We start from the raw sequence: 114,341 nt of genomic DNA on the forward strand, positions 1-114,341 counted from the left end.
GCCAAGGACCAGTCGTACGTCCTCGGCGTCCTGGACGAGAAGCAGCTCGCCCACGCGCTGTTCCCGCTCGGTGACACGGTCACCACCAAGGAGGAGATCCGCGCGGAGGCCGAGCGCCGGGGCCTGGCGGTCGCCAAGAAGCCCGACTCGCACGACATCTGCTTCATCGCCGACGGCGACACCCAGGGCTTCCTGGCCCGGCGGCTCGGCAAGGCCGAGGGCGACATCGTCGACGAGTCCGGCGCCAAGGTGGGCACGCACGAGGGCGCTTACGGCTTCACGATCGGCCAGCGCAAGGGGCTGCGCATCGGCACCCCGGCCGCCGACGGCAAGCCGCGCTACGTCCTCGACATCTCCCCGGTGGACAACACGGTGACCGTGGGCCCGGCCGCCGCCCTGGACGTCACCGCGCTGACGGCGATCAAGCCGCGCTGGTGCGGCAGCGCCCCGTCCGGCCCCGGCAGCTACACCGCCCAGCTCCGTGCCCACGGCGGCGAGACCGAGGTCACCGCGGAACTGGTCGACGGCGAACTGCGGGTCGGCTTCACCGAGCCGGTCCGGGGTGTCGCCCCCGGCCAGGCGATCGTCCTGTACGACGGCACGCGCGTCGTCGGCTCGGCGACGATCGCGTCGACCACACGCGCGGCGGCTGCGACGCTCTGACCGGCCCGCTCACCGGGTGAAGAACTCGGCCAGCACCGGGCCGAGGACGCCCGGTTCCACCATGTGCGTCTGGCCCTCCAGCACCTGGTACGTGCCCTGGGGCACCGCCTCCGCGAGCGTACGGTTCGCCTCGAGCATCCACGCGGGGCTCGCCCCGCCCGCGGCCACGAGGACGGGCACGGAGATCCCGGCCAGCCGCTCGCGCGGCAGCAGGCCGTCACCCATGACCGCGTCGTCGTGGGCAAGGCTCGGTGCGACGGCCTCCATGCCGGCCCACATGGGTGACTGACGCGCGCCCCGGATCATCTCCTCGCCCAGGCCCGTCAGCCGCAGGAACAGCTCCACCGCGTCCCCGCGCCGGCCCTCGGCGAGCGCCTGGTTCAGGTTCTCCTTGTACGCGGCCTCCCGCTCGGCACCGCCGTCCAGGAAGTCCGCGAACGGCACCTCGTACACGGCGGCCTGACGCACCGGCAGGCCGCTCGCCACTGCCTCCAGCACCAGCGCACCGCCCGAGGAGACCCCGAACAGCGCCTGCGCACCGCCCACCGCCTCGATCAGCGCGGCCAGGTCCTCGACCTCGCGCTGCACCGCGTACGGCGCCGTGTCACCGCTCTCGCCGCGGCCCCTGCGGTCGTAGACGACGGCCGTGCAGCAGTCCGCGAGCCGGTGCGCCAGGGGCGTCACGGTGCCGCCGGTGGACATCGCGCCGCTCACCAGGATCACCGTCGGCCCCTGGCCGATCACTCCGTACGCGAGAGAGGTGCCGTCGTGGGAAGTCGTCATCTTGTCCATGCCGGTGCAGACTGCCGTACGGCACGGAATTCAGCGGTCACGACACGGCGACCTCGTAGAAGCAGTAGTGGTCCCTGATCTCCGCCACGCCCGGCTTCGGGTCCGGGTACGCCCACACCAGGTCGGGCGCGTCCGGCAGCGACCAGTAGGACGCGGTGCCCTTGAAGGGGCAGACGGTGTGGGTGTCGGAGGGCGTGAGCAGGTCGAGGCGGACGTCCTCGGCGGGTATGTAGTAGCGCACCGGCGAGCCGGTCTCGCGCAGTACGAGGGGACGGTCGGTCTCCGCGAGCACCTGGTCGCCGTGCACCACGCGCACGTGCTGCTCGCCCCGTTCGATGGTGATCGTGTGTCCTGTGGCCATGTCCGAACAGCGCGCGCGGGCCCGTACTTCTTCCCACGTACGGTGGGGGACATGAACATCTGCGTCTTCCTCTCCGCCGCCGACCTCGACGAGCGCTACACGCGCCCCGCGCGCGACTTCGCGGAACTGCTCGGCAAGGGCGGGCACACCCTGGTCTGGGGCGGCTCCAACGTCGGTCTGATGAAAGTGGTCGCCGACGGGGTGCACGAGGCGGGTGGCAGGCTGCTGGGCGTCTCCGTGGAGTTCCTCGCGACGAAGGCGCGGCCCGGCGCCGACGAGATGTTCATCGCCGCCGACCTGGCCGAACGCAAGAAGCTGCTCCTGGAGAAGGCGGACGCAGTGGTGATCATGGTGGGCGGCACCGGAACGCTGGACGAGGCCACCGAGATCCTGGAGCTGAAGAAGCACGGCCGCACCGAGAAGCCGGTGGTACTGCTGAACACGGCCGGCTTCTACGACGGCCTCCAGGAGCAGTTCCGCCGCATGGAGGAGGAGGGCTTCCTGCCCCGCCCGCTGTCCGAGCTGGTCTTCTTCGCCGAGGAGCCGGCCGCCGCACTGGCCTACCTGGAGGCTGCGACATCAGCGGCCACCGCTGCGGACCCGCGCGCCCGATGATGCGAGCATGGCGGGCATGGCTACACATGTGATCACCGGGGCCGGTTCCGGCATCGGCGCGGCCGTCGCCCGCCGTCTGCACGCGCGCGGGGACGAAATCGTCCTGCACGCGCGCGACGCCGGCCGCGCGAAGGAGCTGGCCGCCGAGTACCCCGGGGCGCGCACCCTGGTGGGCGACCTGGCCGACCCCGACAAGCTCTCCTGGGCCTTCTCCCACCAGACGCTCCCGGACCGGGTCGACTCGCTGCTGCACATCGCCGGAGTCGTGGACCTCGGCGAGGTCGGCGAGCTGACCCCCAAGTCCTGGCGCCACCAGCTCAACGTCAACCTGGTCGCCCCGGCCGAGCTGACCCGGCACTTCCTGCCCCAGCTCCGCGTCGCCCGCGGCCATGTGATCTTCGTCAACTCCGGTGCCGGCCTGAACGCCCACGCCGGCTGGTCCGCCTACGCCGCCTCCAAGCACGGCCTGAAGGCCCTGGCCGACTCCCTGCGCCACGAGGAGCACGGCAACGGCGTCCGCGTCACCTCCGTCTACCCCGGCCGCACGGCCAGCCCCATGCAGGCCAAGGTGCACCAGCAGGAGGGCAAGGACTACGACCCCGCCCAGTGGATCGCCCCCGAGTCCGTCGCGACGACGATCCTGATGGCCCTGGATCTTCCGAGAGACGCGGAGGTCAACGACCTGACGGTGCGACCGGGGCGGTGAACCTGTTGCCTTCGCCTGTCAGCCGACCGAGTCGGGCGGTGGGTGGGCGAAGGCCGGGGGTTCAGGGGGCGGAGCCCCCTGGTGCTCGGTACGGCATACCCTGCCGAGGTGAGTGAGAGCAGCGAGTTCAGGTTCCCGGGAGCCACCGGCGTCGGGTCCATGCCCGGCGGGGACGCCCGGGAGGCCGCCAAGACCGTCACCGGCAGCTTCGAGGACTTCGCGTTCCTGCCCGAGCTGCCCGCGCGAGGTCCCGGCGCCGACATGATCGGGCGGACCGCGGGCATGCTAGTCGAGCTGTACGCGCGCGTGGAGCCCAGCGGCTGGCGGATCGGCGACCGTCCGGGCCGGGACACCAAGCGGGCCCGGTCCTGGCTGGGGGAGGACCTCGACGCCCTCGAGGAGTTCACCCAGGGATACGAGGGCGACCTCAAGGTGCAGGCGGTCGGGCCGTGGACGCTGGCCGCCGCCCTGGAGCTGAGGAACGGCGAGTCCGCCCTGTCCGACCCCGGCGCCTGCCGCGACCTCGCCGGCTCGCTGGCGGAGGGTCTGCGGCTGCACCTCGCCGAGATGCGGCGCCGTGTCCCGGGTGCCCGGCTCGTCCTCCAGCTCGACGAACCCTCCCTCACCGCCGTACTGCGCGGACAGGTCCGCACCGCCAGCGGCTACCGCACGCACCGGGCCGTGGACCGGCAGGTCGTGGAGGCCACCCTGCGGGACGTCATCGGGGTGCACGGCGGCGGCCCCGTCGTGGTCCACTCCTGTGCGCCCGACGTCCCGTTCGCCCTGCTGCGCCGGGCCGGAGCCGCCGCGCTCTCCTTCGACTTCTCGCTCCTCACCGAACGTGACGACGACGCCATCGGCGAGGCCGTGGAAGGCGGTACGCGGCTGTTCGCCGGTGTCGTCCCGGGCACGGACGGCCCATTGTCAGACCCTGCCGGTAGCGTCATGGGTGTCAGGACGTTGTGGCGCAGGCTGGGGCTGCATCCGGGGTTGCTCGCGGAGGCGGTCACGGTCACCCCGGCGTGCGGTCTCGCGGGCGCTTCCCCCGCCTACGCGCGCCAGGTGCTCGCCCACTGCGTCCGGGCGGCGAGATCACTCGCGGACAACCCAGAGTAACGGGAGGACAACACGGTGGCCGGCGACAAGCAAGCGGAGACGACGGCGGTGCCCGCCGAGGCCCGCGAGAAGCACGCCCTGCTCGCGGAGCAGGTCGAGGAGCACCGCTTCCGGTACTACGTGAAGGACGCTCCCGTCATCAGCGACGCGGAGTTCGACCAGCTCCTCAAGGCGCTCGAGGCGCTGGAGGAGCAGTACCCGGAGCTGCGCACGCCGGACTCGCCGACCCAGAAGGTCGCGGGGTCGTACGAGACGGAGTTCACGGCGGTCGAGCACCGCCAGCGGATGCTCTCCCTGGACAACACCTTCAACGACGAGGAGCTGGCCGCCTGGGCCGACCGCATCGCCAGGGAGCTGGGCGACCAGGAGTACCACTTCCTGTGCGAGCTGAAGGTGGACGGCCTGGCCGTCAACCTCACCTACGAGCGCGGCCGTCTCACGCGCGCGGCCACCCGCGGCGACGGCCGCACCGGCGAGGACATCACCCCGAACGTCCGCACGATCGCGGAGATCCCGGACCGCCTCCACGGCGACGACGTCCCCGACCTCGTGGAGATCCGCGGCGAGGTCTACTTCCCGATGGAGAAGTTCGAGGAGCTGAACGCCCGGCTGGTCGCGGCCGGCGACAAGCCCTTCGCCAACCCCCGCAACGCCGCCGCCGGTTCGCTGCGCCAGAAGGACCCGCGGGTCACCGCCACCCGCCCGCTGCACATGGTCGTCCACGGCATCGGCGCCCTGGAGGGCTTCACGGGCATGACCCGCCTCTCCCAGGCCTACGACCTGCTGAAGACCTGGGGCCTGCCCACCTCCACGCACAACCGGGTGGTCGACGACCTCGACGGCGTACGGGAGTTCATCGCCCACTACGACGGCGAGAACCGCCACTCCGTGGAGCACGAGATCGACGGCGCCGTCGTCAAGCTGGACGAGATCCGGCTCCAGGGCCGCCTCGGCTCCACCGCCCGGGCACCGCGCTGGGCGATCGCCTACAAGTACGCGCCGGAAGAGGTCAATACCAAGCTCATCGACATCAAGGTGGGCGTCGGCCGCACCGGCCGCGTCACGCCGTACGCGCAGGTCGAGCCGGTCACGGTCGCGGGCAGCGAGGTCGAGTTCGCCACCCTGCACAACCAGGAGGTCGTCAAGGCCAAGGGCGTGCTCATCGGCGACACCGTGGTGATCCGCAAGGCCGGTGACGTCATCCCGGAGATCCTCGGCCCGGTGGTCGACCTGCGGGACGGCGCCGAGCGGGAGTTCGTGATGCCGAGCGAGTGCCCCGAGTGCGGGACGCCGCTGCGGCCCATGAAGGAGGGCGACATCGACCTCCGCTGCCCCAACGCGCGTACTTGCCCGGCCCAGTTGCGCGAGCGCGTCTCCTACCTCGCGGGCCGTGAGTGCCTGGACATCGAGAACTTCGGCGCGGTGGCCGCCGCCGCGCTGACCCGCCCGCTGGAGCCGGCCGATCCGCCGCTGGTGGACGAGGGCGATCTGTTCGACCTGACGGTGGAGAAGCTGCTGCCCATCAAGGCCTACGTCCTCGACCCGGACAGCGGCCTGCCCAAGCGGGACCCCAAGACCGGCGAGGAGAAGGTCGTCACGGTCTTCGCCAACCAGAAGGGCGAGCCGAAGAAGAACACCCTCGCGCTGCTGGAGAACATCGAGGCGGCCAAGGCCCGCCCGCTCGCCCGCTTCCTGAACGGCCTGTCCATCCGGCACGTCGGCCCGGTGGCGGCGCAGGCCCTCGCGCGCGAGTTCCGCTCCGTCGACCGCATCGAACAGGCCACCGAGGAGGAGCTGGCCACCACCGACGGCGTCGGCCCCATCATCGCCGCCGCCCTCAAGGAGTGGTTCGCCGAGGACTGGCACCGGGAGATCGTCCGCAAGTGGAAGGCGGCCGGAGTCCCGCTGGAGGACGAGTCGTCCGGCGAGGACGAGGGGCCGCGTCCGCTGGAGGGTCTCACCGTCGTCGTGACCGGCACGCTGGAGAACTTCACCCGGGACGGTGCCAAGGAGGCGCTGCAGAGCCGTGGTGCGAAGGTGACCGGTTCGGTTTCGAAGAAGACCTCGTTCGTCGTGGTGGGTGACAATCCGGGATCGAAGTACGACAAGGCCATGCAGCTGAAGGTTCCGGTTCTGAACGAGGACGGTTTCGGCGTCCTGTTGGAGCAGGGGCCCGAGGCGGCGGCGGAAGTCGCGCTTCCGACCGCGGAGTAGCGGTTGAAGGCCACCCGTTCGGCGCATATCAGTTGCATACGGGTGGCCCGGGCGCATTCGGGCAACCGTCGACGACCGCTGCCCGAGGAAGCCTTCCGCGGCCTACTGTTGAGGTGTGCACCTGCCGTGCCCAGCTGCGGCTGGGGCATCCCCCTGCCCGCGAAGGGCACAGGGAAGGTTTCTTCGACGCGGAGCCGCTGATGGTTGTCGGGCATCGGGCCGCGTGGCGTGGGCACCGCCGGCTGTGAGAGGGACGGGAATGGAACCGACCGAGAGCGCCGCCCCGGACTCACGGCTGCGCCTGCGCCGCCGTGCGGTCGCGTGGCGGGGGATCCGGTGGACCGGGTGGGGCGCCGAGCGCACGGGCCCTCGGGCGCGCCCGGCCGGACCGGGCACCGCGACCGAGGCACACACACCGATCCCGCCGGCCATCGAGGCCGCCCCCGTGCTGCCCGGCACCGACCCCGAACGGCATCTGTCCTGGCCCGCGTTGCCCGCGGGCCTCGTGGCGGCCGCCGGATTCGCCCTCGGCGCGGGCTTCTACCGCGCCTTCAGCGGCAACCACGCCCTCTTCCCGGGCGGCACGCTCGGCTGGTCGCTGGCCGTGCTCACCGGCACCATCGTCGGCCACCTCGTGATGCTCGGCCGCGCCCGCTGGTGGGGCGGCACGGGCTCCGGCGCGGCCCTCACCCTCGCCGTCCTGCTGCTGTACGGCTGGGTGCCCGCCGGGATGGTCAGCCTCACCGTCGTCGTCCTGGTCGGCATAGCCAGGCGGAACCGCTGGCGGCAGGGCGTACTGCACGGCGCGGTGGACATCCTCGGGATCAGCGCGGGCGCCCTGGTGCTCGGCTCCTTCGGGCGCGTACCGACCGTCGAGGATCCCTGGAGCCCCGACAGCTGGAGCATCACCACCGTGCCCGAGGTGGTGCTCGTCGCCGCGGCCTATCTCCTGGTCAGCCGTGGCCTGCTGTGGTACCTGCACGCACCGCGCGGCGGTGGACTGCCCACCGTCGCCCGTACAGCCCTGGTCAGACAGGGTCTGGTCGCCGTCGCGCTGCTCGGCATCGCCCCGCTGGTGTGCGTGGTCGCCGACGCCCAGCCGATCCTGCTCCCGCTGTTCGCCATACCGCTGATCGCCCTCGACTCCACGCTGTGGATGGCCCGGGCCCGCGCCGAGGAGCAGCTCCGCGACCCGCTGACCGGACTGCCCAACCGGCAGTGGCTGCTGGAGCGGATCTGGACCGCCCTCGACGACGCCGAGCGCATCGGCGCCCGCACCGCCCTCATGCTGATCGACCTCGATCGATTCCGGTCGGTGAACGACACCCTCGGCCATCTCGCCGGTGACCGGCTGCTGCTGCAGATAGCCGACCGGCTGCGGATCGCCCTCCCGCGCGGCGCGGAGGCCGCCCGGCTCGGCGGTGACGAGTTCGCCGTCTTACTGCCGGTCGCCGACTCCACCACGTCCGCCACGCGGGTCGCCCGCGGCCTCGTCGCCGCCCTCAGCTCCCCGCTCGACCTCGACGGGCTCACCCTCGTCCTGGAGGCCAGCGCCGGCGTCGCCGTCTTCCCGGACCACGCGCTGGACGCCGAGGGGCTGCTGCGGCGGGCGGACGTGGCGATGTACCAGGCGAAGCGGGACCGCACGGGCGTCGAGGTCTACGAGTCCAAGCGGGACTCCAACACCCCGGACCGGCTGGGCCTGCTGGGCGATCTGCGCCGGGCGCTGGACGCGCACGAGGTGCAGCTGCACTACCAGCCGAAGGTCCGCTTCGACGGACAGGTCGCCGGCCTGGAGGCGCTCGTGCGGTGGGTGCATCCCGAGCGCGGGAAGGTGCCGCCGGACGAGTTCATAGCGATAGCCGAGTCCTCGGGGCTGATGCCCCATCTGACGGAGTACGTGCTGGAGACCGCGCTCGCGCAGGTCGCCCGGTGGCGGGCGCAGGGGCTGCGGGTGCCGGTGGCCGTGAACGTCTCCCCGCGCGACGTCCACACGCCCGGCTTCGCGGGCTCCGTCGCCGCCCGGCTGGCCCGGCACGGAGTCCCCGCGGGAGCGCTCCAGCTGGAGATAACCGAGCACGTGCTGCTGGAGGACCCGCAGCGGGCCGCCGACACCCTCGCCGGGCTCACCGGACACGGCGTGAAGATGTCCCTGGACGACTTCGGCACCGGGTACTCCTCGCTGGTGCATCTGCGGCGGCTGCCGGTGAGCGAGCTGAAGATCGACCGGTCCTTCGTGGCCCGGCTGGCCGTGGACACCGAGGACGCGGAGATCGTGCGCTGCACGGTCGACCTGGCGCACTCGCTGGGGCTGCTGGTCGTCGCCGAGGGGGTGGAGGACGACGAGACCTGGGAGCGGCTGCGGGATCTCGGGTGTGACGCGGTGCAGGGGTGGCTGGTCGCCGCCGCGATGCCTCCGGACGAGACGACGGCCTGGCTGCGGGCGCGTGGGTCTCGCGGGTGGCAGCGGCCGCGCGCCGCTCTTCCGGCCGCCGAGTAGCTTTCCCACCCCGTCCGCTCAACCGGACCGGATGGTTGCCGTCTCCGGTGGGGGCTGATCGCCGTCGGTGGCTGCGGCTGGTCAGCCGGCCGTGAAGTGGCCGATCAGCAGTGCCAGCCGCCTCTCGTGCGCCTCCGCCGGCAGTCGTCCGCTTCTCATCAGCGTCACCAGGCCGTGCAGGCTCGCCCAGAACGTCTCCGTCAGGAGGCCGGGGTCGTCGCCCTCGGCTGCGATCGGCTCGACCGCGTGGAGCAGCTCACCGAAGGCCGCGCGCAGGGGGGCCGGGGCCTCCTCCGTGGCGAACGGCAGGTCCACCAGGTGGGTGAACATCGCGTCGTAGAGGGCGGGTCGGCGCCGCGCGAAGGACGTGTACGTGTCCGCGACCGCCGCCAGTGACTCCCGCACGCCCCGCGCCTTCGCGCGCGCGACCCCCAGCTCCGCCGCCAGGTCCGCGCAGCCCTGCACCGCCACCGCCGCCATGATCGCGTCCTTGCCCTTGAAGTGGCTGTAGAGGACCGGCTGGCTGTACTCGATCTCGGCGGCCAGCCGGCGCGTGGTCACCGCGTCCCAGCCCTCCGCCTCCGCCAGTTCCCGTGCGGCCGTCACGATCAGCCGCTCGCGTTCCGCTCGTTCGCGCTCCCGGCGCGTCTGGATCGTCATGACCGTGATTCTAGCACCGCTAGCATTTCTGTCGACGCTCTGCTAGCTTCGCTCTCGTACCTAGCGCTGCTAGCGAGGAGAAGAGACGTGACCGTCACCGCGTACACCCTGGCCGTCGTACTCGACCTGTTCTGCGTGTTCCTCGGGTACCGGTTCCTGTTCCAGCCCGCCTCCGCCGCGGCCGGCTACGGCGTCCCCGCCCGGCCGGACAGCGACGCCGGCGCCTACCTCTCGATCAAGGGCTTCCGGGACGGCACCTTCGGCGTCGTGGGTCTGGCCCTGCTGGCCTTCGTCGGCGCGCAGGCCGAGGCCTGGTTCATGGTCTGCGTGGCCCTTGTCCCGTTCAGTGACACGCTGATAGTCCTGCGCAATGGCGGTACGAAGGCCGTCGCCTTCGGGATCCACTTCGCCACCGCGGTCGTTGTACTGATCAGTGCCGGACTGCTCTTCGCGGTCTGAGGGCGTACGTCCACGTCATCAACAGGGGGTTCGGAAATGTCGTTGTTCGTACCGAAGTTCGATGAGTCCGTGATCGTGCGGGACGCCGAGGCCGAGGTGGTCGGCGGCGCCCCGGTCGGGGTCAAGCTGCTGGCCGACAGCAGCGCCAGCGGCGGCGCGCTGTCCACCGTGCGCGTCACCCTCGGGGAGGGTGCCGACGGCGCCAGGCCGCACCTGCACAACAACTCCGCCGAGATGTTCTACCTGCTCGACGGTGCCGCCGAGCTGCTCTCCGGCGACGACATCGTCACCGCCGAGCGCGGCGACCTGGTCATCGTCCCGCCCGGCAAGCCGCACGCCTTCGCCGCCGTGCCCGGAAGCACCGCGGACATCCTGATCGTGATCACCCCGGGCGTGGAGCGCTTCGAGTACTTCCGCCACCTCCAGCGCCTGCGCCTCGGCGAGGCGACCCTGGAGAGCCTCCTCGAGGCGCAGGAGCTGTACGACAACCACTACCTCCAGAGCGTGGCCTGGGAGGGGCGCCGCTGACCTCATGGGACGAGGGCCCGGCAAACCGTTTCACGGGCACCGGGCCACGCCCCATAGGATTGGCCCCAAACCACACACACTCACCCCAGAGGATCGCTGCATGCCTGGCATTACGCGCGAGGAGGTCGCCCACCTCGCCCGGCTGGCGCGTCTGGAGCTGAAGCCCGAAGAACTCGATCACTTCGCAGGCCAGCTGGACGACATCATCGGCGCGGTCGCCCGCGTCAGCGAGGTCGCCGACCAAGACGTACCGCCGACCTCGCACCCGCTTCCGCTGACGAACGTCATGCGGCCGGACGAGGTCCGTCCCTCGCTCACCCCCGAGCAGGCGCTCTCCGGCGCCCCGGCCCAGGAGCAGCAGCGTTTCAAGGTGCCGCAGATCCTGGGGGAGGACTGACCATGACGGACAGCATCATCAAGCTCACTGCGGCCCGGACCGCCGAGAAGATCGCCTCCGGCGAGCTGACGGCGGTCGAGGTCACCGAGGCCCACCTGGCCCGCATCGAGGCCGTGGACGAGAAGGTCCACGCCTTCCTGCACGTCGACCGCGAGGGCGCGCTCGCGCAGGCCCGCGCCGTCGACGAGAAGCGGGCCCGCGGCGAGAAGCTCGGCCCGCTGGCCGGCGTCCCGCTCGCGCTCAAGGACATCTTCACCACCGAGGGCGTGCCGACGACCGTCGGCTCGAAGATCCTCGAGGGCTGGATCCCGCCGTACGACGCGACGCTCACCAAGCGGCTGAAGGCCGCCGACGTCGTCATCCTCGGCAAGACCAACATGGACGAGTTCGCCATGGGGTCCTCCACCGAGAACAGCGCCTACGGCCCGACCGGCAACCCCTGGGACCTCACCAAGATCCCCGGCGGCTCCGGCGGCGGTTCCAGCGCCGCTCTCGCCTCCTTCCAGGCCCCGCTGGCCATCGGCACCGACACCGGCGGCTCCATCCGCCAGCCGGCCGCCGTCACCGGCACGGTCGGCGTGAAGCCGACGTACGGCGCGGTCTCCCGCTTCGGCATGGTGGCCTTCTCGTCCTCCCTCGACCAGGGCGGGCCCTGCGCCCGTACGGTCCTGGACGCGGCCCTCCTGCACGAGGTGATCGCCGGGCACGACCCGCTCGACTCCACCTCCATCGACGCCCCCGTCCCGCCGGTGGTCGAGGCCGCCCGCAACGGCAGCGTCGAGGGCATGCGCGTCGGCGTGGTCAAGCAGTTCCGCGGCGAGGGCTACCAGGCAGGCGTCATCCAGCGCTTCGACGAGTCGGTCGCGCTGCTCAAGGAACTGGGCGCCGAGATCGTCGAGCTGGACTGCCCGTCCTTCGACCTCGCGCTGTCGGCGTACTACCTGATCGCCCCGTCCGAGTGCTCGTCCAACCTCGCCCGCTTCGACGGCCTGCGCTACGGCCTGCGGACCGGCGACGACGGCAGCCACTCGGCCGAGGAGGTCACCTCCCTCACCCGTGAGGCGGGCTTCGGCCCCGAGGTCAAGCGTCGCATCATGCTCGGCACGTACGCCCTGTCGAGCGGCTACTACGACGCCTACTACGGCTCCGCGCAGAAGGTCCGCACGCTCATCACGCGCGACTTCGAGAAGGCCTTCGAGCAGGTCGACGTGATCGTCTCCCCGACGACGCCGACCACCGCCTTCGCGATCGGCGAGCGCGCCGACGACCCGATGGCGATGTACCTGGCCGACCTGTGCACCATCCCGACCAACCTGGCGGGCAACGCGGCCATGTCGCTGCCCTGCGGCCTCGCCCCGGAGGACAACCTCCCGGTGGGCCTGCAGATCATCGCCCCGGCGCTGAAGGACGACCGCCTTTACAAGGTCGGCGCTGCCGTCGAGGCCGCCTTCGTGGAAAAGTGGGGGCACCCGCTGCTCGAGGAGGCTCCGTCGCTGTGAGTGCACTGAACAAGGCCAAGGGCTTCAAGAAGTCGAAGTCCGGCACGTACCTGTCGATGGCCGGGACCGCGTTCGGCGCGTTCGGTGTGGCCAAGCAGATCAAGAAGGCGCGCGCCGAGCACGACACGCTGCGGCTGATCGACGCCACCGTGTCCGCCGTCGCGATCGTCACCGGCCTCGCCATCCTCTACCGCGAGCTGAAGCGGCTGGGCGACGACGACGTCCTGCTGGGCTGAGAGGGAAGTTTTCACCGTGACCACCACGACCGACCTGGTGTCGTACGAGGACGCGCTGGCGTCGTACGACCCCGTCATGGGCCTCGAGGTCCATGTCGAACTCGGCACCAAGACCAAGATGTTCTGCGGGTGTTCGACCGAGCTGGGCGCCGAGCCCAACTCGCAGACCTGCCCGACCTGCCTCGGCCTGCCCGGCTCGCTCCCGGTCGTCAACGCGACCGGTGTCGAGTCCGCGATCAAGATCGGTCTCGCGCTGAACTGCGAGATCGCCGAGTGGTGCCGCTTCGCCCGGAAGAACTACTTCTATCCGGACATGCCGAAGAACTTCCAGACCTCCCAGTACGACGAGCCCATCGCCTTCAACGGCTACCTCGACGTGCAGCTGGAGGACGGCGAGTCCTTCCGTGTGGAGATCGAGCGCGCCCACATGGAGGAGGACACCGGCAAGTCGACGCACGTCGGCGGTGCCACGGGCCGTATCCACGGCGCGCAGCACTCCCTCCTCGACTACAACCGCGCGGGCATCCCGCTCATCGAGATCGTCACCAAGCCGATCGTCGGCGCCGGCGACCGTGCCCCCGAGGTGGCGAAGGCGTACGTCCGTGAGCTGCGCGAGGTCATCCGTGCCCTCGGCGTCTCCGAGGCCCGCATGGAGATGGGCCAGATGCGCTGCGACGTCAACCTGTCGCTGATGCCCAAGGGCAGCGAGAAGTTCGGCACGCGCTCCGAGACGAAGAACGTGAACTCGCTGCGCTCCGTCGAGCGTGCGGCCCGGTTCGAGATCATGCGCCACGCGGCCGTGCTCTCCTCCGGCGGCACGATCGTCCAGGAGACCCGTCACTTCCACGAGGACACCGGGTCGACGACCTCGGGCCGCGTGAAGGAGGAGGCCGAGGACTACCGGTACTTCCCGGAGCCCGACCTCGTCCCGGTGGCGCCCTCGCGCGAGTGGGTCGAGGAGATCCGCGCCGCGCTGCCGGAGATGCCGCTGGCCCGCCGCACCCGCCTGCTCGCGGAGTGGGGCGTCTCGGCCACCGACATGCAGGCGATCCTGAACGCCGGCGCGCTGGACCCGATCGTCGCCACGATCGACGCCGGTGCCGACGCGGCCTCCGCCCGCAAGTGGTGGATGGGCGAACTGGCGCGCAGCGCCAATGAGTCGGGCAAGTCGCTGGACGAACTGTCGATCACGCCGGCACAGGTCGCCCGGGTCACCGAGCTGGTCAGCTCCGGCGACCTGAACGACAAGCTGGCCCGCCAGGTCATCGAGGGCGTCCTCGCGGGCGAGGGCACTCCGGACGAGGTCGTCGAGAAGCGCGGCCTCAAGGTGGTTTCCGACGACTCGGCCCTTGGCACGGCCGTCGACGAGGCCATCGCCGGCAACCCGGGCGTCGCGGACAAGATCCGCGGTGGCAAGGTGGCCGCGGCCGGTGCCCTGGTCGGCGCGGTCATGAAGGCGACCCGGGGGCAGGCGGACGCGGCCCGCGTCAAGGAACTGATCCTGGAGAAGCTGGGCGTCAGCGAGGGCTGACGTTCGTGAACTCCCTGGGGGGACACACCGGAACCGGTGTGTCCCCCCAGGCATGTGCCTACGGGCGGCGCCCGACGACCCGTACGAATCCGAGGGTGCGCCCCCGGTCCACGCGGAGCATCTCCGCGCACCGGCCGGCCATCCGGACGTGGAAGTCGTCCGTGCTCTCCTCGGCGACCACCTCGCACCACAGCAGCCAGTCCCGCCAGCCGTCCGGCTGCCAGTCGGCCGCCTCGACCTCGACGGCCCCGCTGCGGGTCCAGTGACGGCGCCACCAGCCGGCGGAGTGGAAGCACCAGAAGTCGGGCTCCCACCAGGGCTTCAGGTGCTCCGGCGGCTCGGTGCCCGTCGGCTCCTCCCGCAGCGCCGGCACGACGACCCCGATCCGCCCGCCCGGCTTCAGCAGCCGGGTCAGCGTGGGCAGGTACAGATCGTCGGTGCCGAAGTACTGGTAGGCGTCGATGGACACGATCGCGTCGAAGCCGCCTTCCCCGAACGGCAGGTCGTGCGCCTCGGCGTGCACGGGCAGCACGCGGTCGGCCACGCCCGCCTCGGCGATGCGTACGGCGTTCTCGTCGGGCTTCACCCACAGGTCGGCGGCGGTGACCTGGACGCCGTACTCCCTGGCCAGGAAGACGGAGGTCATCGCTCGGCCGCAGCCGAGGTCGAGCACCCGGGCGCTGGGCTGCAGTTGGTCCGGCCCGAGCGCGGGTGCCAGCCACTCCAGCAGCCACAGCGCGTGCGGACCCATCTGGTTCTCGACGGCCCAGCGGGCGTCGTAACGGCTGCTGCGGGGGTAGCGGGGATGGGTGAGGCGGCTGGTGAGTTCGTCAGGTGCCTTCGCTGTCTCGGTCACGAGAGACCATGGGTAGCAGCCGAGGGCACCGCCCCGCATCAGATTTCCCAGCCCGGACGCGCTACGCTCGCCCGCCATGAGTGGACGCACCGATTCCGACACCGCTACCGACACCGAACCCGTCATATCCGACGTGGAGGAGCCGGCGGACGACGTCTCGGACGCCCGCCGGGCCCGCTGGATCGCCTTCGGCACCGGGGTGTTGCTGTGTCTGGCCGGACTGGCCGCCGCGGTGTTGCGGCTCACCGGCTCCGCCCCGGCCCTCGTGCCCGCCGCGTACGCCCTCGGCGCCGCCGTCTGCGCCCTCGCCGCGGTCCTCGGCTCCCGGGGCCGTACCCGCCGTGCGCTGTGGCTGCTGATCCTGGGGACGATGGTCATGGCGCTCGGCGACCAGTTCGACTGAGGCGTCGCGAAGCGCACCGGCGTCGCGAAGCGCACCAAAGTACCCGCAGGGACGACAGAGTTCACCTGATTGTCCTGTGACTTCCCTCCCACTCCTGTGAATAAGCCCATGAACGCGGCAAACGATCACTTTCGCCTGCAAGAGTGTCTCGCGTTGCTGATTCGTTCTTTGCGGGCTGTTCAGTTTATGGACGATGGTTCCCGGCCAAAGATCCACAAATCGTCCCCGGGAGCACGTCCGTGGCAGCCCTCGCACGTTGGTGTGTCCGCCACCGCCTGATCACCGTCCTGCTGTGGCTGCTCGCCTTCGGCGGGGTCAGTGCGGCCGCCGCCGCGGCCGGTTCGGCGTACTCGAACGACTACGAGGTCCCCGGCACCGAGTCGGGACGCGCGACGCAGCTGCTGGAAGAGGGCTTCCCGGGCCTGGGCGGCGACAGCGACACCGTCGTCTGGCACACCACCGACGGCACCGTCCGCGGGCACGGAGTGCGGCGGACCATGACCCGCACCCTGGACCGGATCGCCGACCTGCCGGGAGTGGCCTCCGTGTCCGGCCCGTACGGCCGTCACGGCGCCCACCGGATCAGCGCCGACGGGCATACGGCCTACGCCACGGTCACCTTCGCCCAGCAGGCCGAGAGCATCGACAAGTCCGAGGCAGAGGCGGTCGTGCGCACGGCCAGGGCCGCCGAACGGGACGGGCTGCGGGTGGAGCTGGGCGGCAGCGCCATCGGGCTCACCGAGTCCGCGCACGGGCACACGGCCGAGGTGGTCGGCGTGGCGGTCGCGGCCGTGGTGCTGTTCCTCGCCTTCGGTTCGCTCGCCGCCTCGATGCTGCCGATCGCCACCGCGCTGATCGGCGTCGGCACGGCGTACGCCGGCATCGGGCTGCTCGGACACGCCATGACCGTCGCCGACTTCGCGCCCATGCTCGGCCTGCTGATCGGGCTCGGCGTCGGCATCGACTACGCGCTCTTCATAGTGACCCGGCACCGGCGCGGTCTGAAACGCGGCCTGAGCGTCACCGAGGCCGCCACGAACGCCGTGGCCACCACCGGACGCGCGGTCGTGTTCGCGGGTGCGACCGTGTGCATCGCCCTGCTGGGCATGCTGATACTGCGCCTTGGCTTCCTCAACGGGGTGGCCGTCGCCGCGTCGTTGACGGTCGTCCTCACCGTCGCGGCCTCCGTCACCCTGCTGCCCGCCCTGCTGGCCTGCATCGGACCGCGCGCGCTCAGCCGCCGCGAGCGGCGGCGGCTCGTCGAGCACGGGCCGCAGCCCGAACTGCCCACCGGTCTCGCCGCCCGCTGGTCCGCGTTCGTGGAGCGCCGGCCCAAGCTGCTCGGCTCCCTCGCCGTCGCCGTCGTCGCCCTGCTCGCGCTGCCCACGCTCTCCCTCCGCCTCGGCACCTCCGACCAGGGCAACGACCCCCGCTCGTCCACCACACGGCAGGCCTACGACCTGCTCGCGCAGGGCTTCGGCCCCGGCGTGAACGGTCCGTTGACCCTGGTGACCCGCGTGGACGGCGGCGACGACAAGCTCGTCCTGGACGGCCTCGACACGACCCTGCGCTCCACCCGGGGCGTCGCCTCGGTCACCCCGGTGACCTACGACTCCGGCGGCGACACCGCCTACCTCACCGTCGTCCCCGACTCCGCGCCCCAGTCGCAGCGCACCAGCGACCTCGTCGACCGGCTGCGCACCCAGGTGCTGCCGCGCGCGGAGACGGGAACCTCCCTCGACGTGCACGTCGGCGGAGTGACGGCGAGCTACGACGACTTCGCGGATGTGATCGTAGGCAAACTGCCGCTGTTCGTCGGCGTGGTGATCGGGCTCGGCTGTCTGCTGCTGCTCGTCGCCTTCCGCTCGCTCGGCATCCCGCTGAAGGCCGCCGCGATGAACATCGCCGCCGTGGCCGCCGCCTTCGGCATCGTCGTCGCCGTCTTCCAGTGGGGCTGGGGCAGCGAACTGCTCGGCCTCGGCCGGGAGGGCCCCATCGAGCCGTTCCTGCCCGTGATCATGGTCTCGGTGCTGTTCGGGCTCTCCATGGACTACCAGGTCTTCCTGGTCAGCCGGATGTACGAGGAGTGGCTGGAGACCGGCGACAACCGGCGGGCCGTGCGCGTCGGCCTCGCCGAGACCAGCAGGGTGATCAATTCCGCCGCGGTGATCATGATCTCGGTCTTCCTCGCCTTCGTGCTCAGCGGCGACCGCGTGATCGCCATGTTCGGCATCGCGCTCGCCGCCGCGGTGGCCCTCGACGCCTTCGTCCTGCGCACCCTGCTCGTGCCCGCCCTGATGCACCTGCTCGGCGCCGCCAACTGGTGGCTGCCCGCCTGGCTCGAGCGCAGGCTGCCGCGCATCAGCATCGAGCCGCCCGAGTGCCGCGCCGCGCATGAGAGGCTCAGCAGGGTGTCGATGGAGGAACTGCGGGAGGAGCAGCAGCGCGATGTACGCGATATCCCTGGGTGAGGACGGCGCCGAACTGCGCCCCCTGGAGGTCTGGCACGCCGAGGAGGTCCTGGCCAACATCGACCGGGGGCGGGAGTACATCGGCCGGCACATCGGTCTGGCGGACGCGGTGTCCGACCTGGCGGGTGCCAGGTCCTGGGTGAAGTCGTACGCCGACAAGCGTGCCGCCGACGCCGGCGGCCTGCACGGGATCTGGCTGGACGGAAAGCTCGTCGGCGGCCTGCTGTTCCGCGTCTGGGACACCCCGAGCGGGGTCTGCGAGGCCGGCTGCTGGCTGGAACCGGCGGCGGCCGGACGCGGCCTGGTCACGCGCGGCATGCGGGTGCTGCTGGACTGGGCGTTCGACGAGCGCGGCATGCACCGCGTGGAGTGGTACGCCTCCTGCGCCAACGAGGGCAGCCTCAACGTGGCCAGGCGCCTCGGCATGAGCCGCGAGGGCGTCCTGCGGGAGAACTACCCGCACCGGGGCGTGCGTGCGGACACCGAGATCTGGGCGGTGCTGGCCCCCGAGTGGCGTGCCGCACGCGCGCGTGGCGCGCACAACGATCATTAAGAGACCTCTCAGACTGCGTCCGTACGGTGCCGGGCATGGCAACGAAGACTGAGGACCTCACCAAGACCGACGACGAGCAGGCACCGCAGGAGGCGGCCGCGGCTGCCGAGACGGAGGCCGGGACGGATGCTGCGGAACCGGACGAGCAGCTGACCGACGAGAGCCCCGAGGAAGACAGCGGGGAGAGCGGGGAGCCCGAGGCGGCGCCTCAGGAGAAGACTCCTTCCGGGGTCGGCCTGGGCGCCGGTGCCGTCGTCTCCGCCGCGCTGGGCCTGGTCTCGCTCAGCGGGGGCTGGATCGGCACGGTCGCGGCCGCCCGCGAGACCCTCGTCGGCCAGCTCCAGACCTCGTCCACGGCGAGCGTCGCCAAGCAGGTCAAGGAGGTCTACGGCGACGCCTGGCACACCACCGCCCTGTGGGCCGGCCTGTTCGCGCTGGCCGCCCTGATCACCGGTGTGGTCGTGCTCGCCCGGCCCGCGTTCGGCGTCCCCGGCCGCCCGCAGGCCGCCTGGATCAAGTCGGTCGCCTGGGCGGGCGTCTCGCTCGGCGCCATCGGCCTGCTCCTGGCCGTCCTCAAGTACTCCGACGCGCTGCTCGCCCTGCCCTCGACGGGCTGAGAAACCGCAGGTCCAAGGGGGGCCTTAGGGAATCCGTAGGTACCTTACGGAGTCTCTGAGGCCCCTTACGCGCGTCAACGGGCGCCCACGCGGGCGAAGATGCGGAACTCTCCCGATGTGGCGCACCCCCCTGGGAGACGAAGGTGGAGGCATCGCAGAAAGCGAAGCACGAAACCACCTCTCCCGAAGGACAGGCCATGTACGAGTACGAACTCCACCGGGTGCGTTCCGCCGAGCTGCTCCAGGAGGCCGCGCAGGAGCGCCTCGCCCGCGAGGTCCGGCGCTCCCGTCGCACCGCCCGCCGCGAGGCGGCCGCACTGCACAGCGCCGCCGGTGCCGAGACCCATACCGACCGCCCCCGCAGGCACCGGCTCCCGCGCACCGCGTGAGCCCGGGCAGGGCAGAGGGCGGCCGTACGGGGGTCGGCCGTCCCCTGCCCCAGATTCGTACGACCATCGCACCGGAACTGTGGAAAACGGGTGCACCTCCGTCCGGACCTCGTGCGATGCTCGGGCCCGTGGAGACCAGGTCCGTGAGTCCCGTGTTCGTCGGCCGCACCGACGAGTTGGACACCTTGAACGACGCGCTCGCCCGTGCCGCCGCGGGCGAGCCGCAGGCGCTGCTGCTCGGCGGAGAGGCGGGGGTCGGCAAGACCCGCCTCGTCGAGGAGTTCGCCGCGGCCGCCTGCCGCCGTGCCGCCGCCGTCGCCGTGGGCGGCTGTGTGGAGATCGGCGCCGACGGGCTGCCCTTCGCCCCGTTCTCCACCGCGCTGCGCGCCCTGCGCGAGGCCCTGCCCGAGGAGTTCGCCTCCGCCGGCGCCGGACAGGAGGAGGAACTGGCCCGGCTGTTGCCCGAGCTGGGGGAGGCCACCTCCAGCCGCCACGACGAGCAGGGTATGGCCCGCCTGTTCGAACTCACCGCCCGGCTGCTGGAGCGGGTCGCCGCCGCGCACACCGTCGTGCTCGTCCTGGAGGACCTGCACTGGGCCGACGCCTCCACCCGCCACCTGCTCGCCTATCTCTTCCGCACCCTGCGCACCGGCCGCCTCCTCGTCCTCGCCACCTACCGCGCCGACGACATCCACCGCCGCCACCCGCTGCGCCCCCTGCTCGCCGAACTCGACCGGCTGCGCACCGTCCGCCGCCTCGAACTCGCCCGTTTCACCCGCGAGGAGGTCGGCCGCCAGATCGCCGGAATCCGCGCCGCCGAACCCGATCCCGCTCAGGTCGACGAGATCTTCGAGCGGTCCGACGGCAACGCCTTCTTCGTCGAGGAACTCGCCGTCGCCGCCACCGAGGGCTGCTGCACCGGGCTGACGGACTCACTGCGCGACCTGCTCCTGGTCCGGGTCGAGGCGCTGCCCGAGAGCGCCCAGGGCGTCGCCCGGATCGTCGCCGAGGGCGGTTCCACCGTCGAGTACCGACTGCTCGCCGCCGTGTCCCAGCTCGTCGAGGACGACCTCATCGAGGCGCTGCGGGCCGCCGTCGGCGCCAACATCCTCACCGCCACCTCCGGCGGCGACGGCTACCGCTTCCGGCACTCCCTGGTCCGCGAGGCCGTCGCCGACGACCTGCTCCCCGGGGAACGCTCCCGGCTCAACCGGCGCTACGCCGAGGCCGTCGAGACCGACCCCACGCTCGTCCCCGCCGACGCCCGCGTGATGCGCCTGGCCAGCTACTGGTACCACGCCCACGACGCCGCCCGGGCCCTGCCCGCCGTCCTGGACGCCTCCGTGGTGGCCCGCCGCCGGCACGCCTACACCGAGCAACTGCGGCTCCTGGAGCGGGCGATGGAGCTGTGGGACTCCGCCCCGGAAGAGGTCCGCGCCGCCCTGCGCCCGGTCGACTACACCGATGTCTACCCTCCGTGCGGCTGCGATCCGGCCACCACCCCACTCCGCTACCTCGACCTGATGGCGGAGGCGGCGGTCGCGGGCCGTTTCTGCGGGGAGCGCGAACGCGCCCTGAAGATCGCCAAGAAGGCGCTGCGGCTCCTCCAGGACGAGCACGACCCACTGCGCGCCGCCTGGTTCTGGGTGCAGCGCTCCCGGCTGGTCCAGGCCCTGGCCCGGGGCGACGGCTGGCAGGAACTCGCCAACGCCCAGGACCTGGTGCGCGGCCTGCCGCCCTCGGAGGTGCACGCCGACGTGCTGGCCAACGTGGCCGGCTGGTCCATGCTCCACCAGCCCGGCTCCGAAGCCTTCGCCGCCGCCGAACGGGCCGTGGAGTACGCGCGGATGGTGGACGCCCGTGATATCGAGCTCAACGCGCAGCTGACCCTCGGCGCCCTCATGGTCGACTCGGGTGACGTCGAGACCGGGCTGGCGGAGATGGCCCGGGTCAAGCAGGCGGCGCTCCAGGAGGGCGTGGCTCATGTCGTGGGCCGGGCGTATGTGAACCTGCCTTCCGAGCTGGATTCGGTCGGCCGCTCCCGGGAAGCCGTGCCGATCCTGCGCGAGGGTCTCGTCTTCGCCCGCAGGTTCGGCCTGCTGGACTCCGAGGCCTGGATCTGGGGCAACCTTTCCGACTCGCTGTACGCGCTGGGCAAGTGGGACGAGGCCGCCGAAGCCGCCGCGGGCGCCCTCGGTTCCGCAGCCAGCGCCAAACCTCGGGGAGCCGGCGCCCTGCGCCTCGCCCACATCGCCCTTGCCCGGGGCGACGCCGCCGAGGCCGGCCGCCAACTGTCCATCGCGCTCACCCACTACGGTTCCCACGATCCGATGCCCCAGGTGCTGCTGCCCGTGGGCCGCATCACCGTCGGCGTTGCCGCCGAGGAGGGCCGACTCCTCGACGCCCGCGTCGAGCTGAACCGCGCCCTGGCGGCGGGCTTCCCGCCGGGCACCCAGCGCTACGGCTGGCCCCTGCTGCTGGCCGCCGCCACCGCCGAGGCCGACGCCCGCGCCCTGCCCGCGGCGGCCGACGGCCGCGCCGACGTCCTCGACAAGCTCGCCGAAGCCGCACGGAAGCTCGCCACCGGAGCACCCGTCTGGGACGCCTACGAGCGCTGGACCCGCGCCGAACTGCACCGCGCCCGTGGCACCGACACCGCGGCGGTCTGGTCGGACGTGGTCACCGACTTCGAGTGCCTGGACCGCCCCTACGACCTGGCCCGCGTCCGCCGCCGACTCGCCCAGGCCCTGCTCGAAGAGGCCGCCGGGGACGACGAACGCGACCGCGCCACGGAACTGCTCCGTCTGGCCGGGGCCGTGGCCGACCACCTCGGCGCCCGCCCGCTCGCCGACGCCGTCGGCCGCCTCGCCCAGCGCGCCCGCCTCACCCTCACCCACACGCCCCGCAAGGCCCTCGACCCCGCCGAGAACCTCGGCCTCACCAGCCGCGAGCGGGACGTCCTCCGCCTGGTCTCGGCCGGCCGCACCAACCGCCAGATAGCCGAGGAACTCTTCATCTCCCCGAAGACCGCGAGCGTCCACGTCTCCAACATCCTGTCCAAGCTCGGCGTCGCGGGCCGGGGCGAGGCGGCGGCCGTGGCGCACCGGCTGGGGCTGTTCCCGGCCGAACCGCTCACCGCCGAAGCGCCGGGCTGACCCGTACGCTGGAGGAAACCGGCAAGGGGGAGAGGCCGTGTTCAACGCTTTCGAGGAATTGTTCGCACCCGGTCGCAAGCACACCCATGACGAAGAGAAGCGCCTGGAGCTGACCCGGGAGGACGTCGGGGACAACGACCCGAGCCGGGGACCCATAGACCTCGCCTCGGGAAAGGTCGTCGTCCGCCGGCCCGAGCCGCCCTCCACAGAAGCGGAGTCGGAGGGCGACGAGTGAGCCACGGATGAGCCGGGAGGCTACTTCACCTGCACCTCGAGCACCCGGTCGTCGCTCTTCTTCGGCGTCCCCCGGCCGTCCGTGTTGCTGGTGACCAGCCACACCTTGTCGCCACCCGCCGCGACCACCGTGCGCAGACGGCCGTACTCGCCGGTGAGGAAGGCCTGGGGAGCCGCCGCGGCCTCGGTGCCCCGCAGGGGGATGCGCCACAGGCGCTGACCCTTGAGGCCGGCCATCCAGATGACGCCGTTCACGTAGGCGATCCCGCTGGGGGAGGCGTCGTCGGTGTGCCACTGGGCGATCGGGTTGTGGAAGCCGGCCTGCGAGGACCTGCCCTCCGCCTCCGGCCAGCCGTAGTTGTCGCCCGGCTTGATCGCGTTCAGCTCGTCCCAGGTGTCCTGACCGAACTCCGAGGCGAACAGGCGCTGCCTGGAGTCCCAGGCCAGGCCCTGGACGTTCCGGTGGCCGTACGAGTACACGGGGGAGCCGGGGAACGGGTTGCCCGGGGCAGGCTCGCCCTCGGGGGTCAGCCGCAGGATCTTGCCACCCAGGGACTTCTTGTCCTGCGCCAGGCCCCGGTTGCCGCTCTCGCCGGTGCCCGCGTAGAGCATCCCGTCGGGGCCGAAGGCGATCCTGCCGCCGTTGTGGATGACTCCCTTGGGGATGCCCTTGAAGACCGTGTCGGGGGCGCCCAGTTGCTCGCCGGCCGGCTTCTGCTCGTCGTACAGCATCCGGACGATGCGGTTGTCCGAGGCCGAGGTGAAGTAGGCGTAGATCATGTGGTCCGAGGCGTAGTCGGGCGACAGGGCGATGCCCAGCAGACCGCCCTCGCCGGCCGGGGAGACCCCGGAGACCTTGCCCAGCTCGGTCTTCCGGCCCGTCTTCTCGTCGATCCGGGTGATCGTGCCCTCGTCACGGGAGGAGACCAGCAGCCCTCCGTCGGGCAGCGGGGCCAGGCCCCACGGCGTCTTCAGGCCCTCGGCCACCGTGCGCAGCACCCTCACCGAGCCCTTGGCCGCAGCGGCCGGCTCCGTGGCCCGGGCGGAGGACGCGGCGGCGCCCGGTGACGTCGCGCTCCCGCTGCCGTTCGGCGAGCCACCGCCGTCGGAGGAGCAGCCCGCCGTGAGCAGGAGCGCGGTCGCGGCCAACACGGCCGTCACAACTCGACGTTGCACGATCATGGTCCCTTCGGGGCGGTGATCCAGCGGCAGCTTCTCCCATCTCACCACTGCTCGCCCCGCCCGGGCCCTCAGTCCCAGGATCCCTGTGCGGCCGGCAGCCGGGACACCTCCGCCAGGTCCTCCGCGCTCAGCCGCAGCGCGGCCGCCGCCGCGTTCTCCTCGGCCCAGCGCTCCTGCTTGGTGCCGGGCAGCGCGATCACCTGGTGCCCCTGGGCGAGTACCCAGGCCAGCGCCACCTGGGCCGCGGTGACGCCCTCGCCGTGCCGACGGGCGACACGGCGCAGTCCGGCGACGATCGGCTGGTTGGCCGCCATCATCTCGGCCGTGAAGCGGGGGTGGCGGGCGCGGAGGTCGTCCGGCTCGAAGCCCTCGCCCGGGGTGAGCGTGCCGGTCAGGAAGCCGTTGCCCAGGGGCATCGCCGCCAGGAAGCCCACGCCCCGCGCCGCGCACCACGGCAGCAGCCCGTCCAGCGCCTCCGGCGACCACACCGACAGCTCCGCCTGCACCGCGCTCACCGGGAAGACCTGCTGCATCCGCTGGAGCTGGCGCAGGGTCGCGTCGTGCAGCCGGGACCCGGAGCGGCGCCCGCCGCGCGCACCCACCGCGCACACACCCAGCGCCCGTACCTTCCCCGCCTGCACCAGTTCGGCCATCGCGCCCCACGTCTCCTCGACCGGGATCTCGGGATCCGCGCGGTGCAGCTGGTAGAGGTCGATCACGTCCGTCTGCAGGCGCCGCAGCGAGGCGTCGCAGGCCCGCCGCACATACCCCGGGCGGCCGTTGGCCACGATGTGCTGCTCGCCCACGAGCAGCCCCACCTTCGTCGACACGAAGGCGTCCTGGCGCCGCTCCTTCAGCACCCGCCCCAGCAGCAGCTCATTGGTGAACGGGCCGTACATGTCCGCCGTGTCCAGGAGGGTCGAGCCCAGATCCAGAGCCCGATGCACGGTTCTGAGCGATGCGTCGCCCCGCTGCCGGGATCCGCTGTACGCCCAGCTCATCGGCATGCACCCGAGTCCGACGGCCCCCACCGCGAGCGCCCCCGCGCCGATCGTCCTGCGCTCCACCTGCCCGTGAACCTCCCTCTGCCGGCCCCCAACCTAACCTCTGCACACCTGTACGACTGACATAGCCTCCTGGCATGAGTGCAGACGTGTGGCTTCCCATCCCGCCGGACGAGATCGAGGGGCTTCCCGAGGGGCTCCGGTACCTGTTCTGGGACGGGGGCGAGAACGGCGACCAGGCGTTTCCGGGCGACCCGGCGGACTGTGTCGTGTACGTGGTGCCGTACATGAAGCGGTGGCCGGTCAAGGTGCGCCCCCTGGAGCATCTGACCAACGTTCAGGTCATCCAGACGCTCACCGCGGGCGTGGACGACGTCACCGCCAGGCTGTCGGCGATCGTGCCCGGGGTGCAGCTGTGCAACGCGCGCGGTGTGCACGAGGCGAGCACGGCCGAACTCGCGCTGACCCTGACCCTGGCCTCCCTGCGCGGCATCCCCCAGTTCGTCCGGGCGCAGCAGGAGGAGCGCTGGCAGAGCGCGTTCCACCCCGCCCTCGCCGACAAGAGCGTCCTCATCGTCGGTTACGGCGCCATCGGCTCGGCCGTCGAAGACCGGCTCGTGCCTTTTGAAGTAGCGCGGGTGGCGCGCGTCGCGCGCTCCAGGCGCACCACGGCGCGCGGTCTGGTGCACCCGCTCACCGAATTGCCCTCACTGCTTCCGGAAGCCGATGTCGTGATCCTCTGCACGCCCTTGACGGAGGAAACCCAGGGGTTGGTGGACGCGGAATTCCTGGGCCGGATGAAGGACGGGGCGCTGCTCGTCAACGTCGCCCGGGGAGCCGTCGTCGACACCAAGGCGCTGCTCGCGGAGCTGGAGAACGGGCGCATCACGGCGGCCCTCGACGTGACCGATCCCGAGCCGCTGCCGCCCGGACACCCCTTGTGGCAGGCGCCCGGCGTGCTCATCAGCCCGCATGTGGGCGGGCCCACGTCGGCCTTCCTGCCGCGCGCCAAGCGGCTGCTCGTGGACCAGTTGAACCGCTTCGTGAACCAGGAGCCCCTGCGGAACGTGATCCTCACAACAAGGGCGTAATCCGCTTCCGGTACCCTCCGCAATCCTCCGAATGCGGGCGGTGCCCACATGTCCGTTGATCGTCACGGAGCGTAGAGAAGCTATGTCCCTGAGTGACGATACTGGTGTATCGTCCCGACAGGGGCTGCGCCGGTGACGTTCGGCGCCGGGGATGGACATTTCAGATTTGTGAGGGGGGCGACGGGCGATGCACGGCCTATGGACGAACGATCCGACGCGGCGGAGCCGCCGACGGCGACCCTGGCGCACGGCGGCGGGCAGACGCGGCCACCACACGAGCCATCCCAGCCACCACCGCAGGCCGGGCGGCCGCAGGAGGAATGCGCACCGGGACCCACGGGACCCGGGAGCGGCGCGGAGCGGGAGGCCCCGGTGAATGCGCCGCCTTCCGTGCCGACCACCCTCGACGGCGTGCTGCGCACACCGCACCCGCCGGGGGCCCCGCTGCCGCCTCGTCCGCCGGCCGCCGGCGACGGGAGGCGGCTGGCCCATCAGCTCGTCCTCGCCCTGGTCTGCGGCGCCTATGTCATCGGCTCCCTGTTCGACTGGGGTTCGGGCCGGCTCGCGCTGATCATGGGCGACTTCGGGCTGACCGCAGCGGCGGGCACCGCCGCAGTTTCCTGTTTCTTCTACGCACGCAGCCCGCGGGTCCGCTTCCGTTCGGCCTGGCTGCTGTTCGCGCTCTCCTCGGCGATGGCGGCCCTGGGCAACGCGGTCTGGGGGTGGTACGAGGTGGTCCTCGGACGACCCGTGCCCAGCCCCAGCTACGCCGACCTGTTCTTCCTGTGCTTCGCGCCGCCCGCCATCGTGGGCCTGCTGGTCCTCGCCAAACGGCCGGTGACGCGGGCGGGCTGGATCTGTCTGGCGCTGGACGCCTGGCTGATCGGCGGCTCCCTGCTCACTCTGTCGTGGAGCCTCGCGCTCGCCCAGGCGGCCCGGTTCGACGGGCCCAGCGTCGCGCACACCGCGCTGTCCCTGGCGTACCCGCTGCTCGACATCGCGCTCGTCAGCATGGTGCTCGCGCTCCACTTCCGCCGCACCCCCGGCAATCGCACGGCGGTGAACACGGCGATCGGCGCGCTCGCCCTGACCGTGATGTGCGACGCGCTGTTCACCTCGCCGCTGCTGCACAGCAGCTACCACTCCGGACAGCTGCTGGACGCGGGCTGGTTCGCCGGTTCCCTGCTGCTCGCCTACGCCCCCTGGGCCGCCCCCCGGCGCCCCGGAGCGCGGGACGGCGAACGGCACGTACCGGACGGGCACACGCGCGTGGTCCACGAGCACGTGCCCGGCCAGCGCAGCACCGGCCACCCCCACGTGCCCGCGCCGGGCGGCGACCACACCCGGTACCCGGCCGGCCGTCCGCTCACCGGCTCCCTCGCCGCGCTCACCCCGTACCTGGCCGCCGCCGTGTGCACCCTGGGCATCCTGTACAACGTGCTCAACGGCCGTCGGCCCGACCACGTCGTGCTGATCACCGCGGGCGGCGTCGTACTGGCGCTCGTCATGCGCCAGGGCATCATGCTGCTGGACAACATCACCCTCACCCAGGAACTGGCGCAGAAGGAGAACCACTTCCGCTCCCTGGTGCAGGGCTCAAGCGACGTCATCATGATCGCCGCGCCCAACGGCATCCTCCGGTACGTCTCCCCGGCCGCCGCCGGGGTCTACGGACGGCCCGCCGAGGATCTGGTGGGCACCGAACTGGCGGCCCTGATCCACCCGGAGGACCTGGGCTGCGTGGTGCACGAGGTGCGCCGCTTCCTCGCCGCCAGCCCGCCGGAGGAACCCACCACGCGCATCGAGTGCCGCTTCCGCTCGGGCGAGGGCGGCTGGCTCAACGTCGAGTCGACCGTCAACCGGCATCACGGCGGCCTGATCTTCAACAGCCGGGACGTGACCGAACGCGTACGGCTGCAGGCGCAGTTGCAGCACAACGCCGAGCACGACCCGCTCACCGACCTGCCCAACCGCGCGCTGTTCACCCAGCGTGTCCAGCAGGCCCTGTCCGGCCGCCGGGCCACCGACCGGGGTGCCGCCCTGCGCGGCACGGCCGTGCTCTTCATCGACCTGGACGGCTTCAAGGCCGTCAACGACACGATCGGGCACCAGGCGGGGGACGAGCTGCTCGTCCAGGCCGCCCGCAGACTCCAGGACGCGGTCCGGCACGGGGACACCGCGTCCCGGTTGGGCGGCGACGAGTTCGCGGCCCTGATCGTCGGGGACGGCACGCGTGACCGTGCCGCCCGGGAGCGGAACATCCTGGAGCTCGCCGACCGCCTCAGGGTGACCCTCTCCCAGCCGTACGCGATCGACGGCAACGATGTCCGTGTCAACGCCTCCATCGGGGTCGCCTTCGCCGAACCCGGCCTCGGCGCGGGCGAGCTGCTGCGCAACGCCGACCTCGCGATGTACCGCGCGAAGTCGGCCGGAAAGGGCCGCGTCGAGCTGTACAAACCGCAGATGCAGCAGGACGTCGTACGCAAGGCGGAGCTGGCCACCCGGCTGCGCGCCGCGCTGCACGACGGCGAGTTCGCACTGCTGCACCAGCCGGTGGTCTGTCTGGAGAACGGCCGGATCACATCGGTCTCCGCGCAGGCGCGCTGGCGCTCCTCCCAAGGGGTGCTGTTCACCCCTGCCGAGTTCCTGCGGGTGGCCGAGGACGGCGACAAGACCGCCGAGCTGGACCGCTGGATCCTCGAGGAGGCCGTGGAGCAGGCGGCCGAACGGGCCGCCACCGGGAGCGTGGTGCCGGTGGCCGTCCGCACGAGCGCCCGGCGGCTGCTGGACCGCTCGACGCCGCTCGGCTCGCTGGAGGCGCTGCTGACCCGGCACGGGCTGCCGCCCGGCGCGCTGGTCGTCGAGCTGTCCGACACCGACCCCAGAACCTCGCTGGACGAGCTGGAGCGGCGCCTGGCCGCGCTCAGCCGGCTCGGGGTACGGATCGCGCTCGACGGCTTCGGCAGCGGTTACGCGGCGATCACGGCCCTCAGGAGGCTCCCCGTCGACATCCTCAAGCTCGACCGCAGCCTGGTCGACGGAGTCGTGGAGTCCGCACGGCTGCACAAGATCACCAGCGGGCTGCTGCGCATCGCCGGCGATCTCGGACTGCAGTCCGTCGCCGAAGGCGTCGACCTGCCGGAACAGGTGGTCGCGCTGCGCGCGATGGGCTGCACCCACGGACAGGGCATGGCCTTCGCGGGGCCGCTGGACGAGTACCGGCTGCGCCGGGCGCTCGGATCAGGTCATTATCCCGTGCCGCACGCCCCGGCCGAGCCGGCGTTCGCGGGCGGCGCGAGAGAGCCGCAGGGGCGCGTCGGTGTCGAGGGCGCATGGGGGTCCCCCCGCTCATGGGGGTCCCCCCGCTCGAGCGAAGCCGAGAGTGGGGGAGAAGCCGAGAGTGGGGGAGCGCGGAGGCCCGAAGGGCTGAGCACGGTCGTGGCCTCGACACCGACTGTGGCGCCCCGGAGGTGAAGAGCTGTGGAAAGGGCCGCGGGGGTGTACACCGGAGGTGTGTCCGCCGTCTTCGGAGGTGGCAGTGCCCTTCGCTCACATAATGAGACTCCCGTCCCACCAACTTGACACGTGGTGCGCGTCGGGGGGAGGGTCAGTGCCATGCGCACCCGAATTCTCGTACTTGGACAGCGCGTCGGCTGAGCTGGGAACGACCGGAGGACGATCCGGAATCCCCAGCGACCACACCGGCGCGCTCCCCTCGCTTGCCCTACGGCACGAGGGGTTTTTTGTTGCACAGGCACCTGTCGTACCGCAGTCGTACACCGTACAAACCTCGCAAAAACCCTCAGCATCGAGAAGAGAATGCCGATGACCGAGCAGGCCACCGGGGCCCATCCGCAGCCGCGGCCCCGATCCGGAGGACAGCAGTCCGCCCCCGAGCACGTCACGGGCGCGCAGTCCCTCATCCGCTCCCTCGAGGAGGTCGGCGCTGAGACGGTATTCGGCATTCCCGGCGGTGCGATCCTGCCGGCGTACGACCCGCTGATGGACTCCACCCGGGTGCGCCACGTCCTGGTCCGTCACGAGCAGGGCGCCGGCCACGCGGCCACCGGCTACGCGCAGGCCACCGGCAAGGTCGGCGTCTGCATGGCGACGAGCGGCCCCGGCGCCACCAACCTGGTCACGCCGATCGCCGACGCGCACATGGACTCGGTGCCGCTGGTCGCGATCACCGGCCAGGTCGCCTCGAAGTCGATCGGCACGGACGCCTTCCAGGAGGCGGACATCGTCGGCATCACCATGCCGATCACCAAGCACAACTTCCTCGTCACCAAGGCCGAGGACATCCCGCGGGTCATCGCGCAGGCGTTCCACATCGCCTCCACCGGCCGCCCGGGCCCGGTCCTGGTCGACATCGCCAAGGACGCCCTCCAGGCGAAGACCATCTTCTCCTGGCCGCCCACCATGGACCTGCCCGGCTACCGTCCGGTGACCAAGCCGCACGCCAAGCAGATCCGCGAGGCGGCCAAGCTGATCACCTCCGCCAAGCGGCCCGTCCTCTATGTCGGCGGCGGCGTCATCAAGGCGCAGGCCACCGCCGAGCTGAAGGTCCTCGCCGAACTCACCGGAGCGCCCGTCACCACCACCCTGATGGCGCTCGGCGCGTTCCCCGACAGCCACCCGCTGCACGTGGGAATGCCGGGCATGCACGGTGCGGTCACCGCCGTCACCGCGCTGCAGAAGGCCGACCTGATCGTCGCCCTCGGAGCCCGTTTCGACGACCGCGTCACCGGCAAGCTGGACAGCTTCGCCCCCTACGCCAAGATCGTCCACGCCGACATCGACCCGGCCGAGATCGGCAAGAACCGCGCCGCCGACGTGCCGATCGTCGGTGACGCCCGCGAGGTCATCGCCGACCTGGTCCAGGCCGTGCAGAAGGAGCACAGCGAGGGCCACAAGGGCGACTACACCGCCTGGTGGAGCGACCTCAACCGCTGGCGCGAGACCTACCCGCTCGGCTACGACCAGCCCGAGGACGGCTCCCTGGCCCCGCAGCAGGTCATCGAGCGCATCGGGCAGCTCGCCCCGGAGGGCACGATCTTCGCCGCGGGCGTCGGTCAGCACCAGATGTGGTCCGCGCACTTCATCCAGTACGAGAAGCCCGCCACCTGGCTGAACTCCGGTGGCGCGGGCACGATGGGCTACGCGGTCCCGGCCGCCATGGGCGCCAAGGCCGGCCGGCCGGACCGTGCGGTCTGGGCGATCGACGGCGACGGCTGCTTCCAGATGACCAATCAGGAGCTGACCACCTGCGCCCTGAACAACATCCCGATCAAGGTCGCCATCATCAACAACGGCGCCCTCGGGATGGTCCGCCAGTGGCAGACCCTCTTCTACAACCAGCGCTACTCCAACACCGTGCTGCACTCCGGCCCGGAGGCGACCGGCAAGGAGCCCAGCGCCGGCACCCGCGTCCCCGACTTCGTGAAGCTGTCGGAGGCCATGGGGTGTTACGCGATCCGCTGCGAGCGCCCCGAGGACCTGGACAAGGTCATCGAAGAGGCGAACTCCATCAACGACCGTCCGGTCGTCGTCGACTTCATCGTCCACGAGGACGCGATGGTGTGGCCGATGGTCGCCGCCGGCACCTCCAACGACGAGATCATGGCCGCCCGGGACGTCCGCCCCGACTTCGGCGACAACGAAGACGACTGAGCGAGAGAGACGTAAAAAGACCATGTCCAAGCACACGCTCTCCGTCCTGGTGGAGAACACGCCGGGCATCCTCGCCCGGATCGCCGCCCTGTTCTCCCGCCGCGGCTTCAACATCGACTCGCTCGCGGTCGGCGTCACCGAGCACCCCGACATCTCCCGCATCACCATCGTGGTGAACGTCGAGGACCTGCCGCTGGAGCAGGTCACCAAGCAGCTCAACAAGCTCGTCAACGTGCTGAAGATCGTCGAGCTGGAGCCCGGTCAGGCCGTTCAGCGCGAACTCGTTCTGGTGAAGGTGCGCGCCGACAACGAGACCCGCTCCCAGATCGTGGAGATCGTCCAGCTGTTCCGCGCCAAGACCGTCGACGTCTCCCCGGAGGCCGTCACCATCGAGGCCACCGGATCCAGCGACAAGCTGTCCGCCATGCTCAAGATGCTCGAGCCCTTCGGCATCAAGGAGCTGGTGCAGTCCGGCACGATCGCGATCGGCCGCGGAGCCCGTTCGATCACGGACCGCTCGCTGCGCGCCCTCGACCGATCCGCGTAAGGCTGAATACGGGCGGTCGGTACATCGCCGGTCGCCCGTATGCCGAGACCCTGAGACTTTCCGTCCGCTCACCGGCATACGGTGGGACGCACAACCTGCACACCAAGGAGAGAACCCAAAGTGGCCGAGCTGTTCTACGACGCTGACGCCGACCTGTCCATCATCCAGGGCCGCAAGGTCGCGGTCATCGGCTACGGCAGCCAGGGCCACGCGCACGCCCTGTCGCTGCGTGACTCCGGTGTCGACGTCCGTGTCGGTCTGCACGAGGGCTCCAAGTCCAAGGCCAAGGCCGAGGAGCAGGGCCTGCGCGTGGTGAGCCCGGCCGAGGCCGCCGCCGAGGCCGACGTCATCATGATCCTCATCCCGGACCCGATCCAGGCCCAGGTCTACGAGGAGTCCATCGCCCCGAACCTGAAGGACGGCGACGCGCTGTTCTTCGCCCACGGCTTCAACATCCGCTTCGGCTTCATCAAGCCCCCGGCCGGCGTCGACGTCGCCCTGGTCGCCCCGAAGGGCCCGGGCCACCTGGTCCGCCGCCAGTACGAGGAGGGCCGCGGCGTTCCGGCGATCGCCGCCGTCGAGCAGGACGCCACGGGCAACGCCTTCCCGCTGGCCCTGTCGTACGCCAAGGCCATCGGCGGCACCCGTGCCGGTGTCATCAAGACGACCTTCACCGAGGAGACCGAGACCGACCTGTTCGGCGAGCAGGCCGTGCTGTGCGGCGGCACCTCCGCCCTGGTCAAGGCCGGCTTCGAGACCCTGGTCGAGGCGGGCTACCAGCCGGAGATCGCCTACTTCGAGTGCCTCCACGAGCTGAAGCTGATCGTCGACCTCATGTACGAGGGCGGCCTGGAGAAGATGCGCTGGTCCGTCTCCGAGACCGCCGAGTGGGGCGACTACGTCACCGGCCCGCGCATCATCACCGACGCCACCAAGGCCGAGATGAAGCAGGTTCTCGCGGAGATCCAGGACGGCACCTTCGCCCAGACCTGGATGGACGAGTACCACGGCGGTCTGAAGAAGTACAACGAGTACAAGCAGCAGGACTCCGAGCACCTGCTGGAGACCACCGGCAAGCAGCTGCGCAAGCTGATGAGCTGGGTGAACGAGGAGGCGTAAGCCCCACGTCAGGGGGTCGGGGCAGACTGCTCCGGCCCCCTTTGTCCATCCCGTCCAGCCACGGACGGGTGATCCTTCCGCAGAGGCGCAAGACGCCCTCCGACACGCCACTACACTGCTGCACAACATACGCGTCAGGCCCACAGCGTCGTGCGTCTTCCGCGGCTAGCCCCCCTCCACCGCCAGCGGCCGTCGGGACGGCCGTCCGCATTGGACTTGTGAGGACTCACGTGAGCTCGAAACCCGTCGTACTCATCGCTGAAGAGCTGTCGCCCGCGACCGTCGACGCGCTCGGCCCCGACTTCGAGATCCGGCACTGCAACGGCGCCGACCGAGCCGAGCTGCTCCCCGCCATCGCCGACGTCGACGCGATCCTGGTCCGTTCCGCCACCAAGGTCGACGCGGAGGCCATCGCCGCCGCGAAGAAGCTCAAGGTCGTCGCGCGAGCCGGCGTCGGCCTGGACAACGTCGACGTCTCCGCCGCCACCAAGGCCGGCGTGATGGTCGTCAACGCCCCGACCTCCAACATCGTCACGGCCGCCGAGCTGGCCTGCGGTCTGCTCGTCGCCACCGCGCGCAACATCCCGCAGGCGAACGCCGCGCTGAAGAACGGCGAGTGGAAGCGCAGCAAGTACACGGGTGTCGAGCTGGCCGAGAAGACGCTGGGTGTCGTGGGCCTGGGCCGCATCGGTGCCCTCGTCGCGCAGCGCATGTCCGCCTTCGGCATGAAGGTCGTCGCCTACGACCCCTACGTGCAGCCCGCGCGGGCCGCGCAGATGGGCGTCAAGGTGCTGTCCCTGGACGAGCTGCTCGAGGTCTCCGACTTCATCACCGTCCACCTGCCCAAGACCCCCGAGACCCTCGGCCTGATCGGCGACGAGGCGCTGCGCAAGGTCAAGCCGAGCGTGCGCATCGTCAACGCGGCCCGCGGCGGCATCGTCGACGAGGAGGCGCTGTACTCGGCGCTCAAGGAGGGCCGCGTCGCGGGCGCGGGTCTGGACGTGTACGCCAAGGAGCCGTGCACGGACTCCCCGCTGTTCGAGTTCGACCAGGTCGTGGCGACCCCGCACCTCGGCGCCTCGACCGACGAGGCCCAGGAGAAGGCCGGTATCGCCGTCGCCAAGTCGGTGCGCCTCGCGCTCGCCGGTGAGCTGGTGCCGGACGCGGTGAACGTCCAGGGCGGTGTCATCGCCGAGGACGTCAAGCCGGGTCTGCCGCTCGCCGAGCGCCTCGGCCGCATCTTCACCGCGCTCGCGGGGGAGGTCGCGGTCCGGCTGGACGTCGAGGTCTACGGCGAGATCACCCAGCACGACGTGAAGGTGCTGGAGCTGTCCGCGCTCAAGGGTGTCTTCGAGGACGTCGTCGACGAGACGGTGTCGTACGTCAACGCGCCGCTGTTCGCGCAGGAGCGTGGCGTCGAGGTGCGGCTGACCACCAGCTCCGAGTCCGCCGACCACCGCAACGTGGTGACCGTGCGCGGCACGCTCGGCAGCGGCGAGGAGGTGTCGGTCTCCGGCACGCTGGCCGGCCCGAAGCACCTGCAGAAGATCGTCGCGGTCGGCGACTTCGACGTCGACCTCGCCCTCGCCGACCACATGGTCGTCCTGCGCTACGAGGACCGCCCGGGTGTCGTCGGCACCGTCGGCCGCATCCTCGGCGAGGCGGGCATCAACATCGCCGGCATGCAGGTCGCCCGCGCGGCGGTCGGCGGAGAGGCGCTGGCCGTCCTGACCGTGGACGACACGGTGGGCTCCGCGGTTCTGGCCGAGGTCGCGTCGGAGATCGGGGCGACGTCGGCCCGCTCGGTGAACCTGGTCTGAGTCGCCGTTGAGCAAAGCGCCGGGCGGGCTGAGGAGTTCTCAGCCCGCCCGGCGCCTTTGTCCGGAGGTGTGAGGCTCAGGCCGCGGCCTCCTCTGCTGCGCCGGCCTCCGGTGCCGGAGTCTCCCGGACGTGGATCCGGCGCAGGGTGGCAGCCGCCCCGACGGCCGCGAGAGCCAGCAGCACCGCCCCCGCGATCGCCGCGCCGTGCATGCCGGTCGTGAACGCCTCCCGGGCCGCCGTCGCCAGGGCGTCACCCGTGCGCCCCGGCAGCCGGCCGGCGACCGCGAGCGCGCCGCCCAGGGTCTCGTGGGCCTCGGCCGGGGCCGAGGACGGCATCTCGTGGCGGTAGACCGCCGTACCGATGGAGCCGAGGACCGCCATGCCCAGCGCGCCGCCGAACTCCTGGCCGGTCTCCAGCAGGGAGGAGGCGGCGCCCGCCCTCTCCACCGGGGCCGCGCCCATGGCCAGGTCGGTCATCTGCGACATCACCATGACGATGCCGGAGGCCAGGACGCCGCAGGCGGCGAGGACGAGCCAGAGGGAGTCCGTGCCGGCCAGGGCCAGCAGGCCGTAGCCCGTCGCGGCGATCGCGAAGCCCGCGGTGACCACGTAGGCGCGGTTGACGCCCTTCTGGACCAGGGCGGTCGCGATCGGGGCCGCCATGCCGATCGGCACCGAGGGCAGCAGCGCCCACAGGGCCGCCTCCATCGCGCTCTTGTCGAGCACCGACTGCAGGTACTGCGTGGTGAAGAACGCCGAACCCATCATCGCGAACGCGGAGACGAGGTTCAGGACCACCGCGGGGGCGAAGCCCCGGCCACGGAACAGGGCCGGCAAGATCATCGGCGAGGCGGCCGTGCGCTGGCGGTGGACGAAGAGGGCCGCGAAGACCAGGCCGACGGTGACCGAGACGACGTACTGCGGGTGCCAGCCCTCGGACGGGATCTCCTTGAGGCCGTAGATCACGGGCAGCACCGCCGCCATCGACAGCGGCACGCTCACGAAGTCGAAGCGGCCGGGCTCCGGGTTCTTCGACTCGGGGAGCAGGACCGGGCCGAGGACCAGCAGCAGGGCCATCGCGGGCAGGTTGACGAGGAAGACCGAGCCCCACCAGAAGTACTGGACCAGCACACCGCTCAGCACGGAGCCCAGTGCGATGCCGCCGGTCATCACGCCGGACCAGATGCCGATCGCCTTCGCCCGCTGCCCGGGGTCCGTGAACATCGTGCGGACCAGCGCCATCGTCGACGGCATCAGGGTCGCCCCGCCGATACCGAGGACCGCGCGGGCGGCGATCAGGGTCTCGGCGCTGTTCGCGTAGGCCGCCACCAGGGAGGCGGCCCCGAAGGCGGCGGCGCCGATCAGGAGCAGCTTGCGGCGTCCTATGCGGTCGCCCAGCGAGCCCATCGTCATCAGCAGGCCGGCCAGGACGAAGGCGTAGATGTCGAAGATCCACAGCTGCTGGGTGCCGCTCGGCTCCAGGTCCGCGCTGATCGCCGGGATGGCGAAGTAGAGGACCGAGACGTCCATGGAGACCAGCAGCAGCGGAAGCATCAGTACGCAGAGCGCGGTCCATTCGCGCCGACCGGCGCGTCCGGCGGGGGAGTCGGTGCTCGTCGAGTTCGTCATGCCGATGACTGTACGAGCGTCTTAAACGCTTGTCTAGAACGCTTGTATAAGTCATGCGTCTAGGACAGGTGTATGAATCGGCGGTAGGGTGGTCCGCATGGGACATCGTGAGGATCTGCTGGAAGGCGCCAAGCGCTGCCTGCTGGAGAAGGGCTTCCTGCGCACGACCGCGCGGGACATCGTCAAGGAGTCGGGCACCAACCTGGCGTCGATCGGCTACCACTACGGGTCGAAGGACGCGCTGCTGGTGCAGGCGTACGTCTCGCTGATCGAGGGCGTGGGGGAGAGCTTCGATCCCGGCCTGGGCGGGGAGGTGACGCAGCCCCCGGGATCGCTGGAGCGGTTCCACGAGATGTGGGCGAGCATCATCCGAGCCGTCCCCGAATCGCGGGCGATCTGGCTGCTGAGCTTCGAGCTCATCCTCCAGGGCGACCGGATCCCGCAGGTGCGCAAGCTGCTGGCCGAGGCGCAGGAGGAGGGTCGATCGGGCCTCGTGTCCATGTTCAGCGGCGTTCCGGAGCCCGACCTCGACAAGGAGGCCGTCGAGACCGAGGGCCGCTTCTACCAGACCCTCCTCAACGGCCTCATGGTCCAGTGGCTCTTCGACCCGGACTCGGCGACCACCGCGGAGCAGCTCACCGAGGGGCTGCGGCGGACGATCGCAGGAGCCGCGAAGAGCTGACCCTGGCGTCCCGCGGCTCCGGCGTCCGGTCCGCGAAGTGCCGTACGACGGCCGGGTCGTGGCAGCTGGACAGACGGCCGAGGTCCAGCTCGTCCCGGAGGCCGGTGAGCGGGTTCGGGTCCACGGACCTCACGGTGGGCTTCAGCCGGCCCTGCATCACCACGGCCCACCACGGTGTCCTGACCGTCCCGGCCGACCAGGCGATCTGTATCGGCTCCGGCGGCAGCCAGGAGGGCAAGGCCACGGTGCAGGACGGCGGAGCGCTCGCCGTCTCGGACGCCCGGATCACCGGAGCCGTCACCGCCGACGGAGCCTCGCTGTCACCGTCTGCCGGTCGAAGCTCACCGGGCCCCTCACCGTCGAACACAGCACCGGCTACGTACGGATCGGCGAGGACACGACGGCCTGCGCGGGCAACGTCATCCGGGGTCCGCTGACCCTGGACGCCGACACCGGCGGCGTCGGGGCCGCCGGCAACTCGGTGACCGGGGCCGTGAACATCACCGGCAACAGCGGCAGCGGCCTGCTGCCCGAGGAGGCCACACCCGCGTTCGAGGGCAACCGGGTCAACGGCCCGCTCTCCTGCGACGGCAACGAACCCGCCCTGAACCAGAGCGACAACACGGTGAGCGGGCCGCGGTCCGGGCAGTGCAGCTGACTGGGCCGGCTGCCTGATGCCGGCGCCGGCGGCTACAGCCGGGACCCCTTCAGCGCCATGTGCAGCAGCAGCCGGTCCTCGCCGTCGTCCAGGTCCAGGCCCGTCAGCTGTTCCACGCGGGAGAGGCGGTAGTAGAGGGTCTGGCGGTGGATGCCCAGCTCCGCCGCGGCGCGGCCGGCCTGGCCCGCGCGGTCCAGATAGACCTCGGCCGTGCGGGCCAGTTCCTGGTGGGCGGAGGAGAGGAGGGGCGCGACGGCCGGGTCGTGGGGGGCCTCCGCGGGCAGCGCGGTCAGCAGGCGGTACGGGCCGATGCGCCGCCACTCGGCCACGGGCCCGAGCCGCGGCTCGGCCAGGGCGGCGCGCGCGGCGGCGGAGGCCTCCTGCCAGACCGTGCCCAGTTCGGCGAGTCCGGTGCGGGGTTCGCCGACACCGGCGGCCGCCCTGGCCGCACCCGACCGTGTCCCCTCCGCCTCCTTGAGCAGCCGTGAGGCCGCCGTCAGCGCGGGTACCGCGACATCCGTCGAGCGCAGCCGCACCAGGATCGCGAGGCTCTGACCGGCCGTTCCCCACGGCACCGTACAGAGGGCCGTGGCGTGCGGCACCGTACGCGGCGACGGGGCCTGCTCCGGGTCGGCCGAGGGCCACGGGGCGATGCAGACCACCGTGTGGGGGGCGTCCGCGCGAGTCCCGAGGGCGGTGCGGAGCTCCCTCACCGCCGAGTCCCGCTGCCACCCGCTCTCCGCGGTCAGCACGGCCCGCAGCTCCCGGCTCAGACCCGCCCCCGCCTGTGCCTCGTCGGCGAGCAGGGCGCCGATCCGCCCCGTCACCTGCATGGCGGCGGCCAGCTGCGCGTCCGTCGGACCCGGGTCGTAGTCCAGCAGCCAGACGTAGCCGAGGACGACACCCCGATGGCGTACCGGCAGACAGATGCGGCCGCGGTAGACGCCTGCCTCCGGGGTCGGCGGGATCCGTACCGGTCCCGTCGCGCGCGTGATGCCGAAGCCCTCGAACCACGCCCGCACCGTCGCCGTGGAGCGCCGGGTCAGGATCGAGCGGGTGCGCACCGGGTCCAGCGCCGAGGGATCCAGGTCGCCCTCACTGTCGTACGCACCGAAGGCGATCAGCTCGAAGTCCCGGTTCTCCAGGGTCGCGGGCGCCCCCAGCAGCTCCGAGATCTCGTCCACCAGCTCCTGGTAGTCGCCCACGCTCTTGAAGGATGGAGTATCCGCCGCCACTCGGGCATTCTCGCGCATTTCCGCGCCGCTTCATACATCTGTCTGAGATCCAGTGCACGGATGCGTGACAGCTGTCGATGGCCGACGATCGGAGAGATCCTTAGGTTTCACGGTGGTTCTCCGTGCCGTACCCGAATCGTCGGGGGGCGGCCGTTTTGGTGCTTGTCTGTGGAGGTGCCCCGTGCTGGGTCCCGTGATTCTCGCCGCGTCGCGCAGCGACCGGATGCGACGCCTGATCTCGGCGGCCCCGGTGACCAAGCAGGTCGTCGACCGCTTCATCCCGGGTGAGACCGTCGACGACATCGTCCCGATCATCAGGGACCTGACGGCCAAGGGCCTGGAGCTGACGATGGACGTCGTCGGCGAGGACATCACCACCCCCGAGCAGGCCACCGCCGCCCGGGACGCCTACCTGCTGCTGATCGACCGGCTGCGCGAGCTGGAGCTCGGCGAGAAGGTCGAGATGTCCGTCAAGCTGTCGATGTTCGGCCAGGCCCTGGAGGGCGGCCACGAGCTGGCGCTCGCCAACGTCCGCCCCGTCGTCGTGGCCGCCGCCGCCATCGGTACGACCGTCACGCTGGACGCCGAGGACCACACCACCCTGGACTCGATGTTCGCCATCCACGAGGAGCTGCGGAAGGACTTCCCGCAGACCGGCTGCGTCATCCAGGCCTACCTCTTCCGCACCGAGGCCGACGCCCGCCGCCTCGCCGAGGCCGGCAGCCGCGTCCGCCTCGTGAAGGGCGCCTACAAGGAGCCCGCCGAGGTCGCCTACCAGCAGAAGCACGAGATCGACAAGGCCTACGTGCGCATCCTGAAGACGCTGATGGAGGGCGAGGGCTACCCGATGATCGGGTCCCACGACCCGCGCCTCATCGCCATCGCCCAGGAGCTGGCCCACCAGGCCGGGCGCAAACTGGACGAGTACGAGTTCCAGATGCTCTACGGCATCCGCGGCGAGGAGCACCTGCGCCTGGCCGCCGAGGGCCACCGCATGCGCGTCTACACCGCTTACGGCACCGACTGGTACGGCTACTTCATGCGCCGTCTCGCGGAGAAGCCGGCCAACCTGCGCTTCTTCCTCCGGTCGATGGTCAGCAAGGGCTGAGCCCGAACACCCGCTCACGTACAAGGAGTTACGGATCTCATGGACGCTGTGACCCAGGTCCCCACCCCCGTCAACGAGCCGGTGCACGGCTACGCCCCCGGCTCGCCCGAGCGCGCCCGCCTGGAGGTCAAGCTCAAGGAGCTGGCCGAGAACCCGATCGACCTGCCGATGACCATCGGCGGCGAGCGGCGGATGGGTGGCGGCGAGACCATCCAGGTGGTCCAGCCGCACAACCACAAGGCCGTCATCGGCACCCTGCGCAACGCCACCCAGCAGGACGCGCAGGACGCCGTCGACGCGGCTCTGGCCGCCGCGCCGGCCTGGCGTGCGATGTCCTTCGACGACCGCGCGGCGATCATCCTGCGCGCCGCCGAGCTGCTGTCCGGCCCCTGGCGCGAGACCATCGCCGCCTCCACCATGCTGGGCCAGTCCAAGACCGCCCAGCAGGCCGAGATCGACACGCCCTGCGAGCTGGTCGACTTCTGGCGCTTCAACGTCCACTACGCCCGCCAGATCCTCGCCGAGCAGCCCCCGGCGAACTCCCCGGGTGTGTGGAACCGCATGGACCACCGCCCGCTGGAGGGCTTCGTCTACGCGATCACGCCGTTCAACTTCAGCGCCATCGCGGGCAACCTGCCCACCGCGCCCGCGCTGATGGGCAACGTGGTCGTGTGGAAGCCGTCGCCCACCCAGACCCACGCCGCCGTCCTCCTCATGCAGCTGCTGGAGGAGGCCGGTCTGCCCAAAGGCGTCATCAACCTCGTCACCGGTGACGGAATCGAGGTCTCCAAGGTGGCCCTGGTCCACCGCGACCTCGCCGGCATCCACTTCACCGGCTCGACCAAGACCTTCCAGTACCTGTGGAAGACGGTCGGCAACAACATCGAGAAGTACCGCTCCTACCCCCGTCTGGTCGGCGAGACCGGCGGCAAGGACTTCCTCGTCGCCCACCCGAGCGCGGACCGCGCCGTCCTGAAGACCGCCCTCACCCGCGGTGCCTTCGAGTACCAGGGCCAGAAGTGCAGCGCGACCTCCCGCGCCTACATCCCGGCCTCCATCTGGAACTCGGGCTTCAAGGAGGAGTTCGCGGCCGAGGTCGACTACCTGACCATGGGTGACGTCACCGACCTGTCGAACTTCATCGGCGCCGTGATCGACGACCGTGCCTTCGCCAAGAACAAGGCCGCGATCGACCGCGCCAAGGAGGACCCGACCTGCACGATCGTCGCGGGCGGCACCTACGACGACTCGGTCGGCTACTTCGTCCGCCCGACCGTCATCGAGTCCACCGACCCGGAGAACGAGATCTTCCGCACCGAGTACTTCGGTCCGGTCCTCGGCATCCACGTCTACGAGGACGACAAGTACGACGAGATGCTGGAGCAGATGGAGTCGGTCTCCGACTACGCCCTGACCGGCGCCGTCATCTCCAACGACCGCGCGGCCGCCGCGTACACGATGGAGAAGCTGCGCTACGCGGCCGGCAACTTCTACATCAACGACAAGTCGACCGGCGCCGTCGTCGGCCAGCAGCCCTTCGGCGGCGGCCGCGCCTCCGGCACCAACGACAAGGCCGGCGCCCCGCAGAACCTGATGCGCTGGACCCTGACCCGGGCCATCAAGGAGACGCTGGTCCCGCCGACCGACTACACGTACCCGCACATGGGCTGACCCCCAGCCCCCCCCGAACGACGGGCCGGGAAGCCTGACATCCGAGCAGGCTTCCCGGCCCGTTTCCAATGCTCCGGTCCCGTCCTCCCGCCCCACACTGGACCCATGACGGTGACGACGGACGACGGAGTACGGCTGTGGGCGGAGCGGTCGGGCGGTGCGGGTGATCCGCTGGTGCTGTGCCACGGCGGGCCGGGCCTGTGGGACATGTTCGGTGACGTGGCCGGGCTGCTCGCGGACATGACCCCGGTGATCCGCTGGGACCAGCGCGGCTGCGGGCGGTCGGAGCGGTGCGACGGGCCGTGGACGAGCGAGCGGTTCGTCGCGGACCTGGACGCCGTACGACGGCACTTCGGGCTGGAGCGGATGGCGCTGCTCGGCCACTCCTGGGGTGCGCAACTGGCGCTGAGCTACGCCCTGGCGCATCCGGACCGGGTCGGCTCGCTGGTGTACGTCGCGGGCACGGGCATCGGCCCGGACTCCGACTGGTACGGCGCCTACCACCACAACTTCCTCGCCCGCCTCGCCGACCACCCCGAACGCCTGTCCCGCTGGCGCGAGTTGACCGCCCGCACCGAGCGCACGCAGGAAGAGGAGCGGGAGCGGGCGGTCCTGCAGTGGTCCGTGGAGTTCGAGGACCGGGACGGAGCCCTGGAGCCCGCCGGGCGCATGGCCGACCCGTGGTTCGGGATCAACTCCGAGTCCAACACGGTGCTCAACGAGGAACGCAAGCGCATCTGGGGCACCCCGGAGCTGTACACCGCCTGCCAGACGCTCGACGTGCCGGTGCTGATCATCGACGGTGCCCGGGACATCCGGCCGCGCACGGCCGTCGACTCCCTCGCCGTGGCCCTGCCCCACGCCCGCCGGGTGATCCTCCCGGACGCCGGGCACCTGCCGTGGGCGGAGGACCCGCAGGGCTTCCGGGAGGTGCTCAGGCGGCCGGCAGATTTCGGCCGAGAAAGTCGCGCATGAGCGCGGCGATCTGGTCCGCGTGCGTCTCCAGGGCGAAGTGCCCGGCCGGGAGGAGGTGCACCTCGGCCCTCGGCAGGTCCCGCTGGAAGGCGAGCGCGCCGGCGGGCACGAAGATCGCGTCGTGCGCGCCCCAGACCGCGAGCAGCGGTACCTGGCTGGTGCGGAAGTACTCGTGGAAGGCCGGGTACAGGGCGATGTTGGAGCCGTAGTCGGAGATCAGGTCGAGCTGGATCTCCGTCTGGCCGGGCCGGGCCATCCGTGCCGTGTCGTGCTCGTACGCGTCCGGGCTGACCAGTGACGGGTCCGGCACCCCGTGCACGTACTGCCACTTGATCCCGTCCGGGCTGATCAGCTCCCTGACCTGCTCCTCGGTCTGCGGCGTCCGCTCCGCGACCAGTGCGAGCACCGGCGCCCAGGCCTGCTCGCCGAGCCCCTCCTCGTACGCGTTGCCGTTCTGCGTGACGATCGCCGTCACCCGGTCGGGGTGGGCGAGGGCCAGGCGCAGGCCGATCGGGGCGCCGTAGTCCTGGACGTAGAGGGCGAACTCCTTCAGCCCCAGCTGCTCGGTGAACTCGCCGGTGATCGCGGCCAGCTCGTCGAAGCGGTAGGCGAACTCCGCGGCCGCCGGGGTCGCGGACCGGCCGAAGCCGATGTGGTCGGGGGCGATCACCCGGTAGCGGTCGGCGAGCAGCGGGATCAGCTCACGGAACATGTGCGAGCTGCTCGGGAAGCCGTGCAGAAGCAGCAGGACCGGGGCGTCCTCCGGGCCCGCCTCGCGGTAGTACACGTCGAGGCCGCGGACGGTGACGGTGCGGTGGTGAACCTGGTGAATCGACATGGCAGCAGTCCACCACGGCCACCTCTAACCAGTCAAGAGACTTTTAATGGTTAGGTGCGATGCTTGCTCCATGACGCTTCGCCTGCGCACCGCCCACACGGCCGACCTCGACCCCGCCGACCTCCGCGCCGCCCGCGCCCTCCTGGGCGAGGCCTTCGACGGGGACTTCACCGACCAGGACTGGGACCACGGCCTCGGCGGCATGCACGCCCTCGTCCACGACGGCGCCGGTCTCGCCGCGCACGGCTCGGTCGTGATGCGGCGGATACGGCACCAGGGGCGCTGGCTGCGGACCGGATACGTGGAGGCCGTCGCCGTACGGGCCGACGTGCGCCGCACCGGGCTCGGCGGGCGGGTGATGGCCGAGCTGGAGCGGATCGTCGACCGGGCCTACGACCTCGGCGCGCTCTCCGCGAGCGAGGACGGCGCCCCGCTCTACACGGTCCGCGGCTGGCAGCAGTGGAGCGGGCACGTGTGTGCCCTCTCGCCGGACGGCATCGTCCGTCTGCCGGAGGAGGAAGGGGGCGTCTACGTCAGGCCCGCCCTCGCCGGCCCCCTGGACCCGGCCCACCCGCTCGTCCTCGACTGGCGCGACGGGGACCTCGCCTGACGGCACCTCAGGCCGACGAGCGTCCGCTGTACAGGTTCGGTATGGCGAAGTCGTACAACTCCCCAGGGCGAATGAAGGTTTGCCTGCCGAACGTGTGACCATTCAGGGTGAGGTTCGTTGGGTGTGGTGACGAGTTCTTCGATGTCGATGGGGGTGTGGGGTGGGCGGGCTGCGGAAGTTGGCGGATCCGTTCGTGGTTCCCGCCCCCGCCGGAGTGGCGATCCGGGCCCGGCTGCGGGTGTCGGAGTCGGACGCGGCGGTGCTGCGCGAGGTCGGGGCGTTCCTCGGTTCGCTGGCCGCTGGTGACCTCGCGGCGCGCTCCAGGCAGGGACTGTCTCACGATGCCTCCGCGTGGGCGGTGCGGAAGCGGAATCTGTCCGGGGTCTCGTCGGCACGGTGGGCGGGCAGTATCACCAAGGCCACGCATGACCAGTGGGCGCTCGCGCGGCGTGGCCAGCTGGCCGAGATGGGATGGCTGCGCGGGCAGATCAGGCAGATCGAGGCCCGCCTCGCCCGGCCTCTGGGCGCCAAGGCGGACAAGCGGGCCGACCTGCCGCGCGGATACGGCTCCCGGACGGAGTGGCATGCCAAGTCCCGCCGTCTGAACGCCTTGCGGGACCGGCTGGCGAGGCTGGAGGCGGACTGGGCGGCGGGCCGGGTGCACGTGGTGCGCGGCGGCAAACAACTCGCCCGATTGCGTCACCACTTGGGCGAGGCCGGGCTCACCGAGCAGGCGTGGCAGGAGCGGTGGCGGGCGGCGCGGATGTTCCTGGCCGCCGACGGGGAGTCCGGCAAGCGTTTGGGTAACGAGACCATCCGCATCACCGACACCGGACAGGTTGCGATCAAGCTCCCGGCCGCGCTGGCTCACCTGGCCAATGCGCCGCACGGCCGGTACGTGCTGGAAGCGACCGCTACGTTCAGGCACCGGGGTGAGGAGTGGGCGGATCGGATCACCACCAACCGGGCGGTGGCCTATCGCCTCCACCACGACGTCCTGCGGGGTCGCTGGTATGTGACCGCGTCCTGGCAGCGCCCCCCGCCCCCGGTGCTGCCGCTGGAGGCGGCCCTGGCTCGGGGCGTGGTGGCGGTCGACATGAACGACGACCACCTTGCCGCCTGGCAGTTGGACGTGCACGGCAACCCCGTCGGCGAGCCCCGGCGCTTCTTCTACGACCTGTCCGGCAGCACCCAGCACCGCGACGCCCAGATCCGCCACGCCCTGACCCGGCTGCTGCACCACACCCGCCAGTGCGGTGCCGTGGCGATCGCCATCGAGGACCTCGACTTCGCCGACGGCAAGTGCCGGGAGAAGTACGGCCGTAACAAGCGGTTCCGCCACCTGATCTCCCGCTTCCCCACCGCCAGGCTGAAGGCCCGGCTGGTGGCGATGGCCGCCGAACAGAGGGTTGCGGTCGTCGCGGTGGATCCGGCCTACACCTCCCGATGGGGCGCCCAGCACTGGCAGCAGCCCCTCACTAGCAACAACCGCCACGTTTCCCGCCACGACGCGGCAGCCGTGGCGATCGGACGACGCGCCCTCGGGTATCCGATCCGGCGACGGACGGCACCGCCCCTTGCCCACCAGAGCGATGGGTACGGGCATCGGACCGCCCAGGCCAGACCGGACACTCGGCGGTGTGAGGAAGCCCGCCCCCGCATTCCCGGACCACGCACGAGATGCGTGCCGCCCGGTAGCGGCGCGGAAGCGGGTGACCAGCGTGCCCAACACCGTTCGGAGCACGCGGCTGAGCATGCGTCCTGGCACCAGGACCCGACTCCCGCTCGGCCTCCAGGAACGGTTGCCTGCACGGGTCCCAGCCCAGTAGACGTCCGGACTGGCCGCGACGACGGCGATACAGGCGCTCATCCACGAGTGGCGATCACTCCGCCTCCGTACGGCGAAGTCGCAGGTCACGGCGGTGTGACCTGATCTGCCGTCTCAGATAGTAGGAAGTCCGAGTAATTGTGCAGACAGGTGCGAGCAGCTCCCGTACTTTTGTAGGAGCCGAACGTCTCGCTCGATCCAGCGAATGGCGGTCGTGAGCGGGCCATAGCAGGTAACCCCTGCGGCCAGAGCTCCCCGCCCCTTCCGGCGTCTCGTCGTAACCCTTCCCTCTGCGCTCCAGGCTTGCCGAAGGAGTCGATTTCCCATGGCCGAGACGACCGTCCGCCGCCGAGTCCGCCACGTGTCCCGCACGAGCGAGTCCGAGCGCCAGAACGCCGCCGCCGCCCTCCAGCGCGCCCTCGACCGCCGCGACAACGGCGGCGAGACCGGCCACTGAGCGGCCGAAGCCGCCACTGATCCGGGAGCCGCACCCCCATGGTGCGGCGCGGCCTCACCGCCGCGTCGCACCTCGGATCTCATCCGCCGCGCCGCACCTCGAAGTGGTCGATCCGCCGTCCGTCCTCGGCCAGCGCCGACACCGTGAGCCGTGGTGACGGGCCCGGCCGCGCCTCCACCGAGAGCAGCGAGAAGCCGGTGTAGCGCACCCGCGACCAGTGGGCCGTCTCCGTCGCGTGCTCCTTGTCCTTGGTCCAGTGGAAGGTCTCCACGGCGTCGTGCCGGGTGACGTGACCCTCGTAGCTGTCCTTGACGCCCGAGGGGAAGGAGTACAGGTCCCGGCCGCCGCCGCCCGCGGTGACGTACACGATCCCGTCCCGCGTCGGATCGGTCGACGCGCCTACCGGGACGGACCTGCCGACCTCGCCCCCCTTGATCGCGTCCGTCCGCTCGTACACGTGGTTGTGCCCGTTGATCACCAGGTCCACCCGGTGCCTCTCGAACAGCGGCAGCCACTCCTTGCGGACACCGCCGTCGGAGGCGTGCTGGGAGGTCGAGTACGCGCAGTGGTGGAAGAAGACGACCAGGAAGTCCACGCCCTTCGTCGCGCGCAGCTCGCCCAGCGTCGCGTCCAGCCACTTGGTCTGCCGGCCGCCGCTGTGCCCGAAGTTGGCCGGGATCTCGTACGACACGTCGTTGGCGTCCAGCGCGACGAAGCCGGCGTTGCCGTAGGTGAACGCGTAGGCCCCGGGTGTCCCGTGCGGGTCGAAGCCGCTGTCCGGCAGGGAGAACCGGGCCAGTTGGCCGCCGTAGCCGTCCGGGGAGTACCAGGCCTCCATGTCGTGGTTGCCGGTGGTCACCATCCACGGCACCGACTTGGCGACCGGGTCGTTCTGCTGCAGGAACCGGTCCCAGAACGTGGGGTCGTAGCCGTCCGAGGTCTGTCCGGCGCCGTTGACGTCCGCGTAGCAGATGTCGCCCGCGTGCAGGTGGAAGGCGGGGTTCTGGCGCTGCACGAGGTGGTCGTTGGCGTTCGCGGCCTGCCCCACGCCCTGGTCGCCGAAGGCCGTGAAGACGAAGCGCTCCGGGGTCGTGGGCGCCGTGCGGAAGGTGGCGAGGCCGGTGCGGTGGGCGGGAGCGGCCGGATCCCAGCCGTCGTGGCCGACGCCGTAGTAGTACGTCGTGCCGGGCCGCAGGCCGTCCAGGGCCGCGTGCAGGTAGTACTGCTCGACCGCGGGCCGCACCCCCTGCACCCCGGGCGTGTGCAGGTTGCGCACCTCGGCCTCGATCCGGCGGCCGAGGTCGTCGGGCCGCAGCCCGACGCGCACGTAGGGCCGCTTCACCGCGAGCGGCACCTGCCAGGAGACGCGCATCTGTGTCTTCGGGTCGACGCCGAAGGCGAGACGGCGGCCGAAGGGGCGGACCACCGAGCCGGACACCCGCGAGGCGGCCGGGGCCGGGTGGGCCGCGGCGCCGGAGCCGGAGGAGCAGGCGGTCAGCAGGCCGCCCGCGACCGCGCCCGCCGTCACCAGGGTGCGGCGGCGGACCATCCGGGTGCGCAGGTACTCGTACTGTTCGGCCATGCTCAGCCGCTCCGCGAGCGGGCGCGGAATGCCGAAGTCGGGGGTCTCCATGCTGGGGAAGATGCCACCGGGGTCCAACGCCCGTGCCACATACGGGTGAACGGCAGCCGACAGGAGGACACCCGCAACCCGTACGGGTGTCCGTATGACGGACAGGGCATGTCATCACCTGGGACGAGGAGTAGGGTGCCGACATGTCTCGCAGCATCAATCTCGCAGTGATCCCCGGTGACGGCATCGGCCAGGAGGTCGTGGCCGAGGGTCTCAAGGTCCTCTCCGCCGTCCTGCCGCAGGATGTGAAGCTGGAGACCAAGGAGTACGACTTCGGCGCCAAGCGCTACCACGCCACCGGTGAGACCCTCACCGACGCCGACCTCGCCGCTCTCAAGCAGCACGACGCCATCCTGCTCGGCGCGATCGGCGACCCGAGCGTCCCGTCCGGCGTCCTGGAGCGCGGCTTCCTGCTCAAGCTCCGCTTCGCCTTCGACCACCACGTCAACCTGCGGCCCTCGAAGCTGCTCCCCGGTGTCGCGACCCCGCTGGCCGGCCAGCCGGAGATCGACTTCGTCGTCGTCCGCGAGGGCACCGAGGGCCCCTACACGGGCAACGGCGGCACCATCCGCAAGGGCACCGAGCACGAGGTGGCCACCGAGGTCTCCGTCAACACGGCCTTCGGTGTCGAGCGTGTGGTCCGCGACGCCTTCGCCCGCGCCCAGGCCCGCCCGCGCAAGAAGCTCACGCTGGTCCACAAGAACAACGTGCTGACCTTCGCCGGGCACCTGTGGACGAACATCTTCAACAAGGTCGCCGCGGAGTTCCCCGAGGTCGAGACCGACTACATCCACGTCGACGCGGCGACCATCTACCTGGTCACCCAGCCCGAGCGGTTCGACGTGATCGTCACCGACAACCTGTTCGGGGACATCATCACCGACCTCGCCGCGGCCGTCTCCGGCGGCATCGGTGTGGCCGCCTCCGGCAACATCAACCCGAGCCGCGAGTTCCCGTCCATGTTCGAGCCGGTCCACGGCTCGGCCCCGGACATCGCAGGCCAGGGCAAGGCCGACCCCACCGCCACGGTCCTGTCCGTCGCCCTGCTGCTGCGCCACCTCGGCTACGACGCCGAGGCCGACCGCATCGACACCGCGGTCGCCGCCGACCTCACCGAACGCGTCGGCAAGCCCGCCCGCAGTACGTCGGAGATCGGCGACGCGCTCGCCGTACGAGTAGCCGGCTGACCCTCCCCCAGAGCCTTGAGGGCCTGGGGGGACCCCCAGGCCACTCGACATCGTTTCGAAGCCGCCGGGTCGCATCCGCACCAGGCGGCTTTTCCTATGCGGTCGCCGGGTGCCACCATCAACCCTGGGCCGCATTCACCCCGATTCCTTCCGTCCGCAGCCCCGCGCGATAATCGAACGCGGAGCCGCGGAATGAGGGAAAGCTCGGACGTCCTAGCACCGGCTGGAGAGCCGATGCGGGAGTGAGCGCGGCCCGACACTACAACCGGTGAAGGACACCCACTCATGACGACGCCCACGATCGAGCTCAAGCCCTCCGCCCATCCGCTCGCCGCTGCGGAGCGCGAGGCGATCCTGGCCAGCCCCGGATTCGGCCGCCACTTCACCGACCACATGGTGACGATCAAGTGGACCGAGGGTCGCGGCTGGCACGACGGCCAGCTCGTTCCGTACGCGCCGATCCCCCTCGACCCGGCCACCAACGTCCTGCACTACGCCCAGGAGATCTTCGAGGGGCTGAAGGCCTACCGCCAGCCCGACGGCTCGGTCGCCACCTTCCGCCCCGACCAGAACGCCAAGCGCTTCCAGCGCTCCGCCAAGCGCCTCGCCATGCCCGAGCTGCCGGTCGAGACGTTCGTCGAGGCCTGTGACGCCCTGGTCCAGCAGGACAAGGACTGGGTGCCTGCGCACGGCGGCGAGGAGTCCCTCTACCTGCGTCCGTTCATGATCGCCACCGAGGTCGGTCTCGGCGTCAAGCCCGCCAACGAGTACCTGTTCATCGTCATCGCCTCCCCGGCCGGTGCGTACTTCCCGGGCGGCGTGAAGCCGGTCTCCATCTGGGCGTCCGAGGACCGCGTCCGCGCCGTCCCCGGCGGCATGGGCGACGCGAAGACCGGCGGCAACTACGCGGCCTCCCTGCTCGCCCAGGCCGAGGCCGCCGCCCAGGGCTGCGACCAGGTCTGCTACCTCGACGCGGTCGAGCACAAGTGGGTCGAGGAGCTCGGCGGCATGAACCTGTACTTCGTGTACGGCGACAAGATCATCACGCCCACCCTGACCGGCTCCATCCTGGAGGGCGTCACCCGTGACTCCCTGCTGGCCGTCGCCCGCGACCTCGGCTACGAGTCCGAGGAGGGCCGCGTCTCCATCGAGCAGTGGCAGGCCGACTCCGAGAACGGCACCCTCACCGAGGTCTTCGCCTGCGGCACCGCGGCCGTCATCACGCCGGTCGGCACGGTGAAGCGCGCGAACGCCGAGTGGAAGCAGTCGGGGGGAGAGCCCGGCGAGGTCACCCTGCGCCTGCGCCAGGCCCTGCTGGACATCCAGCGCGGCAAGACCGAGGACAAGCACGGCTGGATGCACCGTATCGGCTGATGGCTCGGCGGGAACCGGCGCGATCGGCCGTCGTTCGTCTGCTGCGCCGTTGTGGCTGGTCGCGCAGTTCCCCGCGCCCCTTTGGGGCGCTACCGCTCAGCTCTTTCCGGACGTGCTCAGGGCTGCCGTGGACTCTACGATGTCCGCGGCGGCCCCCTTGTGTTCCGGGCCGGACGTCAGCAGCAGGTACACCAGTCCGCCGACCGCGCCCGACAGCAGGAAGCTGCAGTCCACCCCGCCGGTGAGCCGCAGCAGCGGGCCCTCGTACGACGGCAGGGACACCGCGAGCAGGCCGACCGCCGCGCCGGCGGCCCAGGACACGGTGGCCCGGATGTTCCAGCCGGCCCGGTACCAGTAGATCCCGCCCCGGGAGCGGCGGTTGAAGACCTGCAGGGCGTCGGCGTCGTACACGCCACGGCAGCGGGCGAAGCCGATCAGGGTGATGACCGCCCACGGCGTGCCGATGGCGGTGAGCAGCAGGACGAAGGACGTCATCGCCGACTGCGCGTTCCAGGCGTAGTGGCCGACGAAGACGCAGGCCGTGGCCACGACGGCGACCGTGTAGGTGGCGCGGGCGCGGGAGGCCCGGGGCAGGATCGCGTCCAGGTCGAGGCCCATCGAGTACAGCATCAGGCCCGCGTTGCCGACCGAGCCCGCGGAGGCGGACAGCAGCAGCGGGACCAGGTACCAGGTGGGGGAGGCGGACACCAGGGGCCCGGCGTAGTCGGTGGCCGCGCGGGCCGCGTACGCCGTGAAGGTGCCGAACAGCTGGGGCACCAGCAGACCCAGGATCAGGCCGAGCCAGGTGGCGTGCAGGACGCGGCGGCGGGAGTGGCGGGCGGGGGAGATGTAGCGGGTGTAGTCGCCGAGCAGGGTGATGAAGGCGATCGGGCCGGACAGGCCCGCCGCCACGGCCGCCAGGAACCAGGTCGGCCAGAAGGAGCCCAGCAGATAGCCGCCCGCCCCGGGCAGGGCCGAGGTCGTGAAGTGCGGGGCGTAGGCGAAGATCCCGAGGGCCAGCAGGGCGGTCATGCCGACGGCCAGCACCCGGGACATGGCGAGCAGCACCCGGTAGCCGTAGACCGCGCCCGCGACCGTGGCCGCGGCGAGCACCGCGTAGACGACGGCGTACGACACCCCGTCCGCGGGCAGCCCGAACAGCCGGCCGAGCACGCTCAGCATCACGTCGCCGCCGATCCACACGGTCAGGGCGGTGTAGCCGAGGGCCAGCAGCAGACCGACGACCGAGCCGACCAGCCGGCCCCGCACGCCGAACTGGGCGCCGGAGGAGGTGGAGAGGTTGGTCGCGGTGCGCAGGGAGACCAGCGCCAGCGGGGCCGTGAACACCGTGCCGATCACCGTGCCCGCCACCACCGAGCTCACCGACGCCCACCAGCCGAGCCCGAAGGACGGCGGCAGCCACCCGAAAATGATCACTCCGAGGCAGAGGTTGGACCCGAGCAGGATCGAGACCAGGTCCCGTGGACCGCTGGTCCGTTCCTCGTCCGGGATGGTGTCGACACCGCGCTGTTCGATCGGCATGGCTGGGTCTCCTTCGACGGCCGCCTCTGTGAGTTTGAGCGACGTTCAATGTGACGTGTACTGAGGCCGTCGGTCAATGCTTCAGTTTGCTGAATAGTGCGTTTAGAGTGATGCTCAAACATGTGGAAGGCAAGGAGGTGCCGCGTCGTGAGACTGACCCCCACGGAACGTGACCGGCTGCTGCTCTTCGGGGCCGCGGAGCTGGCCCGGGCCCGCCGGGCACGCGGTCTCAGGCTCAACGTGCCGGAGGCCACCGCGCTGATCGCGGACACCGTCTGCGAGGCCGCGCGGGACGGCAAGCGGCTCGCGGAGGCCGTCGAGGCCGCCCGGTCGATCCTCGGCCCCGAGGACGTGCTGCCGGGCGTCGCCGACGTCGTCACCGAGGTGATGGTCGAGGCCGTCTTCGACGACGGCTCCCGGCTCGCCGTGGTCTCCGACCCGATCGGCGGCGGCGCCGGCGCCGAGGGTCCGGGCGCGCTGCTGCCGGGTCCCCAGCACGCGGAGCCCGAGCCCGCCGTCCGGCTCGCGGTCACCAACACCGCGACCGTGCCGGTCTCCGTCACCTCCCACTTCCACTTCTTCGAGGCCAACCCGCGGCTCGACTTCGTGCGCGAGCGGGCCTACGGCATGCGGCTCGCCGTACCGGCCGGGTCCTCCGTGCGGTTCGGGCCGGGGGAGAGCGCCGAGGTCGGGCTGGTCCCGATCGGCGGCGAGCGGATCGCGATCGGCTTCGCCGGTCTGGTCGACGGGCCGCTGGACGCGCCCGGAGCCAAGGAAGAAGCACTGCGCAGGGCCGCTGCCTGCGGTTATCTGGGAGTCACGCCGGAAGGAGGCGAGCGATGAGCCGCTCGAAGGGACGCGAGATCGACGAGTCGATCCACGTCGACCCCCATGCCTACGCGGCCACCCACGGCCCCCGCGCCGGTGACCGTGTCCGGCTCGGCGACTCGGGCCTGGTGATCCGGGTCGAGTCCGACTCGCAGAAGTACGGCGACGAGTTCCTCGCCGGGTTCGGCAAGACCGCCCGCGACGGGCTGCACCTGAAGGCCGCCGCCGTCCGCGAGACCTGCGACGTCGTGATCAGCAACGTCGTCGTGATCGACGCGGTGCAGGGCATCCGCAAGGTGTCCGTCGGCATCCGCGAGGGCCGCATCTGCGCGATCGGGCGGGCCGGCAACCCGGACACCCTCGACGGGGTCGACGTCGTCGTCGGCACGGGTACGTCCATCGTGTCCGGCGAGGGGCTCATCGCCACCGCCGGTGCCGTCGACACCCACGTCCACCTGCTGTCGCCGCGGATCATGGAGGCCTCCCTCGCCTCCGGAGTGACCACGATCATCGGCCAGGAGTTCGGCCCGGTGTGGGGCGTAGGAGTCAACTCGCCCTGGGCGCTCAAGCACGCCTTCAACGCCTTCGACGCCTGGCCGGTCAACATCGGCTTCCTGGGCCGGGGTTCGTCCTCGCACGGCGCCCCGCTCGTCGAGGCCCTCGTCGAGGGCGGTGCCTGCGGTTTCAAGGTGCACGAGGACATGGGCGCCCACACCCGCGCGCTCGACACGGCCCTGCGGGTCGCCGAGGAGCACGACGTCCAGGTCGCCCTGCACAGCGACGGGCTGAACGAGTGCCTGTCGGTGGAGGACACCCTGAAGGTGCTGGAGGGCCGGACCATCCACGCCTTCCACATCGAGGGCTGCGGTGGCGGACATGTGCCCAACGTGCTCAAGATGGCCGGTGTCCCGAACGTCATCGGCTCCTCCACCAACCCCACCCTGCCCTTCGGCCGGGATGCGGTCGCCGAGCACTACGGCATGATCGTCTCCGTCCACGACCTGAAGACCGACCTGCCCGGCGACGCCGCCATGGCCCGCGACCGCATCCGGGCCGGCACGATGGGCGCCGAGGACGTGCTGCACGACCTGGGCGCGATCGGCATCACCTCGTCCGACGCGCAGGGCATGGGCCGCGCGGGTGAGACGGTCCGCCGTACCTTCGCCATGGCCGGGAAGATGAAGGCCGAGCTGGGCCCGATGGCGGGCGACGGCGAGGGCGACGACAACGCCCGCGTCCTGCGCTACATGGCCAAGCTGACCATCAACCCCGCCATCGCGCACGGCCTCTCGCACGAGGTCGGCTCGATCGAGGTCGGCAAGCTCGCCGACATCGTGCTGTGGCGCCCGGAGTACTTCGGCGCCAAGCCGCAGCTGGTCCTCAAGTCCGGCTTCCCGGCGTACGGCGTGGTCGGCGACCCCAACGCGGCCACCGACACCTGCGAACCCCTCGTCCTGGGCCCGCAGTTCGGTGCGCACGGCGCCACCCCCGCGGACATCTCGGTCGCGTTCGTCGCCCAGTCCGCCCTCGACCAGGGCAACGACCGGATGCCCACCCGGCGCCGCAGGGTCGCCGTACGGGGCACCCGGGGCATCGGCCCCGCCGACCTGCGCCTGAACGCCCGCATCGGAGCGGTCGACGTCGACCGGCGCACCGGCCTGGTCACCCTCGACGGCGACCCGCTGCGCTCCGAGCCCGCCGACTCCGTCTCCCTCAACCGCCTCTACTTCCTGTAAGGACCCGCGACATGACCACCCCCGCAGCCGACGGCTTCCGCATGCCCGCCGAGTGGACCCCGCACGAGCGCACCTGGATGGCGTGGCCGGGCCCCAACCCCACCTTCGACGACCCGGGCGACCTCCGTCTCTCCCGCATGGCCTGGGCCTCGGTGGCCCGCGCCGTCCTCCGCTTCGAGCCGGTGACGGTCGTGTGCGGCCCCGGCGAGTCGGCGGAGGCACAGGTGCTGCTCGGCCCCGGCGTCGACACGGTCGAGCGCGATCTGGACGACGCCTGGATGCGGGACATCGGCCCCACCTTCCTCACCAACGGCCAGGGCGAACTGGCCGCCGTGGACTGGACGTTCAACGGCTGGGGCGCCCAGGACTGGGCCCGCTGGGAGCACGACTCGAAGATCGCCGGTTACGTCTCGGACCTCGCGGGCGCGAAGACGTACGCCTCGAAGCTGGTCAACGAGGGCGGCGCGATCCACGTGGACGGCGAGGGCACGGTGCTGCTCACCGAGACCGTGCAGCTCGGCCCCGAGCGCAACCCGGGCTGGACGAAGGAGCAGGTCGAGGCGGAGGTCCACGCCCACCTCGGCACCCGCAAGGCGATCTGGCTGCCGCGCGGCCTGACCGGCGACTACCCTCCCTACGGTTTCGGCACCCTCGGCCACGTCGACATCGTCGCGGCCTTCGCCCGCCCCGGTGTGGTCGTCGCCCACCACCAGCCGGACCCGGCGCACCCCGACCACGAGGTCACCAAGGAGGTCATCGGCATTCTGAAGTCGGCGACCGACGCGCGCGGCCGCAGGCTGGAGGTGGTCGAGGTGCCCGCCCCGACCGTCCTGGAGGCCGACGGCCACTGGGCCGACTACTCCTACATCAACCACTACCTCTGCAACGGCGGGGTCGTGCTGTGCGGCTTCGACGACCCGCGCGACGAGATCGCCGCCGGGATCTTCCGCCGTCTCTTCCCCGAGCGGACGGTCACCCTGGTGGACGCCCGTACGATCTTCTCCGGTGGTGGTGGCATCCACTGCATCACCCAGCAGCAGCCGAAGGTCTGACACACACAGGAGCAGCAGATGGCCGGTGCGGCCCGTGCGCGCAGGAACGCGCCGCCGCGCGAGGAGGTTCTCGTCGCCGCCATGGACATGATCGCCGAGCGCGGTCTGGAGAAGCTCACCATGGCGGGGCTCGGCCGTGAGGTCGGGATGAGCAGCGGCCATCTGCTGTACTACTTCCACTCCAAGGACGAGCTGCTGCTGCAGACCCTGGAGTGGAGCGAGGGCAGGCTCGGCGCCGAGCGCAGCCGCCTGCTCACCCGCCCCGGTACCGCCCGGGAGCGCCTGGAGGCGTACGTCGAGCTGTACGTCCCCGACGGCCACCGCGACCCGCACTGGACGCTCTGGCTGGAGGTCTGGAACCGCTCGCAGAACGCCGACGACGACGCCCGCCAGCGGCAGGCCGCCATCGAGGGCGCCTGGCACCGCGACCTGGTCGCACTGCTCGCCGAGGGCATCTCGCGCGGCGAGTTCCGCCCGGTCGACGCCGACCGCTTCGCCGCCCGGCTGCGCGCCCTGCTGGACGGCTTCTCCATCCATGTCGCCATCGGTCTGCGCGGCACCGGACGGGAGCAAGTGATCACCCATGTGCGGGAGTTCCTCGCGGAGACACTCCTCGCGCCGGACGCCTGACGACCGCATCCTGAGACGGTCGGTGAGTCGGGGACGGGGCTGTGCCAGACTGCCTCCGTGCTCTCGTTCGCCATGATTATTGGCAGCAGGCGCGCCGGTCCGCAGTGACCACCACGTACGACCAGGTACGGGTGGCCACCGTCGTCCTCGACCCGCGCGCAGACCTCTCGCACCCGCGAGGGGTTTTTTGGTTTTCCGGCCCACCTACAGCCGGGAACGGAGCGCGAGGGAGTATTGGGGGGACGGTGGAGCCGGTCATTCCGGTAAGACCGAAGATCCACAATCAGGAGCCTTGAGACCATGACCGAGACGGCAACCAGCGAGCTCGACGACTCGTTCCACGTCTTCGACACCACGCTGCGCGACGGCGCGCAGCGCGAGGGCATCAACCTCACCGTCGCGGACAAGCTCGCCATCGCACGGCACCTGGACGACTTCGGCGTGGGCTTCATCGAGGGCGGCTGGCCCGGCGCGAACCCGCGGGACACCGAGTTCTTCGCCCGCGCCCGACAGGAGATCGACTTCCGGCACGCCCAGCTGGTCGCCTTCGGCGCCACCCGCCGCCCCGGTGCCAAGGCCGCCGACGACCCGCAGGTCAACGCGCTCCTCGACTCGGGTGCCCCGGTGATCACGCTGGTCGCCAAGTCGCACGACCGGCACGTGGAGCTGGCGCTGCGCACCACGCTGGACGAGAACCTGGAGATGGTCCGGGACACCGTGTCCTACCTGCGCGAGCAGGGCCGCCGGGTGTTCGTCGACTGCGAGCACTTCTTCGACGGCTACCGCGCGAACCCGGAGTACGCGAAGGCGGTCGTACGCACCGCCTCGGAGGCCGGCGCCGACGTGGTCATCCTCTGTGACACCAACGGCGGCATGCTCCCCGCCCAGGTCCAGGCGGTCGTCTCCACGGTCCTCGCCGACACCGGCGCCCGGCTCGGCATCCACGCCCAGGACGACACCGGCTGCGCCGTCGCCAACACCCTGGCCGCGGTGGACGCCGGCGCGACCCACGTCCAGTGCACGGCCAACGGCTACGGCGAGCGCGTCGGCAACGCCAACCTCTTCCCGGTGGTCGCGGCCCTGGAGCTGAAGTACGGCAAGAAGGTGCTGCCCGACGGCCACCTGCGTGAGATGACCCGTATCTCGCACGCCATCGCCGAGGTCGTGAACCTCACCCCGTCGACCCACCAGCCCTACGTCGGCGTCTCCGCCTTCGCGCACAAGGCGGGCCTGCACGCCTCCGCGATCAAGGTCGACCCGGACCTGTACCAGCACATCGACCCCGAGCAGGTCGGCAACACGATGCGCATGCTGGTCTCCGACATGGCGGGCCGCGCCTCGGTCGAGCTGAAGGGCAAGGAGCTCGGCATCGACCTGGGCGGCGACCGCGAACTGGTCGGCCGGGTGGTCGAGCGGGTGAAGGAGCGCGAGCTCAAGGGCTACACGTACGAGGCCGCGGACGCCTCCTTCGAGCTGCTGCTGCGCGCCGAGGTCGAGGGCAGGCCCCTGAAGTACTTCGACGTCGAGTCCTGGCGGGCCATCGTCGAGGACCGCCCCGACGGCACCCACGCCAACGAGGCCACGGTGAAGCTGTGGGCCAAGAGCGAGCGGATCGTCGCCACCGCGGAGGGCAACGGCCCGGTCAACGCCCTGGACCGGGCGCTGCGCGTCGCCCTGGAGAAGATCTACCCGCAGCTCGCCAAGCTGGACCTGGTGGACTACAAGGTCCGCATCCTGGAGGGCAAGCACGGCACGTCCTCCACCACCCGCGTCCTGATCTCCACCTCCGACGGCACGGGCGAGTGGTCCACGGTCGGCGTGGCGGAAAACGTCATCGCCGCCTCCTGGCAGGCCCTGGAGGACGCCTACACCTACGGTCTGCTGCGCGCCGGGGTCCAGCCGGCCCAGTGAGCGGGGTCAGGGAGCACGCCACACGTTGTCGAAGGCGTCCTCCTCGATGCGCCGCCGCTGCCGCACGGCCTCCAGCTCCGTCAGCGCGTCGTTGACGGCCGCCAGGACGGTCACCACCGCGTCGCCGGGCAGATCCTCAGGAGCCTGTTCCGGTGCACCCTCGGGGATCCCCAGAGCGGCCGCGAGACCGACGAGGACGGGCTCGCGGGAGGTCCAGCGGTCGGTGGCGTGCCGTCGCTCCGGCGAGTCGGCGGGGGCGTCGGCCGGGGTGTCGTCCCCGCTGCGCCACGGCAGCCAGTGGTGCCGGGCTCCGGTGGCCGGCCGTCCCCGCTCCTGCAGATCGTCCGCGTAGGCGGAGGCCAGACCGCGCCCGCGGCGCCACAGCCAGTCCTCGACGGACTCGTACGGCGCCTGCCGGGTGAGCGCCGCCTCCGCCGCGTCCAGCAGCCGGTCACCGGTGGCCGGCTGCAGGCCGGGCACGATGCGCACATCGTCCAGGGTGACGGCCTCGGCGTCGATCAGGTCGACCAGTTCGGCTCCCGCCAGGGCGAGCGAGAGGTCCCCCTGTTCGACGGGCCGGCCGGACGGGACGTCCAGAGCGACGATCAACAGGTCCCGCGCTGTGCTCATGCCGTCCTCCAGGTCGGAAACGTCAGGCGTGGCCCTGGGGCGATCGGGTCCGGCTCCTCGGGCACCTTCATCGTCCCCCACCCACTGAGCGCCCGCTCCTCAGCACGCGTCCCGGGCGAGCTTCTCGAACGCCCCCGGGCTCATCGCCCGGCCGTCGGCCCAGACCTGCCCGGGACCGAGCTGCTCGATGCGCTCTCCGGTGAAGGTCACGATCGCGTTGTACGAATCGCCGGTCACGTAGTGCCCGAAGCCGAGTACGTACCGGTGGCCGGGCAGGAGCCGCCGTGCGCCGCGGTGCCGGGCCTTCCAGCGCTCGGGCGGAGCGAACAGGGGGAACTCGGCATCCCCGTGCAGCCCCTCCTTCCGCACGTCCCAGCCGGTGGTGACGGGCCCCTCGCCGCCACCCCGTGCCCGCCCGTCGAGGTACGGCCCCTGGTAGCCGTCGTCACCACACGGCCGGAACAGCGCGTACGGCACCCCGTCCGCCCCGACCCGCACCCCGGCGAGCGGCAGATCGACCGCCGTGCAGCCGCTGAGCAGAAGCATCCCGCCCACGACACCGCACACGCCGGCCGCCCGTCGCCTCAGCACGTCCCTGCGTTTCACGTCCCGCCCCCTCCAGGGGCGGGACGCGACCCGCCCTACTGCAAGTGCCACTTCTGGTTGGCGGCCCCGGTGCACGACCAGATCTGTGCCCTCGCCCCGCTCGCCGACGAGTTGTCCGTCACGTCCAGGCACTTGTTCGCCGCCGTGTTCACCACATCACCGGTGGAGGCGTTGTACGACCACTGCTGGGCACCGGTTCCGTTGCAGTCGTACAACTGCACCTTGGCCCCGTCCGCGGTCGAACCCGAGGTCACGTCCAGGCACTTGCCGAGCGCCCGGACCGAACCGTCGGTCTGTACGGTCCACTGCTGGGCGCCGCTGCCGTTGCAGTCGTAGAGCTGGACGGCCGTGCCGTTGGCGCTCGCACCGCCCGCCACGTCCAGGCACTTGCCGGCCAGTCCCACGAAGGCCCCCGACCGGTCGCCGCCGCCCGACGGGGTGCCGGACCAGGTGAAGGTCGCCGAGGTGTTGCCAGGGAGTGAGTAAGTGGCGTGCTGGGAGCCCCAGTCGATCGTCACGGTCCTGGCGGAGGAGGAGTCGTTGTAGGCGATCAGCGCCTTGCTGCCGTCCGGGTTGCGCCACGCCACGTTCGGCACCGCGGTGGACGCCGTGGAGGCGATCCGCTGGGCGCCCGGGCGGACGAACTTCGTCAGGTGGCCCATGTCGTAGTACTCGACCGTGTAGTCGACGGTTCCGCTCGCGCCGTCCCCGTTGTGCACGGTGATCAGACCGGTGCAGGTGCCACAACCCCCGTTGTGCGGGCCCATGTTCTGGTCCACCGCCAGCGACCACTTGGTCACCGACTTCGCCCAGTTGCGCGTGTAGTCGATGATGTTGGACATGTCCTCGCGCTGCTGGTCGGCGATCCAGGTGCCACCGGAGTGCTCGGTGCCGAAGGCGTCCAGCGTCGGGTACTGGTTGTGCACGGAGGTCTGCTTGGCGATGTCGCCGCCGTAGCCGTGCCAGGCGATCCCGCCGAAGTTGGGGTGGTTGCGGACCGCCGCGTCGTCCACGGTCTGGGCCGCGTAGGAGTCGTAGACGTCCCAGTTCCAGTCGTGCGCCAGCACCTTCGTCGACAGGCCCGCCGCCTGCAGCTTCGGCAGCAGCTCGCTCTTGGTGAAGTAGGCGAGACCGCTCGCGTTCCAGCTCATCGACGGGTAGCCGGAACAGCACGTCGGCTCGTTCTGCGCGGTGACGTACGAGACGTCGACTCCCTGGTCCTTGTACGCCTGGAGGTACTTCACGAAGTAGGAGGCGTACGCCCCGTAGTCCTCTGCCTTCAGCCAGCCCCCGTTGAGCGAGCCGCTGTCCTTCATCCAGGCCGGTGCCGTCCACGGCGAGGCCATCACCGTCAGGGAGGGGTTGAGCTGGAGCGCCTGCTTCGTCAGCGGCACGACGTCCGCGAGGTCGTGCGCGATCGAGAACTTCGACAGGGACGGGTCCGTCTGGCCGGCCGGGACGTCGTCGTACGTGTAGCCGTACCGCGCCAGGTCCGAGGCACCCATCGGATTGCGCAGGAACGACAGCCCGATCCCGTCCGTCGGCGAGAACAGCTTGCGCATGGTCGCGTCCCGCGTGCTCTGCGACAGCGCCCCGCTGCTGTTCATCAGCCAGGCCGCGGTGTCCGTGAAGGACGCACCGCCGCCGGTGAAGGTCTGGTAGCGGGTGTTCTCGTCGACGGTGATGTTCTCACCGCTGCCACCGGTCCCGGACTGGAAGGCGAACGGCGTCTGTGCCTGGAGCCCGCGCACGACGTGCCGTCCGGCGGAGTCGTCCGTGGTGGTGAGCCAGGCCGTGACCTGCTCACCGGCCGCGTGCGCGGAGGTGGTGGCCGCGGTGAGGCCGGCCGTGGAGAGCAGTCCGGCCAGCAGCAGCCGGACCGCGCGGGGGGATCTCCTCATGGGGCGTCGCCCTTCCCGAATGTCTGACGTGACGTCTTGACGGGCCTGTGGACCGTTAGTTAACTCACGGCATGATCTAAGTCATGAGTGAACCACGAGAGTCGAGGATGGTCTATGCCAAGAACCGCCCTGCTCGTGTCCGCCGCCCTGCTCACCGCTCTGCTCTCGCCGACCGCGTCCCACGCGGCCGACGACCCCGCCCCCGTCCCCGTCGACCGCTTCGAGGGCGAGGTCCCCTTCGCCTCCCAGCCCGCCGAGGGAATCTTCACCTGGGGGAGTGGCACCGACGACCCGCCGGCCCTGCAACTGACCGCCCGCTCCGACGCCCCCGAGGGCGCCGAGGTCCTCACCGGCAGCTACGACATCAGCGGCTACGGCGGCTTCACCCACGACTACGCCTCGACCGAACCCGCCCACGACTGGTCCGCTCGCAAGGGCATCCGCTTCTGGTGGGACGGCCAGGACAACGGGAAGAAGGTTGCCTTCGAGATCAAGGACGGCGGCGCGAACGGCGAGGCCTCCGAGCTGTGGACGACCTCCTTCACCGACGACTGGACCGGCTGGAGACAGGTCGAGATCCCCTTCACCGACTTCGTCTACCGCACGGACTATCAGCCCGTCGGCGGCATCGACCACGTCCTCGGGCTCACCGGGATGTGGGGCTACGCCGTCACGCTCCCGGTCGGCGTCAAGGGCCGGTTCGCCATGGACGACGTCGAGTTGTACGGCAGGGCCGACCAGTCCTTGCGGGCGAACGTCACCACCGACGCCGCCGTGTACCCCGTCAAGGAGGGCGGTACGGCGGCCGTCAAGGTCACCGTCGCCACCACCGGCTCCGCGCCGATCGACGACCCGGTGACCGTCGCCTACGAGACCGCGGGCGGCACCGCCGACCCCGGCAAGGACTACACCCCGGTCTCCGGCACCCTCACCTTCCCGGCCGGCACGGCCTCCGGCACTTCGAAGACCATCGAGGTGCCCACCCTCCGGGACAAGGCCGCCGAGTCCGCCGAGACCGTCCCGCTCAAGCTCACGGTGACCGGCGCCAAGGCACCCGCCGAGACCCCGCAGGTCGTCGTCGACGCCCACGGACTGCCGTACCTGGATGCGAAGTTGCCGGTCAGGAAGCGCGTCGCCGACCTCGTGTCCCGCATGTCCCTGGCGGAGAAGGCCGGCCAGATGACCCAGGCCGAGCGCGGAGCCGTCGGGGACGGCGGCGACATCGCGACGTACGCCCTCGGGTCACTCCTCTCCGGCGGCGGCTCGACGCCCACGCCCAACACCCCCGAGGCGTGGGCGAAGATGATCGACGCCTTCCAGTTGCGCGCCCGGGCGACCCGCTTCCAGATCCCGCTGATCTACGGCGTCGACGCGGTCCACGGCCACAACAACCTGTCCGGCGCCACGGTCATGCCGCACAACATCGGCATCGGCGCCACCCGCGACCCCCGGCTCGCCGAGCAGGCGGGTGCGGTGACCGCCGCCGAGGTGCGGGCCACCGGCATCCCCTGGGACTTCGCACCCTGCCTGTGCGTGAGCCGCGACGAACGCTGGGGCCGCTCCTACGAGTCCTTCGGCGAGGACCCGGCGCTGGTCCAGTCCATGGAGACCGTCATCCAGGGCCTCCAGGGCCGCGCGAACGGCAGGGACCTGAGCCGGAACGACAAGGTCCTCGCCACCGCCAAGCACTTCGTCGGCGACGGCGGAACCGAGTACGGCTCCTCCACCACCGGGACGTACAAGATCGACCAGGGCGTCACCAAGGTCACCCGGCAGCAGTTGGAGGCCGTCCACCTCGCGCCGTTCGAGACCGCCGTCGACCGCGGCATCGGCACGGTCATGCCGTCGTACTCCTCCCTGGACGTGCTCGGCGACGGGCAGGGCCCGGTGAAGATGCACGCCCGGGCCGACATGATCAACGGCGTCCTCAAGGACCGCATGGGCTTCGACGGCTTCGTCATCAGCGACTGGAACGCCATCGACCAGCTCCCCGGCGACTACGCGTCCCACGTCCGCACCTCGGTAGACGCGGGCCTGGACATGATGATGGTGCCGTACACGTACAAGGACTTCACCGGCACCCTCGTCGACGAGGTGAAGGCCGGCCGGATCAGCGAGCGGCGGATCGACGACGCCGTCTCCCGCATCCTGACCCAGAAGTTCAGGCTCGGCCTCTTCGAACACCCCTACGCCGACACGACCGGCGCTGCCGCGATCGGCTCCCCGGAACATCGGGCCGTGGCCCGCCGGGCCGCCGCCGAGTCCCAGGTGCTGCTGAAGAACAGCGGCGGGCTGCTGCCCCTGAAGAAGAGCGAGAAGGTGTACGTCGCCGGGTCCGACGCCGATGACATCGGCAACCAGTCCGGCGGCTGGACCCTCACCTGGCAGGGCTCCTCCGGGAACATCACCCCGGGCACGACCATCCTCCAGGGCATGCGCGAGGCCGGCGGGAACCTCACCTACTCCAAGGACGCCTCCGCACCGACCGACGGCTACGACGTCGGCGTGGTCGTCGTCGGCGAGACCCCGTACGCCGAGGGCGTCGGCGACGTCGGCAACGGCCACTCCCTGCAGCTGTCCGCCGCCGACCGGGCCACCGTGGACAAGGTGTGCGCGGCCATGAAGTGCGCGGTGCTGATCGTCTCCGGGCGCCCGCAGCTGATCGGCGACCGGCTCGACGGGATCGACGCGCTCGTGGCCTCCTGGCTGCCCGGCACCGAGGGTGAGGGTGTCGCCGACGTCCTCTACGGCAAGCTCCCCTTCACCGGGCAGCTCCCGGTCACCTGGCCCAGGTCCGAGTCCCAGCTGCCGATCAACGTCGGCGACGCGTCGTACGACCCGCAGTTCCCCTACGGCTGGGGCCTGACCACGCTCACCCGGGTCCCGCAGGGCGGCGCCACCACCCTGCGCGCGCTCGCCCTGGCGGCGACGGCGGCCGAGCGGGCGGGCGCCGACCGGACCGGACGCGAGCTGGTCGCCGAGGCGCGGCTGCTCGTCCAGCAGAAGGTGGGGCAGCGGATCACGGAGCCCGTGGCGAAGCCCTTCGCCGACGCGGACCATCTGCTGCTGACCGGCAGGTACGGAGAGGCGGTGCAGAAGCTGACGGAGGCGTACCGGGCCGCGTAGGCACATCCGTCCGATCCGGAGGGATGCCCAATTTTGGGAGGCTTCGGGTAGCTTCGAAGGATGAAGGCCGTCCTGCGGACCCGAAGCCTCCCAGCGCTGCTGCTGGCCGTCCTCACCCTGGTGATCGTGACCGTGCTGACCCCCGGCGCGATGGCGGCCACCAGCATCTCCACCGTCGCCGAGGCTCTCCGCAAGAGCCCGGTCTACGTAGACCCGGCGGCCTCCGCCCAGCTGTCCGCCACCGACGCCGACACACTCGCCCAACAGATCAAGGGTGCGAACAAACCCCTGTTCATCGCGGTCCTGCCCGCCGACTACCCCACCCAGAACCTCTTCTCCGAGCTGCGCACGGCCACCGGCGTCACCGGCCTGTACGCCATCCGCCTCGGCGACCGCTTCGACGCCCGCGCCGACTCCTCGGTGCTCCCGCGCAGCGCCGTGCAGAACCTGGTCACCAGCGTCCAGGGGGAGGACGCCAAGACCCAGCTCACCGACTTCACCGACCGCGCCCTGGCCAACATGGGCGGCCGTGCCCCCGCGTCCTGGGGCTCCTCCGGCAAGGGCGGCGGAGTGTCCACCACGGCACTGGTCACCACGGTCGCGGTCCTCGTGGCCGGCGGCGCGGGCGCCTACGCCCTGGTCCGCCGCAACCGCCGCCGCCACGCCGAGGAGCAGCGGGCCGCCCTGGACCGCCTGCGGGTCGTCGTCGACGAGGACATCACCGCTTTCGGCGAGGAACTCGACCGGCTGGACTTCCACCCGGCCGAGGCGGGCGCCGACGACGCCATGCGCGGGGACTACGAACGGGCCCTGGACGCCTATGACAAGGCCAAGCAGTACATGGCCGACGCCCGGAGACCCGAGGACGTCCGCGCGGTCACCGAGGCCCTCGAGGACGGTCGCTTCTCCCTGGCCCAACTGGCCGCCCGCCGCGAGGGACGCCCCCTCCCGGAGCGCCGCCCGCCCTGCTTCTTCGACCCCCGTCACGGCCCCTCGGTCACCGACGCCGCCTGGACCCCGCCCGGCGGCGCACCCCGCGAGGTCCCGGTCTGCGCGGCCGACGCCACCCGTCTGGCCGACGGCCGCGACCCCGTGATCCGCGAGGTGGACACCGACTACGGCCGCCGCCCCTACTGGGACGCGGGCCCGGCCTACGGCCCCTGGGCGGGCGGCTACTTCGGCGGCGGCATCCTCCCCGGCCTGCTCGTCGGCACCCTGCTCGGCAGCGTGATGGCGACACCGTCGTACGCGGCCGACTACGGCACCGGGTACGGCGACTTCGGCGGCGCGGACTTCGGCAGCGGCGGCTACGAGGGCGGCGACGTGTCCGGCGCGGACTTCGACCCCGGCGACTTCGGCGGCGGCTTCGGCGACGGAGGGGGCTTCGACGGCGGCGGGGGCGGCGGAGGGGACTTCGGCGGGGGCTTCTGAGCGCGTCAGTCGTGCCGCGCGGGCACGTCCATCGTGCCCAGCCGCTCCATCACCGCAGCGGCCAGCGCCAGCACCCCGCGCTCCGTCTCGCCCAGCGCCCCGAGCGCCTCGGCCAGCCATGCGTCCCGCTCGGCCATGTCCCGCTCCAGCGCCCGCCGCCCCGGCTCGGTAAGTGTGAGCACGGCCTGACGCCGGTCCACCGTGCCCGTCTCCCGCACGATCAGCCCATCGGCCTCCAGCTCGGCGAAGACCCGGGTGAGCGACTGCGGCCGCTGCCGCTCCTCCGCCGCGACCTCACCGGGCGTGGCCGACCCGTGCCGGTGCAGATGGCCGAGCACCGCGAGCTGATTGGGGCTGAGACTCCCGTCCCCGCGCTCCTGCCTGAGCCGCCGGTTCAGCCGGACGACGGCACGCCGGAGGAGGGCGGCCTCGGAAAGGTGATCCATGACGAAGAATGATACGCAGATACGTACTGTCTCTGCTTGAGTCGCCCCCATAATCTGGGCTGGTGGCTGACAAACTGATACGCAATGCGTATGAAGCTGCCGTGACGATGACGGCTGTCCTGCTCTCCTGGTCGATCGCCCTGTGGCTGGAGGGTGCGGCCGGACTGCACACCGACTCGGTCGTCCTCGCGGTGGTCCTGACCGTCACGCTCGCCCGGACCCAGCGGACGGCGGACACCCGGAGCCGCCTCAGGGCGCTGGCCCTGCTGCCGGCGGTGTCGGCGGTCTGCGCCCTGGTCGGCCGACTGATCGCCACCCACTACTGTCTGGGCGCGGCCGTCTTCACCGCGGGCATCTCCCTGGCGATCTGGATCCGCCGCTACGGCCCGGTGGCGACCGGGGCAGGCACCCTGATCACCCTTCCGCTGGTGGCGCTCCTGGTGGTCCCCGGCCCTGCCCTCCCGCCCAAGGCGCAAGGGGAGCTGGTGAGCTGGGCATGGTCGGCGCTCATCGGCGCACTGGCGTGGGCGAGCGTGTGGCTGGTGCAGACTGCGGCCGACCGGTACGGCCCCTGGCCGGCCGTAGCCGACCCGGGCACCCCGCGCAGGCCCTCCCGGCTGCGCCCCCGCCCCAGCACACGGATGGCCGTACAGATGGCGGTGGGGGTGGCCGCGTCCTTCGCACTCGGCCGACTGCTCTACGGCGACCACTGGCCGTGGCTGGTCCTGACGGCGTACGTCGTGGCAAGCGGCAACCGGGGCCGAACCGACGTACTGCGCAAGGGAGTCGAGCGATTCGTGGGCGCCTGCGCCGGCACCCTGCTCGCCACGGGCGTGGCGGCGGCCGGCATCACAGGTCACACGGCGATGGTCGTGCTGTTCGCCGTGCTGCCCGTGGCGCTGTGGCTGCGCCCGCTCACCTACGCCTCCTGGGCGGCCGGCATGACCACGGCCCTGTCCCTGCTCCTCGGCTACTTCGGCCAGGACGCGCAGAGCCTGCTGTCCACGCGCCTGGCCGCGATCGCCTTCGGCGCGGTGCTGTCCGTGGGGGTGTCCTGGTTCCTGCTGCCGGTTCAGCGGAAGTCGTGGCGTCGGCGTACGGCACGACGGCCTGCGTAACGCTCACCGGCGGCGTGCCACCAGGCGGGCGGGGAAGGTCCGTCGACGACGGAGGTCGGCTGAGCGGGATGCAACCCGAGCCGCCACAGCGCCCGGGCGTCCACGTTCAGGGCGAGCGTGCCGTGCCAGTGCCCGTCCTCGTCCATGCGGCACATGAGGTCGACCCGCACCTCTTCCCACCCGAACGGCATCCAGTCGATACCGCGCTCGCGCAGTCAACCGAGCAGGAACCGGCCCGGGTTGGGACGTCCCGGCAGGTTCGGGAACGAGGCGAGGAGGACCCAGTCGGTCTGTCCGTGCGCGGAGAGTGCTGCCATCGGACCACTCTGACACGAACAGGCGAACGCCCGCCCTCTCTTTTCGGGGGAGTGGAGGGCGGGCGCGCTCAGGGTGCGGAGGTCTCGGGGGCGGCTGAAGCGCCGGAGGCTCACGCGTTCTTGATCGCCGAGATGTCGAAGTTCAGCTTGATCTTGTCGGAGACCAGAAAGCCGCCGGTCTCCAGCGCCGCGTTCCAGGTCAGGCCCCACTCGGAGCGCAGGATCTCGGTCTTGCCCTCGAAACCGACGCGCTCGTTGCCGAACGGGTCCTTCGCGGCACCGTTGAACTCCAGGTCGATGGTGATCGGCTTGGTCACGCCGAGGATGGAGAGGTCGCCGGTGATGCGGTAGTCGTCGCCGCCCAGGGCCTCGGCCTTGGTGGAGCGGAAGGTCATCGTCGGGAACTCGTCGGTCTTGAAGAAGTCCGAGGACTTCAGGTGGCCGTCACGGTCGGCGTTGCCGGTCTCGACGCTCTCCATCCGGACGTCGATCGTGGCGGTGGACTTGGTGGGGTCGGCGCCGTCCAGGTGCAGCGTGCCCGTGAAGTCCAGGAAGCTGCCCTTGACGTTGGTGACCATCGCGTGGCGCGCCACGAAGCCGATCGTGGTGTGTGCGGGGTCGAGCGTGTAGTCACCGGTCAGCGCGGCCAGGTCGGGGCTGACGGTGGCGGGCGCAGAGGCGGGGGCGGGGGTGCTTTCCTTGCGGCCGAAAATGCCCATGACGTGCTCCTTGGGGACGGGCGCGGTCGGCAGGGCCGAAGCCGCGGCTTTCTGTTTAACGTTCAACGAAGCTAACGACTCCGAAGGTAGACCTATTCCGTTCAGTTTTCAACTTCATCCGCACCGTGTCTCTACGGTAACCGGGAGTCACCGTGTGTGCCCTCTGGTGGGCCCGTGCAGGGCTCGGGCACCATCGGCATGCACCACCTGCACAGCCGCCCCACAGGAAGCACGGCCATCCGCAGGAAGGGTCCCCATGAAGGCCACGAAGGTCCGCTCCGTCCTGACCGCGCTCGCCCTCGTCGTCGCCCCCGGCGTCGCCGTCGTCGGCACCGCCACCGACGCCTTCGCCGTCACCAAGATCAGCCATGCGACCGCCACCCAGATGTTCCGCGACGTCGGCATCACCTGGTCCTCCTCGGGCAACTGCTCCGACCGGAACAACGCCACCTGTACGTCCTTCGAGCAGCTCAACCTCGCCACCGCGCAGGGCGCCCAGACCCTCAAGCGGGCCAGCGGCTGCGCTCTCAACATCACCGGCGGCACCGAGACCGGGCACGCCTCCGGCACCTACTCCCACTGGAACGGCTACAAGCTCGACTACGGCAAGAACACCTGCGTCACGTCGTACATCAAGGGCAAGTTCACCTATATCGGTCTGCGCGGGGACGGCGCCCCGCAGTACCAGTCCGGCTCCGGAAACATCTATGCCGACGAGGGCAGCCACTGGGACGTCCTCTACTACAACTGCGGCGGCTGCTGAGCAGGGGCGGTGACCACCGGCATGGGTACGACCGGACCGACGCGGCGCGCCCTGCTGCTGGCCGCCGCCCTCACCGCCGCCCTGGCGCCCCGGGCCCGGGCGGCACCCGCTGCCGACCCCTACGACACCCTCCGCCACCGCTGGCTCGACATCGCCCTCGGCACCGGATACGACCCGGCCGCCGAGCCGTACGCCTCCCGGCTCGCCCAACTCGGTTCGCTGGCCAGGGAATTCCGGGGCAGCATGGCCCCTGCCCCGGTCTCCCTCTGGCCCGGCCACCCCTTCGACCCGCCCGCCGGCATCACCTTCAGCTACGGCCGCCTGTGGACCATGGCCCAGGCCTACGTCCAGCCCGGCACCGGCTCCACCGGCGACGACACCCTCCTCGCCGACGTGCTGCGCGGACTCGACCACCTCTCCGCCACCGTCTACAACCCGGCCACCACCCGCTACGGCAACTGGTGGGAATGGCAGATCGGCAGCCCCCGGCTCCTCATGGACCTCACGGCCTCCCTGTACGACCACCTCGGCGAGACCCGGGTCGCGGCCGCCTGCGCCGCCGTCGACCACTTCATCCCCGACACGCTGCTCACCGACTACTCCGGCACCTCCACCGGCGCCAACCGCGTCGACCTGTGCCGCTCCGTCGCCCTGCGCGGCATCCTCGGCCGGGCGGGCGACCGCGTCGCGCTCGCCCGGGACGCCCTCTCACCGGTCTTCCCGTACGTCACCCGGGGCGACGGCCTCTACCCCGACGGCTCCTTCGTCCAGCACACCTGGGTCGCCTACTCCGGCACGTACGGCCAGGTGCTGCTCGACGGCCTCGGGCGGCTGTTCGCCCTGCTCGCCGGGTCGCCGTGGGAGGTCACCGACCCGGCCCGGCAGAACGTCCTGGACAGCGTCGAGCACGCCTACGCCCCCCTGATCCACGACGGGTTGGTGATGGACTGCGTCAACGGCCGTGCCATAAGCCGGGGTTACCTGCTCAGCGACGACCTGCACATCATGCGCAGCGACCATTTCCACGGCCAGGCCCTGATCGCGGCCATCACCCTGCTCGCGGGCGGCGCGAGCGAGGCGGAGCGGGAGCGGTGGCACGGCCGGATCAAGGGCTGGATCCAACGAGACACCGTGACACCCGTCCTGACGGCAGGTCAGTTCGAGGTGGCCGACCTCGCCCGGCTGCACGCCGTCGCCGAAGCGACCGTACCCGCGAGCCCGGAACCCGTCGGACACCGCCTCTTTCCGGCCATGGACCGGGCCGTCCACCGCCGCCCCCGTTTCACCGCCGCGCTCTCCATGGCCTCCGACCGCATCGCCCACTACGAGTGCGGCAACGGCGAGAACCCGCGCGGCTGGCACACCGGCGCCGGGATGCTCTCCTGGTGGCCTGCCGGGCGCGGCGACCGGTCCGATCAGTACACAGACTGGTTCTGGCCGACCGTGGACTGGTACCGCCTCCCCGGCACGACCGTGTCGACCAGGCGCCTCGCCGACCGGGCCGGCGGCGAGTGGGGTGCCCCCAAACCGGACGTCCGCTGGGTCGGCGGCGCGACCGACGGCGAGTACGCGGCCGTCGGCCAGCACCTCAAGGGGCTCGGGTCGACGCTGGAGGCCCGCAAGTCCTGGTTCTTCCTCGACGACGCCGTCGTCTGCCTGGGCGCCGGGATCACCTGCGCCGACGGCGCCCCCGTCCAGACGGTCGTGGACAACCGCAACCTCGGCGAGAACGGCGCCCAGACCCTCGTGCGCGGCCTTGGCTGGGCCCATCTGGAGGGCCACGGCGGCTGGATCCTGCCCTGCGGCGGCGAGCTGCGCACCCTGCGCGAGGACCGCACCGGCGCCTGGTCCGACATCAACACCACCAGTACGGCCGAGCGCCGCACCCGCCGCTGGCAGACCCTGTGGCTCGACCACGGCACCGACCCGGCCGCCGCCGCGTACGCCTATGTCCTGCTGCCGGGCGCCTCTCGCGGCGAGGTCGCCGCCCGGGCCGCCGACCGTCACTGGCTGTGCGTCCTCGCCAACGACGCCCGCCGCCAGGCCGTCGCCGTGCCCACGCTCGGCCTGACCGCGGCGAACCTGTGGGAAGCCGGTACTGTGGGTGGCCTGAGCGCCTCCGCAGGCGCGAGCGTGCTCGTCCGGCGCCGGGGCGCGACCGTTACCCTCTGTGTCAGCGAGCCGCCCCGAACGGGCACCCCTCTGGAGATCGTCTGGGACCACCCCGTGCGCTCGGTCGTCCGCGCCGACGACACCGTGGAAGTCCTCTCGGCGGGGCGCCGTCTGAGGGTCCGTGTCACTCCAGGGATGGCATGTTCCACACACGAATGTGAGCTGGCTCTCAGGTGACCCCTTTGTGGCTTCCCTACAACGCCGACGCCCCCTGAGCAGTCGGAACGGCTGCATGCCGCTGTGGTTCTGTTCGGTGGCACCAGGAAAACGGGCTGGAGACTGTACGGAGTCGACGGCTCGCTTTCCTTGGTCTCCTTCGTAAGGTCGCTACATGACCGTTTTGGAAGAGACGACGGGTGAGCCGACCGGCGAGCCGACGGACGCGCGCGGACGGGTCGCCGAGCTGCACGAGATCCGTGCGCAGGCCGTGGCAGGCCCCAGCGAGAAGGCGACCGAGGCGCAGCACGCCAAGGGCAAGCTGACGGCGCGGGAGCGCATCGAGCTGCTCCTGGACCCGGGGTCCTTCCAGGAGGTCGAGCAGCTGCGCCGGCACCGGGCGACCGGGTTCGGCCTGGAGGCGAAGAAGCCGTACACCGACGGTGTCATCACCGGCTGGGGCACGGTGGAGGGCCGCACGGTCTTCGTGTACGCCCATGACTTCCGGATCTTCGGCGGTGCGCTGGGCGAGGCCCACGCCACCAAGATCCACAAGATCATGGACATGGCCATCGCGGCCGGTGCGCCGCTGGTCTCCCTGAACGACGGCGCGGGTGCCCGTATCCAGGAGGGCGTCTCGGCCCTCGCCGGCTACGGCGGCATCTTCCAGCGCAACACGAAGGCCTCGGGTGTCATCCCGCAGATCTCCGTGATGCTGGGCCCGTGCGCGGGCGGCGCGGCGTACTCCCCGGCGCTGACGGACTTCGTGTTCATGGTCCGCGAGACCTCCCAGATGTTCATCACCGGACCGGACGTGGTCAAGGCGGTGACGGGCGAGGAGATCACCCAGAACGGCCTCGGCGGCGCGGACGTGCACGCCGAGACGAGCGGTGTCTGCCACTTCGCGTACGACGACGAGGAGACCTGCATCGCCGAGGTGCGCTACCTCCTCTCGCTGCTGCCGCAGAACAACCGCGAGAACCCGCCCCGGGTGGAGTCCAGCGACCCGGTGGACCGCCGCAGCGACGTCCTGCTCGACCTGGTCCCGGCGGACGGCAACCGGCCGTACGACATGGCCAAGGTCATCGAGGAGATCGTCGACGACGGCGAGTACCTGGAGGTCCACGAGCGCTGGGCGCGGAACATCATCTGCGCGCTGGCCCGCCTGGACGGCCAGGTGGTCGGCATCATCGCCAACCAGCCCCAGGTCCTGGCCGGCGTCCTGGACATCGAGGCCAGTGAAAAAGCTGCGCGCTTTGTCCAGATGTGTGACGCTTTCAATGTCCCGATCGTGACCTTCCTGGACGTACCGGGGTTCCTGCCCGGTGTCGACCAGGAGCACGGCGGAATCATCCGCCACGGCGCGAAGCTGCTGTACGCCTACTGCAACGCGACCGTGCCGAGGATTTCGCTCATCCTGCGCAAGGCGTACGGAGGTGCCTACATCGTCATGGACTCCCAGTCGATCGGCGCCGACCTCACCTACGCCTGGCCCACCAACGAGATCGCCGTGATGGGCGCGGAGGGCGCGGCCAACGTCATCTTCCGCCGTCAGATCGCCGACGCCGAGGACCCCGAGGCCATGCGCCAGAAGATGGTCAAGGAGTACAAGGCCGAGCTGATGCACCCGTACTACGCGGCGGAGCGCGGCCTGGTGGACGACGTCATCGACCCCGCCGAGACCCGCGAGGTCCTGGTCAAGTCCCTGGCGATGCTGCAGTCCAAGCACGCCGACCTGCCCTCCCGCAAGCACGGCAACCCCCCGCAGTAACCGAGCGGACCCGTCGCGGCAACCCCGCGGACCTCTCTCTCACGGAGACTGACATCCATGAACACGCCTGACATCCGCGTCGAGAAGGGCCACGCCGAGCCCGAGGAAGTCGCCGCCATCACGGCCGTCCTCCTGGCCCGTGCGGCCGCCCAGCCGGCGGCTTCGTCCCAGACCCACCGAGGCCGTGCCAAGGCCGGCTGGCGCCGCCTCGAGCGCGAGCCCGGCTTCCGGGCGCCGCACAGCTGGCACTGAGTTTCTGCGCGTGACCTGGGCCCCGCCTCTCCTCCGGGAGGGCGGGGCCCAGGTGTGTGTTCCGACGCCACGGGTGCGCCCACACAGGGAAGTACGCGCACGACAAAGGCCCCTGTCCCTCACGAGGAGGGACAGGGGCCGAAGTCTGTTGTGCCGAGCGGCAGTCCTAGCGCAGGCGCGCCATCAGCGCGTGCTCCACCAGGGTGATCAGAGCCGACTTGGCGTCCGCGCGGTGGCGGGCGTCCGTCGTGATGATCGGGGTGTCGGGACCGATCTGCAGGGCCTCGCGCACCTCGTCCGGATTGTACGGCTGGTTGCCGTCGAAGCCGTTGAGGGCGATGACGAAGGGCAGGCCCGAGTTCTCGAAGTAGTCGACCGCGGGGAAGCAGTCGGCGAGGCGGCGGGTGTCGACCAGGACGATCGCGCCGATGGCGCCGCGCACCAGGTCGTCCCACATGAACCAGAAGCGGTCCTGACCGGGCGTACCGAAGAGGTACAGGATCAGGTCCTGGTCCAGGGTGATACGGCCGAAGTCCATGGCCACCGTGGTGGTGGTCTTGTCTCCGGTGTGGGTGAGGTCGTCGATGCCTGCCGAAGCGGACGTCATGACGGCCTCTGTGCGCAGCGGGTTGATCTCCGAGACGGCGCCGACGAACGTGGTCTTGCCCACGCCGAAGCCGCCCGCCACCACGATCTTCGCGGAGGTGGTGGAGCGGGAAGGACCGCCGCTAGAGCTTGCGAAGTCCACTGAGCACCCTTTCGAGCAGTGTCACGTCTGGCTGGCCACCGGCGTTCTCGTCGCCGCCGGGCTGATGGATGGCGACCAGGCCCGCCTCCGCCAAGTCGGCGACGAGGATCCTGGCCACGCCGAGGGGGATCGTGAGCAGGGCCGAGACCTCGGCCACCGACTTGATCTCCCGGCACAGGTTGCAGATCCGCTGATGCTCGGGCAGCTGGCCCTGCATCTGGTGCGGCTGCGCGGTGGTGTGCACCAGTGCCTCGATGGCGAGCTGGTAGCGCGGGCGGGTCCGGCCGCCGGTCATGGCGTACGGACGCACCAGGGGGTTGTTGGACGCCGTGGCCGGCGCCGGCTCGGGGCGGCGCTGGGGCTGCACCGGCTGGATACGCGGGGCCGACGGCTGGTCGTACGGCGACGGACCGGGGCCCTGCGGCGCGTACGGCTGCCGGTGGCTCGGGGCGGAGGGGAAGTTGTACCGGTTCGCGGAACCGTCGCCCTGGCCCTGGGCAGGGCCGTACGACCAGTTGCCGTTATTCGAACCGCCTGGGGGTGTTGCCACTTTCTCTCCTCCTCCGACTGCGCCGGGCACCCATCCCTGTGGAGCCGCGTCCCGAAACCTTACGGCCCCGGGACGCGTATACGCACCGTTCGTCTGTTAGTTGAGAAGGCTTCCCTGGAGTTCTGCACGCAGATCCGGGGTGAGGACCGTGCCGGCGCGGTCCACCAGAAGGGCCATCTCGTACCCGATGAGGCCGATGTCCGCCTCCGGGTGGGCCAGAACGGCGAGTGACGAACCATCAGAGATGGACATGATGAACAGGAATCCCCGCTCCATCTCCACAACCGTCTGGTTCACGCTGCCCCCCTCGAAGATCCGGGAGGCGCCTGCCGTCAGAGACGTCAGACCGGAGGCGACGGCCGCGAGCTGGTCGGCGCGGTCGCGGGGGAAGCCTTCGGACATCGCCAGAAGGAGTCCGTCGGCGGAGACCACCACCGTGTGGGACACCCCCGGGGTGTTGTCCACGAAGTTGGTGATCAACCAGTTCAGGTTCTGTGCCGCCTGGCTCATCGGGCTCACACTAACGCTCCTGGTTGTAGGTGCTGTCAGGACCGAAGCCCTGGCCGTTCGTTTCACTGCCTGCGCTGCGTCCGCGCTGGACGCCCCGACGCAGGTTGCTCAGCCTGCCCCGGACATCCTCCGGGGCGCGGGAGACCTGTGGGCCTCCCTGAGGGGTGCTCTCGGCGGTGCCCTCGACCAGGTTGGCCTTGGGTACCCGCCGCGGCAGGCCGGAGGAGGTGACCCCGCCCGCCTTGGGCTTCCGGAGCTGCGAGGCCTGCTGCCAGCGCTCGTCGTTCGCCGAACGCCAGCCGCTGTCACCGTTCTGCCCCGGGGCGTTGCCCGGTGCGGGAGCCGGCGCTTCCTGCTGCACGCGTGCCGTGCCGTTGGTGGCGCTCGAGCCGTTGGAGCCGCTCGGGACGGATCCACGGCGGGGGAGCCCGGCGTCGGTCAGCTGGTGGGAGGCGGGAGTGGCCGGTCCCGGACGGTCGAAGCCTACGTGGTTCCGCTCATCTGCGTCACCGGCCTGCGCGGATTCCGTTTCCGGAGCGTACTGGGCCGGATAGCCGTTCTGGTAACCGTGCTGCTGCGGCTGCTGCGGCTGCTGCGGCTGCTGCGGCCAGTCGTCCTGGTAGGACTGGCTCTCGTAGGAGCCGAATCCGTCGGACGCGGAGGCGTGCGCGGGCGCGTGCTCGTCCTGAGCGGGCTCCGAATACGCGGGCTCGGGGTAGCCGCTGCCGTTCTGGGAGAAGTCGTCGCGCTGCGGCAGACCGTCGTTCGGCGAGTAGTACTGGTCGTCGTACGCCTTCTCGTACGAGGTGTGCTGCTGCTCCTCGTACGTCTGCTCCTGGTACGCCTGCTGCGGCTGCTCCTGGTACGACGGCTGCTCGGTGTAACCCGTGCTGCTGCCGTCGTAGCCCTGCTGCGTGTCGAAGTCGTCCCGGAACGCGGGCTGCTCGGCGGCCTCCTGCGGCTGGCCGTGGTTCTGGGCCTCCAGGGCCGCCCGGCGCCCCTCGCGCATCAGGGAGCGGCCGACGGGGTCCAGTCCGCGGATGTCGTCGGGGACCTCGGAGTACCGGCTGTCGTCGAAGCCCAGCTCGGCGGCGGTGCGCATGGGCGCCACCTGGCCGAAGCTCTCACCCTGGAACTGCTGGTCCGGGATGATCTGGGAGACCGTGAACTCCTCGTGGTCCAGCGGCGCCTCGGCGCCACCGCCGTGCGTGATGGCGTCCGGCAGCATGACCAGGGAGGTCGTGCCCGCCTGCTCGCCCGAGGGACGCAGCTGGACGCGGATGCCGTGCCGGTCGGACAGCCGGCCGACCACGAAGAGGCCCATGCGCTGCGAGATCGCGGCGTCCACGGTCGGCGGGTTGGCCAGCTTGTGGTTGATGTCCGCGAAGTCCTCGGCGGTGAGGCCGATGCCCTTGTCGTGGATCTCGATCATCACGCGGCCGTCGGGGAGACGGGTCGCGGTGACGCGGACCTTGGTCTGCGGGGAGGAGAACGTCGTGGCGTTCTCCAGCAGCTCGGCGAGCAGGTGCACGAGGTCGGTCACGGCACGGCCGTGGATCTCGGCCTCCGGGACACCGGACAGCTCGATGCGCTCGTACTGCTCCACCTCGGAGGAGGCGGCGCGCAGGACGTCGACCAGCGGGACCGGCTGGTCCCAGCGGCGGCCCGGCTCCTCGCCGGCGAGGACCAGGAGGTTCTCGCCGTTGCGGCGCATACGGGTCGCGAGGTGGTCCAGGCGGAAGAGGTTCTCCAGCTGGTCCGGGTCGGCCTCGTTGTTCTCCAGGTCGGTGATCAGGGTCAGCTGGCCCTCGATCAGCGACTGGTTGCGGCGCGACAGGTTGGTGAAGATCGCGTTGATGTTGCCCCGCAGCAGGGCCTGCTCGGCGGCGAGCCGGACGGCCTCGCGGTGGACCTGGTCGAAGGCGCGGGCGACCTCACCGATCTCGTCGGTCGAGTTGATCGGGATCGGTGCGACGCGGGTGTCGACGCGGCCGGGGTCGGTGCGCGAGAGCTGGTCGACCAGCATCGGCAGGCGCTGCTCGGCGATGCCGAAGGCGGCGTTGCGCAGCTGGCGCATCGACCGGCTCATCTGGCGGGCGACCGTACCGGCCAGGATGAACGCGAGGAGCAGGGCGACGACGACCACGGCGCCGGTGATGATCGCGGAGGTCTTGGCGTCGTCAGCGATGCTCGACGCCTCGCTCACGGCCTTGTCGGCCATGTCCGACTCGATCGTGCGGTATGCGTTGAACTTGAGGGTGTTGACCGCCCACCAGTTCTCCGCGCTGATGCCGCCCAGAGCGAGCTGCTGGCGCGCGGCGGGAGCCGTGGAGTCCAGCTGGGCGAGCGCTCCGATCATCTTCGTCGGGGCCGGCGGGGGCACGTAGTTCGGGTTCTTGGCCTTGGCCTGCTGGGCCATGGCCGCGGCCTTGGTCTGGATGTCCTTCTTCAGCTGGTCGAGCTTGTCCGCGTCGGCCTGGGTGCCACCGCCCTCGTACTCCTCGACGGCGATGCCCTCGAGATAGGCGTACGAGGACAGGGCAACACGCTGGCTCGCCAGGTTCGGGGCGTCCGGACCCGGCTTCTCCAGGATGTGCATGCCGATGGAGCGCTCCAGCGACAGTGCCGCCTTGGTGAGCGAGATGGCGTAGACGGTACGGCCGTAGGAGGTGATGTTTCCGGTGCCGAGGCCCAGCTCGTTGGCGAACTCCATGAGCGGGTGGGCGACCTTGACGTAGCCCTCCTCGGTCTGCACACCGGTGAACTTGGAGGTGTACGCGCCGGCGCGCAGCGTCTGCAGGAAGGGCTCGGCCTTGCGGAACAGCGTCAGCCGGCGATTGAGTCCGGACTTGTCCGGCATGCTCTGCGCCGCGTCGTCGAAGGCCTGGGCGGCGCGGTCGGTGGCGGCGCGGGCCTGCTTGACGGTGAGCTTGTCCTCGGGGGACTGGCTCTTGCCCTTCAGCAGGGGCGTGGCCGTGATGTCCCGCTCGTTGTAGAGGGCATCGGCGTAGGACAGCGAGGCCCGGACCAGGCGGGCGGTGTTCTCCGCGTCCTGAGCGTCCTGCCAGGTGTCGATCGAGTTCTTCACCTGGAAGCCGCCCATGACGAGACCCACCGCCACGGGTATGAGCAGAATCGCGTTCAGCCTGGTCGGCACGCGCCAGTTGCGCGGGGAGAAACGGCCGCCGCTCTTCGCGGGAGTGGCCGCCGGCTCCGAGCCGGGCACAGGGGTGGGCGCCGCAGCGCGCGGCGGCGGGGTGAAGTTGCCCCGCGCCGACGGCTCGGGACCGTTCTTGCTTCGCCTCACTCGACCAACAACCTCTCGGCGGTCGGCACCTTCGTCGTGCCGCAGTCTCTCAGAGCCCCGTTCGTCATCGACCACTAGGTACGTCTTTGACTATTGGGCAGTTCAGGCATTCCAGCACGTGGACCAGCGCACTTCCAAACAGTGGAAACCCCCGGACGGTGCACATGTAAGCCCTAGATAAAACGGTCATAAAGAGCGAGCCCCGCCAAAAGGCGGGGCGTTTGTGAGCACAGCGGCACCGCTCGACCGCGTCGCGTGGTGATGCCGGGGGATTCCTCTGCCGAACTGTTATGAACAGCGGAGCCGACCGTGTCAAAGGCCACAGTCGGCTCCGATGGCTTTACGGCAACTGCCGTACGGCACGTTGTACTTGGGTGCTACCGCAGGCGGGCCATCAAGGCGTGCTCCACGAGCGTGATCAGCGCACTCTTGGCGTCCGCGCGGTGGCGGGCGTCCGTCGTGATGATCGGCGAGTCCGGCCCGATCTGCAGGGCCTCGCGCACCTCGTCGGGGGTGTACGGCTGATGGCCGTCGAAGCCGTTGAGGGCGATGACGAACGGCAGACCGCTGTTCTCGAAGTAGTCCACGGCCGGGAAGCAGTCGGCGAGGCGCCGGGTGTCCACGAGCACCACCGCGCCGATGGCGCCGCGCACCAGGTCGTCCCACATGAACCAGAAGCGGTCCTGACCGGGCGTACCGAAGAGGTACAGGATCAGGTCCTGGTCCAGGGTGATACGGCCGAAGTCCATGGCCACCGTGGTGGTGGTCTTGTCCCCGGTGTGGGTGAGGTCGTCGATGCCTGCCGAAGCGGACGTCATGACGGCCTCTGTGCGCAGCGGGTTGATCTCCGAGACGGCGCCGACGAACGTGGTCTTGCCCACGCCGAAGCCGCCCGCCACCACGATCTTCGCCGAGGTGGTGGCCCGGCCCGCGTCAGAGCTTGCGAAGTCCACTGAGCACCCTTTCGAGCAGCGTCACGTCCGGAGCGCCGCCGTTGTTCTCGTCGCCACCCGGCTGGTGAATGGCGACCAGGCCGGCCTCGGCGAGGTCGGCCACCAGGATCCGGGCCACGCCGAGCGGCATGGCCAGCAGCGCCGACACCTCCGCGACCGACTTGACCTCACGGCACAGGTGGCAGATGCGCTGGTGCTCCGGGAGCAGCCCCATGAGCGCTGCCGGGTCGGCCGTGGTGCTGATCAGCGCCTCGATGGCGAGCTGATAGCGCGGCCGGGTCCGGCCACCGGTCATCGCGTACGGACGTACCAGCGGCTGGTCGCCCTCATCCCCGTACGGCTCCGCGTACGGATCATGAGAGGCGGTGGGCGGGGTCATGAATCCTCCGGGCGGGACAGCAAGTCGGTCAGTCAAGCCGTCTGACGGGGCCGGTGGGGGGATTGTGGCGGCCGGACGGTGTTTTCGTGAGGTGGGTGGTGCCGGGGCGGGTCAGTGGAGCAGACTGCCCTGGAGTTCGGCGCGCAGGTCCGGGGTGAGTACCGCACCCGCGCGGTCGACGAGCAGTGCCATCTCGTAGCCGACGAGACCGATGTCGCACTCCGGGTGGGCCAGGACCGCGAGGGACGACCCGTCCGAGACGGACATCAGGAAGAGGAAACCGCGCTCCATCTCGACGACCGTCTGCGCCACGTTGCCGCCCTCGAAGATCCGGGACGCCCCGGCCGTGAGGGAGGTCAACCCGGAGGCGACGGCGGCGAGCTGGTCGGCGCGGTCCCGCGGGAAGCCTTCGGACATCGCCAGCAGAAGGCCGTCGGCGGAGACCACCACCGTGTGCGACACCCCGGGGGTGTTGTCCACGAAGTTGGTGATCAACCAGTTCAGGTTCTGTGCCGCCTGGCTCATCGGACTCAACTAACGCTCCTGCTGGTGAGTGGGGTTCGGGTAGCTGCCGGTCTGGCCGTTGCCGACCTGACGACCCTGTGCGATACCCCGACGGAGATTGGTCAGCCGGCCGCGTACGTCGTCAGGCGCACGCGAGACCTGCGGACCGGCTTGGTGCTGTTGCTGCTGAGCCGTACCCGGGACGAGGTTCGCCCGGGGCACCCGGCGCGGCAGGCCGGAGGTGGTGATGCCACCCGCCGCGGGCTGCCGGACACGCTCCGCCTGACGGACGAGTTCGTCGTTGGGCGAGGTGCGCCAGGAGCCGGTGGCGGGAGAGCGCTGCGGAGCAGGCGCGGGCGCCTGCTGCTGCGGTGCCGGGGACGGAGCCGGGGGGTTGTCCGGCTGCCGCTCCGGCTGGTTGCCGTGGAACCAGTTGGTTTCCAACGTGTCGTACAGCGGGGTACGACCGTCGACCGGGCCGGTGGCCGGCGGCAGTGCCTCCGGCTCCCGGCGGGCCGGACGCTGCTGCGGGGCCGGCGGGCGCGAGGCGCCGAAGTCGCCGCGGTTGCCCTGCTGGGGCCGCTCGAACTGGCCGGTGTTCGCCGGGCTCTGGCCCGGGCGGCCGGGCAGCGCGTGCCGGCCGGTGGAGCTGCCGTCGAAGCCGGCGTCGTAGGCCTGCGGGGCCGCGAACTGGCCGGTGCTCTGCGGGTTCTGCTGCCCGGGCGCCGACGTGCCGTACACGTCGGGGCGGACGAACCCGTTGGCGTCCTGCTGGCCGTACTGGCCGTTGCCCTGCTGGGTGCCGGGACGCTGGAACTGGCCCGTCGAGCTGCTCGTGCCGTTCAGGTCCGGGCGCGGGAACTGGCCCGTGGAACCGTTGGCGCCGAAGTCCGGGCGGGGGAACTCGCCCGTGGCGGCCGGGCCCTGCGCGTCGATGCGGGGCATCTCGGCGGTCGCGCCCGGGCCCTGCCGGTCGTCGACACGCGGCATGCGCGAGGTCTGCGCCGGGTCCTGCTCGTCATGGCCGCGCGGGGTGTCCAGCGAGGCGCGTGACAGCGAGGCCTGGGAGCTGTCGCTCCAGTCCTGGGTGCGCGGCGGGTTGCTGCCGGGCAGCTCGGCCCGCGGACCGCCGCGCGGCGGCAGCTGCGGCTGACGGCCCTGGTCGGCAGCGCCCGCGCCGGCGCGCGGCTGCGCCGGACCACGACCACCGAAGGCGTCCTGCTGCGATCCGCCGAGGCCCGCGGACTGCAGGCCCTGCGTGGCACCGGGACCGCCGAAGCCGCCCGCACCCGCCCCGGCCGGCGCCTGCCGGCCCTGCTGCGAGGCACCCGGACCCTGCTGCGGACCACGCGCACCACCCGGCGCACCGGGACGGCCGCCCTGGCCGGCGCCGGGCAGCGCGGCCCGGGGACCCTGGGCGGAGCCGACCTGGCCACGCGGGGACGGACCGGCGCCGAGGAGGCCGCCGCCGGACGGGGCGCCGCCGAGGGCACCGCCCGAGCCGTTGCCGCCGTTGTTGCGGCGGGCGGCGGCAGCACCGGCCGCGGCCTGCGCGGCGGCCGGACCACCGGTCGGCGCGGGGGCGCCGGGCTTGCCCGCGGGCTTCTTGCCGCCCTGGGCGACGTCGACGGGGAGCATGACCAGCGCGGTCGTACCACCGGAGTCGGAGGGGCGCAGCTGGATGCGGATGCCGTGGCGCTGGGACAGACGACCGACCACGAACAGACCCATGCGGCGGGACACCGAGACGTCCACGGTGGGCGGCGAAGCGAGCCGCTCGTTGATCGCCGCGAGGTCCTCGGGGGAGAGGCCGATACCGGTGTCGTGGATCTCGATCAGCACACGGCCGTCGGGCAGCGCGTGACCGGTGACCTTGACCTTGGTCTGCGGCGAGGAGAAGGAGGTGGCGTTCTCGAGCAGCTCGGCGAGGAGGTGCACGAGGTCGTTGACGACGCGGCCGGCAACCTCGGTGGTCGGGACCGCGGCCAGCTCGATGCGCTCGTACTGCTCCACCTCGGACGCTGCGGCGCGGAGCACGTCGACCAGCGGGACCGGGCGGGTCCAGCGGCGGCCGGGCTCTTCACCGGCGAGAACGAGGAGGTTCTCACCGTTACGGCGCATACGCGTCGCGAGGTGGTCGAGCTTGAAGAGGGAGGACAGCTGGTCCGGGTCGGCCTCGCGGGACTCCAGTTCGGAGATGAGCGAGAGCTGACGCTGGATGAGGCCCTGGGAGCGGCGCGAGAGGTTGGTGAACATCGCGTTGACGTTGCCCCGCAGAAGGGCCTGCTCGGCGGCGAGGCGGACCGCCTCGCGGTGCACGTCGTCGAAGGCCGCGGCCACCTGGCCGATCTCGTCCCGGGAGTGCACACCGACCGACTCCACGGACGTGTCGACGTCCTGCGGGTCGGACTCGGACAGCTGCTTGACCAGCTCGGGCAGGCGGTCCTGGGCGACCTTGGTGGCGGTCTCCTGCAGACGGCGCAGCGAGCGGATCATGGAGCGGGCCACGACGAACGCGCCGACGAGCGAGATGCCGAGGACGATCAGGATCAGCGCACCGGAGATGATCGCGTCGCGCTCGGAGGCGCTGCGCAGCTCGCGGGCCTTCTGCTCCATGTCCTCGAGCAGCGTGTGCTCGATCTTCTTCATCTGGTCGATCTTGGTGGTGCTGTCGTCCACCCAGTCGCGGTACGAGCGGGGCGGCAGTCCGTCCAGGCCGGTGGGGGACTCGAAGGTCCGCTTGGCGTAGAGGTCGGCGCCCTGGATCGTCGGGTTGTTCTCCTCGATCGGCTTGAGCAGCTCGTCCGGGTTCTGGCTGCTGTAGATCTTCCGGAAGATCGCGATCTCGGAGTTCTCGCTCTCGTACGCCGACTGGCCGTAGAGGCGGTCGTTCGAGGAGAGCGTGCCCTTGGTGTTGCCACTGGTGGTCAGCGCCGCGGCGATGACGGCACGCTGCACGGAGGCGTACTCCTTGGCGCTGGAGAAGGCCGCCAGGGCGCGGGTGCGCGTGATCATCTCGGGGTTGCTGGACGCCTCGGCCATGGCCTGGGAGAGGTCAACCAGCTGGGTGATCAGCCGGTGGTACGACTCGACGGTCTGCGTCGAGTTGCCCTTCGCCTGGTAGGCGGACCGGCGGATCTTGGCCAGGTCGTCCAGCTGGTTGGCGAGGCTCACCAGGGTGTCGCGGACGCCCTGGAGGTTGCCGTTCTTGCTCGCCTCGTCGATCTCCTCGGAGGCGTTGAGGAAGTTCTCGCGGGCCCGGTCGGTCTTGTCCTGGAAGCCCTTGATCTGGTAGTCGGTCGACTTCAGGCCGTGCGACAGGGGACCGGCCGACTGGTCGCGCTCGTCCTGGAGCGCCTGGGCCAGTTCGGTGGCCTGCTTGGTCATCTCCGTCAGCAGCTTCATGTTGTCGAGCTGCTGGATGTCGGTGATGTTCTGGTCGATGCGCAGTGCGCCCAGCGAGGTGGCTGCCACCACGGGGAGCGCGAGCAGCGAGACCAGACGCGTGGAGATGCGCCAGTTGCGCAGGGCCACACGCGAACCGGGGCCGGTCGGGCCCTGGGTGGGCTTCACGGTCGGGGTGGGGTTCCCGGTCTTCGTGGGGCCCGCCGAGGAGGACGCGCCGGGGCGCCCGGGGCGCTCACCGCTGTCTCCGGACGGGGCCGGGCCCGGGATCTGGGCGTGCTGGGGCGTGGAGCCGCGGTCGGTCCCGCCGTGCGCATCCGGCTCCGCCGAAGCGCTGCCATCCCTCTTGAAACGTCCCTGCACTAGCGTCGCAACCTCTGGACCAGGCACCCCTCCGCGTGAACGGAGGGACACGGTGTCGGCGTATTGGAGAACGCCCTGAATGCGCTCTCCGATTGGTCTGGAGTGACCGGCGCAGGTTCCCCCCTATCTCGCCGCCACTTGGCGCTGCGTTGCGCCCCCTGCGCGCCGGCTCGATCCCGCGGCGGTCCGTGGAATTCCAGCACAGTGCCGGATCTCCAACAAGGGCCGTGTCCCGAGCTGTGACCTACGTGACGGGCTGTGAGGCATGGGTTACCAACTGTGGTGTGTAATCCAGGTCAAAGTGGACTTATGCCTGCGAGTCGCCCCCTGGTGTCACGTGTCCCAGTCGCCATGATCAGGAGCGGAATGACAGCTTCAGGGGGTCAATGTCCGTTTCGGCGGGAAGAGTTGTCGGCCGGAATTGACCGGTTTGCCCGTGGATCCGTGAGCAAACTCACATGCAGATCACGGGGAGTTCAGGTCTGAGGCGGGGAATCGCATGTTTAGCCTGGCGCTTTACAAGATGGGCGACTCTGCCAACTCCGACACGAGGCCACAGGACGTACAACGGTGAAGACGACGATGATGTTCCGCAACATAGCCAACCCGCGGCGCACGACTCTGGCGCACCTCGAGGACGCCGACGAGCTGCAGACGCCCGAGCTGCCGGAGCACGCCGTCGACCTCCCCGCCCAGACGGCGAACCCGAGGCGCACCGTTCTCATGGAGATCCCGGTGGCCGCGGCGGTCGCGGCCGGCGAGTAGCCGAGCGGGCACCGCACACGCACGGCGAGCGCGGCCCGGAAGATCGTCGCAGGCACGACGATCTTCCGGGCCGCGCTCGTCCCCGGCGCCCGTCGCCTTCCCGAACGCGGGAGGCCCGACCGGTTAACCTGGGGCGTCAGTACGCCGGTACTCAGTGAGGGGCGCAGGATCCCGTGCGCATCGCCAGGTTCTCCATCGACGGGAACGTAGCCTTCGGCGCGGTCGAGGGCGAGAAGCAGGACGAACTCGTCCTCGACATCATCAAGGGCATCCCGTTCGCGGACTACGAGCTGTCCGGGACGAAGGTGCCGCTGAGCAAGGTCAGACTGCTCCCGCCGGTCCTCCCCAACAAGGTCGTGGCGTTCGGCCGCAACTACGCCGACCACGCCAAGGAGCTGGGCAACGAGGTGCCCGAGGCCCCGTTCGCCTTCTTCAAGCCGTCCACCTCGGTGATCGGCCCCGGGGACGAGATCCAGTACCCGTCCTTCTCGCAGGAGCTGCACCACGAGGCCGAGCTGGCCGTCGTCATCGGCCGCATGTGCCGCGAGGTGCCGCGCGAGCGCGTCAAGGACGTGATCCTCGGCTACACCTGCGCCAACGACGTCACCGCCCGCGACGTGCAGAAGCGTGAGAAGCAGTGGGCTCGGGCCAAGGGCTTCGACACCTCCTGCCCGCTCGGCCCCTGGGTGGAGACGGGCCTGGACCTCGACCGCGCGAACGACCTGACCATCCAGCTCACGGTCAACGGCGAACAGCGCCAGCTGGGCCGCACGAGCGAGATGATCCACTCCATCGAGGACCTGATCGTCAACATCAGCGAGGCCATGACCCTGCTGCCCGGCGACGTCATCCTCACCGGCACCCCCGCAGGGGTCGGCCCCCTGAACGTCGGCGACGAGGTCGCCGTCACCATCGAAGGCATCGGCACTCTCACCAACAAGGTTGTCAAGCGTGGCTAGCGCATCCGGCTCCCCCGTACGCGTACGTTTCTGCCCCTCGCCCACCGGTAACCCCCACGTGGGCCTGGTCCGCACCGCCCTGTTCAACTGGGCGTTCGCCCGGCACCACCAGGGCGCCCTGGTCTTCCGCATCGAGGACACCGACGCGGCCCGCGACTCCGAGGAGTCGTACAACCAGCTGCTGGACGCGATGCGCTGGCTGGGCTTCGACTGGGACGAGGGCCCCGAGATCGGCGGCCCGCACGCGCCGTACCGCCAGTCGCAGCGCATGGACCTCTACAAGGACGTCGCCCAGAAGCTCCTGGACGCCGGCCACGCCTACCACTGCTACTGCTCCCAGGAGGAGCTGGACACCCGCCGCGAGGCCGCCCGCGCCGCCGGCAAGCCGTCCGGCTACGACGGCCACTGCCGCGACCTGAGCGCCGAGCAGGTCGAGCAGTACAAGGCCCAGGGCCGCACCCCGATCGTCCGCTTCCGGATGCCCGACGAGACGATCACCTTCACGGACCTGGTCCGCGGCGAGCTGACCTTCACCCCGGAGAACGTCCCGGACTACGGCATCGTCCGCGCCAACGGCGCCCCGCTGTACACGCTGGTCAACCCGGTCGACGACGCCCTGATGGAGATCACCCACGTCCTGCGCGGCGAGGACCTGCTCTCCTCCACCCCGCGCCAGATCGCCCTGTACAAGGCCCTGACCGAGCTGGGCATCGCCAAGCAGACCCCGGCCTTCGGTCATCTGCCGTACGTCATGGGCGAGGGCAACAAGAAGCTCTCCAAGCGTGACCCGCAGTCGTCCCTCAACCTCTACCGCGAGCGGGGCTTCCTGCCCGAGGGCCTGCTCAACTACCTGTCGCTGCTCGGCTGGTCGCTCTCGGCCGACAAGGACATCTTCACCATCGACGAGATGGTCGCCGCCTTCGACATCGCCGACGTGAACCCCAACCCGGCGCGCTTCGACCTCAAGAAGTGCGAGGCGATCAACGCCGACCACATCCGCATGCTGGATGCGAAGGAGTTCACGGAGCGCTGCCGCACCTGGCTGAAGGCGCCGTTCGCCCCCTGGGCGCCGGAGGACTTCGACGAGGCCAAGTGGCAGGCGATCGCCCCGCACGCCCAGACCCGGCTGAAGGTGCTCTCCGAGATCACCGACAACGTCGACTTCCTCTTCCTCGCCGAGCCGGTCTTCGACGAGGCGAGCTGGACGAAGGCGATGAAGGAGGGCTCGGACGCCCTGCTGCGCACGGCCCGCGAGAAGCTGGACTCGGCGGACTGGACGTCGGCCGAGGCCCTCAAGGAGGCCGTCCTGGCCGCCGGCGAGGCCCACGGCCTCAAGCTCGGCAAGGCCCAGGCCCCGGTCCGCGTGGCCGTCACCGGCCGCACGGTCGGTCTGCCCCTGTTCGAGTCCCTCGAGGTCCTCGGCAAGGAGAAGACGCTGGACCGCATCGACGCGGCGCTGGCCAAGCTCTCCGCGTAGCGACTCCTCGTACAGCGTCTCTTCGCAGAACACGGCGGAGACAGGGCGGCGTCCGGTTCGGGCGCCGCCCTGCGTACGTCCACCGAGCCGTCCTCCGGCGTTCACCCCTGCGGCCGAGCTCCGCTTCCCGGACGGACGCCGCATCGCCGGTGGCACCGGCCGCTACGTGCTCCTCGACGGCGGCACGCCCGGCGTGCAGATCGTCGGCTTCCCGCGCGGCGCCGCCTCCGGCGCGGTCGTGCTCAGCCGCGGCCGCACCACCGCGGCCGTCCGGGGCCAGGTCCTGTGGACACCCGGCAGCGCCAGGGGGTCGATCACCGGCCGCGATCCGAAGACCGGCCGGACCACGACCACCGGGGCCACCGGCGCCCCGTGCGTGCCCACCGACATCCAGGCCGTCGACACCTGGCTCCACCGGAGCCGCGGCTTCGACCGGTACCGCGCACACCCGCACCGTGGCCGTCCTGCCCAGGACGGACCGGAACACCGGCGGCAGCAGCGGACGGTGGGCCGTGGACCGCTTCGGCGGCCGGATCGCCCACCTCACCGCGACCTACGGCCAGGTGGTGACCGTCCCCAGCGGCGTCCCCACCTCGCCGTTCACACAGACGGAGGCACAGGTCTCCTCGCCCTCCGTCGTCGCCCTGACGCTCCCAGGTGCACCTGGAAGCTCACCGCCGCCCGGCCCCGCGACGGTCCGGGCAGGAACCCGGCCCTGACCGGCACGACGACCCTCGGCTGACGGCGCGCGGAAGGTACGGTCGCTCTCATGACGATCAGAGCTGTGGTCTGGGACGTGGACGACACCCTTTTCGACTACACGAGTGCGGACCGCGAGGGCATGCGGGCCCATCTGGCGGCGGAGGGCCTGCTCTCCGGGTACGACAGCCCGGAGCAGGCGCTCGTGCGGTGGCGGGAGGTCACCGATCAGCAGTGGGCGCGCTTCTCGGCGGGGGAGGTGTCCTTCGAGGGGCAGCGGCGCGACCGCGTACGGGTCTTCCTGGGGCAGGAGCTGTCCGACGCCGAGGCCGACGTCTGGTTCCGGCGTTACATCGCTCACTACGAGGCCGCCTGGAGCCTGTTCCCGGACGTGCTGCCCGCCCTGGACGCCCTCGCCGCCAGCCACCGGCACGGGGTGCTGTCCAACTCCAGCCTCACGGTCCAGGAGCACAAGCTGCGCACCCTCGGCGTGCGCGACCGCTTCGAGAGCCTGCTGTGCGCCGCCGAGCTGGGCGTCTCCAAGCCGGAGGCCGGCGCGTTCCTCGCGGCCTGCGAGGCACTCGACCTGTCCCCGCACGAGGTGGCGTACGTCGGTGATCACCCGGAGATCGACGGGCGGGGCGCGGCCGAGGCCGGGCTGTTGTCCGTCTGGATCGACCGCGGCGGGGTGTACGCGCAGGGCCCGGACGCGGTGGCCGCACACCGGATCTCGACCCTCGCCGAACTCCCAGCGCTCGTCCATGCGGATACCCGTTTTGGAGCCCCGTCCACCTTCGGGTAATGTTCTTCCTGCGCCGCCGGAGAGCGGGCCGAAAGGCCAGGAACCGGAGGCGCGAACTAGAACGAGATCCCCGCAGGGGCTTGAGTTCCAGTGGCCTATGGTGTAATTGGCAGCACGACTGATTCTGGTTCAGTTAGTCTTGGTTCGAGTCCAGGTAGGCCAGCTCGCAGAGCTCATCTGCAAAGCCCCCGTTGTGTAGCGGCCTAGCACGCTGCCCTCTCAAGGCAGTAGCGCCGGTTCGAATCCGGTCGGGGGTACTGATCTCGATCATCTCGGGATCGCTAGGGCCCCCGTTGTGTAGCGGCCTAGCACGCCGCCCTCTCAAGGCGGTAGCGCCGGTTCGAATCCGGTCGGGGGTACGACTGGTCTAAACCATCATTGGTCTATGGTGTAATTGGCAGCACGACTGATTCTGGTTCAGTTAGTCTTGGTTCGAGTCCAGGTAGACCAGCTCGGACCTGCGGAAACGCAGTGTCCAGGCCCCCGTTGTGTAGCGGCCTAGCACGCCGCCCTCTCAAGGCGGTAGCGCCGGTTCGAATCCGGTCGGGGGTACAAGAGGAAGGCCCTCCGCTTCTGCGGAGGGCCTTCGTCGTGTCCCGCGCCGGCTACTCGAACCCGTACCGCCGTGTCGTCTCCTCCTCCTGGGCCAGCCGGTGCAGCGCCTGCAGCACCGGCTCGTTGAGGATCGCCCCCAGGACCGCGAACTCGATCCGCTCCGCCTGCGACGTGTACGTCTCCATGTTGTCCAGGTCGAGGACGGCTGTCCGATACATCAACTCGGCGTACGGAGCGAGCAGTTCGGCCCCGAAGGTGTAGCCGATCCGGCGGAACGCGGCCACCGCCACCACCAGCGAGCGGTACGCGGGGGAGATGGTCGTGAGCCGCTTGGCGTTCTCCCAGCCGAGCTCGTCCAGGAGCTTGTCGACCTCCTGGTGTGCGGCCTGGACGTACTCGTCCTCCTCGTCCGGCTCCGGCACCTGCGGCAGCGCCCACAGCGCCGCGCCCAGGCGAATCGAGCGGCCCAGGGAGTCGTCGTCCACGTGCCCGAGCACCTCGCGCACCTTCGCCACCGGCACCCGGCCCACCTGGATCATCGCCCGCACCAGCCGCAGCCGGCGCAGATGCTCCTCGTCGTACTCGGCCGTCGTGGCGTTGACCTGGCGGCCCGGCGGCAACAGCCCTTCGCGCAGGTAGTACTTGATCGTCGCGGTGGACACACCGCTGTGTCTGCTCAGTTCGGCGAGCCGCATGTCTTGCGCTCCTTCTCGGATAACGGCACTATCCAAGCATTGCTACTTGGATAGCTTCGCTCACCAACGAGGGGACGTCGTCATGGTGACCCGTACGACTGCCGATGCGAAGGGCGAGGTCGTCGTCCTGCTGATCGGCATGCGCATCAACCGATTCTGGGCGGTGCACCTGTGGCTGCCGGTGATGCTCGCGATGCTCCGCATGCTGAGGGACCTGCGGAAGGAACCCGAGCGGGGTCTGCTCAGCCACGTCCTGCTGACGGCCTCGCCGCGGACGTACTACGTCGTGCAGTACTGGGAGTCCAAGGACAAGCTGTACGGCTACGCGACGGCACCGGACGCTTTCCATCACAAGGCCTGGGCGCGCCTCAACCGCAAGGAGCGGGCCGGGAAGCTGCGCGGGCAGGTCGGCATCTGGCACGAGTCGTACGTCGTGCCCGAGGGGTCGTACGAGACGATCTACGGCGATATGCCCGCGTTCGGGCTGGCCGCAGCGCATGGGCAGATACCGCTGGAGAGGCGGGGTCGGTACGCGAAGGACCGGTTCGCCTACCGGTCGCAGCGGGCATCGGCGGCCGAGAAGGCCGGCTGACCGGGGGGATCGGGGGACCGGGGAGGGCCTGCCGCGGCGTTGAGGCGGGCCCTCTCCGGGTGCGTCCGAGGCGCTCGGGCGTTCCTGCCGTCAGCCCGAGCGGCGCAGGGCCTCCGACAGGCGGGCCGCCGCGTCGATGACCGCCTGGGCGTGCATGCGGCCCGGGTGGCGCGTCAGGCGCTCGATGGGGCCGGAGACGGACACCGCGGCCACCACGCGGTTGGAGGGGCCGCGTACGGGCGCCGAGACGGACGCCACGCCCGGCTCGCGCTCGCCGATGGACTGGGCCCAGCCGCGGCGTCGTACGCCCGACAGTGCCGTCGCCGTGAAGCGGGCGCCCTGGAGGCCGCGGTGCAGGCGCTCGGGCTCCTCCCAGGCCATCAGGATCTGCGCCGAGGAGCCCGCCTTCATGGTCAGCGTGGATCCGACCGGGACCGTGTCCCGCAGGCCGGACAGGCGTTCCGCCGCGGCCACACAGATCCGCATGTCACCCTGGCGTCGGTAGAGCTGTGCGCTCTCGCCGGTGACATCGCGGAGGTGGGTGAGCACGGGGCCCGCCGTCGCGAGCAGGCGGTCCTCGCCGGCCGCCGCCGCCAGTTCCGCGAGGCGCGGGCCGAGGATGAACCGGCCCTGCATGTCGCGTGCCACCATGCGGTGGTGTTCCAGGGCCACGGCCAGGCGGTGGGCCGTGGGTCTTGCCAGTCCGGTGGCTCCGACCAGACCCGCGAGGGTGGCCGGACCGGACTCCAGAGCGCTCAGGACGAGGGCCGCCTTGTCCAGAACGCCGACGCCGCTACTGTTGTCCATGCAACGATACTCACGTCTCACTCTGTGAAACGCAAGTTCAATTTTCCGTGGAACGCGCCACCCTGGAATCACACAGCGGCCCGCAGACCAACGGGCCTGGCGGTGGACGCCCGGAATCACGACTTCAGGGGCCCCTAAAAAGGCAGTCGCCGCTTCCTCAAGATCTCTAGTTGGGCCGGTGGACGTTTGCCGGTCGGAGGGAAAGCGATGGGTAGGACACTCGCGGAGAAGGTCTGGGACGACCACGTCGTCCGGCGCGCCGAGGGCGAGCCCGACCTCCTCTACATCGATCTGCACCTGCTGCACGAGGTGACCAGCCCGCAGGCCTTCGACGGTCTGCGTCAGAACGGTCGCAAGGTGCGCCGTCTCGACCTCACCATCGCGACCGAGGACCACAACACCCCGACCCTCGACATCGACAAGCCCATCGCCGACCCGGTCTCCCGCGCCCAGCTGGAGACGCTGCGCAAGAACTGCGCCGAGTTCGGGGTGCGCCTGCACCCGCTGGGCGACGTCGAGCAGGGCGTCGTGCACGTCGTGGGTCCGCAGCTGGGTCTGACCCAGCCGGGCACCACCGTCGTCTGCGGTGACTCGCACACCTCCACGCACGGTGCCTTCGGTGCGCTGGCGTTCGGCATCGGCACCTCCCAGGTGGAGCACGTGCTGGCCACCCAGACGCTGCCGCTGGCCCGCCCCAAGACCATGGCCATCACCGTCGAGGGCGAGCTGCCCGAGGGCGTCACCGCCAAGGACCTGATCCTGGCGATCATCGCCAGGATCGGTACGGGCGGCGGCCAGGGCTACATCCTGGAGTACCGCGGCTCCGCCATCGAGAAGCTCTCGATGGAAGCCCGGATGACCATCTGCAACATGTCGATCGAGGCCGGTGCCCGCGCGGGCATGATCGCCCCCGACGAGACCACCTTCGCGTACCTCAAGGGCCGTCCGCACGCCCCCGAGGGCGCCGACTGGGACGCCGCGGTCGAGTACTGGAAGACCCTGAAGACGGACGAGGACGCCGTCTTCGACGCCGAGGTCGTCATCAACGCCGACGAGCTGTCGCCGTTCGTCACCTGGGGTACCAACCCCGGCCAGGGCGCGCCGCTTTCGGCGTCCGTCCCCGACCCGGCTTCGTACGAAGACGCTTCGGAGCGCCTGGCCGCCGAAAAGGCTCTGGAGTACATGGGGTTGGAGGCCGGTCAGCCGCTGCGCTCCATCAACGTGGACACCGTCTTCGTAGGCTCCTGCACCAACGGCCGTATCGAGGACCTGCGCGCCGCCGCGGACCTGCTGCGCGGCCGTAAAGTCGCCGACGGCGTACGGATGCTGGTCGTCCCGGGCTCCGCGCGGGTCGGTCTGCAGGCCGTCTCCGAAGGCCTGGACGTGGTCTTCAAGGAGGCCGGCGCCGAATGGCGGCACGCGGGCTGCTCGATGTGCCTCGGCATGAACCCCGACCAGCTGGCCCCGGGTGAGCGCTCCGCGTCCACCTCCAACCGCAACTTCGAGGGCCGGCAGGGCAAGGGCGGCCGTACCCACCTGGTGTCGCCGCAGGTCGCGGCCGCGACCGCCGTCCTGGGCCACCTGGCCTCGCCCGCCGACCTGTCCGACGCCCCTGCGCCCGCTGGAGTCTGAGAATCATGGAAGCCTTCACCACCCACACCGGCCGGGCCGTCCCGCTGCGCCGCAGCAACGTCGACACCGACCAGATCATCCCTGCTCACTGGCTCAAGAAGGTGACCCGGGACGGCTTCGAGGACGGGCTGTTCGAGGCCTGGCGCAAGGACGAGTCCTTCATCCTCAACCGGCCCGAGCGGCAGGGCGCCACCGTCCTGGTCGCCGGCCCCGACTTCGGCACCGGCTCCTCCCGTGAGCACGCCGTCTGGGCGCTGCAGAACTACGGCTTCAAGACCGTGATCTCCTCCCGCTTCGCGGACATCTTCCGGGGCAACTCGCTGAAGAACGGCCTGCTCACCGTGGTTCTCGACCAGAAGGTCGTGGACGCGCTGTGGGAGCTGACCGAGCGGGACCCGCAGGCCGAGATCACCGTCGACCTGGAGGCCCGCGAGGTGCGCGCCGAGGGGGTCACCGCCTCCTTCGAGCTGGACGAGAACTCCCGCTGGCGGCTGCTGAACGGCCTGGACGACATCTCCATCACCCTCCAGAACGAGGGCGACATCGCCGATTACGAGACCAAGCGGCCGGGCTACAAGCCGCGCACGCTCCAGATCTGATCCAGGTCCCCCGACCGGGTCGAGATCCGGCCACCTCAACACCCTCTCCGTACCCCCGATCGCCACGATCGGGGGTACGGCCGTTTCTGCACCCGAACGGCTCCGCGCGTTCTCGCAGGTCCGCTCAACTCCCCACGTTACGAAGGCCGTTGCCGGGGTACGCGAGTGTTGTGAACGCGGCTTTGGCAAGTGCCCGGAAGGCCGTTTGAGGCGGCAGTTGCACCCTGGGCAGGCGACAACTCGCCCCAGATGGCACAATCTGTGCATGGAACACGACGGCCAACTCGAGCTCTATGCGGCGGTCGCGGACCAACTGAAGGAAGCGCACACAAGAGTGCGCGCACTGCAAGTCCCGGAGGGCGTACGGATGGCGCTGAACCGGAAGCTGCTGGTCATTACGGCCGCGGCCAAGCACGACATCGCCGATGCGGCAAGGCGGCTCGAGCGGTTCACCAAGGACCTCGACGAGGGTCGGATCCCCGACGAGGACCGCTGAACAGCCCGGGCAACCGAGTCCGTTGCGGCACAAGGGTGATAAGCCCGTTTCGTGTTTGATTTGCGGTATATATCTGCCTAACGTGCGAAAAAGCTTGAACACTTTCGTTCTGGCGATGTCTCCGAAGGGGAAGACGTGAACAAGGCGCAGCTCGTAGAAGCGATTGCCGACAAGATGGGCGGCCGCCAGCAGGCCGCCGATGCTGTCGATCATGTCCTGGACGCCATCGTCCGCGCGGTCGTCGCGGGTGAGCGGGTCTCGGTCACCGGCTTCGGGTCCTTCGAGAAGGTGGACCGCCCCGCCCGCTACGCCCGTAACCCCCAGACGGGCGAGCGGGTTCGGGTCAAGAAGACGTCCGTGCCGCGCTTCCGCGCGGGCCAGGGCTTCAAGGACCTGGTCAGCGGCTCGAAGAAGCTCCCGCGCGGCGGCGAGGTCGCCGTCAAGAAGGCGCCCAAGGGCAGCCTGACCGGCGGGGCTGCCGCGACGGTCAAGAAGGCCGCGGCCAAGAAGACCACCAAGGCGGCCGCGAAGAAGGTCACCGCCAAGAAGGCGGCGCCCGCGAAGAAGGTCACGGCGAAGAAGGTCACGGCGAAGAAGACCACCGCCAAGAAGACGACGGCCGCCGCGAAGAAGACCACGGCGAAGGCCGCCGCGAAGAAGACGACGGCCAAGAAGGCCCCGGCGAAGAAGGTCACCGCCAAGAAGGCCCCGGCCAAGAAGTCGACGGCCCGCAAGACCACCGCGAAGAAGGCCACTGCCCGCAAGGCGTCGTAAGTCGCCAGGGCATTCACGCGCCGGGCCGGACTCCTCTGGGGAGCCCGGCCCGCGGCGTTTTTCGGAAGCCTCAGAGCGTCTGCAGGGTCACCAGCGTGATCCGCAGGCCGTCTCCGGCACCTTCCGTCTCGATGCGCACCCGCTGCCCGGGGCGCAGCAGCCGCAGCCCGCCCGCGTCGAACGCAGCCGCGTCGAAGGGGACCGGGGTGCCGTCGTCGAGGAGCACCTGCCCGGCGCGGGTTTCGGGGTCGTACGTGTATGCGGTCGCCTGCATGGCAGCCAGCCTAATGCCCGCCGTGGTTCGGGGCGCGCCGTTGGTCTGCGGGCCGTCGCCCGAGTGCGGGGGCGTGGGGGCCGGTCTCGCCCACGCGGCGGAGCCGCATATCGATACGGCCCCGCGCCCCTGGGGAGTTGCGGCGCCGTCGGCCGCAAAGGTGCCGTCCGTAGCTGCGGGTAGTCGTGCACCTGGGGCGATGGGGCCCTGCATGAGCGAAGTCGAGAGCTTGGGGGAGGGCGGGTGCAGCGGCACCCCGCCGGCGCGGGCGAGCGGAATCCACCCCCGCCCAGACCCCGCCCCGGGCACCTCAGGTCCCCGGAATCAGTAACCCCGCCGATACCGCCGCCGTGTACCGGCCCACGCCCAGTGCCAGCGCCGCGCGCAGGTCCTCGCCGGTGTCCACGTCCTGGCGTACCGAATCGACCTCGGTGAGGGCGAGTTCCGTCGCGCCCGAGGTGCGGTGGCGAGCCCGGGAATCCGTGCCGAAAGCGGGCCGCAATTCCTGGTCGGGGGCCGCGGCCAGCAGAGTGGTGCCGAGGGCGGCCGCGTCCGCGAGAAAGGCGCGCGGGAATTCGGCCGCGGCATCCAGCACCCGGGACAATTCCAGCGGGCGCAGGGCCGGGAGATCGGCGTTCAGGGCCGCCAACGCGGCGCGGTGGCGCATTCCCCGTACAGCGGCCGCCCCGTGCGCCAGAGCGGCGTTCAGGCCGCTTGCCGGTGCGTCCGGGACGATTCGGGCGCCCAGCGCCGCCAGTTCCCGGCCGGCCAGCACGTCGTCCGTGACTACCGCCACATCCGTGACCGCCGGACACGCCAGCGCCGCGGACACCGTGTCCTGCGCGAACGCGAGGGCCAGCCCGGGGCGCACCCCGTCGCCGGCGGTGTCGGAGAGCCTGCTCTTGGCCCGCGCCAGAGGCTTCAGGGGGATGACCAAGGTCCACTGCACCGGCGTACCGCCCCTCTCTTGTCGCGCTCATTGTCCCCCGTGGCATCCGGCGCGCCGGGGGGTGGGGCGTACGGTGTTCTCGACAGACCGGCGGCCTGGGGCGACACTTGTGCGGCCCCCGGGCCCGGAGCAAGTCCTAGAGGAAGGTGTCCGCGTGTCCCGCCGCAGAATCGGGTTCTGGTACCGCTTCGCAGCGGTCCTCTGCAAACCGCCGCTGGTGGTTCTGATCAAGCGGGACTGGCGTGGAATGGAGCACATTCCGGCCGACGGCGGATTTATCACCGCGGTCAACCACAATTCCCACGTGGACCCCTTCGCGTACGCGCACTATCAGTACAACACCGGACGGGTCCCGCGATTCCTGGCGAAGAGCGGACTTTTCAAGAAGGGATTCGTCGGTGCCGCGATGCGCGGCACCGGACAGATCCCGGTCTATCGCGAGAGCACGGACGCGCTCAGCGCCTTCCGTGCCGCCATCGAGGCCGTGGAACGCGGCGAGTGCGTCGCGTTCTACCCCGAGGGCACCCTCACCCGCGACCCGGACGGCTGGCCGATGACCGCCAAGACCGGTGCCGCCCGGGTGGCCCTGCAGACCAAGTGCCCGGTGATCCCGGTCGCCCAGTGGGGCTGCAACGAACTGCTGCCGCCCTACGCCAAGAAGCCCCACCTCTTCCCGCGCAAGACCCACCGGGTCCTCGCGGGCCCGCCGGTGGACCTCTCGCGCTTCTACGACCAGGAGATGACCCCGGAACTCCTCAAGGAGGCCACCGAGGTCATCATGGCCGCCATCACCCGCCAGCTGGAGGAGATCCGCGGCGAGAAGGCCCCTGCGACCCCGTACGACCCGCGCCAGGAGCGGCTGGAGCAGCGGCGCCGCACCCAGGCGCAGGCGAAGCCGCTGGTGCAGGAGAACACGCAGGACAAGCAGACAGAAGGGCACGGTAAGTGAGCAAGCCTGTCCGGGCTGCCGTCATGGGCACCGGCTCGTGGGGCACCGCTTTCGGCATGGTCCTCGCCGACGCGGGCTGCGAGGTCACCCTGTGGGCCCGCCGCCCCGAACTGGCCGAGGCGGTCAACTCGACGCGGACCAACCCCGACTACCTGCCCGGTGTCGAACTCCCGGAGAACCTGCGCGCCACCGCGGACGCCGCCGAGGCCCTGCGGGACGCGGACTTCACCGTCCTCGCCGTCCCCTCCCAGACCCTGCGCGCCAACCTCGCCGAGTGGACCCCGCTGCTCGCGCCGGGCACCGTGCTCGTCTCCCTGATGAAGGGCGTCGAACTCGGCTCCACCATGCGCATGAGCGAGGTGATCGACGACGTCGCCAAGGTCGGCGCCGACCGCATCGCCGTGGTCACCGGCCCCAACCTGGCCCGGGAGATCGCCGCCCGCATGCCGGCCGCCGCCGTGGTCGCCTGCACCGACGAGACGGTCGCCCAGCGGCTCCAGGCCGCCTGCCACACGCCGTACTTCCGGCCGTACACCAACACCGACGTGGTCGGCTGCGAACTCGGCGGCGCGGTCAAGAACGTCATCGGCCTCGCGGTCGGCATCGCCGACGGCATGGGCCTGGGCGACAACGCCAAGGGCTCGCTCATCACCCGCGGCCTCGCCGAGACCACCCGGCTCGGCATGGCGCTCGGCGCCGACCCGCTGACCTTCTCCGGCCTCGCGGGCCTCGGCGACCTGGTGGCCACCTGCTCCTCGCCGCTGTCCCGCAACCACACCTTCGGCACCAACCTCGGCAAGGGCATGACCCTCGAGGAGACCATCGCGGTCACCAAGCAGACCGCCGAGGGCGTCAAGTCCTGTGAGTCCGTGGCCGATCTGGCCCGCAGGCACGGTGTGGAGATGCCCATCGCCGAGACGGTCGTGGACATCGTGCACGAGGGCAAGCCGCCGGTGGTCGCCCTGAAGGAGCTGATGTCGCGCAGCGCGAAGCCCGAGCGACGCTGAGCGAACCCCCTGAGTCGACGCTGTATCCGGGCTCTACCAACGGGTACTCTCAACGCGATATGAGCAGCGAGAACCTCCCCCAGAGCCCTGAGCAGCCGTCCCGCAAGCCGCGCGTGGCCGTCGTGTTCGGCGGGCGCAGCTCCGAACACGGGATCTCCGTGGTCACCGCCGGCGCCGTCCTCAAGGCCATCGACCGGACGAAGTACGACGTCCTGCCGATCGGTATCACCGCGGACGGCCGCTGGGCCCTGACGGCGGACGAGCCGGAGCGGATGGCCATCACCGACCGCCGTACCCCCAACGTGGCGGAACTGGCGGAGTCGAGCGAGGGCGGCGTGGTGCTCCCCGTCGACCCCGCCAGCCGCGAGGTCGTCTACAGCGAGCCCGGTTCCGTGCCCAAGGCCCTCGGCGAGGTCGACGTGGTCTTCCCGGTGCTGCACGGCCCGTACGGCGAGGACGGCACCCTCCAGGGCCTCCTGGAGCTCTCCGGCATCCCGTACGTGGGCGCGGGTGTGCTCGCCTCGGCCGTCGGCCAGGACAAGGAGTACATGAAGCGGGTGTTCACCTCCTTCGGGCTCAAGGTCGGCCCGTACGTGGTGATCCGGCCCCGTGAGTGGGCGCAGGACGAGTCCGCGGCCCGCAAGAAGATCATCGACTTCGCCGGCGAGCACGGCTGGCCGCTGTTCGTGAAGCCCGCGCGCGCGGGTTCGTCGATCGGCATCACCAAGGTCGAGGACCTCTCCGGCCTGGACGAGGCGATCGCCGAGGCACAGCGGCACGACCCGAAGATCCTGGTGGAGGCCGCGGTGCGCGGCCGCGAGATCGAGTGCGGCGTCCTGGAGTTCGAGGACGGGCCGCGCGCCTCCGTCCCGGCCGAGATCCCGCCGCCGGACGCGCACGCGTACTACGACTTCGAGGCCAAGTACATCGACTCCACGCCCGGCATCGTCCCGGCGCCGCTCACCGACGAGGAGACCGCCGAGGTGCGGCGTCTCGCGGTCGAGGCGTTCGACGCGGCCTCCTGCGAGGGCCTGGTCCGCGCGGACTTCTTCCTCACCGAGGACGGCGAGTTCGTCATCAACGAGATCAACACCATGCCCGGCTTCACGCCCATCTCGATGTACCCGCAGATGTGGCAGGCCACCGGCATCAGCTACCCGGAGCTGGTGGACCGCCTGGTGCAGGCCGCGCTGCGCCGCTCGACCGGGCTTCGCTGACCCGTACCACCGCTGTCACCGCTGTCACCGCTGTCACCGCATGGAGGCGATCCCCTCGGGGATCGCCTTCTTCACGGCCGACGCGAGTCCGGTGAGCACCGGAGTGCCGTCCGGCCCGGACATCCCCTCGGGCAGGCTCACCTGCACATAGGCCACTCGGTTGGCGGTGGTGAACCGCCAGGTGCCGTCGCCCTGCTTCTCCATCAGCCAGTCGACGCCGTCGACCCCGCCGGCCACGGCGTCCCGGTCCCCGCCCTCGGCCACCTTCGGATCGACCATCTTCGGCGGCCGTGCGACACCGCAGCGCAGTATGATCGCCGGGCTTCCCCAGCCTGCCGTGTAGGCGGACCGGGGCTCGGGGTCGTGACGTCCCCGTCCGTCCAGCTTCTCGGGCAGCACCCGGTGCAGATCCCGGCACGCCTTCGCCGTCTTCGCGTCGGGGCTGGGAACCGCCACCGTGGCGCTGTCGTCTGCGCTTGAGCAGCCCGCGACCGCGATCAGCAGCACGGGCGCGAGCAGGCCGAGAGGCCGGTGACGGAAGATGTTCACCGGCCAAGCGTAGACGGGGGCTACAGATGCACGACCGGGCAGGTCAGGGTGCGGGTGATGCCGTCCACTTGCTGGACCTTCGCGACCACCATGCGACCGAGGTCGTCGACGGTGTCGGCCTGAGCGCGCACGATGACGTCGTACGGACCCGTCACGTCCTCGGCCTGGATCACTCCAGGGATCTTGTTGATCGTCTCGGCGACGGTCGACGCCTTGCCGACCTCCGTCTGGATCAGGATGTACGCCTGTACCACGGAACCTCCAGGGCGGCCACGAGGATCATGTGGGGAAAAGGAACGCCACGGTATCGCGTCGCCGCTCCCCGGGGGGAGACCTGCGGGAACCGGGCTTGCGCGCCAGGGTGCAGGCACGACAGAAGTTGACGGTCACCTTGACCGTATCGGGGACACTGATGACGCGCGAGCGGGCACAGGGCAAGGGACAGAAGGGGAGCAAGGGTCATGAAGGGCACTGTCGGTGAGCTAGGGGAGTTCGGGCTCATCAGGGAGCTCACCTCCCGTCTCACCACCACCCCGGCGGTCCGGATCGGCCCCGGCGACGACGCCGCGGTGGTCGCCGCGCCCGACCGCCGGGTGGTGGCGAGCACCGACATCCTGCTGGAGGGGCGGCACTTCCGCCGCGACTGGTCCACGGCCTACGACGTCGGCCGCAAGGCGGCGGCGCAGAACCTCGCGGACATCGCCGCGATGGGCGCCGTACCGACCGCGCTGCTGCTCGGCCTGGTCGTCCCGGCCGAACTCCCGGTCACCTGGCCCAGCGAGCTGATGGACGGCCTGCGCGACGAGTGCCAGGTCGCGGGCGCCTCCGTGGTCGGCGGGGACGTCGTACGCGGCGACACGATCATGGTGTCGATCACCGCGCTCGGTGATCTGCGCAACCAGGAGCCGGTGACCCGCGCCGGAGCCCAGCCCGGCGACCTCGTGGCCGTCACGGGCTGGCTGGGCTGGTCCGCGGCCGGCTACGCGGTGCTCTCCCGCGGCTTCCGCTCCCCGCGCGCCTTCGTCGAGGCCCACCGGCGCCCCGAGCCGCCGTACCACGCGGGCCCGGCGGCCGCCGCGCTCGGCGCGACCGCGATGTGCGACGTGAGCGACGGACTGATCGCCGATCTCGGGCACATCGCCGAGGCCAGCAAGGTCCGCATCGACATCCGCTCCGGCGCGATCGACATCCCCACGCAGATGAACGACATCGGGCAGGCCGTCGGCGTGGACCCGCTGCAGTGGGTGCTGACCGGGGGAGAGGACCACGCGATCGTGGCGACCTTCCCGCCGGACGCCAAGCTGCCGGCCCGCTGGAAGGTCATCGGCGAGGTCCTCAACCCCTCGGCGCTGCCTCAGGTGACGGTCGACGGGGCGCCCTGGACCAGCAAGGGCGGCTGGGACCACTTCGGGGACATGGAGTCATGATTCCCCGGGTTCTCACGGTGGCCGGCTCCGACTCCGGCGGCGGCGCGGGCATCCAGGCCGACCTGAAGACGATGCTGGCGCTCGGCGTGCACGGGATGAGCGTGATCACGGCCGTGACCGCGCAGAACTCCCTGGGCGTGCAGGGCGCCTGGGAGCTGCCGGTGGAGGCCGTGCGGGCCCAGTACCGCAGCGTCGTGGACGACATCGGCGTACAGGCCGTGAAGACCGGGATGCTGGCCTCGGCCGAACTGGTGGAGGCGGTCGCCGAATTGATCTCCGGCACGGACGCGCCGGCCGTGGTGGACCCGGTGGGCGTCTCCAAGCACGGCGACCCGCTGCTGGCCGCCTCCGCGCTGGACTCGGTCCGCACGAAGCTCCTGCCTGCGGCGACCGTGGCGACGCCGAACCTCGACGAAGTGGCCCAACTCACGGGGGTGCATGTCGAGTCCGAGGGCGATCTACGACGGGCCGCGGCGGCCGTGCTGGAGTACGGGCCGCGGTGGGTGCTGATCAAGGGCGGGCATCTGTCCGGGGACGCAGGGCGGGCGGGCGGGACCGAGGCGGTGGACCTGCTGACGGACGGCTCCGCGGAGCACTGGCTGCGGGCACCCCGTCACGACAACCGGCACACGCACGGCACGGGCTGCACGCTCGCCTCGGCGGTCGCCTCGGGGCTGGCGAAGGGGCTGGCCGTGCCGGAGGCCGTCACGGCGGCCAAGGAGTACGTCACCGGGGCGATCGCCGCCGGGTTCGCGCTGGGGGCGGGGATCGGGCCGGTGGATCACGGGTGGCGGTTCAGGAACTGAGCCGTCCAGAAACCGAACCGATCAGGAAGCAAACCGATCAGGAACTGAAACGGGCGCGGGTACGGCAAAAAGCCGGTCCACCCTCAGGTGGACCGGCTCTGTGCAGCGAACCAGGCAGTGGCCGCGCGCTCAGCTGTAGCGTCAGCGCGAGACCTTGCCGGCCTTGATGCACGAGGTGCAAGCGTTCACGCGCTTCGGCGTCCCGCCGACCACGGTACGCACACGCTGGATGTTCGGGTTCCAGCGACGGGACGTACGGCGGTGCGAAAACGAGATGTTGTTGCCGAAGCCCGGCCCCTTGCCGCAGACGTCGCAGTTGGCAGCCACGGGTCACTCCAAAGACTTCAGATGCACTTACGGATAATCCCGGCATGCCGGGATCGAGATCGCAGGATCAGAGATCTGAGTGGCGCTGCCAGGGGAACGGCCCGATCTGGATCGGGCAACCGGAGCAGCATACAACGACTGCGCCAGCACCACGAAACTACCATGGCTGCTCAGGGGCCCGCTCCCGGCCCTCTTCCGGAGCACACCACTCCGGGGTCTACGCTGCGTCCACGTCCAGCCAGCCAGGGAGGCGCAGGTGGCGCAGGTGCCGCAGACATTCTTCGATGCTCTCGCGGTGCGCACCTGGTGCGGTCTGGCGCTGGGGGCGCTGGGACGGGCGCGCGAGGAGATCGACGCGATCAACGTCTATCCCGTGGCCGACGGGGACACGGGGACCAACCTCTACCTGACGCTGGAGTCGGCGGCGACCGCCGTGGAGGCAGTGTTCGCCGGGTACGGGACGGGGGCGCGGGAGCCCTCGCTCGCGGACGCCGTGCACGCGATGGCCCACGGCGCGCTCATCGGGGCCCGGGGCAACTCCGGGACCATCCTCGCCCAGCTGCTGCGCGGCATGGCCCAGGTTCTCGCCGAGGCGGAGGCAGATGACGGGTCCCGCATCGACGGCGTCGGGCTGCGGCTGGCCCTGCGGCAGGCCGCCGACTCCGCCCGCGAGGCCGTGGCCCACCCGGTCGAGGGCACGGTGCTGACGGTCGCCTCGGCCGCGGCGGACGCCGCCGAGGGAGCCGAGGGCGACTGCGGGACGGTCGCGCGGGCCGCCTACGAGGGCGCCAGGGCCGCCCTGGCGGCGACTCCGGGGCAGCTGGCCGTGCTGGCGCGGGCCGGGGTGGTCGACGCGGGCGGCCGAGGGCTCGTGGCCGTGCTGGGGGCGCTGGTGGAGGCATGCACGGGGGAGGTGGTGCGCGAGGCCCCGAAGGCAGCGGAAGGCGTCCCGGTCTCCGTGGCCGTTTCCGAGGCACCCGCGCGCGTGGGGGCCGTTTCCGAGGCGGACCTGTGCGCCGAGGGCGCCGAGGACGGCGGACCGGCCTACGAGGTGATCTATCTCCTGGAGGCCGGCGACGAGGCCGTGGCCCGGCTGCGGGAGCGACTCGACACCCTCGGGGACTCCCTCGTCGTGGTCGGCGGCGACGGGCTGTGGAACGTCCACGTGCACGTCGACGACGCGGGCGCCGCCGTGGAGGCGGGCGTCGAGGCCGGCCGGCCGTACCGGATCCGGATCACGCACTTCGGGCTCGGCGACGTGCACACCGGCGGTGAGCGACCGCCGCGGGAGCGCGCCCAGCGGGCGGTCGTCGCCGTCGTGCCCGGCGAGGGCCTGGCGGGGCTGTACACCGAGGCCGGCGCGACCGCCGTCCTCGCGCGCCCGGGGGAGCCGCCCGCCAGCGGGGAGCTGGTGCAGGCCGTCCGGCGGGCCCACGCGCGCGAGGTCGTGCTGCTGCCCAACGACGCCGAGCTGCGCCACACGGCCGCCGCGGCCGCCGAGCAGGCCCGCACCGAAGGCATCCGGGTCGCTCTGATCCCGACCCGCTCGGCCGTGCAGGGCATCGCCGCACTCGCCGTGCACGAGCCGGAGCGCCGGTTCGACGAGGACGTCGTCCAGATGACCTCGGCGGCGGGCGCCACCCGGTACGCCGAGGTCGTCGTCGCGGAACGGCAGTCCTGGACGACGGCCGGCATCTGCCAGGCCGGGGACGTCCTGGGCCTGATCGACGGGGACGTGGCGGTGATCGGGCCGGACGTCACCGCCACCGCCGAGACCGTCCTGGACCGCATGCTCCAGGCCGGCGGCGAGCTGGTCACCCTCGTCGTGGGCGACGAGGCGCCCGAGAGCGTCGCCGACCGCCTGGAGGCACGCGTCCGTGAGTCCTACCTCGCGGTGGACACGGTGGTGTACCGGGGCGGCCGGCAGGGGGCGCTGCTGCTCATCGGCGTGGAGTGAACCGGCTCCGGGTCATTCCCCGGCCCGGTCCAGCCGGAGCATCTGTGTCGCCTCCGCCCGCCGCTCCTGCACGGTCTCGTCCGTGCCGTCGGCGCCCGTGTAGGCCGCGAGCACGCCACGCGCGCGTGCCACCGCCTCGGCGCGGCGGCCGAGCTCGGCCTCCAGCCAGCCCGCGGCGAGCTCGGCACCGGTACGGCCGTGCAGCCCCTCCGCGCCGAGCGTGCCGAACACCGCGGCCGCGCGGTCCAGCTGGGTCACCGCGGCCTCGAACGCGCCCTGGATCACCCCGCCCCGCTCTTCGTCCTCCTCGGCCGCCGAGCGGGCCAGCAGGTCGCCGAACTGGCGGTGGGTGTGGCCGAGTTCCGCCGAGAGCTGCTCCCGGGCCGCCGGGTCCGCCGCGGCCTCCCGCGCACGCTCGCAGGCGCGCACCGCCTCCGTCATCAGCTCCCGCGCGCCCTCCACCCCGGCCTCCCCGCGCAGCGCCAGCCAGCCGCGGGCGCGCAGCGAGCGGACGAGGAAGTGCGGGTTGCCGAGCGAGCGCCACAGCTCACCCGCGCGCGCGTAGGCCTGATCGGCCTCCTCCGGCAGTCCGGCGTTGCTCAGGGACTCGGCGGCGAGATGGGCGAGCGTGGCGTGGTCCTGCTGCTCGGGCCAGTGCCGGGCGATCTCGGCGGCCTGCAGCCGGTGTTCGGCCGCCTCCCGGTGCTCGCCCAGCTCGCTCAGGCAGTCCCCGAGCCACCACTGCGCCTGTACGACGGCCCCGTCGCCGTGCGTCTCGGCGGACACGTCGGGCAGCGCCGACTCCAGCACCTCGGCGGCCTCCGCGCACCGCCCCTGGCGCAGCAGGAAGCCGCCCAGCTGGTGCCGCGCCCAGGCGCCCAGTGTGGTGCTCTCGCCCGCGTCGTCGGCCCAGTGCGCGGCCTCCAGGGCGTGCTCCGCCGCCTCCACGACCTCGTCCCGGAGGCCGAGCACCTCGGCGAGCTGGAGATGCAGCTGGGCCCGCCCGACGGGCTCCACGTACGGCCCCCCGTGCTCCAGGGCGGCCCGCAGCGCCCGCTCGGCCTCGGCCGCATCGCCGAGCTGATGCGCCAGTGCCGCGATCCGCACCTCGTACTCCACCGCGAACCACGGCAGCCCGGCGCCCACGTACTCGGCGGCGGCCTGCCGGAACAGGTCCGCCGTCCGCACGACGTCCCCGGACTCCCCGGCCAGCTCGGCGAGCATCGCCCGCGCCTCGGCGATCCGCGCGGCCAGGCGCACGTCGTCGCCCGCCCGCCCGTCGACGAGCGCCAGCACTTCGAGCACGGCCCGTTCGGCCGCCGCCCGCACCTCCCGGCCCGCCGCGCCCTCGGCGCCTTCGTGCACCCCCCGCATCAGGATCCGCGCCCGGCTCATCACCACCGACGCCGTCTGCCGTACTCCGGTGGCGTCCTCGGCGTACAGCGCGAGGGCCTCGTCGTACAGTGCGGCGACCGTGGTCAGGGCCTCGTCCACCTCGCCCGTCAGCGCGCGGACGTACGCCCCGCGCGCGCGTGCCGCCAGGGCCTCGCCGGGGTCGCCCGCCTCCGCGTACAGCGCGGCGGCCTGTTCGAACAGGGGGATGCCCTCGGAGCCCTGGGCCATCGCCTCGTGGTCGGCGATCTCCGCGCGGTCCCGGGCGTCCAGCCCGGCCCCCTCGGCGGCCCGTGCGACCGCCGCCCAGGCCTCCAGGGCGTGCGGCTGCAGGGTGTCCGACAGCCGGCGTGCCTCGGTGAGCAGGGCGGACAGGTCGGGCTGAGCGGGAACCTCGGGCGCCTCGGGTGCCGGGGGCGGGACCGCGGGCCGCTGCGTGGAGCGCACCGTGCGCACGCCCAGCGGCAGCCGGTCCACCAGCGGGCGCTGGGCCATGCGCGCGCGGACGCGGTCGCCGACGTACGACGTGCCGTTGCGCCGGTCGAACTGCCCGGCCAGGTCCAGCGCCTCCGCGCGCACGTGGGCGGCCAGTTCCCGCGCCGTCCAGGACCGTCCGGCAGGCCCCGGCACCTGCCGTTCGCCGAGCCCCAGCTCGGTCAGCCGGTCCGTCAGCAGCGTCACCACGGCCAAGAAGTCCAGCCGGCTGCGCGGATGCCCGGTGTCCGTGAAGTACGCCGGCCGCTGCGCGAGCAGCTCCAGACCGCGCGCCTCGTTGCCGGTGAGCGCGCAGAACTCCACGTGGTCCGCGTAGGCGCCCCGCATGCTCTCCATGGGGCGTACGAGACGGAAGCCCCGCAGATGGTGGGCGCGGGCCTCGTCCAGGCGGCCCAGGCGCAGCAGGGGAGTCAGCGAGGAGGCGAGGACCGTGTGCGGCTCGTGGGCGCAGCTGTACTCGCCCTCCAGCACCGGCCGCCACAACCCCAGCGCGTCCTCGTCCCGGCCGCGCTTGACCTGCCAGGTGCCCTGCCCGTGCAGCTCGCACGCGTGGCAGTCGGCCATCCGGTCCCGGTCCGCGGCCAGCCAGGCCCCGTACGCCCGCTCCGCGCGCTCCAGGTCGCCTATGTGCGCCGCGACGCTGAACTCGGCGCTGCGCACCGCCCGTTCCGAGTGACCGGCGAGCCGGTAGCGGTGCTCCATCTCGCCGAGCCACTTCTCGATCGAGGCGAGCGGGATGTGCGGCTGGTCCAGCATGCCCGCCGACACCCACTTGAAGACCCAGTGCAGCGAGTGCGCCTCGTACTCGTCGAAGTCCTCCGGCCGTTCGTCCCACAGGCGCAGCAGCCGCGCGAACGGGACGAACATCCGGTCCTTCTCGGAGCTGTAGTTGTAGACCTTCAGCTGGTGCCCGAGTGCCTCGATCACGGCGAGCGGGATGTTCAGCCTCTCGGCCTCGGCGAGCAGCTGCTCCGCGCGCGCGTTGCGCGCGGGACCCTCCGGCTGCTCGGAGTTCTCCGCCATCGCCCGACGCAGCGCGTCGAAGTCCGTGCTCCCGTCGATTTCACCCATCAGCGACCGTTCTCCCCGTGTGTGGCCCACTCCAGGAGGCCGATGAACGCCCGGTTGAGCAGCGCCGAGTCGGCGGGCCTGAGCGGCCGCTGCGCCATCAGCAGAGCCTGCCCGTACAGCGACTCGGTGGCGGTGCCGATCAGCTCCGGGTCCCGCAGCGAACTGATCCTGCGGATCAGCGGGTTGAGATGGTTGAGCACCAGACGCGCGCGGGGGGCGCTGCCGCGCAGCGAGCCCAGGATGCCCGCCCACAGGTCGTCGGCCTGCTCCTCGGCCTCGGCCCGTGCCTGCTCGTGCCGGGCGGCCCGGTCGTCCAGGTGCAGCGCGGGCACGGACAGCGGGTGGAAGGCGCGCAGCACGACGTCGCAGCCCAGCGGGTCGAGCTTCGCGCGCGCGGCCGCCAGGAAGCCGGACAGCGCCAGCTCCTCGGCCGGGTCCACCGCGTCCAGGTGAGCGGTCACGGTGTCCGCGTCCAGCTCGGCGACCACCGTCCCCGGCCGCACCGACGGCAGCGCCTCGACCAGCTCGCTGTCGTACGTGTAACCGCCGTTGACCACCCCGACACCCTGCGCCGAGGCGATCGGCGCCACCTGCCGGTACTCCTCGACCGTCCGCGTGAAGTGCACCACCGGGTGCCGCCCCGCGAACTCCTCCAGGGACAGCTGCCCGTCGGTCGTCTCGAACGGCAGCCACGGCAGCATCGTGCGCAGCATGTCGCCGTCGTGCCGGGCCAGCGACTTCACACCCAGGTGGTGCACGGCGAGGAACGCGGCCAGCCGCTCCGGATCGCCGGCCGCGAGCCCCGTGAGCCAGGACCGGATCCGCTCGCCGAGCGCCTCCCGTACGGCCGCCAGGGTCTCGTCCTCGTACAGCGACTCGCGCGAGGCCGTGGGCCGCAGGCTGTCGGTGTCCAGGACGCAGCGCACGAAGAACGCCCAGTCGGGCAGCAGCTGTTCGGCCCGCTCGGTCAGCAGCATGCCCTTGAGGTGCACGCGGTGCGTGGCCCGCTGGGCCGGGCTGACCGCCGACGGCAGCACGTACGCCACGCCGCGGATCCCGGCCAGCGGCACGTCCAGGTCGATCGAGTCCAGCGGGGTGAAACCGAAGAGTTCGTGGCAGTGCCGGGCCAGCGCCACCCTTCGCGTCGCGGGACTCGGATGGGCACGGTCCCAGGGCGCCGGGAGGTCCGTGACCGCTTCCTCGTCCACCCGGACGTCGTAGGGCAGCAGCGAGCCGAAATCCCGGGCCAGGGCGCGGACCCGCTCGGGCGCCAGCCACTCGGCCGCGCCGGCCCGGGCCACCAGGTGCACGGTGGTGCCCGGCTCGGGCCGCTCGGCGTCGGGCAGTGTCCGCACGGTGTACGAGCCGTCGTCGCGGGCCGTCCACTCCACGGGCGGGGCCTCGGGCGTACGGGCGCTGCGGCTGACCACCCGGATCCGCTCGGCGACCACGAAACAGGCCAGCAGGCCGATGCCGAACTGGCCGAGGAAGTCGGACCGGGCCGCCTGCAGGCCGTCCGCCCGCTTGGAACTGCGGCCGATCGTCGCCAGCAGGCTGTGCACGTCCGACTCGGTGAGCCCGATGCCGCTGTCCTCCACCCGCAGGGCGCCGTCCGCGGCGTGCAGGCGTACCCGGGCCGGGGCACCCGGATCCTCGGCCCGGCGGGCGGTGATCGCGTCCACCGCGTTCTGCAGCAGTTCGCGCAGGTAGACCTTGGGGCTGGAGTAGAGGTGATGGGAGAGCAGGTCCACCAAACCACGCAGGTCGACCTGGAACGTATGAGGTGACTGTGATGCCTGGGATGACTGTGGGGTCTGGGAGTCCATCGTCGCAGCGCCGGTGGGGGGAGCGTGCGTTCGGCGCGGGGTCGGGCGGTCCCGGATGGGGCGGTGACCGCGGGGGATGGCCGGAGCGCGCCATCCTAGGCCCGGAACAGCACCCCTGACCAGCGCTTCCGAGTACGTTTACGGCAAGAGCGAGCCGACCTGAGGGGGCACGTCTTCGGCATTGTCAGTGCCGTGGTGTGCAATGGATCTCGTGCCCGCACTGGAAGAACCACTGAAGAAGGTGCTCGGCCCCGCCACCGCGAAGGTGATGGCCGAGCACCTCGGCCTGCAGACCGTCGGCGACCTGCTGCACCACTACCCGCGCAGATACGAGGAGCGCGGCCAGCTCACACACCTCGCCGACCTCCCCATGGACGAACACGTCACGGTGGTCGCCCAGGTCGCCGACGCCCGCCTGCACACCTTCGCCTCCGCCAAGGCCCCGCGCGGCAAGGGCCAGCGGCTGGAGGTCACCATCACGGACGGCAACGGCCGGCTCCAACTGGTCTTCTTCGGCAACGGCGTTCACAAGCCCCACAAGGAGCTGCTGCCGGGCACCCGCGCGATGTTCGCGGGCAAGGTCTCCGTCTTCAACCGCCGCCTCCAACTCGCCCACCCCGCCTACGAGTTGCTGCGCGGCGACAGCGACGAGACCGTCGAGACCTGGGCCGGCGCCCTGATCCCCATCTATCCGGCCACCGCCAAGCTGGAGTCCTGGAAGATCGGCAAGGCCGTCCAGACGGTGCTGCCCAGCGCCCAGGAGGCCCTCGACCCGCTGCCGCCCGCCCTCCGGGAGGGCCGGGGCCTGGTCACCCTCCCCGAGGCCCTGCTCAAGATCCACCGCCCGCACACCAAGGCCGACATCGCCGACGCCCGCGCCCGGCTGAAGTGGGACGAGGCCTTCGTCCTCCAGGTCGCCCTGGCCCGCCGCCGCCACGCCGACGCCCAACTCCCCGCCGTGCCACGCCGGCCGAAGCCCGACGGCATCCTCACGGCCTTCGACGACCGCCTGCCCTTCACCCTCACCGAGGGCCAGCAGAAGGTCTCCAAGGAGATCTTCGACGACCTGGCGACGGAGCATCCGATGCACCGGTTGCTGCAGGGGGAGGTCGGATCGGGAAAGGCGCAGCCGCTGGACTCGCTTGTCCTGACACCGGCGGGTTTCCGGCGGATGGGCGACATGCAGGTGGGGGATGAGGTCGTCGTGCCCGCCGGAGAGATCGCCCTCATCGACGGAGTCTTTCCGCAGGGCGAGCGAGATGTGTGGCGTGTCGTGCTTTCCGACGACAGTTCCGTGGAATGCGACGACGAACACCTCTGGATCGTTGGCACGAGTTGTGCCTGGCATCGCGGTCAGCAGCCCAAGGTGATGACCACACGGGAAATCCGTCACGACCTGTTGAAGGCCAACGGATCGTCGAAGTGGTACCTCCCGGCGGCGACTCCCGTGGACCTGGGCGACGACTCCGTACTCCCTCTCGACCCCTATCTGTTCGGGCTCCTGCTCGGTGACGGCTCATTCCGGCACGAGCTGCGGATCTCCACCATCGACACGGAGATCCGTGACGCGGTGGGAGCTTCTGTGGGGCCTGAGTGTCGGCTCGTTCCGGTAACTGGTTCCCGATGTGACTACACGATTCAGCTGACTCAGTGCTCGGGTGGAGTCCGCAATCCCGTCATTCAGATCCTGCGCGACCTGGGCCTGTGGGGCCGGACTTCGCACGGCAAGTTCATCCCCGAAGAATTCAAGAACACATCGATCAAGAACCGTCTCGCTCTCCTGCAGGGCCTCCTGGACACCGACGGCACTGTTGACGCAAACGGCATGAGTATTTCCCTGTGCTCGGCATCGGTGAGGCTGGCGGAGGACGTCGCCTGGCTTGTGCGGTCGCTGGGCGGCCGGGCGCGCATCCTGCCCAAGAAGTCCGCCTTCAACGTCTCTGTGGCACTGCCGGACGAGTACGCCCCCTTCAGGCTCACCCGCAAGGCAGAGCGCGTCGGCCCGCGGCCGAAGTGCGACACTTTCCGGCGCGGGATCCGGGCGGTCGAGTACGTGGGGCGCAAGCCGGTCCAGTGCATCAGCGTCGCGCACCCCAGCCATGCCTATGTCACCGACCACTTCGCGGTGACGCACAACACGATGGTGGCCCTCCGTGCCATGCTCGCCGTGGTCGACGCCGGCGGCCAGGCGGCGATGCTCGCGCCCACCGAGGTCCTCGCCCAGCAGCACCACCGGTCCGTCGTCGAGATGATGGGCGAGCTGGCCGAGGGCGGAATGCTGGGCGGCGCCGAGCACGCCACCAAGGTCGTGCTGCTCACCGGCTCCATGGGCGCCGCCGCACGCCGTCAGGCGCTGCTCGATCTCGTCACCGCGGACGCCGGGATCGTGATCGGCACGCACGCCCTGATCGAGGACAAGGTGCAGTTCCACGACCTCGGCCTGGTCGTCGTCGACGAACAGCACCGCTTCGGCGTGGAACAGCGCGACGCCCTGCGCGGCAAGGGCAAGCAGCCCCCGCACCTGCTGGTCATGACGGCCACCCCCATCCCGCGCACGGTCGCGATGACCGTCTTCGGCGACCTGGAGACCTCCGTCCTGGACCAGCTCCCGGCCGGCCGCTCCCCGATCGCCACCCACGTGGTCCCTGCCGCCGACAAGCCGCACTTCCTGGCCCGCGCCTGGGAGCGGGTGCGCGAGGAGGTGGAGAACGGCCATCAGGCGTACGTCGTCTGCCCCCGGATCGGCGACGACATCGACGAGGCGGCCGACCCGAAGAAGGCGAAGAAGTCCCCGGAGGACGAGGCCGAGAAGCGCCCGCCCCTGGCCGTCCTCGACGTGGCCGATCACCTGGCCAAGGGCCCCCTCCAGGGCCTGAAGGTCGAGGTCCTCCACGGCCGTATGCACCCCGACGACAAGGACGCGGTCATGCGCCGCTTCGCCGCCGCCGAGACCGACGTCCTGGTCGCCACCACGGTCATCGAGGTCGGCGTGAACGTCCCGAACGCCACCGCCATGGTGATCATGGACGCCGACCGCTTCGGCGTCTCCCAGCTGCACCAGCTCCGCGGCCGCGTGGGCCGCGGCTCGGCCCCCGGCCTGTGCCTGCTCGTCACCGAGATGCCCGAGGCCAGCGCCGCCCGCCAGCGGCTGAACGCGGTGGCGTCCACCCTCGACGGCTTCGAACTCTCCCGCATCGACCTGGAACAGCGCCGCGAGGGCGACGTTCTCGGCCAGGCCCAGTCCGGCGCCCGTACCAGCCTCCGGGTCCTGGCGGTCATCGAGGACGAGGAGGTCATCGCCGAGGCGAGGGAGGAGGCAGCGGCGGTCGTGGCGGCAGACCCGGAGCTGACCAACCTGCCCGCCCTGCGCACGGCCCTGGACGCCCTCTTGGACGAGGAGAGAGAGCAGTACCTGGAAAAGGGCTAGAGGTGAGTACGTAGGGGTGCGGGGCTGTATCGACGTGCGGCTCCGCCGCGGGGCGCGACAAGCCTTCCACGGACCGTCGGTGGCCGACAGCGATAAGGCCCCACCCCCTTTCGCCTGCCAGACTGAACCGTAAAGCCGCCCACGACGAAGGACCCCCAAATGACCCGCGTGATCGCCGGCCGAGCTGGCGGACGCCGCCTGTCAGTGCCGCCCGGCACCGGAACCCGGCCGACATCAGACCGCGCACGCGAGGGCCTCTTCTCCACCTGGCAATCCCTCCTGGGCGGCCCCCTGGACGGCGAACGGGTCCTCGACCTCTACGCCGGCTCCGGCGCCGTAGGCCTGGAGGCGCTGTCCCGAGGCGCGAGCCACACCCTCCTGGTCGAGGCGGACGCCCGCGCAGCGAAGATCGTCCGCGAGAACGTGAAAAACCTGGACCTTCCCGGCGCGGAGGTGAGGGCAGGCAAAGCGGAACAGATCATCAGAACAGCACCCCCGGCAGAGCCGTACGACCTCGTCTTCCTGGACCCCCCGTACGCCGTCGGGGACGACGATCTTCGGGAGATTCTGCTCACACTCCGTTCGGAGGGCTGGCTCGCAGAGGAAGCCCTCGTCACCGTGGAGCGCAGCACCAGAGGCGGTGAATTCCACTGGCCGGACGGCTTCGAGGCCCTCCGGTCCCGTCGTTACGGCGAGGGAACGTTTTGGTACGG

100 protein-coding genes, 5 tRNA genes and 1 pseudogene (2 of these 106 running past the window's edge) are annotated in these 114,341 nt (G+C 71.1%); 70 read left to right on the top strand and 36 right to left on the bottom strand.

Annotated elements, in window-relative coordinates; all coding sequences use genetic code 11:
- Window positions 1-663 carry the 3' portion of a tRNA 2-thiouridine(34) synthase MnmA gene (gene mnmA, locus ACIF83_RS33295; RefSeq protein WP_393480634.1) on the top strand. It extends 468 nt beyond the left edge of the window, so only the last 663 of its 1,131 coding nucleotides appear in the window; its start codon lies off the left edge, out of view; the stop codon is at window positions 661-663.
- Window positions 664-672: 9 nt separating this feature from the next.
- On the opposite strand, the gene ACIF83_RS33300 is transcribed toward mnmA, so the two are convergent.
- On the bottom strand, window positions 673-1,455 hold the full coding sequence (locus ACIF83_RS33300) for an alpha/beta fold hydrolase (RefSeq protein ID WP_399732487.1): 783 nt from the start codon (window positions 1,453-1,455) through the stop codon (window positions 673-675).
- A gap of 37 nt (window positions 1,456-1,492) precedes the next feature.
- A complete protein-coding gene (locus ACIF83_RS33305) occupies window positions 1,493-1,816 on the bottom strand; it encodes a DUF427 domain-containing protein (protein WP_393480629.1) in 324 nt (107 codons plus the stop codon).
- 51 nt (window positions 1,817-1,867) lie between these two features.
- On the opposite strand from ACIF83_RS33305, the gene ACIF83_RS33310 reads away from it, so the two are divergent.
- The 5 genes from ACIF83_RS33310 to ACIF83_RS33330 all read left to right on the top strand — a co-directional run bounded on the left by ACIF83_RS33310 (window position 1,868) and on the right by ACIF83_RS33330 (window position 8,967).
- A complete protein-coding gene (locus tag ACIF83_RS33310) occupies window positions 1,868-2,431 on the top strand; it encodes a TIGR00730 family Rossman fold protein (protein ID WP_393480626.1) in 564 nt (187 codons plus the stop codon).
- A gap of 16 nt (window positions 2,432-2,447) precedes the next feature.
- Window positions 2,448-3,137 carry an SDR family oxidoreductase gene (locus tag ACIF83_RS33315; protein ID WP_399732491.1) on the top strand — a complete coding sequence of 230 codons (690 nt, stop codon included), beginning with the start codon at window positions 2,448-2,450 and terminating at the stop codon, window positions 3,135-3,137.
- Window positions 3,138-3,245: 108 nt separating this feature from the next.
- Entirely contained in the window at window positions 3,246-4,253 is a 1,008-nt protein-coding gene (locus ACIF83_RS33320; protein WP_393480621.1) for a methionine synthase, read from the top strand.
- A gap of 15 nt (window positions 4,254-4,268) precedes the next feature.
- Window positions 4,269-6,467: an NAD-dependent DNA ligase LigA gene (gene ligA, locus ACIF83_RS33325; protein WP_399732494.1), complete on the top strand. Its 2,199-nt coding sequence runs from the start codon at window positions 4,269-4,271 to the stop codon at window positions 6,465-6,467.
- A 259-nt stretch (window positions 6,468-6,726) separates the two neighbouring features.
- Entirely contained in the window at window positions 6,727-8,967 is a 2,241-nt protein-coding gene (locus tag ACIF83_RS33330; protein WP_393480617.1) for a putative bifunctional diguanylate cyclase/phosphodiesterase, read from the top strand.
- 81 nt (window positions 8,968-9,048) lie between these two features.
- Here the strand turns inward: ACIF83_RS33330 and ACIF83_RS33335 are convergent, their stop codons facing one another.
- Window positions 9,049-9,627 (bottom strand): TetR/AcrR family transcriptional regulator, encoded by a 579-nt coding sequence (locus ACIF83_RS33335; protein ID WP_398139799.1) that lies wholly within the window; start codon window positions 9,625-9,627, stop codon window positions 9,049-9,051.
- 87 nt (window positions 9,628-9,714) lie between these two features.
- On the opposite strand from ACIF83_RS33335, the gene ACIF83_RS33340 reads away from it, so the two are divergent.
- From ACIF83_RS33340 to gatB, 6 genes are all read left to right on the top strand, one after another.
- The gene (locus tag ACIF83_RS33340; RefSeq protein WP_399732498.1) at window positions 9,715-10,086 is read left to right on the top strand and encodes a DUF4267 domain-containing protein; all 372 of its coding nucleotides are present in this window, start codon (window positions 9,715-9,717) and stop codon (window positions 10,084-10,086) included.
- A gap of 36 nt (window positions 10,087-10,122) precedes the next feature.
- The gene (locus ACIF83_RS33345; protein ID WP_393480611.1) at window positions 10,123-10,614 is read left to right on the top strand and encodes a cupin domain-containing protein; all 492 of its coding nucleotides are present in this window, start codon (window positions 10,123-10,125) and stop codon (window positions 10,612-10,614) included.
- Window positions 10,615-10,714: 100 nt separating this feature from the next.
- Complete coding sequence (gene gatC, locus ACIF83_RS33350) at window positions 10,715-11,011, top strand: Asp-tRNA(Asn)/Glu-tRNA(Gln) amidotransferase subunit GatC (protein WP_031117542.1); 297 nt, start codon at window positions 10,715-10,717, stop codon at window positions 11,009-11,011.
- 2 nt (window positions 11,012-11,013) lie between these two features.
- A complete protein-coding gene (gatA, locus tag ACIF83_RS33355) occupies window positions 11,014-12,510 on the top strand; it encodes an Asp-tRNA(Asn)/Glu-tRNA(Gln) amidotransferase subunit GatA (RefSeq protein ID WP_145883533.1) in 1,497 nt (498 codons plus the stop codon).
- Window positions 12,507-12,746: a hypothetical protein gene (locus ACIF83_RS33360; RefSeq protein ID WP_020942391.1), complete on the top strand. Its 240-nt coding sequence runs from the start codon at window positions 12,507-12,509 to the stop codon at window positions 12,744-12,746. The genes gatA and ACIF83_RS33360 overlap by 4 nt, the downstream gene beginning before the upstream one ends.
- Window positions 12,747-12,762: 16 nt before the next feature.
- Window positions 12,763-14,277 (top strand): Asp-tRNA(Asn)/Glu-tRNA(Gln) amidotransferase subunit GatB, encoded by a 1,515-nt coding sequence (gene gatB / locus ACIF83_RS33365; protein WP_393480608.1) that lies wholly within the window; start codon window positions 12,763-12,765, stop codon window positions 14,275-14,277.
- Window positions 14,278-14,335: 58 nt separating this feature from the next.
- On the opposite strand, the gene ACIF83_RS33370 is transcribed toward gatB, so the two are convergent.
- Window positions 14,336-15,133 (bottom strand): SAM-dependent methyltransferase, encoded by a 798-nt coding sequence (locus ACIF83_RS33370; protein ID WP_399732503.1) that lies wholly within the window; start codon window positions 15,131-15,133, stop codon window positions 14,336-14,338.
- A 76-nt stretch (window positions 15,134-15,209) separates the two neighbouring features.
- On the opposite strand from ACIF83_RS33370, the gene ACIF83_RS33375 reads away from it, so the two are divergent.
- From ACIF83_RS33375 to ACIF83_RS33405, 7 genes are all read left to right on the top strand, one after another.
- The gene (locus tag ACIF83_RS33375; protein ID WP_399732506.1) at window positions 15,210-15,536 is read left to right on the top strand and encodes a hypothetical protein; all 327 of its coding nucleotides are present in this window, start codon (window positions 15,210-15,212) and stop codon (window positions 15,534-15,536) included.
- Window positions 15,537-15,775: 239 nt separating this feature from the next.
- The gene (locus tag ACIF83_RS33380) at window positions 15,776-18,007 is read left to right on the top strand and encodes an MMPL family transporter (protein ID WP_399732509.1); all 2,232 of its coding nucleotides are present in this window, start codon (window positions 15,776-15,778) and stop codon (window positions 18,005-18,007) included.
- Window positions 17,985-18,560, top strand: coding sequence for a GNAT family N-acetyltransferase (locus tag ACIF83_RS33385; RefSeq protein ID WP_393480599.1), 576 nt, complete (start codon window positions 17,985-17,987; stop codon window positions 18,558-18,560). The genes ACIF83_RS33380 and ACIF83_RS33385 overlap by 23 nt, the downstream gene beginning before the upstream one ends.
- Window positions 18,561-18,595: 35 nt before the next feature.
- The gene (locus ACIF83_RS33390) at window positions 18,596-19,177 is read left to right on the top strand and encodes a hypothetical protein (protein ID WP_399732512.1); all 582 of its coding nucleotides are present in this window, start codon (window positions 18,596-18,598) and stop codon (window positions 19,175-19,177) included.
- A gap of 197 nt (window positions 19,178-19,374) precedes the next feature.
- Window positions 19,375-19,566 carry a hypothetical protein gene (locus tag ACIF83_RS33395; RefSeq protein WP_393480595.1) on the top strand — a complete coding sequence of 64 codons (192 nt, stop codon included), beginning with the start codon at window positions 19,375-19,377 and terminating at the stop codon, window positions 19,564-19,566.
- Window positions 19,567-19,682: 116 nt separating this feature from the next.
- Complete coding sequence (locus ACIF83_RS33400) at window positions 19,683-22,721, top strand: AAA family ATPase (RefSeq protein ID WP_399732515.1); 3,039 nt, start codon at window positions 19,683-19,685, stop codon at window positions 22,719-22,721.
- A 37-nt stretch (window positions 22,722-22,758) separates the two neighbouring features.
- A complete protein-coding gene (locus ACIF83_RS33405; RefSeq protein WP_393480590.1) occupies window positions 22,759-22,956 on the top strand; it encodes a DUF6191 domain-containing protein in 198 nt (65 codons plus the stop codon).
- Window positions 22,957-22,976: 20 nt separating this feature from the next.
- Here the strand turns inward: ACIF83_RS33405 and ACIF83_RS33410 are convergent, their stop codons facing one another.
- A complete protein-coding gene (locus ACIF83_RS33410) occupies window positions 22,977-24,137 on the bottom strand; it encodes a PQQ-dependent sugar dehydrogenase (protein ID WP_393480587.1) in 1,161 nt (386 codons plus the stop codon).
- A gap of 68 nt (window positions 24,138-24,205) precedes the next feature.
- Window positions 24,206-25,204 carry an aldo/keto reductase gene (locus ACIF83_RS33415; protein WP_393480585.1) on the bottom strand — a complete coding sequence of 333 codons (999 nt, stop codon included), beginning with the start codon at window positions 25,202-25,204 and terminating at the stop codon, window positions 24,206-24,208.
- A 74-nt stretch (window positions 25,205-25,278) separates the two neighbouring features.
- On the opposite strand from ACIF83_RS33415, the gene ACIF83_RS33420 reads away from it, so the two are divergent.
- The 6 genes from ACIF83_RS33420 to serA all read left to right on the top strand — a co-directional run bounded on the left by ACIF83_RS33420 (window position 25,279) and on the right by serA (window position 35,391).
- Window positions 25,279-26,232 (top strand): 2-hydroxyacid dehydrogenase, encoded by a 954-nt coding sequence (locus ACIF83_RS33420; protein ID WP_393480582.1) that lies wholly within the window; start codon window positions 25,279-25,281, stop codon window positions 26,230-26,232.
- Between the two features lie 372 nt (window positions 26,233-26,604).
- A complete protein-coding gene (locus tag ACIF83_RS33425; RefSeq protein WP_399732520.1) occupies window positions 26,605-29,706 on the top strand; it encodes a putative bifunctional diguanylate cyclase/phosphodiesterase in 3,102 nt (1,033 codons plus the stop codon).
- 345 nt (window positions 29,707-30,051) lie between these two features.
- Window positions 30,052-31,905 (top strand): acetolactate synthase large subunit, encoded by a 1,854-nt coding sequence (locus ACIF83_RS33430; RefSeq protein ID WP_393480577.1) that lies wholly within the window; start codon window positions 30,052-30,054, stop codon window positions 31,903-31,905.
- Between the two features lie 22 nt (window positions 31,906-31,927).
- A complete protein-coding gene (ilvN, locus tag ACIF83_RS33435; protein ID WP_393480575.1) occupies window positions 31,928-32,452 on the top strand; it encodes an acetolactate synthase small subunit in 525 nt (174 codons plus the stop codon).
- A 120-nt stretch (window positions 32,453-32,572) separates the two neighbouring features.
- Window positions 32,573-33,571, top strand: a complete 999-nt coding sequence (gene ilvC, locus ACIF83_RS33440) for a ketol-acid reductoisomerase (protein ID WP_393480571.1) — start codon at window positions 32,573-32,575, stop codon at window positions 33,569-33,571.
- 230 nt (window positions 33,572-33,801) lie between these two features.
- On the top strand, window positions 33,802-35,391 hold the full coding sequence (serA, locus tag ACIF83_RS33445) for a phosphoglycerate dehydrogenase (protein WP_393480569.1): 1,590 nt from the start codon (window positions 33,802-33,804) through the stop codon (window positions 35,389-35,391).
- Between the two features lie 76 nt (window positions 35,392-35,467).
- Here the strand turns inward: serA and ACIF83_RS33450 are convergent, their stop codons facing one another.
- Entirely contained in the window at window positions 35,468-37,021 is a 1,554-nt protein-coding gene (locus ACIF83_RS33450; RefSeq protein WP_399732525.1) for an MFS transporter, read from the bottom strand.
- Window positions 37,022-37,118: 97 nt separating this feature from the next.
- Here ACIF83_RS33450 and ACIF83_RS33455 point away from each other — a divergent pair, with 97 nt between their 5' ends.
- Entirely contained in the window at window positions 37,119-37,703 is a 585-nt protein-coding gene (locus ACIF83_RS33455) for a TetR/AcrR family transcriptional regulator (RefSeq protein ID WP_393480564.1), read from the top strand.
- On the opposite strand, the gene ACIF83_RS33460 is transcribed toward ACIF83_RS33455, so the two are convergent.
- Window positions 37,657-38,004: a hypothetical protein gene (locus tag ACIF83_RS33460; protein WP_399732529.1), complete on the bottom strand. Its 348-nt coding sequence runs from the start codon at window positions 38,002-38,004 to the stop codon at window positions 37,657-37,659. The genes ACIF83_RS33455 and ACIF83_RS33460 overlap by 47 nt on opposite strands.
- Before the next feature lie 192 nt (window positions 38,005-38,196).
- Between ACIF83_RS33460 and ACIF83_RS33465 the strand changes: the two genes are divergently transcribed.
- Complete coding sequence (locus ACIF83_RS33465) at window positions 38,197-38,361, top strand: hypothetical protein (RefSeq protein WP_398139786.1); 165 nt, start codon at window positions 38,197-38,199, stop codon at window positions 38,359-38,361.
- A gap of 32 nt (window positions 38,362-38,393) precedes the next feature.
- On the opposite strand, the gene ACIF83_RS33470 is transcribed toward ACIF83_RS33465, so the two are convergent.
- Window positions 38,394-39,614, bottom strand: coding sequence for a PucR family transcriptional regulator (locus ACIF83_RS33470; protein ID WP_399732533.1), 1,221 nt, complete (start codon window positions 39,612-39,614; stop codon window positions 38,394-38,396).
- Window positions 39,615-39,777: 163 nt separating this feature from the next.
- On the opposite strand from ACIF83_RS33470, the gene ACIF83_RS33475 reads away from it, so the two are divergent.
- The 3 genes from ACIF83_RS33475 (at window position 39,778) to ACIF83_RS33485 (ending at window position 43,350) form a co-directional block, all read left to right on the top strand.
- On the top strand, window positions 39,778-40,704 hold the full coding sequence (locus ACIF83_RS33475) for a proline dehydrogenase family protein (RefSeq protein ID WP_399732536.1): 927 nt from the start codon (window positions 39,778-39,780) through the stop codon (window positions 40,702-40,704).
- A 39-nt stretch (window positions 40,705-40,743) separates the two neighbouring features.
- On the top strand, window positions 40,744-42,375 hold the full coding sequence (gene pruA / locus ACIF83_RS33480; protein WP_393480550.1) for an L-glutamate gamma-semialdehyde dehydrogenase: 1,632 nt from the start codon (window positions 40,744-40,746) through the stop codon (window positions 42,373-42,375).
- 105 nt (window positions 42,376-42,480) lie between these two features.
- The gene (locus ACIF83_RS33485; protein WP_398139783.1) at window positions 42,481-43,350 is read left to right on the top strand and encodes an alpha/beta fold hydrolase; all 870 of its coding nucleotides are present in this window, start codon (window positions 42,481-42,483) and stop codon (window positions 43,348-43,350) included.
- On the opposite strand, the gene ACIF83_RS33490 is transcribed toward ACIF83_RS33485, so the two are convergent.
- A complete protein-coding gene (locus ACIF83_RS33490; RefSeq protein WP_393480545.1) occupies window positions 43,310-44,188 on the bottom strand; it encodes an alpha/beta fold hydrolase in 879 nt (292 codons plus the stop codon). The genes ACIF83_RS33485 and ACIF83_RS33490 overlap by 41 nt on opposite strands.
- 70 nt (window positions 44,189-44,258) lie before the next feature.
- Between ACIF83_RS33490 and ACIF83_RS33495 the strand changes: the two genes are divergently transcribed.
- From ACIF83_RS33495 to ACIF83_RS33505, 3 genes are all read left to right on the top strand, one after another.
- On the top strand, window positions 44,259-44,798 hold the full coding sequence (locus ACIF83_RS33495; RefSeq protein ID WP_399732542.1) for a GNAT family N-acetyltransferase: 540 nt from the start codon (window positions 44,259-44,261) through the stop codon (window positions 44,796-44,798).
- Window positions 44,799-44,991: 193 nt separating this feature from the next.
- On the top strand, window positions 44,992-46,731 hold the full coding sequence (locus ACIF83_RS33500; protein ID WP_399732545.1) for an IS200/IS605 family accessory protein TnpB-related protein: 1,740 nt from the start codon (window positions 44,992-44,994) through the stop codon (window positions 46,729-46,731).
- Window positions 46,732-46,951: 220 nt separating this feature from the next.
- On the top strand, window positions 46,952-47,083 hold the full coding sequence (locus ACIF83_RS33505; RefSeq protein ID WP_145883508.1) for a hypothetical protein: 132 nt from the start codon (window positions 46,952-46,954) through the stop codon (window positions 47,081-47,083).
- 79 nt (window positions 47,084-47,162) lie between these two features.
- Here the strand turns inward: ACIF83_RS33505 and ACIF83_RS33510 are convergent, their stop codons facing one another.
- Window positions 47,163-48,716, bottom strand: coding sequence for a purple acid phosphatase family protein (locus ACIF83_RS33510; protein WP_393480534.1), 1,554 nt, complete (start codon window positions 48,714-48,716; stop codon window positions 47,163-47,165).
- Window positions 48,717-48,859: 143 nt separating this feature from the next.
- On the opposite strand from ACIF83_RS33510, the gene ACIF83_RS33515 reads away from it, so the two are divergent.
- The gene (locus ACIF83_RS33515) at window positions 48,860-49,903 is read left to right on the top strand and encodes a 3-isopropylmalate dehydrogenase (protein WP_386576562.1); all 1,044 of its coding nucleotides are present in this window, start codon (window positions 48,860-48,862) and stop codon (window positions 49,901-49,903) included.
- A gap of 285 nt (window positions 49,904-50,188) precedes the next feature.
- Window positions 50,189-51,277, top strand: coding sequence for a branched-chain amino acid aminotransferase (locus ACIF83_RS33520; protein WP_393480531.1), 1,089 nt, complete (start codon window positions 50,189-50,191; stop codon window positions 51,275-51,277).
- A gap of 96 nt (window positions 51,278-51,373) precedes the next feature.
- Here ACIF83_RS33520 and ACIF83_RS33525 read toward each other — a convergent pair whose 3' ends face one another.
- The gene (locus tag ACIF83_RS33525) at window positions 51,374-52,819 is read right to left on the bottom strand and encodes a cytosine permease (RefSeq protein ID WP_399732549.1); all 1,446 of its coding nucleotides are present in this window, start codon (window positions 52,817-52,819) and stop codon (window positions 51,374-51,376) included.
- A 147-nt stretch (window positions 52,820-52,966) separates the two neighbouring features.
- Here ACIF83_RS33525 and ureA point away from each other — a divergent pair, with 147 nt between their 5' ends.
- The 5 genes from ureA (at window position 52,967) to cimA (ending at window position 58,976) form a co-directional block, all read left to right on the top strand.
- A complete protein-coding gene (ureA, locus tag ACIF83_RS33530; RefSeq protein ID WP_393480526.1) occupies window positions 52,967-53,662 on the top strand; it encodes an urease subunit gamma in 696 nt (231 codons plus the stop codon).
- Window positions 53,659-55,383 (top strand): urease subunit alpha, encoded by a 1,725-nt coding sequence (locus ACIF83_RS33535; protein ID WP_393480523.1) that lies wholly within the window; start codon window positions 53,659-53,661, stop codon window positions 55,381-55,383. The genes ureA and ACIF83_RS33535 overlap by 4 nt, the downstream gene beginning before the upstream one ends.
- An 11-nt stretch (window positions 55,384-55,394) precedes the next feature.
- Complete coding sequence (locus tag ACIF83_RS33540; RefSeq protein ID WP_399732554.1) at window positions 55,395-56,435, top strand: agmatine/peptidylarginine deiminase; 1,041 nt, start codon at window positions 55,395-55,397, stop codon at window positions 56,433-56,435.
- Between the two features lie 18 nt (window positions 56,436-56,453).
- On the top strand, window positions 56,454-57,065 hold the full coding sequence (locus tag ACIF83_RS33545; RefSeq protein ID WP_393480518.1) for a TetR/AcrR family transcriptional regulator: 612 nt from the start codon (window positions 56,454-56,456) through the stop codon (window positions 57,063-57,065).
- A 300-nt stretch (window positions 57,066-57,365) separates the two neighbouring features.
- Window positions 57,366-58,976 carry a citramalate synthase gene (cimA, locus tag ACIF83_RS33550; protein WP_398139776.1) on the top strand — a complete coding sequence of 537 codons (1,611 nt, stop codon included), beginning with the start codon at window positions 57,366-57,368 and terminating at the stop codon, window positions 58,974-58,976.
- A 6-nt stretch (window positions 58,977-58,982) separates the two neighbouring features.
- On the opposite strand, the gene ACIF83_RS33555 is transcribed toward cimA, so the two are convergent.
- The 3 genes from ACIF83_RS33555 to ACIF83_RS33565 form a co-directional block, all read right to left on the bottom strand.
- Complete coding sequence (locus ACIF83_RS33555) at window positions 58,983-59,606, bottom strand: GPP34 family phosphoprotein (RefSeq protein ID WP_399732558.1); 624 nt, start codon at window positions 59,604-59,606, stop codon at window positions 58,983-58,985.
- A 99-nt stretch (window positions 59,607-59,705) separates the two neighbouring features.
- Complete coding sequence (locus ACIF83_RS33560; protein WP_393480511.1) at window positions 59,706-60,212, bottom strand: hypothetical protein; 507 nt, start codon at window positions 60,210-60,212, stop codon at window positions 59,706-59,708.
- A 35-nt stretch (window positions 60,213-60,247) separates the two neighbouring features.
- The gene (locus ACIF83_RS33565) at window positions 60,248-62,113 is read right to left on the bottom strand and encodes a ricin-type beta-trefoil lectin domain protein (RefSeq protein ID WP_399732562.1); all 1,866 of its coding nucleotides are present in this window, start codon (window positions 62,111-62,113) and stop codon (window positions 60,248-60,250) included.
- 114 nt (window positions 62,114-62,227) lie between these two features.
- Between ACIF83_RS33565 and ACIF83_RS33570 the strand changes: the two genes are divergently transcribed.
- Window positions 62,228-65,239, top strand: coding sequence for a glycoside hydrolase family 3 protein (locus tag ACIF83_RS33570; RefSeq protein ID WP_399732565.1), 3,012 nt, complete (start codon window positions 62,228-62,230; stop codon window positions 65,237-65,239).
- A 60-nt stretch (window positions 65,240-65,299) separates the two neighbouring features.
- Window positions 65,300-66,670: a hypothetical protein gene (locus ACIF83_RS33575; RefSeq protein ID WP_399732568.1), complete on the top strand. Its 1,371-nt coding sequence runs from the start codon at window positions 65,300-65,302 to the stop codon at window positions 66,668-66,670.
- A 5-nt stretch (window positions 66,671-66,675) separates the two neighbouring features.
- Here the strand turns inward: ACIF83_RS33575 and ACIF83_RS33580 are convergent, their stop codons facing one another.
- Window positions 66,676-67,116 carry a MarR family winged helix-turn-helix transcriptional regulator gene (locus ACIF83_RS33580; protein ID WP_393480499.1) on the bottom strand — a complete coding sequence of 147 codons (441 nt, stop codon included), beginning with the start codon at window positions 67,114-67,116 and terminating at the stop codon, window positions 66,676-66,678.
- A gap of 107 nt (window positions 67,117-67,223) precedes the next feature.
- On the opposite strand from ACIF83_RS33580, the gene ACIF83_RS33585 reads away from it, so the two are divergent.
- Complete coding sequence (locus tag ACIF83_RS33585; protein ID WP_399732740.1) at window positions 67,224-68,234, top strand: FUSC family protein; 1,011 nt, start codon at window positions 67,224-67,226, stop codon at window positions 68,232-68,234.
- On the opposite strand, the gene ACIF83_RS33590 is transcribed toward ACIF83_RS33585, so the two are convergent.
- Both ACIF83_RS33590 and ACIF83_RS33595 read right to left on the bottom strand, forming a co-directional pair.
- Window positions 68,189-68,425 carry a hypothetical protein gene (locus tag ACIF83_RS33590; RefSeq protein WP_393480498.1) on the bottom strand — a complete coding sequence of 79 codons (237 nt, stop codon included), beginning with the start codon at window positions 68,423-68,425 and terminating at the stop codon, window positions 68,189-68,191. The two genes, ACIF83_RS33585 and ACIF83_RS33590, sit on opposite strands and share 46 nt — an antisense overlap.
- A 236-nt stretch (window positions 68,426-68,661) precedes the next feature.
- A complete protein-coding gene (locus tag ACIF83_RS33595; RefSeq protein ID WP_393480497.1) occupies window positions 68,662-69,270 on the bottom strand; it encodes a YceI family protein in 609 nt (202 codons plus the stop codon).
- A gap of 256 nt (window positions 69,271-69,526) precedes the next feature.
- Between ACIF83_RS33595 and ACIF83_RS33600 the strand changes: the two genes are divergently transcribed.
- The 4 genes from ACIF83_RS33600 to ACIF83_RS33615 all read left to right on the top strand — a co-directional run bounded on the left by ACIF83_RS33600 (window position 69,527) and on the right by ACIF83_RS33615 (window position 74,384).
- Complete coding sequence (locus tag ACIF83_RS33600; protein WP_398139770.1) at window positions 69,527-70,033, top strand: hypothetical protein; 507 nt, start codon at window positions 69,527-69,529, stop codon at window positions 70,031-70,033.
- A 21-nt stretch (window positions 70,034-70,054) separates the two neighbouring features.
- Window positions 70,055-72,382 (top strand): polysaccharide lyase 8 family protein, encoded by a 2,328-nt coding sequence (locus ACIF83_RS33605; protein WP_399732743.1) that lies wholly within the window; start codon window positions 70,055-70,057, stop codon window positions 72,380-72,382.
- A 154-nt stretch (window positions 72,383-72,536) separates the two neighbouring features.
- A complete protein-coding gene (locus ACIF83_RS33610) occupies window positions 72,537-74,132 on the top strand; it encodes an acyl-CoA carboxylase subunit beta (protein WP_393480492.1) in 1,596 nt (531 codons plus the stop codon).
- Between the two features lie 57 nt (window positions 74,133-74,189).
- Entirely contained in the window at window positions 74,190-74,384 is a 195-nt protein-coding gene (locus ACIF83_RS33615) for an acyl-CoA carboxylase subunit epsilon (RefSeq protein WP_145883484.1), read from the top strand.
- Between the two features lie 166 nt (window positions 74,385-74,550).
- On the opposite strand, the gene ACIF83_RS33620 is transcribed toward ACIF83_RS33615, so the two are convergent.
- The 8 genes from ACIF83_RS33620 to ACIF83_RS33655 form a co-directional block, all read right to left on the bottom strand.
- A complete protein-coding gene (locus tag ACIF83_RS33620) occupies window positions 74,551-75,132 on the bottom strand; it encodes an ATP/GTP-binding protein (protein WP_026248371.1) in 582 nt (193 codons plus the stop codon).
- Complete coding sequence (locus tag ACIF83_RS33625; RefSeq protein WP_393480489.1) at window positions 75,113-75,682, bottom strand: DUF742 domain-containing protein; 570 nt, start codon at window positions 75,680-75,682, stop codon at window positions 75,113-75,115. Before ACIF83_RS33625 ends, ACIF83_RS33620 begins: the two co-directional genes overlap by 20 nt.
- 96 nt (window positions 75,683-75,778) lie before the next feature.
- Complete coding sequence (locus ACIF83_RS33630) at window positions 75,779-76,192, bottom strand: roadblock/LC7 domain-containing protein (RefSeq protein WP_004983065.1); 414 nt, start codon at window positions 76,190-76,192, stop codon at window positions 75,779-75,781.
- A 10-nt stretch (window positions 76,193-76,202) separates the two neighbouring features.
- Window positions 76,203-79,499, bottom strand: a complete 3,297-nt coding sequence (locus ACIF83_RS33635) for a nitrate- and nitrite sensing domain-containing protein (RefSeq protein ID WP_399732575.1) — start codon at window positions 79,497-79,499, stop codon at window positions 76,203-76,205.
- Window positions 79,500-79,876: 377 nt separating this feature from the next.
- Window positions 79,877-80,452, bottom strand: a complete 576-nt coding sequence (locus ACIF83_RS33640; protein ID WP_393480484.1) for an ATP/GTP-binding protein — start codon at window positions 80,450-80,452, stop codon at window positions 79,877-79,879.
- Complete coding sequence (locus tag ACIF83_RS33645; protein WP_019058642.1) at window positions 80,433-80,831, bottom strand: DUF742 domain-containing protein; 399 nt, start codon at window positions 80,829-80,831, stop codon at window positions 80,433-80,435. The genes ACIF83_RS33640 and ACIF83_RS33645 overlap by 20 nt, the downstream gene beginning before the upstream one ends.
- Before the next feature lie 111 nt (window positions 80,832-80,942).
- Window positions 80,943-81,356: a roadblock/LC7 domain-containing protein gene (locus ACIF83_RS33650; protein WP_003973453.1), complete on the bottom strand. Its 414-nt coding sequence runs from the start codon at window positions 81,354-81,356 to the stop codon at window positions 80,943-80,945.
- 9 nt (window positions 81,357-81,365) lie between these two features.
- Complete coding sequence (locus tag ACIF83_RS33655; protein ID WP_399732580.1) at window positions 81,366-85,103, bottom strand: nitrate- and nitrite sensing domain-containing protein; 3,738 nt, start codon at window positions 85,101-85,103, stop codon at window positions 81,366-81,368.
- A gap of 570 nt (window positions 85,104-85,673) precedes the next feature.
- On the opposite strand from ACIF83_RS33655, the gene ACIF83_RS33660 reads away from it, so the two are divergent.
- The 3 genes from ACIF83_RS33660 (at window position 85,674) to gltX (ending at window position 88,304) form a co-directional block, all read left to right on the top strand.
- Window positions 85,674-85,868 carry a hypothetical protein gene (locus ACIF83_RS33660; RefSeq protein ID WP_393480479.1) on the top strand — a complete coding sequence of 65 codons (195 nt, stop codon included), beginning with the start codon at window positions 85,674-85,676 and terminating at the stop codon, window positions 85,866-85,868.
- Window positions 85,869-86,041: 173 nt separating this feature from the next.
- The gene (locus ACIF83_RS33665) at window positions 86,042-86,827 is read left to right on the top strand and encodes a fumarylacetoacetate hydrolase family protein (RefSeq protein WP_393480476.1); all 786 of its coding nucleotides are present in this window, start codon (window positions 86,042-86,044) and stop codon (window positions 86,825-86,827) included.
- Window positions 86,820-88,304 (top strand): glutamate--tRNA ligase, encoded by a 1,485-nt coding sequence (gene gltX / locus ACIF83_RS33670; RefSeq protein ID WP_393480473.1) that lies wholly within the window; start codon window positions 86,820-86,822, stop codon window positions 88,302-88,304. The genes ACIF83_RS33665 and gltX overlap by 8 nt, the downstream gene beginning before the upstream one ends.
- A gap of 162 nt (window positions 88,305-88,466) precedes the next feature.
- Here gltX and ACIF83_RS33675 read toward each other — a convergent pair whose 3' ends face one another.
- A complete protein-coding gene (locus tag ACIF83_RS33675; protein ID WP_393480471.1) occupies window positions 88,467-88,709 on the bottom strand; it encodes a hypothetical protein in 243 nt (80 codons plus the stop codon).
- Between the two features lie 50 nt (window positions 88,710-88,759).
- On the opposite strand from ACIF83_RS33675, the gene ACIF83_RS33680 reads away from it, so the two are divergent.
- The 7 genes from ACIF83_RS33680 to ACIF83_RS33710 all read left to right on the top strand — a co-directional run bounded on the left by ACIF83_RS33680 (window position 88,760) and on the right by ACIF83_RS33710 (window position 90,357).
- Window positions 88,760-89,023, top strand: coding sequence for a hypothetical protein (locus ACIF83_RS33680; RefSeq protein ID WP_398139766.1), 264 nt, complete (start codon window positions 88,760-88,762; stop codon window positions 89,021-89,023).
- A 50-nt stretch (window positions 89,024-89,073) separates the two neighbouring features.
- A complete protein-coding gene (locus tag ACIF83_RS33685) occupies window positions 89,074-89,805 on the top strand; it encodes an HAD family hydrolase (RefSeq protein WP_399732585.1) in 732 nt (243 codons plus the stop codon).
- A 91-nt stretch (window positions 89,806-89,896) separates the two neighbouring features.
- A tRNA-Gln gene (locus ACIF83_RS33690) sits at window positions 89,897-89,968 on the top strand.
- Window positions 89,969-89,989: 21 nt separating this feature from the next.
- Window positions 89,990-90,062, top strand: a tRNA-Glu gene (locus ACIF83_RS33695).
- 29 nt (window positions 90,063-90,091) lie between these two features.
- Window positions 90,092-90,164: transfer RNA gene (locus tag ACIF83_RS33700), tRNA-Glu, on the top strand.
- Window positions 90,165-90,184: 20 nt separating this feature from the next.
- A tRNA-Gln gene (locus ACIF83_RS33705) sits at window positions 90,185-90,256 on the top strand.
- Window positions 90,257-90,284: 28 nt separating this feature from the next.
- Window positions 90,285-90,357 (top strand) — tRNA-Glu (locus tag ACIF83_RS33710).
- A 53-nt stretch (window positions 90,358-90,410) separates the two neighbouring features.
- On the opposite strand, the gene ACIF83_RS33715 is transcribed toward ACIF83_RS33710, so the two are convergent.
- A complete protein-coding gene (locus ACIF83_RS33715) occupies window positions 90,411-91,055 on the bottom strand; it encodes a MerR family transcriptional regulator (protein ID WP_393480462.1) in 645 nt (214 codons plus the stop codon).
- 82 nt (window positions 91,056-91,137) lie between these two features.
- On the opposite strand from ACIF83_RS33715, the gene ACIF83_RS33720 reads away from it, so the two are divergent.
- Entirely contained in the window at window positions 91,138-91,647 is a 510-nt protein-coding gene (locus tag ACIF83_RS33720) for a DUF4188 domain-containing protein (RefSeq protein ID WP_399732588.1), read from the top strand.
- Between the two features lie 90 nt (window positions 91,648-91,737).
- Here ACIF83_RS33720 and ndgR read toward each other — a convergent pair whose 3' ends face one another.
- Window positions 91,738-92,454: an IclR family transcriptional regulator NdgR gene (gene ndgR, locus ACIF83_RS33725; protein WP_009320373.1), complete on the bottom strand. Its 717-nt coding sequence runs from the start codon at window positions 92,452-92,454 to the stop codon at window positions 91,738-91,740.
- Window positions 92,455-92,661: 207 nt separating this feature from the next.
- Here ndgR and leuC point away from each other — a divergent pair, with 207 nt between their 5' ends.
- The 4 genes from leuC to ACIF83_RS33745 all read left to right on the top strand — a co-directional run bounded on the left by leuC (window position 92,662) and on the right by ACIF83_RS33745 (window position 95,955).
- Window positions 92,662-94,086, top strand: coding sequence for a 3-isopropylmalate dehydratase large subunit (leuC, locus tag ACIF83_RS33730; protein WP_393480457.1), 1,425 nt, complete (start codon window positions 92,662-92,664; stop codon window positions 94,084-94,086).
- A gap of 5 nt (window positions 94,087-94,091) precedes the next feature.
- Window positions 94,092-94,685, top strand: a complete 594-nt coding sequence (gene leuD, locus ACIF83_RS33735; RefSeq protein ID WP_393480454.1) for a 3-isopropylmalate dehydratase small subunit — start codon at window positions 94,092-94,094, stop codon at window positions 94,683-94,685.
- Between the two features lie 265 nt (window positions 94,686-94,950).
- Window positions 94,951-95,181: a hypothetical protein gene (locus tag ACIF83_RS33740; RefSeq protein WP_386576520.1), complete on the top strand. Its 231-nt coding sequence runs from the start codon at window positions 94,951-94,953 to the stop codon at window positions 95,179-95,181.
- Window positions 95,182-95,316: 135 nt separating this feature from the next.
- Window positions 95,317-95,955, top strand: a complete 639-nt coding sequence (locus ACIF83_RS33745) for an HU family DNA-binding protein (protein WP_145883470.1) — start codon at window positions 95,317-95,319, stop codon at window positions 95,953-95,955.
- 70 nt (window positions 95,956-96,025) lie between these two features.
- On the opposite strand, the gene ACIF83_RS33750 is transcribed toward ACIF83_RS33745, so the two are convergent.
- Entirely contained in the window at window positions 96,026-96,229 is a 204-nt protein-coding gene (locus ACIF83_RS33750) for a hypothetical protein (protein ID WP_386576518.1), read from the bottom strand.
- Window positions 96,230-96,539: 310 nt separating this feature from the next.
- Window positions 96,540-97,178 (bottom strand): 2-phospho-L-lactate guanylyltransferase, encoded by a 639-nt coding sequence (gene cofC, locus ACIF83_RS33755; protein ID WP_393480450.1) that lies wholly within the window; start codon window positions 97,176-97,178, stop codon window positions 96,540-96,542.
- Window positions 97,179-97,332: 154 nt separating this feature from the next.
- Between cofC and ACIF83_RS33760 the strand changes: the two genes are divergently transcribed.
- Genes ACIF83_RS33760 through ACIF83_RS33770 form a run of 3 tightly spaced genes read left to right on the top strand, consistent with a single transcriptional unit; the run spans window position 97,333 to window position 100,351 of the window.
- On the top strand, window positions 97,333-98,127 hold the full coding sequence (locus ACIF83_RS33760; RefSeq protein ID WP_393480449.1) for a lysophospholipid acyltransferase family protein: 795 nt from the start codon (window positions 97,333-97,335) through the stop codon (window positions 98,125-98,127).
- Window positions 98,124-99,134, top strand: a complete 1,011-nt coding sequence (locus tag ACIF83_RS33765) for an NAD(P)H-dependent glycerol-3-phosphate dehydrogenase (RefSeq protein ID WP_145883466.1) — start codon at window positions 98,124-98,126, stop codon at window positions 99,132-99,134. The genes ACIF83_RS33760 and ACIF83_RS33765 overlap by 4 nt, the downstream gene beginning before the upstream one ends.
- Window positions 99,135-99,193: 59 nt before the next feature.
- A complete protein-coding gene (locus ACIF83_RS33770; protein WP_393480446.1) occupies window positions 99,194-100,351 on the top strand; it encodes a D-alanine--D-alanine ligase family protein in 1,158 nt (385 codons plus the stop codon).
- Between the two features lie 33 nt (window positions 100,352-100,384).
- Here the strand turns inward: ACIF83_RS33770 and ACIF83_RS33775 are convergent, their stop codons facing one another.
- Together ACIF83_RS33775 and ACIF83_RS33780 are read right to left on the bottom strand one after the other, a co-directional pair.
- Entirely contained in the window at window positions 100,385-100,900 is a 516-nt protein-coding gene (locus ACIF83_RS33775; protein ID WP_393480443.1) for a DUF3515 domain-containing protein, read from the bottom strand.
- Window positions 100,901-100,920: 20 nt separating this feature from the next.
- Window positions 100,921-101,154 carry an Lrp/AsnC family transcriptional regulator gene (locus ACIF83_RS33780; protein WP_030040983.1) on the bottom strand — a complete coding sequence of 78 codons (234 nt, stop codon included), beginning with the start codon at window positions 101,152-101,154 and terminating at the stop codon, window positions 100,921-100,923.
- Between the two features lie 207 nt (window positions 101,155-101,361).
- Between ACIF83_RS33780 and ACIF83_RS33785 the strand changes: the two genes are divergently transcribed.
- Window positions 101,362-102,327, top strand: a complete 966-nt coding sequence (locus tag ACIF83_RS33785; RefSeq protein WP_393480440.1) for a thiamine-phosphate kinase — start codon at window positions 101,362-101,364, stop codon at window positions 102,325-102,327.
- Window positions 102,324-103,133, top strand: a complete 810-nt coding sequence (gene thiD / locus ACIF83_RS33790) for a bifunctional hydroxymethylpyrimidine kinase/phosphomethylpyrimidine kinase (RefSeq protein ID WP_393480438.1) — start codon at window positions 102,324-102,326, stop codon at window positions 103,131-103,133. The genes ACIF83_RS33785 and thiD overlap by 4 nt, the downstream gene beginning before the upstream one ends.
- A gap of 141 nt (window positions 103,134-103,274) precedes the next feature.
- Here the strand turns inward: thiD and rpmB are convergent, their stop codons facing one another.
- Window positions 103,275-103,460, bottom strand: coding sequence for a 50S ribosomal protein L28 (gene rpmB / locus ACIF83_RS33795; RefSeq protein ID WP_009190838.1), 186 nt, complete (start codon window positions 103,458-103,460; stop codon window positions 103,275-103,277).
- A 256-nt stretch (window positions 103,461-103,716) separates the two neighbouring features.
- Between rpmB and ACIF83_RS33800 the strand changes: the two genes are divergently transcribed.
- Window positions 103,717-105,417, top strand: a complete 1,701-nt coding sequence (locus ACIF83_RS33800) for a DAK2 domain-containing protein (protein WP_399732601.1) — start codon at window positions 103,717-103,719, stop codon at window positions 105,415-105,417.
- A gap of 12 nt (window positions 105,418-105,429) precedes the next feature.
- Here the strand turns inward: ACIF83_RS33800 and ACIF83_RS33805 are convergent, their stop codons facing one another.
- Window positions 105,430-108,375: a tetratricopeptide repeat protein gene (locus ACIF83_RS33805; RefSeq protein ID WP_399732603.1), complete on the bottom strand. Its 2,946-nt coding sequence runs from the start codon at window positions 108,373-108,375 to the stop codon at window positions 105,430-105,432.
- Window positions 108,375-110,201, bottom strand: coding sequence for an HSP90 family protein (locus ACIF83_RS33810; protein ID WP_399732606.1), 1,827 nt, complete (start codon window positions 110,199-110,201; stop codon window positions 108,375-108,377). Before ACIF83_RS33810 ends, ACIF83_RS33805 begins: the two co-directional genes overlap by 1 nt.
- 202 nt (window positions 110,202-110,403) lie before the next feature.
- Here ACIF83_RS33810 and ACIF83_RS33815 point away from each other — a divergent pair, with 202 nt between their 5' ends.
- Both ACIF83_RS33815 and rsmD read left to right on the top strand, forming a co-directional pair.
- Window positions 110,404-113,628 (top strand): helicase-related protein, encoded by a 3,225-nt coding sequence (locus ACIF83_RS33815; protein WP_399732608.1) that lies wholly within the window; start codon window positions 110,404-110,406, stop codon window positions 113,626-113,628.
- Window positions 113,629-113,784: 156 nt separating this feature from the next.
- A pseudogene (gene rsmD / locus ACIF83_RS33820) lies at window positions 113,785-114,341 on the top strand (16S rRNA (guanine(966)-N(2))-methyltransferase RsmD); its annotated part runs 34 nt beyond the window's last position; the annotation flags it as partial.

The sequence above is a fragment of the Streptomyces sp. NPDC085866 genome (genome assembly GCF_044541035.1).
Taxonomy (GTDB): domain Bacteria; phylum Actinomycetota; class Actinomycetes; order Streptomycetales; family Streptomycetaceae; genus Streptomyces.

Bases quoted from the DNA above. Each gene is read 5' to 3' on its own strand.
- ACIF83_RS33300 (WP_399732487.1), bottom strand. From the start codon at position 1,455: ATGGACAAGATGACGACTTCCCACGACGGCACCTCTCTCGCGTACGGA.
- ACIF83_RS33305 (WP_393480629.1), bottom strand. From the start codon at position 1,816: ATGGCCACAGGACACACGATCACCATCGAACGGGGCGAGCAGCACGTG.
- ACIF83_RS33310 (WP_393480626.1), top strand. From the start codon at position 1,868: ATGAACATCTGCGTCTTCCTCTCCGCCGCCGACCTCGACGAGCGCTAC.
- ACIF83_RS33315 (WP_399732491.1), top strand. From the start codon at position 2,448: ATGGCTACACATGTGATCACCGGGGCCGGTTCCGGCATCGGCGCGGCC.
- ACIF83_RS33330 (WP_393480617.1), top strand. From the start codon at position 6,727: ATGGAACCGACCGAGAGCGCCGCCCCGGACTCACGGCTGCGCCTGCGC.
- ACIF83_RS33335 (WP_398139799.1), bottom strand. From the start codon at position 9,627: ATGACGATCCAGACGCGCCGGGAGCGCGAACGAGCGGAACGCGAGCGG.
- ACIF83_RS33345 (WP_393480611.1), top strand. From the start codon at position 10,123: ATGTCGTTGTTCGTACCGAAGTTCGATGAGTCCGTGATCGTGCGGGAC.
- gatC (WP_031117542.1), top strand. From the start codon at position 10,715: ATGCCTGGCATTACGCGCGAGGAGGTCGCCCACCTCGCCCGGCTGGCG.
- gatA (WP_145883533.1), top strand. From the start codon at position 11,014: ATGACGGACAGCATCATCAAGCTCACTGCGGCCCGGACCGCCGAGAAG.
- ACIF83_RS33375 (WP_399732506.1), top strand. From the start codon at position 15,210: ATGAGTGGACGCACCGATTCCGACACCGCTACCGACACCGAACCCGTC.
- ACIF83_RS33385 (WP_393480599.1), top strand. From the start codon at position 17,985: ATGTACGCGATATCCCTGGGTGAGGACGGCGCCGAACTGCGCCCCCTG.
- ACIF83_RS33390 (WP_399732512.1), top strand. From the start codon at position 18,596: ATGGCAACGAAGACTGAGGACCTCACCAAGACCGACGACGAGCAGGCA.
- ACIF83_RS33395 (WP_393480595.1), top strand. From the start codon at position 19,375: ATGTACGAGTACGAACTCCACCGGGTGCGTTCCGCCGAGCTGCTCCAG.
- ACIF83_RS33400 (WP_399732515.1), top strand. From the start codon at position 19,683: ATGCTCGGGCCCGTGGAGACCAGGTCCGTGAGTCCCGTGTTCGTCGGC.
- ACIF83_RS33410 (WP_393480587.1), bottom strand. From the start codon at position 24,137: ATGATCGTGCAACGTCGAGTTGTGACGGCCGTGTTGGCCGCGACCGCG.
- ACIF83_RS33420 (WP_393480582.1), top strand. From the start codon at position 25,279: ATGAGTGCAGACGTGTGGCTTCCCATCCCGCCGGACGAGATCGAGGGG.
- ACIF83_RS33430 (WP_393480577.1), top strand. From the start codon at position 30,052: ATGCCGATGACCGAGCAGGCCACCGGGGCCCATCCGCAGCCGCGGCCC.
- ilvN (WP_393480575.1), top strand. From the start codon at position 31,928: ATGTCCAAGCACACGCTCTCCGTCCTGGTGGAGAACACGCCGGGCATC.
- ACIF83_RS33450 (WP_399732525.1), bottom strand. From the start codon at position 37,021: ATGACGAACTCGACGAGCACCGACTCCCCCGCCGGACGCGCCGGTCGG.
- ACIF83_RS33455 (WP_393480564.1), top strand. From the start codon at position 37,119: ATGGGACATCGTGAGGATCTGCTGGAAGGCGCCAAGCGCTGCCTGCTG.
- ACIF83_RS33470 (WP_399732533.1), bottom strand. From the start codon at position 39,614: ATGCGCGAGAATGCCCGAGTGGCGGCGGATACTCCATCCTTCAAGAGC.
- pruA (WP_393480550.1), top strand. From the start codon at position 40,744: ATGGACGCTGTGACCCAGGTCCCCACCCCCGTCAACGAGCCGGTGCAC.
- ACIF83_RS33485 (WP_398139783.1), top strand. From the start codon at position 42,481: ATGACGGTGACGACGGACGACGGAGTACGGCTGTGGGCGGAGCGGTCG.
- ACIF83_RS33490 (WP_393480545.1), bottom strand. From the start codon at position 44,188: ATGTCGATTCACCAGGTTCACCACCGCACCGTCACCGTCCGCGGCCTC.
- ACIF83_RS33495 (WP_399732542.1), top strand. From the start codon at position 44,259: ATGACGCTTCGCCTGCGCACCGCCCACACGGCCGACCTCGACCCCGCC.
- ACIF83_RS33505 (WP_145883508.1), top strand. From the start codon at position 46,952: ATGGCCGAGACGACCGTCCGCCGCCGAGTCCGCCACGTGTCCCGCACG.
- ACIF83_RS33510 (WP_393480534.1), bottom strand. From the start codon at position 48,716: ATGGAGACCCCCGACTTCGGCATTCCGCGCCCGCTCGCGGAGCGGCTG.
- ACIF83_RS33515 (WP_386576562.1), top strand. From the start codon at position 48,860: ATGTCTCGCAGCATCAATCTCGCAGTGATCCCCGGTGACGGCATCGGC.
- ACIF83_RS33520 (WP_393480531.1), top strand. From the start codon at position 50,189: ATGACGACGCCCACGATCGAGCTCAAGCCCTCCGCCCATCCGCTCGCC.
- ACIF83_RS33525 (WP_399732549.1), bottom strand. From the start codon at position 52,819: ATGCCGATCGAACAGCGCGGTGTCGACACCATCCCGGACGAGGAACGG.
- ACIF83_RS33535 (WP_393480523.1), top strand. From the start codon at position 53,659: ATGAGCCGCTCGAAGGGACGCGAGATCGACGAGTCGATCCACGTCGAC.
- ACIF83_RS33540 (WP_399732554.1), top strand. From the start codon at position 55,395: ATGACCACCCCCGCAGCCGACGGCTTCCGCATGCCCGCCGAGTGGACC.
- ACIF83_RS33545 (WP_393480518.1), top strand. From the start codon at position 56,454: ATGGCCGGTGCGGCCCGTGCGCGCAGGAACGCGCCGCCGCGCGAGGAG.
- cimA (WP_398139776.1), top strand. From the start codon at position 57,366: ATGACCGAGACGGCAACCAGCGAGCTCGACGACTCGTTCCACGTCTTC.
- ACIF83_RS33555 (WP_399732558.1), bottom strand. From the start codon at position 59,606: ATGAGCACAGCGCGGGACCTGTTGATCGTCGCTCTGGACGTCCCGTCC.
- ACIF83_RS33565 (WP_399732562.1), bottom strand. From the start codon at position 62,113: ATGAGGAGATCCCCCCGCGCGGTCCGGCTGCTGCTGGCCGGACTGCTC.
- ACIF83_RS33570 (WP_399732565.1), top strand. From the start codon at position 62,228: ATGCCAAGAACCGCCCTGCTCGTGTCCGCCGCCCTGCTCACCGCTCTG.
- ACIF83_RS33575 (WP_399732568.1), top strand. From the start codon at position 65,300: ATGAAGGCCGTCCTGCGGACCCGAAGCCTCCCAGCGCTGCTGCTGGCC.
- ACIF83_RS33580 (WP_393480499.1), bottom strand. From the start codon at position 67,116: ATGGATCACCTTTCCGAGGCCGCCCTCCTCCGGCGTGCCGTCGTCCGG.
- ACIF83_RS33585 (WP_399732740.1), top strand. From the start codon at position 67,224: ATGACGGCTGTCCTGCTCTCCTGGTCGATCGCCCTGTGGCTGGAGGGT.
- ACIF83_RS33590 (WP_393480498.1), bottom strand. From the start codon at position 68,425: ATGCCGTTCGGGTGGGAAGAGGTGCGGGTCGACCTCATGTGCCGCATG.
- ACIF83_RS33595 (WP_393480497.1), bottom strand. From the start codon at position 69,270: ATGGGCATTTTCGGCCGCAAGGAAAGCACCCCCGCCCCCGCCTCTGCG.
- ACIF83_RS33600 (WP_398139770.1), top strand. From the start codon at position 69,527: ATGAAGGCCACGAAGGTCCGCTCCGTCCTGACCGCGCTCGCCCTCGTC.
- ACIF83_RS33605 (WP_399732743.1), top strand. From the start codon at position 70,055: ATGGGTACGACCGGACCGACGCGGCGCGCCCTGCTGCTGGCCGCCGCC.
- ACIF83_RS33610 (WP_393480492.1), top strand. From the start codon at position 72,537: ATGACCGTTTTGGAAGAGACGACGGGTGAGCCGACCGGCGAGCCGACG.
- ACIF83_RS33615 (WP_145883484.1), top strand. From the start codon at position 74,190: ATGAACACGCCTGACATCCGCGTCGAGAAGGGCCACGCCGAGCCCGAG.
- ACIF83_RS33630 (WP_004983065.1), bottom strand. From the start codon at position 76,192: ATGAGCCAGGCGGCACAGAACCTGAACTGGTTGATCACCAACTTCGTG.
- ACIF83_RS33645 (WP_019058642.1), bottom strand. From the start codon at position 80,831: ATGACCCCGCCCACCGCCTCTCATGATCCGTACGCGGAGCCGTACGGG.
- ACIF83_RS33650 (WP_003973453.1), bottom strand. From the start codon at position 81,356: ATGAGCCAGGCGGCACAGAACCTGAACTGGTTGATCACCAACTTCGTG.
- ACIF83_RS33685 (WP_399732585.1), top strand. From the start codon at position 89,074: ATGACGATCAGAGCTGTGGTCTGGGACGTGGACGACACCCTTTTCGAC.
- ACIF83_RS33715 (WP_393480462.1), bottom strand. From the start codon at position 91,055: ATGCGGCTCGCCGAACTGAGCAGACACAGCGGTGTGTCCACCGCGACG.
- ACIF83_RS33720 (WP_399732588.1), top strand. From the start codon at position 91,138: ATGGTGACCCGTACGACTGCCGATGCGAAGGGCGAGGTCGTCGTCCTG.
- ndgR (WP_009320373.1), bottom strand. From the start codon at position 92,454: ATGGACAACAGTAGCGGCGTCGGCGTTCTGGACAAGGCGGCCCTCGTC.
- leuC (WP_393480457.1), top strand. From the start codon at position 92,662: ATGGGTAGGACACTCGCGGAGAAGGTCTGGGACGACCACGTCGTCCGG.
- leuD (WP_393480454.1), top strand. From the start codon at position 94,092: ATGGAAGCCTTCACCACCCACACCGGCCGGGCCGTCCCGCTGCGCCGC.
- ACIF83_RS33740 (WP_386576520.1), top strand. From the start codon at position 94,951: ATGGAACACGACGGCCAACTCGAGCTCTATGCGGCGGTCGCGGACCAA.
- ACIF83_RS33750 (WP_386576518.1), bottom strand. From the start codon at position 96,229: ATGCAGGCGACCGCATACACGTACGACCCCGAAACCCGCGCCGGGCAG.
- ACIF83_RS33770 (WP_393480446.1), top strand. From the start codon at position 99,194: ATGAGCAGCGAGAACCTCCCCCAGAGCCCTGAGCAGCCGTCCCGCAAG.
- ACIF83_RS33785 (WP_393480440.1), top strand. From the start codon at position 101,362: ATGAAGGGCACTGTCGGTGAGCTAGGGGAGTTCGGGCTCATCAGGGAG.
- thiD (WP_393480438.1), top strand. From the start codon at position 102,324: ATGATTCCCCGGGTTCTCACGGTGGCCGGCTCCGACTCCGGCGGCGGC.
- ACIF83_RS33805 (WP_399732603.1), bottom strand. From the start codon at position 108,375: ATGGGTGAAATCGACGGGAGCACGGACTTCGACGCGCTGCGTCGGGCG.
- ACIF83_RS33810 (WP_399732606.1), bottom strand. From the start codon at position 110,201: ATGGACTCCCAGACCCCACAGTCATCCCAGGCATCACAGTCACCTCAT.
- ACIF83_RS33815 (WP_399732608.1), top strand. From the start codon at position 110,404: ATGGATCTCGTGCCCGCACTGGAAGAACCACTGAAGAAGGTGCTCGGC.